110 protein-coding genes (1 of these 110 cut by a window edge) are annotated in these 114,920 nt (G+C 47.8%); 71 read left to right on the plus strand and 39 right to left on the minus strand.

From position 1 onward, the window contains the following. Window positions 1-42 precede the first annotated feature (42 nt). The gene (rpsU, locus tag OCU49_RS04425) at window positions 43-258 is read right to left on the minus strand and encodes a 30S ribosomal protein S21 (protein WP_124926012.1); all 216 of its coding nucleotides are present in this window, start codon (window positions 256-258) and stop codon (window positions 43-45) included. Window positions 259-537: 279 nt separating this feature from the next. Here rpsU and tsaD point away from each other — a divergent pair, with 279 nt between their 5' ends. Then, the gene (tsaD, locus tag OCU49_RS04430; protein WP_261843776.1) at window positions 538-1,563 is read left to right on the plus strand and encodes a tRNA (adenosine(37)-N6)-threonylcarbamoyltransferase complex transferase subunit TsaD; all 1,026 of its coding nucleotides are present in this window, start codon (window positions 538-540) and stop codon (window positions 1,561-1,563) included. A 16-nt stretch (window positions 1,564-1,579) separates the two neighbouring features. On the opposite strand, the gene plsY is transcribed toward tsaD, so the two are convergent. Beyond that, window positions 1,580-2,182 carry a glycerol-3-phosphate 1-O-acyltransferase PlsY gene (gene plsY / locus OCU49_RS04435; RefSeq protein WP_261843777.1) on the minus strand — a complete coding sequence of 201 codons (603 nt, stop codon included), beginning with the start codon at window positions 2,180-2,182 and terminating at the stop codon, window positions 1,580-1,582. A 372-nt stretch (window positions 2,183-2,554) separates the two neighbouring features. Between plsY and folB the strand changes: the two genes are divergently transcribed. Genes folB through OCU49_RS04455 form a run of 4 tightly spaced genes read left to right on the plus strand, consistent with a single transcriptional unit; the run spans window position 2,555 to window position 5,983 of the window. Beyond that, window positions 2,555-2,911 (plus strand): dihydroneopterin aldolase, encoded by a 357-nt coding sequence (gene folB / locus OCU49_RS04440; RefSeq protein ID WP_261843778.1) that lies wholly within the window; start codon window positions 2,555-2,557, stop codon window positions 2,909-2,911. After that, window positions 2,911-3,435: a 2-amino-4-hydroxy-6-hydroxymethyldihydropteridine diphosphokinase gene (folK, locus tag OCU49_RS04445; protein ID WP_261843779.1), complete on the plus strand. Its 525-nt coding sequence runs from the start codon at window positions 2,911-2,913 to the stop codon at window positions 3,433-3,435. Before folB ends, folK begins: the two co-directional genes overlap by 1 nt. Before the next feature lie 37 nt (window positions 3,436-3,472). Further along, window positions 3,473-4,069 carry a LemA family protein gene (locus OCU49_RS04450; RefSeq protein WP_261843780.1) on the plus strand — a complete coding sequence of 199 codons (597 nt, stop codon included), beginning with the start codon at window positions 3,473-3,475 and terminating at the stop codon, window positions 4,067-4,069. Between the two features lie 12 nt (window positions 4,070-4,081). Continuing rightward, window positions 4,082-5,983 (plus strand): M48 family metallopeptidase, encoded by a 1,902-nt coding sequence (locus OCU49_RS04455; protein WP_261843781.1) that lies wholly within the window; start codon window positions 4,082-4,084, stop codon window positions 5,981-5,983. A gap of 9 nt (window positions 5,984-5,992) precedes the next feature. On the opposite strand, the gene OCU49_RS23695 is transcribed toward OCU49_RS04455, so the two are convergent. The 8 genes from OCU49_RS23695 to OCU49_RS04495 are packed head-to-tail and all read right to left on the minus strand — an operon-like array spanning window position 5,993 to window position 14,411. Further along, window positions 5,993-7,084, minus strand: coding sequence for a tRNA nucleotidyltransferase/poly(A) polymerase-related protein (locus tag OCU49_RS23695; RefSeq protein ID WP_272885322.1), 1,092 nt, complete (start codon window positions 7,082-7,084; stop codon window positions 5,993-5,995). Between the two features lie 2 nt (window positions 7,085-7,086). Next, complete coding sequence (glpE, locus tag OCU49_RS04465) at window positions 7,087-7,413, minus strand: thiosulfate sulfurtransferase GlpE (RefSeq protein WP_261843782.1); 327 nt, start codon at window positions 7,411-7,413, stop codon at window positions 7,087-7,089. A 4-nt stretch (window positions 7,414-7,417) separates the two neighbouring features. Then, window positions 7,418-8,236: a symmetrical bis(5'-nucleosyl)-tetraphosphatase gene (locus OCU49_RS04470; protein ID WP_261843783.1), complete on the minus strand. Its 819-nt coding sequence runs from the start codon at window positions 8,234-8,236 to the stop codon at window positions 7,418-7,420. A gap of 11 nt (window positions 8,237-8,247) precedes the next feature. Continuing rightward, on the minus strand, window positions 8,248-8,634 hold the full coding sequence (gene apaG / locus OCU49_RS04475; protein ID WP_261843784.1) for a Co2+/Mg2+ efflux facilitator ApaG/CorD: 387 nt from the start codon (window positions 8,632-8,634) through the stop codon (window positions 8,248-8,250). A 4-nt stretch (window positions 8,635-8,638) separates the two neighbouring features. Continuing rightward, window positions 8,639-9,448 (minus strand): 16S rRNA (adenine(1518)-N(6)/adenine(1519)-N(6))-dimethyltransferase RsmA, encoded by an 810-nt coding sequence (gene rsmA / locus OCU49_RS04480; protein WP_261843785.1) that lies wholly within the window; start codon window positions 9,446-9,448, stop codon window positions 8,639-8,641. Window positions 9,449-9,494: 46 nt separating this feature from the next. After that, on the minus strand, window positions 9,495-10,496 hold the full coding sequence (pdxA, locus tag OCU49_RS04485) for a 4-hydroxythreonine-4-phosphate dehydrogenase PdxA (RefSeq protein WP_376787891.1): 1,002 nt from the start codon (window positions 10,494-10,496) through the stop codon (window positions 9,495-9,497). Continuing rightward, the gene (locus tag OCU49_RS04490; protein WP_261843786.1) at window positions 10,496-11,800 is read right to left on the minus strand and encodes a peptidylprolyl isomerase; all 1,305 of its coding nucleotides are present in this window, start codon (window positions 11,798-11,800) and stop codon (window positions 10,496-10,498) included. Before OCU49_RS04490 ends, pdxA begins: the two co-directional genes overlap by 1 nt. Then, window positions 11,790-14,411 carry an LPS-assembly protein LptD gene (locus OCU49_RS04495; protein WP_261843787.1) on the minus strand — a complete coding sequence of 874 codons (2,622 nt, stop codon included), beginning with the start codon at window positions 14,409-14,411 and terminating at the stop codon, window positions 11,790-11,792. Before OCU49_RS04495 ends, OCU49_RS04490 begins: the two co-directional genes overlap by 11 nt. 134 nt (window positions 14,412-14,545) lie before the next feature. Here OCU49_RS04495 and OCU49_RS04500 point away from each other — a divergent pair, with 134 nt between their 5' ends. From OCU49_RS04500 to djlA, 3 genes are all read left to right on the plus strand, one after another. Next, window positions 14,546-15,595, plus strand: a complete 1,050-nt coding sequence (locus tag OCU49_RS04500; protein WP_261843788.1) for an aminoglycoside phosphotransferase family protein — start codon at window positions 14,546-14,548, stop codon at window positions 15,593-15,595. Continuing rightward, on the plus strand, window positions 15,595-16,284 hold the full coding sequence (gene murU, locus OCU49_RS04505; protein ID WP_261843789.1) for an N-acetylmuramate alpha-1-phosphate uridylyltransferase MurU: 690 nt from the start codon (window positions 15,595-15,597) through the stop codon (window positions 16,282-16,284). Before OCU49_RS04500 ends, murU begins: the two co-directional genes overlap by 1 nt. An 85-nt stretch (window positions 16,285-16,369) precedes the next feature. Next, on the plus strand, window positions 16,370-17,212 hold the full coding sequence (gene djlA / locus OCU49_RS04510) for a co-chaperone DjlA (protein WP_261843790.1): 843 nt from the start codon (window positions 16,370-16,372) through the stop codon (window positions 17,210-17,212). Window position 17,213: 1 nt separating this feature from the next. Here the strand turns inward: djlA and OCU49_RS04515 are convergent, their stop codons facing one another. Then, a complete protein-coding gene (locus OCU49_RS04515; RefSeq protein WP_336605366.1) occupies window positions 17,214-18,437 on the minus strand; it encodes a DUF3530 family protein in 1,224 nt (407 codons plus the stop codon). On the opposite strand from OCU49_RS04515, the gene rpe reads away from it, so the two are divergent. The 3 genes from rpe (at window position 18,436) to OCU49_RS04530 (ending at window position 20,876) form a co-directional block, all read left to right on the plus strand. Continuing rightward, entirely contained in the window at window positions 18,436-19,104 is a 669-nt protein-coding gene (rpe, locus tag OCU49_RS04520; protein WP_261843791.1) for a ribulose-phosphate 3-epimerase, read from the plus strand. The genes OCU49_RS04515 and rpe overlap by 2 nt on opposite strands. 7 nt (window positions 19,105-19,111) lie before the next feature. Further along, window positions 19,112-19,792, plus strand: coding sequence for a phosphoglycolate phosphatase (locus OCU49_RS04525; RefSeq protein ID WP_261843792.1), 681 nt, complete (start codon window positions 19,112-19,114; stop codon window positions 19,790-19,792). 88 nt (window positions 19,793-19,880) lie between these two features. Then, a complete protein-coding gene (locus OCU49_RS04530; protein WP_261843793.1) occupies window positions 19,881-20,876 on the plus strand; it encodes a CobW family GTP-binding protein in 996 nt (331 codons plus the stop codon). A 39-nt stretch (window positions 20,877-20,915) separates the two neighbouring features. On the opposite strand, the gene OCU49_RS04535 is transcribed toward OCU49_RS04530, so the two are convergent. From OCU49_RS04535 to OCU49_RS04550, 4 genes are all read right to left on the minus strand, one after another. Beyond that, window positions 20,916-22,019 carry a saccharopine dehydrogenase family protein gene (locus OCU49_RS04535; protein WP_261843794.1) on the minus strand — a complete coding sequence of 368 codons (1,104 nt, stop codon included), beginning with the start codon at window positions 22,017-22,019 and terminating at the stop codon, window positions 20,916-20,918. A gap of 20 nt (window positions 22,020-22,039) precedes the next feature. Beyond that, the gene (locus tag OCU49_RS04540; RefSeq protein ID WP_261843795.1) at window positions 22,040-22,663 is read right to left on the minus strand and encodes a DUF4166 domain-containing protein; all 624 of its coding nucleotides are present in this window, start codon (window positions 22,661-22,663) and stop codon (window positions 22,040-22,042) included. Beyond that, window positions 22,660-23,127, minus strand: a complete 468-nt coding sequence (locus OCU49_RS04545) for a DUF2269 family protein (RefSeq protein WP_261843796.1) — start codon at window positions 23,125-23,127, stop codon at window positions 22,660-22,662. The genes OCU49_RS04540 and OCU49_RS04545 overlap by 4 nt, the downstream gene beginning before the upstream one ends. Window positions 23,128-23,390: 263 nt before the next feature. Further along, window positions 23,391-23,918, minus strand: coding sequence for a MarR family winged helix-turn-helix transcriptional regulator (locus tag OCU49_RS04550; protein ID WP_261843797.1), 528 nt, complete (start codon window positions 23,916-23,918; stop codon window positions 23,391-23,393). Between the two features lie 157 nt (window positions 23,919-24,075). On the opposite strand from OCU49_RS04550, the gene OCU49_RS04555 reads away from it, so the two are divergent. The 3 genes from OCU49_RS04555 to OCU49_RS04565 all read left to right on the plus strand — a co-directional run bounded on the left by OCU49_RS04555 (window position 24,076) and on the right by OCU49_RS04565 (window position 27,119). Then, window positions 24,076-25,065 carry a glycine betaine ABC transporter substrate-binding protein gene (locus tag OCU49_RS04555; protein WP_261843798.1) on the plus strand — a complete coding sequence of 330 codons (990 nt, stop codon included), beginning with the start codon at window positions 24,076-24,078 and terminating at the stop codon, window positions 25,063-25,065. A gap of 112 nt (window positions 25,066-25,177) precedes the next feature. Next, window positions 25,178-26,065 carry an ABC transporter permease gene (locus OCU49_RS04560; protein ID WP_261843799.1) on the plus strand — a complete coding sequence of 296 codons (888 nt, stop codon included), beginning with the start codon at window positions 25,178-25,180 and terminating at the stop codon, window positions 26,063-26,065. Continuing rightward, on the plus strand, window positions 26,058-27,119 hold the full coding sequence (locus OCU49_RS04565) for a quaternary amine ABC transporter ATP-binding protein (RefSeq protein ID WP_261843800.1): 1,062 nt from the start codon (window positions 26,058-26,060) through the stop codon (window positions 27,117-27,119). Before OCU49_RS04560 ends, OCU49_RS04565 begins: the two co-directional genes overlap by 8 nt. A gap of 63 nt (window positions 27,120-27,182) precedes the next feature. Here the strand turns inward: OCU49_RS04565 and OCU49_RS04570 are convergent, their stop codons facing one another. Beyond that, window positions 27,183-28,115: a LysR family transcriptional regulator gene (locus OCU49_RS04570; RefSeq protein ID WP_261843801.1), complete on the minus strand. Its 933-nt coding sequence runs from the start codon at window positions 28,113-28,115 to the stop codon at window positions 27,183-27,185. Window positions 28,116-28,287: 172 nt separating this feature from the next. Between OCU49_RS04570 and OCU49_RS04575 the strand changes: the two genes are divergently transcribed. Together OCU49_RS04575 and OCU49_RS04580 are read left to right on the plus strand one after the other, a co-directional pair. Continuing rightward, a complete protein-coding gene (locus OCU49_RS04575) occupies window positions 28,288-30,714 on the plus strand; it encodes an FAD-dependent oxidoreductase (RefSeq protein WP_261843802.1) in 2,427 nt (808 codons plus the stop codon). A gap of 5 nt (window positions 30,715-30,719) precedes the next feature. Then, window positions 30,720-32,273 (plus strand): trimethylamine methyltransferase family protein, encoded by a 1,554-nt coding sequence (locus OCU49_RS04580; protein WP_261843803.1) that lies wholly within the window; start codon window positions 30,720-30,722, stop codon window positions 32,271-32,273. Between the two features lie 192 nt (window positions 32,274-32,465). On the opposite strand, the gene OCU49_RS04585 is transcribed toward OCU49_RS04580, so the two are convergent. Then, the gene (locus OCU49_RS04585) at window positions 32,466-33,563 is read right to left on the minus strand and encodes a PQQ-dependent sugar dehydrogenase (protein WP_261843804.1); all 1,098 of its coding nucleotides are present in this window, start codon (window positions 33,561-33,563) and stop codon (window positions 32,466-32,468) included. Between the two features lie 218 nt (window positions 33,564-33,781). On the opposite strand from OCU49_RS04585, the gene OCU49_RS04590 reads away from it, so the two are divergent. After that, window positions 33,782-34,189, plus strand: coding sequence for a group II truncated hemoglobin (locus OCU49_RS04590; RefSeq protein ID WP_261843805.1), 408 nt, complete (start codon window positions 33,782-33,784; stop codon window positions 34,187-34,189). A 157-nt stretch (window positions 34,190-34,346) separates the two neighbouring features. Next, complete coding sequence (locus OCU49_RS04595; protein ID WP_261843806.1) at window positions 34,347-35,195, plus strand: CZB domain-containing protein; 849 nt, start codon at window positions 34,347-34,349, stop codon at window positions 35,193-35,195. A gap of 99 nt (window positions 35,196-35,294) precedes the next feature. Here the strand turns inward: OCU49_RS04595 and OCU49_RS04600 are convergent, their stop codons facing one another. Further along, window positions 35,295-35,696: an MAPEG family protein gene (locus OCU49_RS04600; protein WP_261843807.1), complete on the minus strand. Its 402-nt coding sequence runs from the start codon at window positions 35,694-35,696 to the stop codon at window positions 35,295-35,297. A 362-nt stretch (window positions 35,697-36,058) separates the two neighbouring features. Here OCU49_RS04600 and OCU49_RS04605 point away from each other — a divergent pair, with 362 nt between their 5' ends. The 4 genes from OCU49_RS04605 (at window position 36,059) to OCU49_RS04620 (ending at window position 41,339) form a co-directional block, all read left to right on the plus strand. Further along, the gene (locus tag OCU49_RS04605; protein ID WP_261843808.1) at window positions 36,059-37,381 is read left to right on the plus strand and encodes an FAD-dependent oxidoreductase; all 1,323 of its coding nucleotides are present in this window, start codon (window positions 36,059-36,061) and stop codon (window positions 37,379-37,381) included. Window positions 37,382-37,476: 95 nt separating this feature from the next. Beyond that, a complete protein-coding gene (locus tag OCU49_RS04610; RefSeq protein WP_261843809.1) occupies window positions 37,477-38,985 on the plus strand; it encodes a BCCT family transporter in 1,509 nt (502 codons plus the stop codon). Continuing rightward, on the plus strand, window positions 38,985-40,109 hold the full coding sequence (locus tag OCU49_RS04615) for a mandelate racemase/muconate lactonizing enzyme family protein (protein WP_261843810.1): 1,125 nt from the start codon (window positions 38,985-38,987) through the stop codon (window positions 40,107-40,109). Before OCU49_RS04610 ends, OCU49_RS04615 begins: the two co-directional genes overlap by 1 nt. 84 nt (window positions 40,110-40,193) lie before the next feature. Next, window positions 40,194-41,339 carry a mandelate racemase/muconate lactonizing enzyme family protein gene (locus OCU49_RS04620; RefSeq protein ID WP_261843811.1) on the plus strand — a complete coding sequence of 382 codons (1,146 nt, stop codon included), beginning with the start codon at window positions 40,194-40,196 and terminating at the stop codon, window positions 41,337-41,339. A gap of 10 nt (window positions 41,340-41,349) precedes the next feature. Here OCU49_RS04620 and OCU49_RS04625 read toward each other — a convergent pair whose 3' ends face one another. Continuing rightward, window positions 41,350-42,267, minus strand: coding sequence for a LysR family transcriptional regulator (locus OCU49_RS04625; RefSeq protein WP_261843812.1), 918 nt, complete (start codon window positions 42,265-42,267; stop codon window positions 41,350-41,352). Window positions 42,268-42,406: 139 nt separating this feature from the next. Here OCU49_RS04625 and OCU49_RS04630 point away from each other — a divergent pair, with 139 nt between their 5' ends. From OCU49_RS04630 to OCU49_RS04660, 7 genes are all read left to right on the plus strand, one after another. Further along, on the plus strand, window positions 42,407-43,420 hold the full coding sequence (locus OCU49_RS04630) for a fatty acid desaturase (protein ID WP_261843813.1): 1,014 nt from the start codon (window positions 42,407-42,409) through the stop codon (window positions 43,418-43,420). Between the two features lie 79 nt (window positions 43,421-43,499). Next, window positions 43,500-43,811: a Rieske 2Fe-2S domain-containing protein gene (locus OCU49_RS04635; RefSeq protein WP_261843814.1), complete on the plus strand. Its 312-nt coding sequence runs from the start codon at window positions 43,500-43,502 to the stop codon at window positions 43,809-43,811. An 11-nt stretch (window positions 43,812-43,822) separates the two neighbouring features. Continuing rightward, complete coding sequence (locus tag OCU49_RS04640; RefSeq protein WP_261843815.1) at window positions 43,823-45,055, plus strand: NAD(P)/FAD-dependent oxidoreductase; 1,233 nt, start codon at window positions 43,823-43,825, stop codon at window positions 45,053-45,055. 58 nt (window positions 45,056-45,113) lie between these two features. After that, window positions 45,114-46,412, plus strand: a complete 1,299-nt coding sequence (locus OCU49_RS04645) for a M24 family metallopeptidase (RefSeq protein WP_261843816.1) — start codon at window positions 45,114-45,116, stop codon at window positions 46,410-46,412. 19 nt (window positions 46,413-46,431) lie between these two features. After that, window positions 46,432-47,256, plus strand: coding sequence for a 3-methyl-2-oxobutanoate hydroxymethyltransferase (locus tag OCU49_RS04650; protein WP_261843817.1), 825 nt, complete (start codon window positions 46,432-46,434; stop codon window positions 47,254-47,256). A gap of 26 nt (window positions 47,257-47,282) precedes the next feature. Further along, window positions 47,283-47,993, plus strand: a complete 711-nt coding sequence (locus OCU49_RS04655; RefSeq protein ID WP_261843818.1) for a GntR family transcriptional regulator — start codon at window positions 47,283-47,285, stop codon at window positions 47,991-47,993. Window positions 47,994-48,202: 209 nt separating this feature from the next. Then, on the plus strand, window positions 48,203-48,763 hold the full coding sequence (locus OCU49_RS04660; RefSeq protein ID WP_261843819.1) for a lipid-binding SYLF domain-containing protein: 561 nt from the start codon (window positions 48,203-48,205) through the stop codon (window positions 48,761-48,763). 57 nt (window positions 48,764-48,820) lie between these two features. Here OCU49_RS04660 and OCU49_RS04665 read toward each other — a convergent pair whose 3' ends face one another. Continuing rightward, on the minus strand, window positions 48,821-49,360 hold the full coding sequence (locus tag OCU49_RS04665; RefSeq protein WP_261843820.1) for a hypothetical protein: 540 nt from the start codon (window positions 49,358-49,360) through the stop codon (window positions 48,821-48,823). A gap of 246 nt (window positions 49,361-49,606) precedes the next feature. Beyond that, window positions 49,607-50,140 (minus strand): hypothetical protein, encoded by a 534-nt coding sequence (locus OCU49_RS04670; protein WP_261843821.1) that lies wholly within the window; start codon window positions 50,138-50,140, stop codon window positions 49,607-49,609. Between the two features lie 198 nt (window positions 50,141-50,338). Here OCU49_RS04670 and cysQ point away from each other — a divergent pair, with 198 nt between their 5' ends. After that, the gene (gene cysQ, locus OCU49_RS04675) at window positions 50,339-51,121 is read left to right on the plus strand and encodes a 3'(2'),5'-bisphosphate nucleotidase CysQ (protein WP_261843822.1); all 783 of its coding nucleotides are present in this window, start codon (window positions 50,339-50,341) and stop codon (window positions 51,119-51,121) included. 429 nt (window positions 51,122-51,550) lie between these two features. Here cysQ and OCU49_RS04680 read toward each other — a convergent pair whose 3' ends face one another. After that, window positions 51,551-52,003 carry a hypothetical protein gene (locus OCU49_RS04680; protein ID WP_261843823.1) on the minus strand — a complete coding sequence of 151 codons (453 nt, stop codon included), beginning with the start codon at window positions 52,001-52,003 and terminating at the stop codon, window positions 51,551-51,553. A gap of 93 nt (window positions 52,004-52,096) precedes the next feature. On the opposite strand from OCU49_RS04680, the gene OCU49_RS04685 reads away from it, so the two are divergent. Together OCU49_RS04685 and OCU49_RS04690 are read left to right on the plus strand one after the other, a co-directional pair. Continuing rightward, entirely contained in the window at window positions 52,097-52,540 is a 444-nt protein-coding gene (locus OCU49_RS04685) for a MarR family winged helix-turn-helix transcriptional regulator (protein ID WP_261843824.1), read from the plus strand. Window positions 52,541-53,188: 648 nt separating this feature from the next. After that, window positions 53,189-54,040, plus strand: a complete 852-nt coding sequence (locus OCU49_RS04690; RefSeq protein WP_261843825.1) for a LysR family transcriptional regulator — start codon at window positions 53,189-53,191, stop codon at window positions 54,038-54,040. Window positions 54,041-54,192: 152 nt separating this feature from the next. Here the strand turns inward: OCU49_RS04690 and OCU49_RS04695 are convergent, their stop codons facing one another. From OCU49_RS04695 to OCU49_RS04715, 5 genes are read right to left on the minus strand one after another with little or no spacing between them, the layout of a single operon-like run. Further along, on the minus strand, window positions 54,193-54,651 hold the full coding sequence (locus OCU49_RS04695) for a RidA family protein (RefSeq protein ID WP_261843826.1): 459 nt from the start codon (window positions 54,649-54,651) through the stop codon (window positions 54,193-54,195). Continuing rightward, entirely contained in the window at window positions 54,648-55,430 is a 783-nt protein-coding gene (locus OCU49_RS04700) for a maleate cis-trans isomerase family protein (protein WP_261843827.1), read from the minus strand. The genes OCU49_RS04695 and OCU49_RS04700 overlap by 4 nt, the downstream gene beginning before the upstream one ends. After that, window positions 55,423-56,583, minus strand: a complete 1,161-nt coding sequence (locus tag OCU49_RS04705) for a trans-sulfuration enzyme family protein (protein WP_261843828.1) — start codon at window positions 56,581-56,583, stop codon at window positions 55,423-55,425. The genes OCU49_RS04700 and OCU49_RS04705 overlap by 8 nt, the downstream gene beginning before the upstream one ends. Continuing rightward, window positions 56,580-58,298 carry a hydantoinase B/oxoprolinase family protein gene (locus tag OCU49_RS04710; RefSeq protein ID WP_261843829.1) on the minus strand — a complete coding sequence of 573 codons (1,719 nt, stop codon included), beginning with the start codon at window positions 58,296-58,298 and terminating at the stop codon, window positions 56,580-56,582. Before OCU49_RS04710 ends, OCU49_RS04705 begins: the two co-directional genes overlap by 4 nt. Beyond that, entirely contained in the window at window positions 58,298-60,379 is a 2,082-nt protein-coding gene (locus tag OCU49_RS04715) for a hydantoinase/oxoprolinase family protein (protein ID WP_261843830.1), read from the minus strand. Before OCU49_RS04715 ends, OCU49_RS04710 begins: the two co-directional genes overlap by 1 nt. A gap of 802 nt (window positions 60,380-61,181) precedes the next feature. Between OCU49_RS04715 and OCU49_RS04720 the strand changes: the two genes are divergently transcribed. Further along, window positions 61,182-61,454 carry a type II toxin-antitoxin system Phd/YefM family antitoxin gene (locus tag OCU49_RS04720; protein ID WP_261843831.1) on the plus strand — a complete coding sequence of 91 codons (273 nt, stop codon included), beginning with the start codon at window positions 61,182-61,184 and terminating at the stop codon, window positions 61,452-61,454. Next, on the plus strand, window positions 61,435-61,704 hold the full coding sequence (locus OCU49_RS04725; RefSeq protein ID WP_261843832.1) for a Txe/YoeB family addiction module toxin: 270 nt from the start codon (window positions 61,435-61,437) through the stop codon (window positions 61,702-61,704). The genes OCU49_RS04720 and OCU49_RS04725 overlap by 20 nt, the downstream gene beginning before the upstream one ends. Window positions 61,705-62,108: 404 nt before the next feature. Here OCU49_RS04725 and OCU49_RS04730 read toward each other — a convergent pair whose 3' ends face one another. After that, window positions 62,109-62,720 (minus strand): helix-turn-helix domain-containing protein, encoded by a 612-nt coding sequence (locus OCU49_RS04730; protein WP_261843833.1) that lies wholly within the window; start codon window positions 62,718-62,720, stop codon window positions 62,109-62,111. A 155-nt stretch (window positions 62,721-62,875) separates the two neighbouring features. Between OCU49_RS04730 and tdh the strand changes: the two genes are divergently transcribed. From tdh to OCU49_RS04750, 4 genes are all read left to right on the plus strand, one after another. Beyond that, window positions 62,876-63,904 (plus strand): L-threonine 3-dehydrogenase, encoded by a 1,029-nt coding sequence (gene tdh / locus OCU49_RS04735; RefSeq protein WP_261843834.1) that lies wholly within the window; start codon window positions 62,876-62,878, stop codon window positions 63,902-63,904. Window positions 63,905-63,907: 3 nt separating this feature from the next. After that, a complete protein-coding gene (gene kbl, locus OCU49_RS04740) occupies window positions 63,908-65,098 on the plus strand; it encodes a glycine C-acetyltransferase (RefSeq protein ID WP_261843835.1) in 1,191 nt (396 codons plus the stop codon). Window positions 65,099-65,660: 562 nt separating this feature from the next. Continuing rightward, window positions 65,661-69,149, plus strand: a complete 3,489-nt coding sequence (locus tag OCU49_RS04745; RefSeq protein WP_261843836.1) for an alpha/beta fold hydrolase — start codon at window positions 65,661-65,663, stop codon at window positions 69,147-69,149. A 191-nt stretch (window positions 69,150-69,340) separates the two neighbouring features. Next, window positions 69,341-70,444, plus strand: a complete 1,104-nt coding sequence (locus OCU49_RS04750) for a DUF6765 family protein (RefSeq protein ID WP_261843837.1) — start codon at window positions 69,341-69,343, stop codon at window positions 70,442-70,444. A gap of 108 nt (window positions 70,445-70,552) precedes the next feature. Here the strand turns inward: OCU49_RS04750 and OCU49_RS04755 are convergent, their stop codons facing one another. Next, the gene (locus OCU49_RS04755) at window positions 70,553-71,509 is read right to left on the minus strand and encodes a GlxA family transcriptional regulator (protein ID WP_261843838.1); all 957 of its coding nucleotides are present in this window, start codon (window positions 71,507-71,509) and stop codon (window positions 70,553-70,555) included. A gap of 141 nt (window positions 71,510-71,650) precedes the next feature. Between OCU49_RS04755 and OCU49_RS04760 the strand changes: the two genes are divergently transcribed. Next, window positions 71,651-72,202: a cysteine hydrolase family protein gene (locus OCU49_RS04760; protein WP_261843839.1), complete on the plus strand. Its 552-nt coding sequence runs from the start codon at window positions 71,651-71,653 to the stop codon at window positions 72,200-72,202. Window positions 72,203-72,342: 140 nt separating this feature from the next. Continuing rightward, the gene (locus OCU49_RS04765; protein ID WP_261843840.1) at window positions 72,343-72,714 is read left to right on the plus strand and encodes a nuclear transport factor 2 family protein; all 372 of its coding nucleotides are present in this window, start codon (window positions 72,343-72,345) and stop codon (window positions 72,712-72,714) included. Window positions 72,715-72,800: 86 nt separating this feature from the next. Here OCU49_RS04765 and OCU49_RS04770 read toward each other — a convergent pair whose 3' ends face one another. Both OCU49_RS04770 and OCU49_RS04775 read right to left on the minus strand, forming a co-directional pair. Continuing rightward, entirely contained in the window at window positions 72,801-74,309 is a 1,509-nt protein-coding gene (locus OCU49_RS04770) for a hypothetical protein (protein WP_261843841.1), read from the minus strand. A 248-nt stretch (window positions 74,310-74,557) separates the two neighbouring features. Beyond that, window positions 74,558-75,097, minus strand: coding sequence for a YqiA/YcfP family alpha/beta fold hydrolase (locus OCU49_RS04775; RefSeq protein WP_261843842.1), 540 nt, complete (start codon window positions 75,095-75,097; stop codon window positions 74,558-74,560). Window positions 75,098-75,615: 518 nt separating this feature from the next. Between OCU49_RS04775 and OCU49_RS04780 the strand changes: the two genes are divergently transcribed. The 13 genes from OCU49_RS04780 to OCU49_RS04840 all read left to right on the plus strand — a co-directional run bounded on the left by OCU49_RS04780 (window position 75,616) and on the right by OCU49_RS04840 (window position 87,915). Next, window positions 75,616-77,802: an EAL domain-containing protein gene (locus OCU49_RS04780; RefSeq protein ID WP_261843843.1), complete on the plus strand. Its 2,187-nt coding sequence runs from the start codon at window positions 75,616-75,618 to the stop codon at window positions 77,800-77,802. Between the two features lie 181 nt (window positions 77,803-77,983). Further along, entirely contained in the window at window positions 77,984-78,889 is a 906-nt protein-coding gene (locus OCU49_RS04785) for a bestrophin family protein (protein ID WP_261843844.1), read from the plus strand. A 239-nt stretch (window positions 78,890-79,128) separates the two neighbouring features. Next, window positions 79,129-80,439, plus strand: coding sequence for a DUF945 family protein (locus OCU49_RS04790; protein WP_261843845.1), 1,311 nt, complete (start codon window positions 79,129-79,131; stop codon window positions 80,437-80,439). A 235-nt stretch (window positions 80,440-80,674) separates the two neighbouring features. Then, complete coding sequence (locus OCU49_RS04795) at window positions 80,675-81,283, plus strand: anthranilate synthase component II (RefSeq protein WP_261845194.1); 609 nt, start codon at window positions 80,675-80,677, stop codon at window positions 81,281-81,283. 20 nt (window positions 81,284-81,303) lie between these two features. Next, window positions 81,304-82,329, plus strand: coding sequence for an anthranilate phosphoribosyltransferase (trpD, locus tag OCU49_RS04800; protein ID WP_261843846.1), 1,026 nt, complete (start codon window positions 81,304-81,306; stop codon window positions 82,327-82,329). Next, window positions 82,329-83,144 carry an indole-3-glycerol phosphate synthase TrpC gene (gene trpC / locus OCU49_RS04805; protein WP_261843847.1) on the plus strand — a complete coding sequence of 272 codons (816 nt, stop codon included), beginning with the start codon at window positions 82,329-82,331 and terminating at the stop codon, window positions 83,142-83,144. Before trpD ends, trpC begins: the two co-directional genes overlap by 1 nt. Window positions 83,145-83,197: 53 nt before the next feature. Next, the gene (locus OCU49_RS04810) at window positions 83,198-83,605 is read left to right on the plus strand and encodes an OsmC family protein (protein WP_261843848.1); all 408 of its coding nucleotides are present in this window, start codon (window positions 83,198-83,200) and stop codon (window positions 83,603-83,605) included. A gap of 104 nt (window positions 83,606-83,709) precedes the next feature. Continuing rightward, window positions 83,710-84,213, plus strand: coding sequence for a hypothetical protein (locus OCU49_RS04815; protein ID WP_261843849.1), 504 nt, complete (start codon window positions 83,710-83,712; stop codon window positions 84,211-84,213). Between the two features lie 293 nt (window positions 84,214-84,506). Beyond that, entirely contained in the window at window positions 84,507-84,929 is a 423-nt protein-coding gene (gene rpsF, locus OCU49_RS04820; RefSeq protein WP_261843850.1) for a 30S ribosomal protein S6, read from the plus strand. Between the two features lie 36 nt (window positions 84,930-84,965). Beyond that, window positions 84,966-85,193, plus strand: coding sequence for a 30S ribosomal protein S18 (gene rpsR, locus OCU49_RS04825; RefSeq protein WP_205659073.1), 228 nt, complete (start codon window positions 84,966-84,968; stop codon window positions 85,191-85,193). Window positions 85,194-85,296: 103 nt separating this feature from the next. Continuing rightward, the gene (rplI, locus tag OCU49_RS04830; protein WP_261843851.1) at window positions 85,297-85,743 is read left to right on the plus strand and encodes a 50S ribosomal protein L9; all 447 of its coding nucleotides are present in this window, start codon (window positions 85,297-85,299) and stop codon (window positions 85,741-85,743) included. Window positions 85,744-86,038: 295 nt separating this feature from the next. Further along, the gene (gene dnaB / locus OCU49_RS04835) at window positions 86,039-87,418 is read left to right on the plus strand and encodes a replicative DNA helicase (protein ID WP_446680424.1); all 1,380 of its coding nucleotides are present in this window, start codon (window positions 86,039-86,041) and stop codon (window positions 87,416-87,418) included. A gap of 194 nt (window positions 87,419-87,612) precedes the next feature. After that, on the plus strand, window positions 87,613-87,915 hold the full coding sequence (locus OCU49_RS04840; RefSeq protein WP_261843853.1) for a putative quinol monooxygenase: 303 nt from the start codon (window positions 87,613-87,615) through the stop codon (window positions 87,913-87,915). Window positions 87,916-87,918: 3 nt separating this feature from the next. Here OCU49_RS04840 and OCU49_RS04845 read toward each other — a convergent pair whose 3' ends face one another. The 3 genes from OCU49_RS04845 to OCU49_RS04855 form a co-directional block, all read right to left on the minus strand. After that, complete coding sequence (locus OCU49_RS04845; protein WP_261843854.1) at window positions 87,919-88,872, minus strand: AEC family transporter; 954 nt, start codon at window positions 88,870-88,872, stop codon at window positions 87,919-87,921. A gap of 83 nt (window positions 88,873-88,955) precedes the next feature. Next, complete coding sequence (locus tag OCU49_RS04850; protein ID WP_261843855.1) at window positions 88,956-89,450, minus strand: SixA phosphatase family protein; 495 nt, start codon at window positions 89,448-89,450, stop codon at window positions 88,956-88,958. Window positions 89,451-89,546: 96 nt separating this feature from the next. Then, window positions 89,547-90,446, minus strand: coding sequence for an AraC family transcriptional regulator (locus tag OCU49_RS04855; protein WP_261843856.1), 900 nt, complete (start codon window positions 90,444-90,446; stop codon window positions 89,547-89,549). A 225-nt stretch (window positions 90,447-90,671) separates the two neighbouring features. Between OCU49_RS04855 and OCU49_RS04860 the strand changes: the two genes are divergently transcribed. Both OCU49_RS04860 and grxC read left to right on the plus strand, forming a co-directional pair. Beyond that, the gene (locus tag OCU49_RS04860; protein ID WP_261843857.1) at window positions 90,672-91,055 is read left to right on the plus strand and encodes a hypothetical protein; all 384 of its coding nucleotides are present in this window, start codon (window positions 90,672-90,674) and stop codon (window positions 91,053-91,055) included. Between the two features lie 89 nt (window positions 91,056-91,144). Next, window positions 91,145-91,387: a glutaredoxin 3 gene (gene grxC / locus OCU49_RS04865; protein WP_261843858.1), complete on the plus strand. Its 243-nt coding sequence runs from the start codon at window positions 91,145-91,147 to the stop codon at window positions 91,385-91,387. A 338-nt stretch (window positions 91,388-91,725) separates the two neighbouring features. Here grxC and OCU49_RS04870 read toward each other — a convergent pair whose 3' ends face one another. Beyond that, complete coding sequence (locus OCU49_RS04870) at window positions 91,726-92,502, minus strand: sulfite exporter TauE/SafE family protein (protein ID WP_261843859.1); 777 nt, start codon at window positions 92,500-92,502, stop codon at window positions 91,726-91,728. A gap of 3 nt (window positions 92,503-92,505) precedes the next feature. Continuing rightward, a complete protein-coding gene (locus tag OCU49_RS04875) occupies window positions 92,506-94,152 on the minus strand; it encodes a hypothetical protein (RefSeq protein ID WP_261843860.1) in 1,647 nt (548 codons plus the stop codon). A gap of 224 nt (window positions 94,153-94,376) precedes the next feature. On the opposite strand from OCU49_RS04875, the gene OCU49_RS04880 reads away from it, so the two are divergent. From OCU49_RS04880 to OCU49_RS04955, 16 genes are all read left to right on the plus strand, one after another. Continuing rightward, a complete protein-coding gene (locus tag OCU49_RS04880) occupies window positions 94,377-95,630 on the plus strand; it encodes a glutamate-5-semialdehyde dehydrogenase (protein WP_261843861.1) in 1,254 nt (417 codons plus the stop codon). Beyond that, complete coding sequence (gene nadD / locus OCU49_RS04885; protein ID WP_261843862.1) at window positions 95,627-96,292, plus strand: nicotinate-nucleotide adenylyltransferase; 666 nt, start codon at window positions 95,627-95,629, stop codon at window positions 96,290-96,292. The genes OCU49_RS04880 and nadD overlap by 4 nt, the downstream gene beginning before the upstream one ends. Before the next feature lie 15 nt (window positions 96,293-96,307). After that, a complete protein-coding gene (gene rsfS, locus OCU49_RS04890; protein WP_261843863.1) occupies window positions 96,308-96,649 on the plus strand; it encodes a ribosome silencing factor in 342 nt (113 codons plus the stop codon). A gap of 45 nt (window positions 96,650-96,694) precedes the next feature. Continuing rightward, window positions 96,695-97,162: a 23S rRNA (pseudouridine(1915)-N(3))-methyltransferase RlmH gene (gene rlmH / locus OCU49_RS04895; protein WP_261843864.1), complete on the plus strand. Its 468-nt coding sequence runs from the start codon at window positions 96,695-96,697 to the stop codon at window positions 97,160-97,162. 63 nt (window positions 97,163-97,225) lie between these two features. After that, window positions 97,226-99,217 (plus strand): penicillin-binding protein 2, encoded by a 1,992-nt coding sequence (gene mrdA, locus OCU49_RS04900; RefSeq protein ID WP_261843865.1) that lies wholly within the window; start codon window positions 97,226-97,228, stop codon window positions 99,215-99,217. Next, a complete protein-coding gene (rodA, locus tag OCU49_RS04905; protein ID WP_261843866.1) occupies window positions 99,217-100,353 on the plus strand; it encodes a rod shape-determining protein RodA in 1,137 nt (378 codons plus the stop codon). The genes mrdA and rodA overlap by 1 nt, the downstream gene beginning before the upstream one ends. Window positions 100,354-100,417: 64 nt before the next feature. Next, window positions 100,418-101,416 carry a lytic murein transglycosylase B gene (gene mltB / locus OCU49_RS04910; protein ID WP_261843867.1) on the plus strand — a complete coding sequence of 333 codons (999 nt, stop codon included), beginning with the start codon at window positions 100,418-100,420 and terminating at the stop codon, window positions 101,414-101,416. 29 nt (window positions 101,417-101,445) lie between these two features. Then, on the plus strand, window positions 101,446-102,291 hold the full coding sequence (locus OCU49_RS04915) for a septal ring lytic transglycosylase RlpA family protein (RefSeq protein ID WP_261843868.1): 846 nt from the start codon (window positions 101,446-101,448) through the stop codon (window positions 102,289-102,291). A gap of 54 nt (window positions 102,292-102,345) precedes the next feature. After that, the gene (locus OCU49_RS04920; RefSeq protein ID WP_261843869.1) at window positions 102,346-103,500 is read left to right on the plus strand and encodes a D-alanyl-D-alanine carboxypeptidase family protein; all 1,155 of its coding nucleotides are present in this window, start codon (window positions 102,346-102,348) and stop codon (window positions 103,498-103,500) included. A gap of 58 nt (window positions 103,501-103,558) precedes the next feature. Then, window positions 103,559-104,443 (plus strand): aminotransferase class IV, encoded by an 885-nt coding sequence (locus tag OCU49_RS04925; protein WP_261843870.1) that lies wholly within the window; start codon window positions 103,559-103,561, stop codon window positions 104,441-104,443. A 31-nt stretch (window positions 104,444-104,474) separates the two neighbouring features. After that, window positions 104,475-104,747, plus strand: a complete 273-nt coding sequence (locus OCU49_RS04930) for a YbeD family protein (RefSeq protein ID WP_261843871.1) — start codon at window positions 104,475-104,477, stop codon at window positions 104,745-104,747. A 3-nt stretch (window positions 104,748-104,750) separates the two neighbouring features. Then, on the plus strand, window positions 104,751-105,437 hold the full coding sequence (gene lipB / locus OCU49_RS04935; RefSeq protein WP_261843872.1) for a lipoyl(octanoyl) transferase LipB: 687 nt from the start codon (window positions 104,751-104,753) through the stop codon (window positions 105,435-105,437). A 15-nt stretch (window positions 105,438-105,452) separates the two neighbouring features. Further along, window positions 105,453-106,427, plus strand: coding sequence for a lipoyl synthase (gene lipA / locus OCU49_RS04940; protein ID WP_261843873.1), 975 nt, complete (start codon window positions 105,453-105,455; stop codon window positions 106,425-106,427). Window positions 106,428-106,857: 430 nt separating this feature from the next. Then, complete coding sequence (locus OCU49_RS04945) at window positions 106,858-107,523, plus strand: TetR/AcrR family transcriptional regulator (protein ID WP_261843874.1); 666 nt, start codon at window positions 106,858-106,860, stop codon at window positions 107,521-107,523. 2 nt (window positions 107,524-107,525) lie between these two features. Continuing rightward, on the plus strand, window positions 107,526-108,632 hold the full coding sequence (locus OCU49_RS04950; RefSeq protein WP_261843875.1) for an efflux RND transporter periplasmic adaptor subunit: 1,107 nt from the start codon (window positions 107,526-107,528) through the stop codon (window positions 108,630-108,632). A gap of 3 nt (window positions 108,633-108,635) precedes the next feature. After that, a complete protein-coding gene (locus OCU49_RS04955; protein ID WP_261843876.1) occupies window positions 108,636-111,776 on the plus strand; it encodes an efflux RND transporter permease subunit in 3,141 nt (1,046 codons plus the stop codon). Window positions 111,777-112,021: 245 nt separating this feature from the next. Here the strand turns inward: OCU49_RS04955 and holA are convergent, their stop codons facing one another. The 3 genes in view from holA to leuS are tightly spaced (at most 23 nt apart) and all read right to left on the minus strand, a layout consistent with a single transcriptional unit that may run on beyond the window. Beyond that, the gene (gene holA / locus OCU49_RS04960; RefSeq protein WP_261843877.1) at window positions 112,022-113,047 is read right to left on the minus strand and encodes a DNA polymerase III subunit delta; all 1,026 of its coding nucleotides are present in this window, start codon (window positions 113,045-113,047) and stop codon (window positions 112,022-112,024) included. 6 nt (window positions 113,048-113,053) lie between these two features. After that, window positions 113,054-113,578 (minus strand): LPS-assembly lipoprotein LptE, encoded by a 525-nt coding sequence (locus OCU49_RS04965; RefSeq protein ID WP_261843878.1) that lies wholly within the window; start codon window positions 113,576-113,578, stop codon window positions 113,054-113,056. Between the two features lie 23 nt (window positions 113,579-113,601). After that, window positions 113,602-114,920, minus strand: partial view of a leucine--tRNA ligase gene (gene leuS / locus OCU49_RS04970; protein WP_261843879.1) — the 3' portion only. The gene runs 1,273 nt beyond the window's last position; only the last 1,319 of its 2,592 coding nucleotides appear in the window; its start codon lies off the right edge, out of view; its stop codon occupies window positions 113,602-113,604.

Genomic DNA, 114,920 nt, shown 5'->3' on the forward strand with positions numbered 1-114,920 from the left:
TGATTTGATCAGTTAGTCGCCAGGCGACGAACCCGTCAATGATTAGTACAGACGTACGCGACGCTGGTTTTCGCGCTGAACTTTTTTCAGGTGGCGCTTTACAGCAGCAGCAGCCTTACGCTTACGAACGGAAGTTGGCTTCTCGTAAAATTCACGACGACGCACTTCAGCCAAAACACCTGCTTTTTCGCAAGAACGCTTGAAACGACGCAGAGCTACGTCAAATGGCTCGTTTTCTTTAACTTTAACTGCTGGCATATTTAATACCTTACCTTCCTTAAAAAATTTAATCTGATTAGTCTGAGTTTAGACTCAGCTGGCCAATAAGGGCGAACATTCTATTCTGATGCAATGGCACTGTAAAGGCTAAATGCGATGAAATCTTCTCTAAATTGAAGCATAATGGCGCCGCTTTTTCTGCCACTTGGGCAAAGTCCGCGGCATCTTACAGTAAAGTCCGCATAAGAGCAGGCTGAATTTGATATTTTTTAGTCTGAAAAGCATTTTTTTAGCATTTTTTAACTTGTGGAAGCCAGCATGCGTGTATTGGGTATTGAAACTTCATGTGATGAAACCGGCGTAGCGATCTACGACACCGATAAAGGTTTATTAGGTGATGCGTTATACAGTCAGGTGGCAATGCATGCTGAATATGGTGGTGTCGTACCTGAACTGGCTTCCCGTGATCACGTCAGAAAGTTATTACCACTAGTGCGTGAGACTCTGCAGCAGGCAGACACAACCCCACAGCAGTTAGATGCTGTTGCCTATACTGCCGGCCCCGGGCTTATTGGTGCGTTGATGGTAGGTGCTGCTACAGGCAGAGCTATGGCTCTGGGCTGGGGTATTCCGGCGCTTGGTGTGCATCATATGGAAGGGCATTTGTTAGCGCCAATGTTAGAAGATACGCCTCCGGCGTTTCCGTTTGTGGCGTTATTGGTGTCCGGAGGGCACACTCAGCTCGTTCGGGTTGATGCGATTGGTGAATATAGTTTACTGGGTGAGTCATTAGATGATGCAGCCGGAGAAGCTTTTGATAAAGCTGCCAAGATGCTTGGACTAGCATATCCAGGTGGCCCGGAGGTTGCGCGGATGGCTGAACTGGGTGATCGCAGCCGTTTTCGGTTTCCGCGCCCTATGACTGATCGTCCTGGTTTAGATATGAGCTTTAGTGGATTAAAAACCTTCACACTTAACACCAGTAACAAGCTGCGGGTAGAAGGTGAGTTGTCTGAGCAGGATAAATATGATGTAGCTGCAGCGTTCGAAGAGGCTGTTGTTGAGACGCTGGCGATCAAGTGTCGTAGGGCATTACAACAAACAGGCTTTAAGCAATTAGTGATTGCCGGCGGTGTCAGTGCAAATCAACGTTTGCGTCGTAAACTGGGTGATATGGTAGCGAAAGAAAAAGCTGAGCTTTTTTATGCCCGGCCACGCTTTTGTACCGATAACGGAGCAATGATTGCTTTTGCGGGTGCTCAGCGTTTATTGGCTGGCCAGAAGAGTGATCTGACAATTTTAGCGCAGCCACGTTGGCCGCTGGATACATTGCCAGGGCTTTAAAACAGGCTTCCAGTAGTTATTTATAAGCGCTTATTCTTTTGAGAAACTGGCTGATATTCTGATGATGACTGGCAAACAGGATGCAGGATATCAGTAAGCTTAGCGTTAGCCATTGAGGTACGAGTAGCCAGGTAAATAAAGGGGTTAGTAAGGCCATGCCCAGTGCTGCAAGTGCTGATATTTTTAGCAGCCAGATTAGCAGCAACCAGCATGTTACCTGGGCCAGACCCAGCTGCCAGTCCAGAGCCAGGCAGGCGCCCACGGTAGTCGCGACGCCTTTGCCGCCTTTAAACTGCAGAAACACCGACCATATATGACCGCTAAGTACAGCGAGTACAGCGAGTGCCAGCCATAAAGGGGCAATAGCATTATCTTGCAGTATGAATTGTGCAACGCAGATTGCGATGAGTCCTTTGCACATGTCACCTGCCAGAGTTATTACTGCGGCCGCTTTATTACCGACTCTTAATACATTAGTGGCGCCAGGATTACCGGAGCCTTTTTGACGGGGGTCGTTGATGTTCATATAACGGCAGACGATCACTGCCGTGGGAATGGAACCCAGCAAATAGGCGGCCAGCAAAATTGCTATGTTGATGGCTGTATCAGGGCTGTTCATGTTAGGAACCGATAGTCAGATCTAATCTTATATACCGCTAATTGTGTAAAGATACAAATGGGTAACGATTAGTTTTAGCTAAGTTTTCTGCTTTAAAGGTTTTTAAGTACAGGTTTTCCGTCGGCAATGAGGCGTTTTAAATAAAAAGCTGACGATGCCGGACCTGTAAAAAGTTACTTTGTTAATAAATAAATGCGTTTTGAATGTATAGGTTTAAGGCGGAAATAAGCAAGCTTCTGTCGGGCAGACGTAATAGACTGCCGGTATAACAGTATTGACATCCTGATGCGCTATGTTAAGTATCAGGTAATAGAATATGTGCTGCTTTGCAGTGCTTTTTAAATCGACTTATCAACAGGTTACAAAGTAGTAATGGATATTGTTTATATTAAACAGCTGGAAATTGAAACGGTTATTGGTATCTATGACTGGGAACGTGAAATTCGTCAGCGCGTAGTGCTGGATATTGAAATGGGATCTGACATCTTGGCAGCGGCTGCTAGCGAAAATATTGATAATACACTGTGTTATAAGACAATTTCAGAGCGTTTGATCGATTTTATTGCCAATAGCGAGTTTCAGCTGATTGAAACCATGGCTGAAGAAGTGACCAAAATTCTGATGAATGAGTTTGGTGTTCGCTGGGTTCGGCTGCAGTTAGGTAAGCCGGGAGCCGTTCCTGCGGCAGAAGATGTAGGCATTATCATTGAGCGTGGAGAACGTTTTTAATGGCAAAAGTATTCGTCAGTATCGGCAGTAATCAGGATCGTGAGCATAATATTTGCGGCGGGCTGGATGCATTAAACGCTACTTTCAGTGAACTGCGTTTGTCGCCGGTCTATGAAAGTGATGCTGTCGGTTTTGATGGTGCGCCGTTTTATAATCTCGTAGGTGAATTCTTAACTGAGCTTGAGCTGCCAGCGTTGAATGCTGTGCTTAAAGATATTGAAGATCAGCATGGACGTTGTCGTAAGAGTGACAGCCTGGGGCGTACACTGGATATCGATATTCTTACTTACGATAACCTGATAGGCGATTTTTCCGGTATTCAGCTGCCGCGTGCTGAAGTGTTGATTAATGCTTTTGTTTTAAGGCCTTTAGCTGAGTTGGCGACGAAAGCACGCCATCCTGAGTCCGGAGAGACTTATCAGGATTTATGGCGCGATTTTGATAAAGAAAAACAGCCGTTAGTCGCGATAGACTTTAGCTGGCAAGATCAAAAGATTTCAGTTGCAGAAATAACAGCTGACTGATTATCAGGGAATATTCCGTTTATTAAGGAGTGACGCTTTGGAACTGACAACTATCATTAGCATTGTTGTGACTGTAATTATCATAGGTTACATCATTGCTGTGTATAACAGTCTGGTGAGTCTGCGTAACCGGCATCAAAATGCTTTTTCACAAATTGATGTACAGTTAAAGCGTCGCTATGACCTGATACCTAATCTGGTTGAAACCGCTAAAGGTTATCTTAAACATGAGCGTGAGACGCTGGAAGCAGTTATCAGTGCCCGTAATCAGGCGCGAGCAGGCCTGGAGAGTGCTATGGCCAGTGCACAGAGCGCTGGAGCGCTTCAGCAGTTAGGTGTTGCTGAATCTGGTTTACAGGCGGCTATGGGCAAGTTTAATCTGGTTGTTGAGGATTACCCCGAATTGAAAGCTGATGCTCAGATGCAGCAGCTGAGTGAAGAATTAACCTCAACAGAAAATCGTGTTGCGTTTGCCCGTCAGGGATTTAACGATGCGGTTATTGAATATAATGAATATAAGCAAAGCTTTCCGCCGATTTTATTAGCCGGCGTTTTTGGACATAAAGCGGATGCCAGCCTGTTGGAAATGGCTGACAGAGAGCAAATCCAGCAAGCGCCATCGGTCAGTTTCTGATACTGATCTGAGATGAATTTTTATGAAGCGCAGGCACAAGCCAGTAAGCGAAGTTATTGGCTGATTTTCCTGTTTGCCTGCGTTACTTTCCTGTTAATCGGTTTAACTACTCTCTTTGTTATCACCTGGCTATGGTTTGATGACGGCGGTTATTACGACCCTCAAATTAACTTGTTAGATTCCTTTACTTATGAACGGCTGGGCTGGGTTGCCGGGGGGATTTGTGCAGGGTTATTGGTAACAGCTCTGTTGAAATGGCTGGAAGTTTCCAGGGGTGGCGCTGCTATTGCTGAATCTATGGGGGCTTCTCCTGTTTTAACCGAAACTGATAATTTACTGGAGCGGCGTTTGTTGAACGTTGTTGCTGAGATGTCGATAGCAGCGGGCGTGCCTGTGCCACCTGTATATATCATGCAGGAAGAGAGAGGTATTAATGCTTTTGCTGCCGGGTTAAAGATTACGGATGCTGTTATCTGTGTCAGCCAGGGGGCACTTGATCATTTGGACCGTGATGAATTACAGGGTGTGGTGGCCCATGAAATGAGCCATATATTCAATGGTGATATGCGCCTGAATATACGCTTGCTTGTTGTTCTGCATGGGCTGATGTGTATTGGTGAAATAGGCAGAGACCTGCTTTTTAGCCGTACCTCTGGCAGAAGTAAACCCATAGGCTTAGGGCTATTTTTGATAGGTTGGATAGGTACTTTGGGCGGCAGTCTGATTAAGTCTGCTGTGGGCCGTCAGCGAGAGTATTTAGCCGATGCTGCTGCTGTTAAGTTTACCCGTAATCCGGCCGGTATTGCCGGGGCATTAAAAGCGATAGGCAGTATTAAAGCCAGTAGCCGTATCAACAGTAGGGGTGGCCATGAAGCCAGTCATTTTTTCTTTGCCAGTATTGAAGGGCTTGCCGCGGTCTGGATGGCGACTCATCCACCGTTGAGGAAACGGATTCTGGCCATAGAGCCCGGTTGGGATGGGCGTTTCTCTGAAGTGCGCTGGCAACAGGCTGTGAGCGATGCGAATACGTATAAACAGGAAGAGTCATCTGGGGATGATCGTAAAGAGGCAAAGCTGGAGTTTGTTGCCAATCTTGTTTTTGGCGGGCCGCTATTTGGATTGGTAAGTATTGATGACATCGAATATGTCAGGGCAGAAGAGCTGCCTGAGGAGCTTTATGATAGCGCTCAGGATAGCGTTGCATGCCGAGCTATAATGTTGTCCTTGCTATTGTCTGCAGACAAGGCGCTTCGTAATAAGCAGTACCAGATGATTGTCAGTTGTGATTCTGTTTTAGCAGAGTTGGTGCGCGTACTTGAGAATAAGACCAAAGGGTTATCCCGCGGCGCTTATCTTCCCTGGGTGTTACTTGCAATGCCAGCATTAAAACAGCAGTCGGCTAAGCAATATCGGGTATATAAACGTTTGTTAATGCAGTTAATCCATGCGGATCAGAGAATTGATTTATTTGAATGGTGTTTATATAAATTACTGAGCCATTACTGCGATGGTCATTTTGGTATTGGCAGTCAAAGAAAGGCCGCTGTCTACTCTGTTGATGAGCGAATGCATGCTTTTCAGCGGGTTGCATCGATGCTTGTGTGGCATGGCAGAGATTCTTGCAGTACAGATGAAGAGCTGGCGCGGAACTTTAATCTGGCGACTAATACGGCAGGGTTTTATAACAGTGCTTTGCTAAGTCAGAAGCAGTGCGAAGAAGAACCGCTCAGTTTATTCAGTGAAGCAGTCGGTATATTGGCTGCGGCTGAGCCTTTGCTGAAAGCTCGCTACCTGAAAGGATTAGTTCGCTGCGCACAAAAGGATGGCCGGATATCTATTGTTGAACGAGAGCTGTTAACCGCTGTTGCTGCGGTGATGGAAAGTCCGCTGATAGGATTGGATGCTGATCTGTAACAGTCAAAACTAGGCGTCTGAATGGTGTCGGCAAACTTCCAGTTGTCTGGCTCTTATTGCTTCGCCTAAAGCTTTGCCTTTAAAACCTTCAGCCATTATTTTTTTGGGTTTAATGCTTGCCAACTGTGTTAATAATTCAGGGAGTTTTTGGTCGGCGATCAATTCCGGTGCCGCGTTAAGAATCCTGCACGCTTCAAAAATCGCTGAGAGCTTTTCAGGCCTTCTCATCAGGTCAAGATCCAGAATTAATTGCAGTTTCTGTTGTGCGGACAGTTGCGGATAACTAATGATATCTGCTGCTCCACGGAATACCTGCAAGGCTAAATCCCTGAATGTGTTCGGCAGTCTCTGACGTATACTAAAGGCTTTTATTGATTCGGCACTACCAGCACACTTAAGTAATAGTAATGCGCAGCGAACTTCAGCTGAAGCGTTAGCGTTTAACAGTGTTAACTGTGCAGGTTGAATGTTTAATTCGGGGAAAAGCTTACTGTTAGCGTGACTGTCTTCAAGTACCTGAATAAAGGTTTGTGGCGTTTGTTCACCCAGGGCCCGTTGCATTTCCTGCCAGACTCTTTCAGGGGTGAGAAAGCTGAGTTCATCGCTGTTTGCCAGCTGTTGCATCAGGGTCAGTGTTTCAGGTGCAAGTGTAAAGCCCAGGTGCGCGTAACGGGCCGCAAATCGTGCAACGCGTAAGACTCTGAGTGGGTCTTCAGCGAAAGCGGGGGATACGTGACGCAGAATGCGCTGCTGTAAATCCTGCTGGCCATGAAAAGGATCGATGATCTTGCCGTTAGAGTCTTCGGCCATGGCATTAATGGTTAAGTCTCGTCGCAGTAAATCTTCTTCTAGTGTGACATCCTTGCTGGCGTGGTATTGAAAGCCTGTATAACCTTTGCCTGACTTTCGTTCTGTACGCGCCAGGGCGTATTCTTCACCGGTGTCCTTGTGGATAAATACCGGAAAGTCCTGACCTACCTGGCTAAAGCCTTTTTGTAGCATGATGTCTGCAGATGCACCCACAACGACCCAGTCACGATCGTAAATCGGGTAACCAAGGAGTTTATCGCGGACGGCGCCACCTACCAGATAGATTTGCATGCTTATGTTTGCGGTGCGCTGCACATTTCCGGTTTGTTAGCCTGCCAGAGCTGATAGCCGCCATCCAGGCTGTATACCTGATCAAAACCCTGAGTAATGAGTAATTGTGCTGCAGACTGGCTGCTGTGGCCATGGTAACAGCAGACAATGACCGGCTGGTCCATATCCGCTTCAGCAATAAAGCTGTGTAGGTTTTCGTTGCTAAGGCGGCTGGCGTTCTGAATGTGTCCTGCTTCAAAGCTTTGCGGGTCACGAATGTCGACAATCGTTGCGCCGTCTTCAATCAGGGCAACGGCCTGTTCAATATTGATACACTGATAGGTGTCCATAGATTTACTCCTGTTGTTTCCGGCTTGGAACGCAGAATAGTTGCTGGTCTTCCAAACGCATAGCTGTAAGGGTATTACCCCAGACGCAACCTGTATCGAGTGCAAATACGTTGTGATGGTCAGCTTTGCCTTCTAGTGCTGCCCAGTGACCAAATATGATACGGTGCTTGTCTATGGTTTTACCCGGATGTTCAAACCAGGGTAGAAAACCTTCAGGCTGACAGCTAAGAGAACCTTTGGCTATGAAGTCGAGCTTGCCTTTATCACTGCAAAACCGCATTCGCGTAAAGTAGTTAGTAATCATACGAATGCGTTCCCAACCCTGGATTGATTTTTTCCAGCGGTCGGGTTTGTTGCCATACATATTACGGAAGAACTCGATAGCCAGGGTGCTCTTCAGTATCTGCTCAACTTCAAGAGCGTAGCTTCGGGCCTTTTTTAACGACCAGTTAGGTGGAATTCCCGCGTGGACCATTGTGTATTCCAGTTCAGCATCATGGATTAACAGAGGCTGTTGGCGTAGCCAGTCCATTAGTTCATTACGGTCTGGTGCATTGAGTATTTCATCAAAGGTATCGCTACGGCGCTGCGTAGTCGTGCCATAGTGGATCGCTAATAAATGCAGGTCATGATTGCCGAGTACAATCTTAGCTCTGTTACCAAGTGTTTTAAGAAAACGTAATGTTTCTAGTGACTTAGGGCCACGGTTTACTAAGTCACCGGCGATCCATAACTGATCATCATTGCCGAAGTTAATGACTTCTAACAGTTCCGTCAGTTCATCGAAACAGCCCTGGATATCACCAATTGCGTAGTTGGTCATAGCAGTACTTATCAGTGGAGAGCGTTTGGCTGTGCCAGAGTGAAGGGCGCAATTTCGGCATTAAACGTCTGACCGTCTTCTGCCTTCATTTCATAATGCCCCTGCATGCTGCCAACGTTAGTCGCTAATACTGTGCCGCTGGTATAACTGTAGCTTTCAGTTGGATCAATGACTGGCTGTTCACCGACAACACCTTCGCCTTTAACTTCCTGAACCTGTTCGTCCCCGTCAACAATTAACCAGCGGCGATTAAGCAGCTGAACCGGCTGAGTCGCATGGTTGGTGATTGTAATATGGTAGGAAAAGACAAAGCGCTTTTTATCAGGATCAGATTGCTCCGGAAGATAAGATGTCTCAACGTTGATAGCGATACTTTCTTGTTCTAATGCGGCAATCATCTGCTTAATCGCTCTGTTTTGTGCTGATGAAATCACTGATGCGGATAAAATCCTGCAAGCTGAGACGTTCAGGGCGAAGGCCCGGATCGATATCGAGAGCTTGAATATCATCGGCGCTGATCAGCGGTTTCAGATTATTTCGTAAGGTTTTGCGGCGCTGACCAAAAGCGGTTCTGACGACCACTTCCAGTTTACCAATATCCTGTACCGGGTGTGGGACTTTTTTGTATGGTACAAGTCTGACAATCGCCGAGTCTACTTTAGGTGCTGGGTCGAAAGCTTCCGGTGGCACGATGAACAGGGGTTCAACGTGGCAATAGTATTGCGCCATAATACCCAGGCGGCCATAGGCACTGTCACCTGGTTTAGCTGCTAAACGGTCTACTACCTCTTTCTGTAACATAAAATGCATGTCTTCGATTTGCTCGGCATATGTCAGCAAGTGGAAGATCAGTGGTGTAGATATGTTGTATGGCAGGTTACCAACAACACGTAGTTGTTGTGGTGCCTGGTATAACGAGGCGAAATCAAACTTCAGTGCATCGGCTTCGTGAATGTTGAACTTGTCTGCATAACTGAAGAATTTAGTACGCAAAACAGGAATCAGATCCCGGTCTAGCTCAACAACATTCAGTTGCTGACATTCTGGCAGTAATTCTTCAGTAATTGCACCAAGCCCAGGTCCAATCTCTACCAGATGCTGGTTTTCCTGCGGAGCAATGGAGCGAATGATCCGGCGTATTATGCCCTGATCCTGCAGGAAATTCTGACCAAAGCGTTTACGGGCTTTATGGCCGACAGGTTTCTTACTCATGAATTACTTTCCGTTGGATATATCTGTGAATCGCTGAACGCTTTGTTCAGCGATTCTGATTACTATGGCTGGCCATTTCTGCGGCGCAGTCGATCGCTGTAAGTAAGCTACCAGTATCAGCTTTACCGCTACCGGCAAGGTCTAAAGCAGTGCCATGGTCGACAGATGTACGAATAATCGGTAGGCCCAGTGTGATATTTACGGCGTTGCCAAAGCCTTTGTATTTTAGAACAGGTAACCCCTGATCGTGATACATAGCGAGCACTGCATCTGTGTTTTGCAGATATTTGTCCGTGAACAATGTATCTGCAGGTAGTGGACCGGTAAGGTTTATACCTTGTGCACGTAACTCGTCCAGGGCTGGTTCTATTATATCTATCTCTTCCCGGCCCATGTGGCCACCTTCACCTGCGTGGGGGTTTAATCCGGCAACAAGAATGCGGGGGTGTGATAAACCAAAGCGTTGTTGCAAATCCTGATGCAACACTTGAATAACTTCATGCAATAAAGGTGCTGTAATAGCGCCAGGGACATCAACTAATGGTAAGTGAGTAGTAGCCAGCGCGACTCTTAGCCCTTCAGTGGCAAGCATCATAACAACTTTGTCGCTGCCAGTCAGTGCTTCTAAAAACTCAGTGTGGCCGCTAAAGGGAATACCTGCATCGTTGATAATCCCTTTATGAACAGGAGCCGTGATAATCGCATCGAACTCTTTGCTCAGGCAGCCTTTGGTTGCATGAGTTAGGGTAGCTAAAACGTATTCAGCGTTTTGCTTATTTAACTGGCCAGGCTGTACCTCAGTCATACAGTTAACAGGGTCTACCCATAAGCATCCAGCTGGTGTGCTTCGAGCTTCTTCAGTGTCGTTGTATAGACGTATTTCCAGAGGTAAATTGAGTAGCTTTGCACGCTCAGCAAGTATCTGAGGATCAGCGATAGCAATTAACTGGTGCTGGTGGCCTTGCTGAGCTATCTGAATACATAAATCCGGGCCGATACCTGAAGGTTCGCCCGGAGTCAGTGCTAGCTTGAACGTTGGTAACAGCATTACTTCAGCTCAATATAAGCTCTGGCACGTATTTCCCGTAACCAGTTTTGTAATTCTTCGTTGTACTTACGTTCACGAATACTGGCGCGGGCCTGATTAACCAGCATTTCTTCGCCAATATCTTGTTCGCGACGATCGGTTACTTCAAGAATGTGCCAACCAAAGCGGGTTTCAAATGGAATGCTCACTTCACCAACTGGTGTCTTCTGCATGGCCTGTTCGAACTCAGGTACCATCTGTCCTGACTGGGTCCAGCCCAGATCTCCGCCTTCAGTCCCGCTACCCGGATCATCACTATATTCTTTAGCCAGCTCCGCGAATGGCTCGCCTAACGCCAGACGGTTATACAGAGATTTTATTTCCCGTAATGTTTGAGCTTTAGAGCGAATTTCGGTTGGTTTAAGCAGAATGTGACGCACTTGAGTCTGCTCAACCATCTGCACGTTACCTTGCTGGGTATCGTTCACTTTTAGAATGTGGAAGCCGCCAGGAGTTCGAATAGGTGTAGTTACCTGGCCTTTATTTAGTAGCTGGATAGCCTGGGCAAATGCGGGAGGCAGTTCAGCCGCTTTTTTCCAACCTAACTGGCCGCCTTTCAGGGCATTGTTGCCGGCAGAGCGAGTCAGAGCTAAATCCGCAAAGTCTGCACCGTTTTGTAATTCAGTACTGATTTCGGTGGCGGTTTTTTCAGCTTGCTGAATACTCGCAGCGTCAGCCTGCGGTGGAATAGCTACCAGAATATGGCTCAAATTATATCTTTGTGAAGCGGCCTGTTTGCCCTGATCTGAAGACAGAAAGTTATCGACTTCTTGTTGAGATACGTTAATTCGGCTGTTAACCAACTGACGTTGCGTCTCAGTGATAAGTAGTTCCTGACGAATCTGATTACGTACTTTTGCGTAGTCCTGACCTTCAGCTATGAGGGTTTCGCGAAACTGTGCCAAACTCAGACCAGATTGACCGGCAATGCGGTTTAGTGCCGCGTTAAGCTCATTATCACTGACCCGAATGCCGCGTTCGTCGGCTAACTGCATCTGTACATGGTCTATGATCAGGCGGTTAAGTACTTGCTTGCGTAATGCTTCAGCAGGAGGTTGGGCGGAATTGTTACGGGCCAGACGTCTCAGGATTATGTTTTCACGGGCTGTTAGCTCGCTTTGCATGATGATGTCGTCATTGACGATAGCAATGACTCGGTCCAGAGAGGTGGCTGCAAAGGCGGAAACTGATGCGCTAAGCGCAATAGCTGCCAGTGCTGGCTTGATGAGCTTAGCCCTCAAAGGGCCCATATACTTAATAGTCATTTTGTTTTTCACGTTCTTCAAAACCGGTAATGTTATTGAATAAGCCACTGCCACCTTGGCCGAAAGCGCCTAACCCTTTAAGAACAAACTGCAAATAGATACCGCTGTCGCGTTGAGTACTGCCGCTGGGTAAATACTCTCTGGCTGCAATGCGCACTTTCCAACAGCAGTCGGAGTATTCAGCACCTAAGAGTGCCTCAGGGGTCGTTTTGTTCCGAATGTCTTCTTGCCAGCGTCCTAAAACACTCCAGTGTTTAGCGACCGGCCAGATAAATGACAGATCTGCCTGCTCCCGTGTGTCTTCTCTTTCGCGGAAGTTCAGGCTGATAACTTTATTAATGCTTGGAGAGTAACTGAATTTAAGATTATTTTCGATTAAACGGTAGTCACTGGCGTCCAGTTCACTGTCATTGCTGATACGAAAAGCATCTGTGACATTCCAGCTGGCTTCGACAGCAAGATTGGAACGATTACTGGTTGATGGAGCAGTGGTGCTAGCCAGTTGTACTTTTCGGTCTGCAAAGTAATGTGCCTGTGCGATGCCCATTCGGGCTACTTCACTGCCGTTAGCCCGATAAAATCCTGAGCTGAGGCCCAGAGTTGCCTGTTGAGCGTCGCCAATTTTGTCATAGCCACTGAAGCGGTTTTCCCTGAACAGCGAGCTGTAAGTGAAGCTGTATTCTGAGGTATCAAAATTTGGAATAGCGTCCTGGTTCTCTTCAGGTACGTAAAGAGCGAACAGGCGTGGTTCCAGAGTCTGGATCATGCCTGCGTCATTGACTGTTCGCTCGAAGCTCAGACCACTGTCGACACTAAACACGCCGACTGTGCGGTTGACGCTGCTAGGCTGCCCGTTTACCTGGTCATCCAGGCTGTACTGGGAAGCCCAGAGAGTTGCTTTGGGCGTGACGTGCGCCCATGGCCAGCGGAACGGCAAGCTGATAGAAGGCTGCAAATGCGCGCGCTGGCCGTTTACCCGGTTAATACCAGTAAGGTTGGCATTGTCGCGCTCAAACGATGTGAAATCAGCAAGATAGCTGAGTTCTGTATCTGTATTTTCAATCAAGTCATACTGGCTACCACTTAAAGTAACTTGTGGTAGTTTCCTGTAAGGACGGGTTGCCGTAGTTATGGTCTGGTAAGAATGTGCTCTGGCTGTAAGTGTCCAATTGTTTTGAGAATAGCTCGCTTCTGCTAACTGATCGAGGTGATCCTGACGATTTACAGTCAGTCCGGTATTCAAGTCGTTGAAGTAATTGTTATCACTGACGCGTGTGTAATCAACATTGGAGCGCCAACCGTTGAAGTTACCTCGGTGCTGTGCATCAACTAACCAACGGTCCCGGTTAGCTTTGCGGTCATCTGCAAGGAAAGCTGTACTCAATACGTTATGGCTGTAGGCATTCATATATCGCAGTTCATTATCTAATGACAGGCCTCGGCTGCTGTATAGATGAGGTGTCAAAGTATCGTCAATGTTGGGAGCGATATTGAAATAGTAGGGCGTTGCCAGTTCTAAGCCGTCCCCATCGGAATACCCTATAGTTGGATACAAGAATCCGGAACGGCGTTTGTCATCGATAGGAAACGTGAAATACGGATAGTAAAAAACCGGGACGTCACCTATACGAAGCGTAGCATGCTTAGCGGTGCCGAAGCCTTCTTCCGGGTTCAGAATCACTTCGTCAGCATTGATTTTCCAGCTTTCATCACCCGGAGGGCATTTAGTATACGAGGTGTCCTGAAGATCGATACGTGTGTCAGGTAAACGGGTAATACTTACTGCGGTTCCACGAATATGTTGCTGATGCATGACATACTGAGCGGCTTCGAAGCGGGTTTCTTTCGTAGACATATTGGCTTGAGCGTTATCACTAACAATTAATAGTCCCGGTTCTCGGTAGACAACATTACCTTGTAATGTAGCCAGATTATTTGCTTCGTATAATGTGGCCCTATCACTGTGGATACTCCGGTTACCTTGCTGTACGTGGATATCACCTAATAAAGTTGAAACTTCGCCAATCTTTGTTTGTGACTGGTCTGCGTTAATGGTGATTTCTTCTTTACCAGCGATTACCTGTGGATATTCAGGTTCTATGTAGCGACCACACTGGCCACCTTCTCCTTTTTGCCAGTCCAGGTCTTGTGCTGCAATGTACTGGTTAGAGTGAGTAACACTGCTTGTTTGGACGTTATTAGCTGCATTTTGACCGGTAGAATTTGGTTGGCTTACTTGTGCTGTTTGTCCGGAGTTTTGGGAATTTGGTTCTGCACATTGCCATTCACCGTTTGCCAGGCCTGTACATTGCCATGCATTGTTCGATGTCGTTTTAACAACATTAGTGGTTATTGGGGCAGTAGAGCTAGCCGGAGAAACATTAATACTTTCTTTGCTGTCAGCGGATGCTGAGGTGTTTAATGGTCGGCTTGGAACGTTAACAGCAGGAGTGTCAGCTGCTACAGGAGTGTCTGAGCCGGTACATTGCCATTCACCGTTTGCTAAAGTCTGACATTGCCAGGAGTCGGCCGGGGCTGCATAAAGGGAAGGCGACACAACGGCAGCAACTGCCAATGTGAGTAAATATGAAGATTGTCTTTTAAAGGGCATCCAGCTTATCCATTCTACAGCGGAAGTATGTGCTTCGATTTTGTTTATCGCCAAACCGTTATTTCGAGTAATATACGCACTAAAGCGCTGAATGATAAAACATTACGGCGCATCTATGCTAGAGGATTAAAGTTATGGGACAACGATTGGCCGGGTTACGCGCCTGGGTGGTCGAGATTTGCGCTGCATCAGATATTGATCTGGCGTCTGACTGGCAATGTGAACCGGTATCGGGTGATGCCAGCTTTCGCCGTTATTTTCGACTAATCAGTGGCACAGAAAGCTGGATCCTGATGGATGCACCTCCTGAAAAAGAGGCTAGTCTGCCTTTTGTTAAAATCGCCGACAGTTGGTATAGCCAGGGCATAAAAGTCCCGCAAGTGGTTGCTGCTGACTTATCGCTTGGATATATGTTGCTCAGTGATCTGGGTGATGAGCAGTATCTGCAGCAGTTAAATGATACCTCAGCTGATGATTTATATACCCGTGCTCTGGATGAATTATTATTGATTCAGTCCGCGACTGATGTTGCCGGATTCCCTTTGCCTGAATATGACGCGGCATTATTGCAGCGCGAAATGGAATTGTTCCATGATTGGTTCCTGGAAGATTTATTAGGCATCACACTCACGCCGGGTGTTGAGCATTTGTGGAAAGATGTTTGCACACTTTTAATTAGTAGTGCCCATTCCCAGCCTCAAGTGGCAGTACATCGCGATTATCACAGCCGAAATCTGATGCTGTGCGGTGACTCACTGGGAGTTATTGACTTCCAGGATGCAGTTATTGGTCCGGTTACCTATGATTTAGTGTCGTTATTACGAGACTGTTATATCGCCTGGCCAGATCTGAATGTATACGGTTGGGTTGACCAGTATGCGGCTCAGTTAGAGACAGCGGGTGTGCTGAAGAGTTTTGATCGAACCGAGTTTTATTATTGGTTTGATCTGATGGGTGTGCAGCGTCACTTAAAAGCCAGCGGTATTTTCGCGCGTCTTAAATTACGTGATGGTAAGGATGGTTATCTGGCGGATATTCCTCGCACACTGAATTACATTATTCGTGTATGTTCGCGTTATCAGGACTTACTGACTTTTGCTGCCTGGCTGACCGATGTCGTTGTGCCTGCGATGTATGAGTCTGAGCATTTTGACGCAGCTCTGTTAGATAAATGGTTTAAATAATGCGGGCGATGATTCTGGCAGCAGGTTTGGGAACCAGGATGCGGCCACTTACCCTGACAACGCCAAAGCCGTTAATTAAGGTAGCGGGTAAAGCGCTTGTTGAATATCACATCGAACGGTTAGTGAAAGGTGGTATCACTGAGTTAGTCATTAACCATGCATGGTTGGGTGAGCAGCTTGAAGCAACGTTAGGTGATGGTGAACCTTATGGTGCTGAAATAGTCTATTCGCCGGAATCAGATGCCTTAGAAACCGGTGGGGGTATTTTTAAAGCGTTGCCACTTGTTTCACCTGCCGGAGAGGATTTTGCGGTTATTAATGGTGATGTGTTTTGCGATTATCCAACCGAAAGTCTGCAAGTTGCGCAGTCAGCGTTACTTAAATCCGGTTCATTGGCTCATCTGGTGATGGTGGATAATCCTGAACATAACCCAGGCGGGGACTTTGCTCTGACAGGTGGTCGTATTGTCGAGGCAGAAAGTGACCGGTTAACTTTTAGTGGTATCAGTGTGTTATCGCCACAGCTGTTTGCTCAATGCCAGCCCGGCAAGTTTGCACTGGCTCCGTTGCTTCGTGAGGCAATGAGTCAGAGGCTGGTTAGTGGTGAACATTATACCGGTTATTGGCGGGATATAGGCACCATTGAGCGGTTGCAGGCTGTTGAAAATGATTTGTTAAGCCACTCATGATGGTATAAGTAGCGATAGGGTGCTGTGTTGTTGATATTCCGGTACTTTGAGCTTTTTGATTTTTGTTTATTTTAGGATCTGTCTAATGGCATTTGATGCACAGCGTTCTGGTGAAAGTATCGGACAAGTAATTCGTAACAACAGTACTGCTCTTGTGATTGGCGGATTGATTGGTCTGATGTCTGGCGGGCTGTTTGGCTTACTGTTAGGTGGCGCGATAGGTATTGCAATTTCAAAAGGCCTGAAAAGTGTGCTGGGTAAGGCTCTGAATCCACAAGATGCTTTTTTTAAAGCGACTTTTTCTGTAATGGGTAAGCTTGCAAAAGCAGATGGAAGGGTTAGTCAGGAAGAAATTCAGTATGCCCGCGATGTTATGGGGCGAATGGGACTGAGTAGCGAACGCCAGAAACAGGCAATTGAGCTATTTACCCAAGGTAAAGAAGAGCATTTCGAAATTGCCGATGTATTGCGACCATTAAGCGCGCTGATTCGTTACCGGATCCCATTAAAACTTATGTTTGTAGAGATTCAGCTTCAGGCGGCAATGGCTGATGGACAAGTGAGTGAAGCTGAGCTGGCAATTATTCGTGAAGTTTGCAGTTTGCTACATATGTCGCAGGCTGAAATGGCTGCGCTGATGGCCAGAATGCAGTCACAATTCTCCTATCAGCAGCATAGTTATCAGTCTCATCAGTTTAACTCCGTTTCCGAGGCTACACTGCTAAAAGAGGCATATGGTGTTTTGGGTGTTGAGGAGAGTGTGAGTGATGCGGAGCTGAAGAAAGCTTATCGTCGACTGATGAGTCAGCACCATCCTGATAAGCTGGTGGCTAAAGGGCTACCTGAGGAAATGATGCAGCTGGCTAAGGAAAAAACTCAGGAAATTCAGTCAGCCTATGATCGTATCAGACAGTCACGTAAAAACTGAGTTAGCTGCCGGGCATGAGCTGCATTGCTTCCTTCGCTTCTGTCCGGCCTCTGGCTGTTCTGGCAAAATCAGCATCAATGACATGTGTTTTTAGTATGCCTCTGACTTTCTTAGCCAGCCACTGTTGTTCACGTTTACTGTCATCAGGGCGCTGATTAATTTTAATTTGCTGGTAGTCAGGCAGTTTATTGCGGCGACTGATACGCAAACGTTGCTTCGCCATCGTTTTACTTAGCTCGCTGTCTTCAAAGTAAAGATCCAGAACCGTTTCTGAATCGAGCAATGCAATTAATTCGTTTAACCGCGGAGCTTCCGGGTCGGCGGGTTGGCGCGGATCAATCATTAGCAGGCGAATATTCTGATCATCCTGAGCCTGGGAAATATATGCCGCAGCCCAGGCCGCTCCGGTACCTACGCCAATTATGATCTGGCGGTTCTGCTCTCTTTCACTGAGTACTGTGCTCGCAGCTGAGGTGATTCTGGAAAGTTTATCGATATAAGGCTCTTCTGCTTCTGGTTTTTCTTCAGCCATAGTCTCACTCATGGCATCGTCCTGCATAGCTTCAGTAGCCATTGATTCGCCTGATGTGGCGGTAGAGTCAGCCCCAGAATCTGTATTACTGGTTGTATCTGCCGGTGACTTCGCCTGCATATCTCTGGTGGGTATTGGAAATGGATTCGGGTCGGGTAAAGCAACAGACAGAGTAGCCCAGCCCTGATCGCTTAAATATATGCGTAATGGTCGGATGATGTCTGGCCAGTCGGGTGTAGACATACTGCCTGGAAACAGCATTATGCCGCCGTAGGATTCAGCGCTTCCGCTTGGCATGTATAGACTTAACTGAGTTTCTTTATTTGTTTCCAGCCAGATAACTTCTGTATCCGGTGACTGCGATTTAGCCAGAGCGGCGGCGCGTTGTGCTGCAGGGTTGGGAATACTGCGGGGTAGTTTTGTTGTTTCGGTCATACCATCTGCCGGCTGCATCATGCCGGAAGTCTCCTCCATATTAACCGTGTCACCCTGGTTTTTATCCTCAGCAGCTGAAGATAAAGTAAACAGGGCGCAGCCGGAAAAGAAGAGTGCGTATGTCAGAAGCTTAAGCTTCGCTGGCAGGAGCCAGTTTCTGTAACTATCAGTTGTCTGCAAGGGATGCTTTCGTATTGTGTTTAGATGTTCCGACAGTACAATAGGCGCCATTATTATTTCAAGAGTTGCTATTGCCATGGCCGATTTTAAGATTGCTCCTTCTATATTATCAGCAGATTTTGCCCGTTTGGGAGAAGAAGTTGAAAATGTACTCGCTGCGGGTGCAGATTATGTACATTTTGATGTGATGGACAATCACTATGTGCCAAACCTGACGATTGGGCCAATGGTGTGTAAGGCGTTACGTGATTACGGTATTCAGGCGCCGATTGATGTGCATCTGATGGTTCGTCCGGTAGATCGCTTAATTGGCGACTTTATTGATGCCGGCGCGAGTATCATTACTTTCCATCCGGAAGGTTCTGACCACATTGACCGTTCACTGCAGATGATCCGTGACGGTGGTTGCAAGTCTGGTCTGGTATTTAACCCGGCAACCCCACTGCACTATCTTGATCATGTGATGGATAAGGTGGATATGATCCTGCTGATGTCGGTTAACCCGGGCTTTGGCGGTCAGAAATTTATCCCTGCAACGCTGGATAAGCTGCGTCAGGTTCGTGAACGTATTGATGCCAGTGGTTATGACATCCGTCTGGAAGTGGACGGTGGTGTAGGCATCGGTAATATCCGTGAAATCGCAGCGGCTGGTGCGGATACCTTTGTTGCCGGTTCAGCTATTTTTAATACCGATGATTATCAGGCAACGATTACTAAAATGCGTGAAGAGCTAGCGCAGGCGTAAGGCGGTGATGAAATCCCTGTTTGCCGGACAGCTACCGGCGCTGGTGCTATTTGATTTTGATGGCACGCTGATGGACTGTCTGCCAGACCTGGCAGCAGGGATTGATCGGATGCTGGCAGATCTTGGGCGGCCACCCGCCGGTGAAGAAAAAGTCAGTCACTGGGTTGGTAATGGCGCGGTGATACTGGTTCGCCGAGCACTGCTAGACAGGTATGATATAAGCGGTACTGAGCCTGATATCGTATCTGAACAGGCACTGGCACTGTTTCTCAGCCATTATGGCGAGGTGAGTGGTCAGCAGAGCCGTTTGTACCCGGGTGTGGATATCTGTCTTGAAAGGCTTGCTGCACTAAATATTCCGATGGCTCTGGTGACTAATAAACCATTGCCGTTTACAGAGCATCTGTTGCAACAGTTCGACTTGAGTAAGTATTTTCAGCTGGTGCTTGGTGGTGATTGCCTGCCGGAAAAGAAACCTCATCCTTTACCTTTGTTGCACGCGATGCAGACCTTTGATGTGCAGCCGTCACAAACGCTAATGGTCGGTGACTCCTCGAACGATATACTGGCGGCGAAGGCTGCAGGCTGCCCTGTCGTGGCGGTCAGTTATGGTTTTAATCATGGTGAGTCAGTGGCAAAGCAGCAGCCGGATCTTATTCTCGACACTCTGGCTGACTTGTCAGACTAACTTTTTAAACTGGCTATTCTTTCGAAGTCTTCTCTGGCCTGTACGGCTTACCCGAATATTCTATCTGTCTCTTCTCGGAGCTTATTGTATGCAGTTTAGCGCGATACCTACCAATGTGATTACCGGTTTTCTTGGCGTGGGGAAAACCACTGCGATTCAGCATTTGTTGGCTAATAAGCCTGAAAATGAGCGCTGGGCGGTATTGGTTAACGAGTTCGGTGAAGTAGGTATTGATGCCAGCATGATGGGGGAAGACTCAGAAAGCGGTATTTATATGCGGGAAGTGCCTGGTGGCTGTATGTGCTGTACAGCAGGTTTGCCAATGCAAATGGCATTGAATCAGCTGATTCAGCGGGCGAAACCGGACCGTTTACTTATCGAACCGACGGGGCTAGGTCATCCTCAGGAAGTGCTTGCCAGCCTGCGCAGTGCTGAGTACAGCGAAGTGATTCAGTTACAGGCGACTATAACACTGGTAGATGCCCGTAAACTGTCTGATCCTGAATATGTAACCGATGATACCTATCAGCAGCAGATTCAGGTTGCAGATTGTATCGTCGCTCATAAAGCTGATCTTTATAACGCAGATGAGCTTCAGCAGTTAGAACGCTATCTGGAGCAACAACAGATTACTGACCGGCCTGTGTATTCAGTAGCTCATGGCCAGTTACAGCTGCAATGGCTTGATGAAGCCTGTCAGTGGCAGGCAGAGCCTGTGACAGAAACGCATCATTCACATGGTCATAGTGATGTTTTTGCAGCTGCGCCGGATATGCCGGAACAGGGGTATTTGCGTAAAGATAATAAAGGCGATGGATATTTCAGCAGTGGCTGGGTTTTTCAGCCGGACTTCGAATTTGATTTTGTTGCCCTTGAGTCTATTTTAATGGGCATTGACGCTGAAAGGGTGAAGGGCGTCTTCATCACCGATGAAGGTGTTTTTGCCTTTAACATCGTGGATGGTCTGATGAGCAGCACAGCACTGGATGAGGTTTACGACAGCCGGATAGAAGTCATTGGCCGTAATCCTGCTGCATGGCAAACACTGGAAACTGATTTACTGGCCGCCAGTGAGAGGCTTTAGTACTGAACAGGATTTCTGTGCATAAATCCTGAATATTGCTCAGTCTGTTACCGACCATGAAATATCCATTTCACTCAGGGCGCTCAGGTATTCCTCCAGGCTGATCAGTCCGGTGCAGGGCTGAGCACCTCGCTGCGATACCTGATTAGCAATCAGCTTACGGGTCAGTAATATTGCGGGCATACAGGGAATGTATGGGCCATCGCCAGACCGTGCAGTCAGTTCAAAGCATATTTCTTTATCATTACCATAATGATCTGTACCACTCATCAGCATATGAAAGCCACTGTTAGCCGTTCCCAGCCAATCAAACAGGAAAGACAAACGTAATAGCGTTGCAGCTGAACTGCTCAGGTCTTTGATTAGCCCGGTTCTTACACCCCAGGAAAGCAGCCACAGACTTATATGAATGAGAGGGATTTCAAGACCGGCATAAAAACGCATATTTTTCAGGCCAGGGTAACGGGTTGGAAATATTGCCAAATCAGGAATGTCGCAGTTGCCCAATAAACGCCAGCCTAACTGGGGGTATTTTCTGGCACTGAGTCCTTGCCAGCCGTAAATGGTGTCTGTTTTTCCTGCGGTAAGTGTTTCGACAGGCTTGCCGGTATAACCCAGAATTGATGCAGTAGTAGCCAGTCCTCTGGTCGTTTTCTGGGCAGTAGTTATGCCGTAGTCGAGACTCTCAAGATGGCCAAATTCTGGTAAGTATTTATCTACAATTGCGGATGTCAGTCCGGGTACAGAGCTGGCGCCGCTGACGATAAGTACATTGTTGTCCTGAGCTGTTTTATTCAGCGTTGTGATGTTGCTGACAAATTCCCGCCCATCGGCCAGATCGATGTAATGAGCTCCATACTCAATACAAGCCTGAGCGACGCCGTAGCCCTGTCTCTGGAACGGTCCGGATGTGTGAATGACAATATCAGGCTGAAGATGTCGTAAGTGCTCTGTCAAAGGTTTGCGGATGTCTAACTGATACCCTTGAGCTATCGGGCTGATCTGCAGTTCTGCAGCCAGTGTATCTGCCTTTTCCTTTGAGCGGCCGGCAATTGTCAGTTGGATATCTGTTTCTCTGGCAAGGGTCTGGCTGATGAAACGGCCGAAGTTACCGTAACCACCGATGATCAGTACATGTTTCATGGGTTGAGTATTTCCTCTGTTCAGGTTGTATCCGGTAGTTTGTTTATGGTGAATTCACCATCGTACTGATAAAGCTTTCCCCACCAGGGATGGGTGATATACATACGCATGGCAAAACGGTTGTCGTCCAACGCCCACTCTTCCGCATGACCTTTGCCTATCAGCCAGGTAATGGGTAAAGAAATTCTGATCTTGCCCAAACAAACCATGTAACCCTGATGGTTCAGTTTTATTTTCTGATTTTCCCACGTATAGCTTAACAACCAACCAATATGACGGGACATTCTCTCAATAACGAGATTATCTTTTATAGGTTCCATCGCTGACGTGAACCGGTAGCAGGCTCGGTTTTTAAATTTGAAGGTGCGCTCAAAACGGAAATGGTTGTTATATGGAGAACTGTGAAAGTCGACGGTAATGGGGACATTGGTTTCACAGTGAGGCGGAATACTTTTTAACCACCAAAATATACGTGCACAGCGTTTTAGTGGCCATGCACACCAGACATTAATGGTGCCGGTTACCTGTGTATGATCATCAGTATAGGGTCTGTTCAGGTAATGCTTGTGCATAACCGTCGGAAGCTCGTGCCAGTGCGGAGCAAAAATGCTGCTAAAAACAGGTTGCTTGTTATCAGTATTCATACGGGTTTGAGTACCATCAGAAAAAAGATTACCAGAATGCTGATAAATGCAGGGACCCCCAGTGCTATCCACCAGTGAAATAGTGTTTGGTAATGGGATGGCAGAGGACTGTGGGTGGTATTAGCAACAATCAGTAGCTGTTTCAGTTGTATCTGAATCCAGACCACTGGTAGCCAGCAAAGACCGATCAGTAAATACAGCAGATAACTTATAACTAACCATTTCGAATCCCAGCGGTAGCCAGCCAGAAAAATCAGCCAGATACCGGACAGGGGCTGGAAAACAGCTGCGGGAAGTGTAAAGAGGTAATCCGCCAGTACAGTATTGCGGGCGACAAACAGTTTTCCCTGAGAGTCTTTACAGAAATAACTGCGGAACATGAAAAAGGCAATACCTGCGCCGGTACCAAATAATACAGCGGCACTGAGGATATGCAGCGTTTTCACGGTGAGGTAAAGAGACATCGTATAACTGATCCTTCAGTTAAAGTCTTAGTGATCACTCTAGCAGATTACTGAAGCATATAAATGATATGACACAGACTCTGTAAAACGTAAGGTGATGTTGTGAAGTGTATTCCAGAGATGTTCAGGTGTTTAATCTAATTTTGAACAGTATTCGGGAAAATAGCCTGAAACGTCTGTTTAAGAGGCTTTCGGCGTGTTTTTCGTTGTCGCAAAGCGTCACCTTTTTGCCTTTTTGCGGCACGGCATTATTGCTTTGAGCTCTAATCTTCTATGAGCCTAGCAGTCTTATCCGTGTTGCTCTGAATAGGGTCCTTCGCAGGCGCTCCAATGTCTAATAGCGGCGAAGCGTCTAGGCTCTCGGCGTCCATCATACTGGCGATACGCTGCAGTGAAGACAAAATCTGAGTCTGTTCCCAGCTCTCAAGGCTCTCTAATCGGTCTATAAACGCCTCGTGTAGCAAGGGTGGCGCTGTTCCCAATACTTGGTTACCTTGTTCGGTAAGACGTGCGTTAACGATACGTCTGTCACTGGCGCTGCGGACCCGTTCCACCAGTTGTCGATCTTCAAGCCGGTTGAGGATTGTTGTAACGGTCGCCTGGCTGAGGGAAACGTCAACGGAAAGGCGTCTGACGGTGACATCGCCAAGATTTTTGATGGCCCTTAAAACCATTACCTGAGGAATTGTCAGACCACAGCTTTTTGAGACACGTTTAGACTGCAAATCAGTTGCACGGATAATCCGGCGTAATGCAATCAGAATTTCTTGCCAGCGTGTTGATTCATTCATTATTAATTTCAATTAGTTAGTAAGGATGACATAAAGTAATGGACTCATTATATGACAAAACGAATAAAGGTTTGAACTCTAAATATTAGAGTTGTAAGATGAATTTCAGGCAAATATAAAACAATAACATTAGCCCGATTTTTGGGACGGAGATATCATGAAAACACTGTTAGCAGCTGTACCATTGGTAATTGCAAGTTCACTGACACATGCGGCCGACTGCGGCACAGTTACAATCGCAGAAATGAACTGGGCTTCAGCGGAATTTGCCGCTAACCTGGATAAAATTATTCTTGAAGAAGGTTATGGATGTAGCGTTGAGTTAATCCCAGGATCAACTGTAACCTCCTTTGCTTCCATGGAATCCAAAGGCCAGCCGGACATTGCTCCTGAATTGTGGGCAAACGCATTCTTTGACCGTATCGATGCAGCTGTAGAGAAAGGTGATATTGTTCGTGGTCCTCGTCTGATTACCGATGCTGCTGAAGGCTGGTTTATTTCTAAGGCTATTGCTGATGCTCATCCAGAAATCAAGACTGTTCAGGATGTACTGGATAATCCTCAGTTATTCCCAAGTAAAGAAGATCCAAATGTAGGTCAGTTTATGACTTGTCCTGCTGGTTGGGCGTGTCAGATTGCGTCTAACAACCTGGCTAAGCCGTCTGCATATGACTTTGGCAAGCATAACTTCACTGTAGTTGACCCAGGTTCAGCTGCGGGTCTGGATGGCTCAATTGCTAAGTCTTATGACCGTGAAGAAGCTTGGTTTGGTTATTACTGGCAGCCAACAGTGCCAATTACCAAGTATGAGCTGAAGAAGCTGGACTTTGGTGTTGAGTTTGATAAAAAGCACTGGGATGAGTGTCTGGTTAACGAAACCTGCGCTGAACCACAGAAATCTGATTACACACCTTCTGATGTAATGACAGTTGTTGTCTCTAAGTTTGCTAATGCTCACCCAGAAGAAATGAAGTATCTGAATACCCGTTCTTATGATTCAAACATGGCGGGTCAGGTAATCGTTTATATGGATGATAACCAGGCAAATGGTGAAGACGGTGCATATTTCTTCCTGAAAAACTTCGAAGATGTATGGACTCAATGGGTACCTGCAGACGTAGCTGAAAAAGTTAAAGCTTCACTGTAATACCGCGCGACTGAGTTACATATAATAAGAATCGTAGGCAGGGCCACAGTGGATAACCTTTTAAATATCCACTGTACCTTCGGTACCCTGCCTTCCTGATAAGGAGCAAAAAATGAGCTGGTCTGACTTCCCGAGTATGTCGAGGGGCGATTTGCGCAGCATGCGCAAAGCTATCGACGATAGCTTCCGTGAGTTCACCCAGGCTTACGGTGAATCTCTTGAGGCCTTTTTCGATCCCCTATTAACTTTACTTGTCTGGAGCGAAAAAGTTCTTCTCAATTCTCCATGGCCTCTGGTCATTATCGCGATAGCTGGTCTGGCTTATTTAGGTAGCCGCAGCTGGAAGCTGGTAGTAGGCGTCATTGTTGCTTTCAGTGTTATCGGTTATCTAGGTATGTGGGAAGATACGATGAGTACGCTGAGTATCATCACCGTATGTACTGTCACTGCGATAGCTGTCGGTATTCCTCTGGGTATTCTTATGGCGCGCTCTAATAAAGTGCAAGCTATTGTGACCCCTATACTCGATATCATGCAGACTATGCCAAGCTTCGTATATCTGATTCCGGTCGTAATGTTGCTGGGTATCGGTAAAGTGCCAGGCCTGATTGCGGTAATCATTTATGCATTGCCACCAATCGTACGTCTGACCAACCTGGGTATTCGTCACGTAGACCCGGATGTTGTCGAGGCGGCTAACGCTTACGGTTGTACCTCTTGGCAGAAGCTGAAAAATGTTCAGATTCCACTGGCCTTGCCATCTATTTTTGCCGGTGTGAACCAAACCATCATGATGGCACTGTCTATGGTTGTAATCGCTTCCATGATCGGTGTTAAAGGTTTAGGTCAGCCTGTACTGAAGGCTATCACAAACCAGTATTTCTCTATGGGCTTATTGAATGGTCTTGCGATCGTAGCCATAGCTATTATTTTTGACCGGGTTTCGCAGCAATACGGTTTACGTATTCAGAAACATCGCGAAGGAGGTCACGGTGTCTGATAAAGAAGTTAAAATTCGTATTGAAGGGCTGTCGAAAATATTCGGCTCAAACCCTAAGTCGGTTGTACCTTTAGTACAACAAGGTATCAGCAAGCCAGACCTGTTATCACAGCATAAACATGTACTGGGTCTGGATAACATTAATATGGACCTGCATGATCATTCTATAGAAGTGATCATGGGATTGTCTGGCTCAGGTAAGTCGACGCTGATTCGTCACATTAACCGTCTTATCGATCCGACAGTTGGTAACATCATTATTGACGGCGAAAACGTCTGCGAAATGAATGAAAGCCAACTGCGTGAATTCCGTCAGACAAAAACGGCAATGGTATTCCAGAAGTTTGCTTTGTTGCCGCACCGTACAGTTATTGAAAATGTTAAATTTGGTTTGCAGATGCAGAAGAAAGACTCTGCATTTATTACTGAAAAGTCACATTACTGGCTGGAACGTGTTGGTCTGAAAGGTTTTGAAAAGCATTATCCGGCACAGTTGTCCGGCGGTATGCAGCAGCGTGTTGGTCTGGCACGAGCGCTGGCTTGTGATGCTGATATTCTGATGATGGATGAAGCATTCTCTGCACTGGATCCACTGATTCGTTCTGATATGCAGGATATTCTGCTTGAACTGCAAGTCGAGCTGAAGAAGACAATCGTCTTCATCACCCATGACTTGGACGAAGCGTTGAAGATCGGTGACCGGATTGCCATTCTGAATGATGGTCGTCTGGTTCAGCAGGGGCCTGCTCAGGACATTCTGATGAACCCTGCTGATGACTATGTGGAACGTTTCGTTGCTGACGTAAACCGTACCCGCGTATTGTTGGCTAAGTCGATCATGTCTGCTCAGGTGCCTTCTGATATTAATCACAGTGATACGGTGGTTGTTGGACAGGATGATACTGTTCAGGAAGTATTGCATCAGATGTTGACCGAAGATGCGCTGCAAGTAGTAGTTGCGGATGAAGACGGACAGCATGTTGGCAGTATCGATACTGATACGCTTGCTGAAGCTGTAAGTCATCAGGCTGATGAAGAAAAAGTTACCAGCTAACTGGCTGTAACAGATAAAAAGGCTGCCCCTGGGGCGGCCTTTTTTATGTGTGGAAATAACAGATTAATTGCTTTCGAGCATTATCGGCTTACTGCTGGTGGCAAGTTTGTCGGCTAACCATTGTTGCAATAATTCAGTGTTACGGTTAGTTATTCGGGAAGGTTCGCAGAGTAAGACATATCCGTAACCGTTCAGACCATGCTCGAAAGGGCTGACTAACAAACCGTTGTCCAGCTCGTTGCGCATTAGTTCATCGGCTAACATCCAGCCCTGACCATCAATCGCTGCCTGTACCCTTACATTCGCATCACTTAAAGTGCGGCGGGGATTAGTTAGGCTATCGTCCTCTTCACCATACCATTCACTCCAGAAGTCCTGAGTACGATCTTCGCATAACAGCGTTATATCACTCCATGGTGGTTGCAGCATTGCCTCGCGTGGCAGTTTTACCTGTGCGTTATAACCGAGCTTTTCTAATAGTGCGGGGCTGCAAACCGGGAACATCGGCATTGCTGCTTGCATGATTCTGTCAGGTGCAGAGCCTTTTTTATTGGGGCTCCAGCGTAGTGCCATATCGACATCTGGCAGTTTGAAGTCGGCTGAATTTACCGTGTGCTGGAGAACGATAGATACATCAGGATAGCGCTCATTAAAACCAGCAATATTCGCTGATAACCAGCGAACCGCAACATAAGTGGTAACGGCAACAGTAACCTGGCTGTTGTGATTACTGTTCAGAGATTCAAAGCTTTGCCGTAATTCGGTGAAAACCAGTTGAGTACTTTTTAGTAAACTCTGGCCAGCTTCTGTCAGATACACCTGACGGGTAGCTCGGCGAAACAGGGGGCAGTTCAGATGATCCTCTAATTTACGAATCTGATAGCTGACTGCTCCTTTGGTCAGACATAACTCATCAGCAGCCAAGCTGAAGCTAAGATGCCGGGCAGCGGCTTCAAATACCTTTAATGCATCCAGTGGCGGTAAGTCGTGTTTCATAAAATCGCGTCTTAACGGTTTAATTAAATTGAACCATATAACAAATTTTTCGGTTTGTCAGTGATCACTTTCTTAGCGAATATCAGGGTAAGAAAAATAAACAAACCATCTGCAGAATTGAAATGAAATCTTCGGCTCAGCAGATACTTTAAGAATAAGAAGGATTTGTTGTATGAGTGAAGAAATTAAAAGCCACGCCAAAGTTGTTGTCATTGGTGGTGGCATTGCTGGTTGTTCAACGTTGTACCATCTGACCCAGGAAGGCTGGACAGATGTAGTACTGGTGGAGCGTGATGAGCTTACCTCCGGTTCAACTTGGCATGCTGCAGCACAGGTCACCCAGTTTGGTGGTAACCAGACTATGATTGGTCTGAAGCGTCACAGTATAGATCTTTACCGGAAATTAGCTGCAGATCCTGAACATCCGATTTCTTACCATATCACTGGTGGCATGCGCACCGCTTATACCCAGGACCAGATTGATACCTATAAACATTACGTTGGTATGGCTAAAAGCATGGGCGTAGAAATGGAATTCATTGACGCTGCTGAAGCGGGTCGTCGTCATCCGTTAATTAAAACTGACGGCTTGTTAGGCGCCTGGTGGGATCCGCTGGATGGCGATATTGATCCGGCTGGTTTGACGTTTGCGCTGGCGCGTAAAGCCCGTGAAGCCGGTGCCAAGGTATACCGCTTTAACCCGGTTGAAGATATTACCCGTAAGCCGAATGGCGAATTCATTGTCCATACTGCCAAAGGTGATATTACCTGCGAGATGGTAGTGAATGCTACCGGTTACCGGGTGAATGAGGTGGGCCGTATGCTGGGGGTTGAGCATCCGGTAACGTCTATGGAGCATATGTACTTTCTGACTGACACTATTCCTGAGCTTGAAGTAATGGATAAGCGGGTGCCTATTATTCGTGACCCGGGCGATGATTTTTATTCCCGTCAGGAAAAGAACGGTTTGTTAGTCGGAGTGTATGAGCAAGGCTGTAAAACCTTTGGTATGCGTGGCATTGATCCGCACTTCACGCAGGCACTTTGCCCGTCTGATCTGGATCGCTGTCTGGATAATATGGAGCGAATCTTCGAGCGGATGCCATGCCTGACCGAAACCGGCATTCATACCGTTGTGAACGGGCCGATCACTTATACGATCGACGGTATGCCGCTGATTGGGCCAGTACCAGGCGTGCCAAATGCGTTTTGTGCGATTGGTTTGCGGGCCGGGATTGGTGAAGGTGGTGGCCACGGTAAGATTCTGGCTGAACTGATGGTACACGGTGAAAGTGAATGGGATGCCTGGTGCTTAGATCCACGGCGCTTTACCCAGTACGCTAATACCGAACATACCTGTATTAAAGCGATTGAAGACTACCAGAACGAATTCCATTATCACCTGCCGCACGAGCATCGTCCGGGAGCCCGTCTGGCACGGACCACACCGTTATATCCGGTGCTGGATACAAAGAATGCTGCCTGGGGTGTCGTCAATGGCTGGGAACGAGCACTGTTCTTCAAGCCAGATGCTGATTTTGTAGACGAGCATGGCTATCGCTTTACACCGACTCAAAAGGTTGTAGCTCAGGAAATCGCTAATGTGCGAGAGAATGTTGGCCTGATGGAAGTCTCCGGTTTTAACCGTTATGAGATCAAAGGTGAGGGTGCAACCGCATTCCTGGACCGTATGGTTTGCGGCAATTTGCCGAAAAAAGTCGGCAAAGTTGGCCTGTGTTATCTGCTGAATGAAAAAGGTCATGTACTGGCTGAAGCTACCATTGCCAAACTTGATGAAGAGCATTACTGGTACGGTTCTGCAGCAGCGGCTGAATGGCATGACCGGGACTGGCTGAATGCCTATAAACCAGACACTGTCAGCCTGACAGAAATGACTAGCAGCCATACCATATTGGTGGTGGCAGGACCTAAGTCCCGTGAGTTACTGCAATCTCTGTCGCCACGTTGTGACTGGTCAAAAGAAGCAATGCCATGGATGAGTGTTCAGGAGAAAACGCTGGGTCACGCTAAGATGATGGCCATGAGTGTGAGCTTCTCGGGTGAGCTGGCGTACGAACTACATATTCCGAATGAACAGCTGTATCTTGCCTGGAAATTGATTACTGAAGCGGGCGATCCGTTTGGTCTGGGCTTGTTTGGTTTGTATGCCACAGAGTCAATGCGTCTTGAGAAAGGCTATCGTCACTGGAAAGCCGACCTGATCTATGAACGCAATCCGCTGGAGTCCTGTCTTGACCGTTTCGTCAATCTCAATAAGCCAGATTTTGTAGGCAAAACAGCGTTACTGGAAGAGCAGGCAAGAGGCCCGAAAAAGCTGTTTGTCAGTCTTGAAGTGGATAGTGAAATTGCACCGGCACACTCTGGTGATTCTATCTACTGCGGTGATAAATTGATCGGTTCAGTGACGTCTGGTGGCTATGGACACCGTGTAGAAAAGAACCTTGCCTATGCTTTTGTTGATCCTGAATTTGTGGAGATAGGTACTGAACTGAGTATTGATCTGCTGGGTGAAATGCGCCCGGTTAAAGTCATAGAACCCGGTCAGTATGATCCGGAAAATGCTTTAGTGCGGGGGTAATAAGCATGACTGAAGAAACCACTAAGGTAAAACGCAGAGGGCGTGGAGGCCCCCGGGCCCGGGATATTATGCGGGCTAAACGTAGTGCGCCGCCGACAATAAATCCTTGTCCGCCAGGGCCTGCTGGTGGCCAGTATAAACCGCTAACCGATGAGCAGATCGAAACTATCTACCAGAGTGCGTTACGCATTCTGGAAGAAATCGGCATGGGGGAGTCCCCTCAGGCACTGATTGATCAGGCCTGTTCAAAAGGCGCATTTATGAATGATTTAGGGCGGCTTTGCTTCCCTAAAGCTATGGTTGAAGAACAGATTGCCGGTGCCTGTAAAACTTTCACTTATTATGGGCGTAATCCTAAGCATGACTTTACTGTAGGTGGTGACAGTGTGTACTTCGGTACTGGTGGTGCTGCGGTGCAGACGCTTGATATCGACAGTGGCGAATACCGGCCATCCACGCTGGATGATCTGTATGATTTCACCCGGCTGATGGACACTTTGAATAATGTCAGCTGGTTCACTCGGTGCTGTGTCGCAACAGATGTGCCGGATAACTATGATCTGGATGTAAATACTGCTTATGCCCTGTTGGTCGGTACTGAAAAACCGGTGGGTACCAGTTTCACCTTGGCGGAGCATGTTGACCCTATTATCGATATGTTCGATATGGCGATGGGCGGCGAAGGTAAGTTCCGTGAAAGGCCATTCTGTAAGGCACATATCAGTCCGGTTATTTCTCCATTGCGCTATGGTGAAGATGCTGTCGATGTGGCGATGGCCTGTATGCGCAGAGGCGTGCCGATTAACAATATAGTAGCGGCGCAATCTGGTGCGACGTCCCCGGCGACGCTGGCGGGTATGCTTAGCTCGACGTTAGCAGAAACTTTGGCAGCGCTGATCATGGTGAATGTGTTTGAGCCGGGTTATCCGATGATCTTTTCGAACTGGCCACTGGTGATTGATCTGCGGACCGGATCGTTCTGTGGCGGTGGTGGTGAAATTACCTTGTTGAATGCTGCCTCGGCACAGTTGTCTAACTATCTGGGTTTACCATCAGGTGCTGCTTCCAGCATGAGTGACGCTAAGGCGGTAGATGCGCAGATGGGCGTCGAAAAAGCGCTTTCCGCTGTGTCCGTCGGCTTGTCCGGTTGTAATATGGTGTATGAGTCAGCGGGTATGACAGCCAGTTTACTGGGAGCATCGTTTGAGTCATTCCTGATTGATGATGAGATGATTTCCCATGTATACCGGGTGCTTAGGGGTGTGGAAGTGAATGAGGAAACGCTGGGATTCGATGCAATTCGTGAAGCTGTGACTGGAGAAGGGCATTTCCTTGGGGGGGATCACACTCTGGCGGCCATGCAGCGGGATTACTTCTATCCAAGTGATTTATCTGACCGACAAGAACCGAGAACCTGGCAGGAAATGGGGGGGCAGGATATGTGGCAGCGAGCCAATCTGAAAGCTAAACAGGTACTTGCTACGCATCGGCCAAACTATTTAGATGCGGAAACCGATGCGGCCATCCGGGCTAAATACAATATTCAGTTAACTGTTTAAAAAGTGCTTGTCTGAAAGACGCTTGTCAAAAAAGAGGTTTGTCTGAACAGATGCTTCAATCCACTGTATCTCCAGCAAGTGCAGTGTGTTTAGTCATTGAGCAGCCTTAGGGCTGCTCTTTTTTATTAAAGGCAGTGATTAAGTTTGTGTGTCTAAGGCTGTATTTTCGAGCTTTGAGTTCGGTGATTATCTTTAATCAGGTGCCGTAAGCTGCAGTAATTTGCCACTGTCTGTCAGCAGATACAGGCTGCCATCTCTGGCTGTCTGGATATAACGTAGCCGCTCATTGAGTTCTCCGAGCAGTTCATGCTCTTGACCGGGTTGATCACCGTTCATTTCTACCCAGCGCAAATGACGAGCTTTCAGAGTTGTACTGAGTAAGTCACCCTGCAGTTCAGGGAACATATTGCCGTAATAGACCGTGATGGAAGACGGTGCAATAGACGGCGTCCAGTTCACTAGCGGTTGCTCCATGCCCGGGCGCTCACGGTAAGGAGTAATACTCAGGCCTGAATAATCGACGCCGTACGTAATTACTGGCCAGCCATAGTTATTACCGGACTGAATAATGTTAATTTCGTCGCCGCCTTTGGGACCATGCTCATTGGCAAATATTTTCTGGCGTACAGGATCATAAACTAATCCCTGTGTATTTCGGTGCCCGTAAGAATAAATTTCCGGGGCGGTGTCTGGCTGATTAATAAAGGGGTTATCATCGGGCACCTGACCGCTTTCATCCAACCGGATAATTTTGCCTAGTAAACTGGTTTTATCCTGTGCCTGTTCCAGATACTTATAGCCATCGCCAATACTCAGTAAGAGTGTATTGTCAGGCAAAAAGGCGATTCTGCCGGCAAAATGCAAACCACTGCTTTTTTCAGGCCGGGCACTGAAAATAACCTGCTGATCCACCAGCTTATTGCCTTCAAGCTTTGCGCGCATCAGCCGTAACTGGTTGTTGCGCTGAGTACCGTGGGAGTAGCTGAGGTACAGCCAACTGTTCTCGCTAAACTGTGGATGTAGCTTTATATCCAGTAATCCTCCCTGGCCTGCATCTAAAACATCAGGAACACCATCAATACTGTGTATTTGGTCAGCATTTATTCTCACTAACCTGCCGTTGCGTTCAGTTACTAGCAGTTGATCATCTGGCAACTCTGCCAGTGACCAGGGGCGATCCAGCTGAGCAGTAATTTCTGTGATCTGGAATGACGGTTGGCTGACAGCGAATGGGCTAACGCTCAGTAACAGACTGAAGAACAGGGCAGAGCAGAGTGTCCGAATATGCATAGTGTTGCCTTTGCGGAAAGTTATCAGTTCATACAAGGGTCATTAGGACTATAGTGATCAGACTCGTTAATCTGCAAATCATTCCCTGTATTCTGGATGAGACTTTTTATAGGTAAATTGAGCTGATAGGCGACTATTGAGGATTTTTCCATTGAATTAATTGTTGGAGCACCGTATATATTCACGCGTTTATTGTTTCTGAGTGAAGAGAGCAGGGTATGCAGCAAGATGTACCGCAGTACGGGGTAGAAGACACGTCATTTCAGGCGGCCGGAGGGCAGGAGGGGGTCTTCCAGTTGGTGGATGAGTTCTATCAACAGATGGATACTCTGGTTGAAGCTCAGATTATTCGCGCCATGCATCCGGAAGATATGAGCAGCTCTGCAGATAAACTGGCGTGTTTTTTATGTGGCTGGCTGGGTGGTCCGAAGTTATACCGGGAGAAATACGGCTCAATTCATATTCCTCAGGCTCACAAACCTTTTGATATAGGCTGTGATGAGCGTGATGCCTGGTTGCTGTGCATGCGTAAAGCGCTGGAAAAACAGCCTTACGCTGAAACCTTTAAAACTTATTTGCTCGAACAGCTATGGCGACCTGCCGAGCGGAGCCGTACACGCGATTAGCGATGAGTTACTCAAAGTGGGCGATGCTGGCTGTTGTAAACCGCTGTATTAACTATTGTTGTTGTAAGATGTAAAGACTGTGCTGGTTTAAGCTTACTATAGATAGCAGGGCTTATGCCGATCTGGCCACAAACACAACACAACCGGAAGTGATGGTATGTCATTACGAAACCTGGACAGCAATGGAAATCAGGCACTGACTTTCAGTATTGGTGATAGCCTGTATGGCATTAATGTCGGCAATATTCTCAGTTTTTCCGATACATTCAACGAAATTCAATATGCGGGTGGTCGTGAAGCCGAAGGTTTTGTGGGCTATCTGGATTTCCGCAATACCTTAGTGCCTGTGTTTGAGTGCGCAACTACGCTGGGGCACCGCCGTGAGCGGGATGACCTGATGAGCCTTGTCGATGAAATAGCCGGCTATCAGAAAGCTCATGTAGATTGGGTGTCTGCGTTAGAGCAATCGATTACGTCCGGTGAGCCGTTTAATCTTGCCCGTGATCCTAAAATATGTGATTTCGGCAAGTGGTATTACAGTTTTAAAACTAAGGATGAAAGCCTGCGTTCGTTGCTGGATAAGATTGAAGAGCCGCATGTACGGATTCATTCAATGGCGGATATCCTGTTGGATATGGCTGCAGCAGGCCAGGTTGATGAAGCCATTGCTAAGTTAAGAATTGAAAAACAAACCACATTACGGGTTTTGCTCAGAACGTTGGATTACATCAGTGAGTTTTTGAAAAATGGTATTCACCCGGTGGTGTTACATCTTACCCGTGAAGGTCAGGATACATGGTTCTCATTAGTACTGGATAATATTGGCGACGTGATTGATTATAATATTGATGCGATGGAAGCCATTGTCCGGGAAAATAGCCGGGAACCGCTGGAAGGTTTTATTCGTGATCCATCGGGTCTTAGCTTTATGCTGTTATCACTGGAAAAGTTACATCAGCATTTGAATGAAGAAGTAGAAGTAGAAGTAGAGGCCCCCGCCGCTTAAGTTTTTACTGCAACAGAAAAAGCTCTTATTTGTAAAGAGCTTTTTTGTATTTGTTAGTTATGTAAGTTACCTGTAGTCATAATTTCCGTACTACAGTGCTCATAAACAGCTGGCTGCAATTGCCAGAATCGCAAACCATGACAGTAGGTATACTGGGGTACGTAAGTATGGAATACCCAGAATATATACCACTGCATGTCCCAGCCGCGCCCAGAAGAACAAGCTTACCCACATAGCGACTTCGGAAACATCTGCCTGAAGTCCAATCGCAGCAAACACCACCGCAATGAAGGCTGGCATGGTTTCAACCATGTTCAGATGAGCCCGTTGTGCCCGCTCAGCCCAGAGTGGTTGCTGGGGAGCTTGTTGTGGATAACCTTCAGGATAATTATTCAGGAATGTTGGAATGCCCCAGACCACTGCACGGGCAAGAATGTAAGGTGTCCACAATAGCAATGTCAGGGCACCGCTGAGCAGTAAATAGGTATATATCTGTTGCATGGTTATTGCCTCATCAATGATTATTTTTGAGCCGTTATCGGCTTTGTTTCTGATGGGGTAATGATGGTCCGGCAAGAGCGGACTAACCATGATCAAATAAGCAAAATTCTTGACCGATCATTCTTTTAAGCGGTTATTCGACTATTTTTCTATCTTTTTCTTTGCAGCCTTTCAGGCGCCGTATATGTATTTCCAGTTCCGATTCTAAGTTAGCAGCGGAGTTTTCTCTGTGAATTTCTCCCCCGTGAGGATTGACAGACTGAGTGTCTTGGTGACAATATTCAAAATATATTAAAAATATATCTATATTATTCGGTTTGTGTCCGTTTGATATTTTCCAAATAGCTTGTGAAGGGTACGCCATGACATACCGCAATAATCTGCCGGCTGATTATAAAAATCAGCTGCCTTGCTTCGGCACGTTCGACATCATCGTAGTGGGCGGTGGCCCGGCGGGCATTGCGGCAGCTGTCAGTGCCAGTGAGCTGGGAAACAGGGTTTTGTTGATTGAGCAACTGGGCTTTCTTGGTGGTGCGGCTGTATCCGGTATGTCCGGCACTATCTGTGGGCTGTATATGACAGTCGCTGATCCGCTGGTAGCGAAGCCTGAGCAGATTATTTTTGGTTTTGCGGAGCGCTTTCGAGATGCGTTATATCAGGCTGGTGGCTTAACAGATCCGCAAATCTACGGCAAAACCTGGGTAGCTACCCATGACTGCGGGACTTACAAACGGGTCGCAACAGATATGACACGGCAAGCCGGTGTAACTGTGCTTTATCACACTCAGATGATTGATGTGATTACTGAAGACGATGCCTTTAAAGGCATGGTGCTGAATACCAAGTCCGGTTTTACCCGAGTGAATGCAAAAAAAGCCATTGATGCCAGCGGCGATGCCGACGTTGTATACAAGATGGGACTACAAACGAGCAAAGGTAATGATGGTGTCATCCAGAATCCGACCATGATGTTCAAGGTCGGTAATGTGAATATGCAGCAATATCTTGCTTACTGGGGGCAGGATACGATTTCGCCGCCGAAAGTTGTCAGCATGCTTGAAGCGGAGGAAGACTTACTGCGCAAAAAGGTCTGGCTGTTCCCAACAGTTAATCCGGGTGAGTTGCTGGTAAATGCCACTAAGGTTACCGGCTTTGATGGCCGGGCGCTCGACGTGACTAATCCTGTTGATCATTCCGAAGCTGAACAATTCTCGATTTATCAGGCACAGAATTTCTTTAAATTCATGCGTGAAAACATACCGGGCTGTGAAAACGCTTACTTCATTGATTACGCTACAGAAGTGGGTGTCCGCCAGACACGTTCTATTGATGGTGTTGCGCGTTTAATGAATGACGATGTCATCAGTAAACGTAAGCGCAAAGACAGTATTGCCAAAACTTCCTGGCCAATTGAATTGCACTACGGTGCAAAGCCAAAGACCGAATGGCTGGTCGATGATTACTACGATGTACCTTTCCACACTCTGGTGCCGAAAAGCGGCCAGGATGTGATCGTTGCCGGGCGTTGCCTGAGCAGTGAACATGAAGCATTAGCAAGCTGCCGGGTGACAGCGCAGTGCTTCGAATACGGACGGGCTGCAGCTTTTGCTGCAGACCTTTCTATTAAGGAAGATCTGGCTTTTCAGAAGATGGAAGCCGCTCAAATTGTTGCACTCATGCAGTAATTTTCTGGACGCCGCAATGCTTCGGCATACTTTGCTGTTCAGTTTTGAGCAGTGCAGTTGTTTGCGGCTTTTTAAATATTAACAGGACAAAAATAATGAAGACTGTTGAAACTAACCGGCAGATGCAAATTGTCAGTCTGGCGGTGATTCTTCTGGCGGCGTTGCCTTTGGTAATGTATCCAGATGCATCAAAAGAGGTGATCAAAGACACTATTTTTAAGTGGATGACCAGCACTTTTGATTTTGCTTTTCTGGCGATTGGCCTGGCAGCCCTGATTTTTCTGCTGACGCTGGCGTTTTCCCGGCATGGAAATATCAAGCTGAGCCGTGATAAAGATGCACCGGCAGAGTTCTCCAAAGGTTCCTGGGCAACCATGGTATTTCTGGCGGGTATAGCGTCCGGATTGATGCTGTGGGCAGGTACAGAATGGGGTTATCACTACGCCTGGACACCTTTTGGTCTGGAAGCTAAGACTGACCAGATGTACACCGTCGGTCAGGCTTATGGTCTGTTCCACTGGGGGCCAACGGCTTGGGCGCTTTACTGCGTACCTACGATAGCTATTGCTTACGTTTATTACGTTCGGAAAGTACATACTTACGGTATCAGTGAAGCTTGCCGGGGTGCTTTAGGCAGCCTGGTTGATGGCCCGCTGGGGACTTTGCTCAACTACCTGTTCATCTTTGGTGTACTGGGTGCCGCGGCAACGTCGCTGGGATTAGGCACACCAATGATCAGTGGTGCCTTTGCTGAAGTGTTTGGCTTTGAACGCAGCACCTATCTGGATGTCAGCATCATTCTTGCCTGTACCGCTATCTTCACTGTATCCAGTGGTTTAGGTCTGGATAAAGGCATTAAGAACCTGTCGAACTTTGCGACCACTATTTCGATTGCTGTCGTCATTTATGTCTTTGTGGTTGGTCCGACTAACTTCATTCTTGGTCTGGGCATGGACTCGATTGGTTATGCTGTTAGTAACTACATCACTATGAGTACCTGGACAGATAAAATTTCCGGCAGCGGTTTCCCACAGGCGTGGACAGTTTTCTACTGGGCGTGGTGGGTGTCTTATGCACCGTTCATGGGAATGTTCGTGGCACGTATTTCACGTGGTCGTACGATCCGTGAAGTTATTCTTGGCATGCTGACCTGGGGCACTTTAGGTTGCGCTATCTTTTACATCGTACTGGGCGGTTACAGTATAGACCTGCAGGTCAATGGCGGTGTGGATTTCCAAGCTGTTGTTAACAGCTCTGGCCCTGCAGTTGCCATTATTGAGTTATTTAAAACTTTACCGCTGGCCAGTCTGGTGCTGATCGCAGTAGGTATTTCCGGCATTGTTATGCTGGCAACTACCTTTGACTCTGCGGCTTACACTATGGCCTGTGCCAGTACCAAAGAACTGGATGAAGGCCAAGAGCCGGCGCGTAATAACCGTCTGTTCTGGTGTTTCGCCATCGCGGTAATGCCGGTGATTCTGTTGTTCCTGGGTGGTCTTAAGACGATGCAGACAGCAGCAGTCATTACTGGTCTGCCTATCATGTTTATTCTAATCTTTATGATGTACACCACGTGGAAGTACATCCGTGAGGACAATCCATAATGACCCAACCGGTTGTCGAGTCAATTGACATCTATGGTATCGGTCCCGATGGCGAGAAGGTCTCTTGGTCTTCTTTTCTTGGGCCAATGTACGAGGCGATGATTGTCGTCGAGTTGACCTTTGATAATGGTCTGGTCGGCGTTGCCGGCTCGACCGTGTATACCGAACATGAATTCGATCGTAGTGTGGTCGAAAGTGCATCTCTGATGGCACCTTTCCTACTGGGGAAAGGTCTGTTCGATATACCCAAGATCTATGCCGAGTGTATGTCCCGGTATGTGCCGCTGAAGAATGTCGCGACCTCGTTGTTCGATATTGCCATGCACGATGCCAAGGGAAAGCTGCTTAATCTGCCAATCTATAAAATGCTTGGTCAGGCACAGTCCCGGGTACGGGCATACGCTTCCAGTCCTCTGTTAGAGGATAATCAGCAATACATAGAGTACTGCCACCAGATGCTGGCGCAGGGTTTCAATGCTATTAAAATCCATCCGCGCTGTGTCTTCCAGGAAGATTATTCCCTGGTAAAAGTACTGCAGGAAGAATTTGCTGATCAGGACATAGGCTGGAGTCTGGATGTTGATGCCAACTACAACCGGCAGCAGGCGTTGAGAATGGGGCGCCTGCTGGATAAATACGAGTGGGACTTCTTTGAAGAGCCGCTCAGCGATACCGACTTTGAAGGCTATCGTTACCTCTCTGAAAATCTGGATATTGATATCGTGGCTGGCGGTAACGCGGTGCCTAATCTGCAACTGATTAATCAGGCGCTACAGCGCGGCAGTTGGGACCGGGTTCGTTTTGATTTCACTACCATCGGTGGCTTTACCAACGGTGGTCGGGTAATGGCGCTGAGTCAGGCATATGGTCTCAAGGCTGAAGTTCAGTCCTGGGGCTATACCCTGACACAGGCGGCTAACCTGCACATGATGCTATCCAATGCGAACTGTGAATACTTTGAACAGGCCGCTCCATATGAAAAATATGAAGTGGGTGCTAAACAGGTATTCAGACCCGACAGTGAAGGCTTTATTAACCCGACAGAATTACCGGGCTTAGGTGTTGAACTGGACTGGGATGTGCTTGACCCGCTGGTGTATTTCCACCGGCGATTCAGCCGTTAGTAGAGCCGCTACTTAGCGACTCAATTGTGAGATCAGAAAACCCGGTTGCCGTGCAGGTACCGGGTTTTATGCGCGTGTTGAAAAATGTCTGTCAGAATTGAAAATATTCAGGTGCTTTGTCTGCAGGATCCGCAGGCGGATTATGTGCGTTTTGAAGGTAGCTACCAGAATGTGCTGGTAATTGTGCATGGGGATAATGGCCTCTACGGCATCGGTGAGAGCGATTCGCCGCCGGCGATCATAAAGGCATTGATTGATGCGCCCGCCTATAACCATTTGTCCTGTGGTCTGGCCGGGTTGCTGAAAGGTGAGTACCTGGATGACCCGATCCGTTTGTGGCACAAGATGTTCAAACATACCAGTTGGCACGGTCGTCACGGAGTGGCGATTCATGCCATCAGTGCGCTGGATATTGCCCTGTGGGATTTGTATGCCCGCTCCGAAGACAAACCTTTGCTGGAGTATTTCGGCCCGCAGCAGCATCGGCGGTTACCGGCCTATGCCACGGTATATCCCATGAAGGAACAGCCGGATAGCTTTAAAATCCAGATCGGCGAATTCCTCAGTCAGGGATTCCGGCGGATCAAAATCTGTGTGGAACCCTGGTGGTACAACTATGATCTGGCGTGTTCAAATTTGAGGGAGCTACGGGAGTTCATTGGTCCGGATATTGAACTGATGCTGGATGTGGCGCTGGAATTCCAGCACTACGCCCAGTTAGAACCCTTTATAGATTTGCTGGAAGAGCTGGATGTGAAGTGGCTGGAAGCGCCTTTTCCACTGGATAATCTTTCAGATCATCAGCGCCTTAAACAACGTACCAGTTTACCATTAGGTATAGGGGATCTTGGGCTGACTACAGTGCGTGAGTATCAACCCTGGCTGGATGCTGGCGTTGTTGATATTGCCCAGCCGGATATCACCATGTTCGGCGGTGTTAGTGAAGCGATGAAATTGCAGAATACCCTTGCTGATACCGGTAGTCGAATCATCCCCCACGGCTATAACACGGATATTACTATTGCAGTGAACACGCACTTTTTGGCGGCACAGGAAGCCTGTGAACCGCTGGAGTTTTCCACCAGTCCTTCGGTATTACGCAGGCAGCTGGCACTGAATCCCCATCAATTGGATGACGACGGTATGATCGCTGTGCGGGCAGAGTTACCGGGGCTCGGTGTTGATCTGAATTGGGCGCTGATAAAAGCCTGCACCCTGAACAGCCAGTGACTGCGGGGTTTTAGTTGGAAGCTGGGCGTAGTAGGGCAGTATCAGCTTTTGAGGGCGGGAAAAAGGCTTTGACCCAGTCGCAGAATACCCGGCCACTGGCATTACGCTCGTTGTCCGCGGGGCTGAGCAGATAGTAGTTTTCTTCCATTGGCATATTGATATCGAAAGGCTTGACCAGTTCGCCGCTGGCCAGCAGGTCTGCACACACCAGTGGATGTCCCAGTGCGATACCCAGCCCGCGCCGGGCCATGTCCATCGACACTACAAAAGTTGAAGTAGAGTGAACTGGCTGGCTCCCCTGCGTATCGCAATCGGCATAGCTGAGCCAGTTTTCCCAGCGGTCTGCAGATCCCTGGGTTTCCCAGCGGGTGAATGCGAGGATATCTGCCGGTGTTTTTAGCTGAGCGGCTATTTCCGGTGTGCAGATCGGAAAACAGGTCTGGCGGGGAAAGGCGTACAGCTCATCGACTTGCCAATCACCTTTGCCGAAGCGAATTTCCACATGATCATCTTCACCTAACCCGTAATCCCGTTGCCAGATCATGGTGGTCAGGCTGGTCTGAATCTCAGGATGACGCTGATAAAAATCAGACAGTCTGGGGGATAGCCAGAAAGTGATAAAGGCGATGTTAGCCCGCACAGTAATGGCTAGCTGGTGACCCTTACCGGTAAATAGTTCTGTGCCCTGGCGCAACATCTCGAAAGCTTGCTGCACCCAGGGCAAGTACAGGCGTCCGGCTTCACTCAGCTCAAGACTGCGTACCCGGCGAATAAACAGTGACTCACCAAGATAATTTTCCAGCAGTTTAACCTGCTGGCTTACAGATGACTGGGTGACATGCAGCTCACTGGCTGCCTGAGTAAAGCTTAGGTGTCGGGCAGCAGATTCAAAGGAACGTAACCATTGCACCGGGGGCAGTTTATTCACAGTGTTTTCCTGGATTTAGTTATGACCAAGTTATGCATAAGTTTAAATAATGTGATAACAGCAAATTCATCGTTTGTCACTTTTCGGTGGCTGTTTTCTACTGTAGGTATAAAAACTATAACGCGATGAAGAGTTCTCTATGTCTGACTATCAAGCGACTAATGCTGCATCCTCCGGTATTAGTGTTCCAAAGAAAAATCTGAAAGCCCTGATGCGCCGCAGCGATAAACCAGGCCTTATCTGGCTGGCACAGTGGGCTGCTTTTCTGCTGATTACCGGCTATGGGGTATACCTGAGTATCGGTACTGTCTGGCACTGGCCTGCCATGTTTCTCTACGGCATCTTCCTGACGGTACCCAGCTATGCGCTATCCCATGAATGTGCCCATGGCTCTGCCTTCCGCACCCGTGGTTTGAATGAAGCTTTGCTGTGGATATCTTCAGTGTTGTATTACGAAGAGCCTAATCATCGCCGCTTTGCTCACGCCCGACACCACACCTATACCTGGATTGAAGGTAAAGATGCCCAAATGCCATTTGCCACGCCAATGAACTTCAAAGGCTGGTTGTTGGAGATTACCGGCTGGGCATTGTACGTCTACGAAACCCGTCTGTTTATTCGCAATGCACTAGGCAAGTTCGATGCTGAAGTACTGGATTACACACCGGCATCAGAGCTGGGCAAACTGAAGTGGGGAGCGCGTATCTGTCTGGCTATATATGCGGCACTGATCGGTATGGCAGCAGTGGGTATTATGTGGCCGCTGTGGTTCATCATCATTCCCCGTTTATTAGGCGCCCCGGTAATGCTGCTGTTCACCCTGATTCAGCATGTAGAAATGCAGGAGAATGATGTGAATATCTGTAAATCTACCCGCTCTTTTAGCAGCAACTGGCTGGGCCGTTTTCTCTACATGAATATGAACTTTCATATTGAACATCATCTTTATCCGATGGTGCCTTTCCATCAGTTAGAAAGCCTTAATGCTGAGATTAAAGATCAGATACCGCAACCTGATCCGGGTTTTATCCGTACCAATCTGGAAGTGCTGCAGGTGGTATGGCGTCGTTCTATGGGTGGCTCAACTCAGGCTGCAAGTATTCGTCAGGCGCCACATATGATCAATACACCAGAAGTACAGGAAATGTCCTGATACTGCGTTGGGCAAAGTTGAAAAAACAACGCCAATAATTGCAAAAAACGATAACAAAATAATGCTGCGAGGAATTCTTATGACTAACTGGGTGCTGGCCTGTGACACGGCTGAAATAGATGAAGAAGATCTGATTCGCTTTGATCATGAAGATAAAACCTATGCCATTTACAACACAGACAATGGTTTTTTCGCCACTGCCGGTTACTGCACTCATGAAGTGCAGCATCTTGAAGATGGTCTGGTAATTGGCAATGTAATTGAATGCCCGTTGCATCAGGGCCGCTTTGAAATTTCTTCCGGAAAAGCGCTGAGTGCACCGGTATGTGAAGATTTGGTTACCTTCCCGGTCAAGGTGGAAGGTGATCAGGTTTACATTCAGATCGTCTGAGGATTATCAGCATGGCAGAACTGAAAGTAGGTACACTGATTATTGGTGCTGGTCAGGCGGGGGCCCGAGCTGCCTTTGCACTGCGGGAAAAAGGCTATAGCGATTCGGTCTGTATTATCGGAGAAGAAGCGTTACCTCCTTATGAGCGGCCACCCTTATCAAAAGCGGTACTGCGTGACGAGAAAGGTTTATCCGATATTTTGGTGAGGGATTTACCTGCTTATGATAGTCACAATATTCAGTTAATGCTGGGCAGCCGGGTAGAGAAAATACTACCTGAAGCGCAGAAAGTGCAATTGGGTGATGGTCTGATGATCGGTTATGACAAACTGATTCTGGCCACTGGAGGTCGTCCTCGGCAGTTGCCCGATAAAGTAATGCCTGGTGTGCATTATCTGCGCAGCCACGGCGATGCTATACAGCTTAGTGCTGAGCTTAAGCAGTATAAAAAACTAGCCGTTATTGGCGGTGGCTTCATCGGTCTGGAAGTTGCAGCCAGTGCCCGCCAAATGGGTCTGGAAGTGTGTGTCATTGAAGCGGCACCAAGAGTCTTACAGCGCAGCTTGCCTGAAAAAATTGCGGCAGACGTAGTCGCATTGCATGAAGCGAAAGGTGTGACATTCCACTGTAGCGCCCGCATACATGGCTTTGTTGGTGATGACCGTCTTAGTGGTATTCAGCTCGAAGATCAGTTGATTGATGCCGATGTCGCAGTAGTAGGCATTGGCCTGATACCGAATACCGAGCTGGCAGAGGTTGCTGGTCTGGCGGTGGATAATGGCATTTGTACCGACGCTCAGGGCCGTACCGGCAATCCAAATATCTATGCAGTTGGCGATTGTGCCAACAGCTACCATTCATATTATCAGCGCTCGATCCGTATGGAGTCCTGGCAGAATGCCAATCTTCAGGGGGAGGCTGTTGCTGCTGCAATCTGTGGTGAATCAACTGATAACAGCGCGGTGCCCTGGCTTTGGTCTGATCAGTATGACTGGTCATTCCAGGTGGCAGGAATGTTCGATAGTCAGGCGCAACTCATAAGCCGCGGCTCTGCGGAAGAAGGCAAGCTTATCTACTTTATCCACAGTGACGGTGTACTGACTGGAGTTGTCGGCTGGGGTAAGGGTACTTCCATTGCGAAGGATGTCAGGGTAGGGCAAATGCTATTGCAACAGGGTAAAAATCCGCCTTTTGAAATGCTGGCAGATGAAAATGTATCGCTAAAGAAATTGCTGAAGCTTTGATCTTTGTAAGCTTGACGATCTGAAAAACCATAACAAAAACAATTAAGAGCTATAAAAAATGAACAAAGCATCCGATTACGATACCGGCATAGCTGCCAAGCCACAGCCAATGACGCTGGAACAGGCAGCTTGGATAACGCCGCCAACTCAACTGACCGATACCGAAGCTATGCTGGATATGCCACGGCTGCGACGTTACCGGCAAGAACGCTTACGTGAGCAGATTAAACTGCACAATTTAGGCGGTGTGTTGCTTACTGATCCACTGTCGATCCGTTATGCCACAGGCGTACGTAACTGTGCTCTGTTTCAAACTCATATCCATGCCGGATATCTGTTTGTACCGGCAGAAGGTCCAGTCGTGTATTTTGATTCATCGCCGGGTCGTTATACCGGCAATCAGCTGGAAACCATCGATATTATTCGTGATGACTTACTTCCTATCAGTCATATGTTTGCTGGTAGCCGCCATGAAGAATGGTGCCGTAAATGGGCGTTACAGATTAAAGAACTGATGGATCAGTATGGTGGTGGAAATCCTCGCATAGGTCTGGAAAAAGCCGGTACTGAAGGCACTGTTGCATTTCAAAGTGTAGGGCTGGAAGTATTAGATGCGAGTTCAGCGATGGCTATGGCCCGGAAAATTAAAAGTGCAGAAGAGATTCTATGCATGAATCAAACCATTGCCGTGGCAGAAGACGGGATGACCCGGATGCGCAATGCGTTAGTTAATGGCATCAGCGAAGTGCAGCTGTGGTCGCATATGTGGCAGGCGAATATCGAAGGTGGCGGTGAGTGGATCGAATACCGTCTGCTGGCATCCGGTGAGCGAACTAATCCGTGGCAACAGGAGGCCGGTTCGCGGATGATTCGCGCCGGTGATCTGGTGTGTTTTGACTGCGGTATGATTGGCCCGTTTGGCTACGGTGCGGATATTTCCCGCGCCTTCCATTGTGGTCCGGGTAAACCGACCGCGCATCAGAAAATGCTTTATTCCCAAGCCTGGGAAGAGATTCAGCACAACACGGAACTGATGCGGCCAGGCGCGGATTTCAACGACATCATTGCGAACCGTTATATCCAGCCTGAGGCAATTGGCCAGCAAACCTATCCGGCACTGTGTCACGGGCTTGGTATGGGAGATGAATGGCCGGTGGTCTATTACCCGGCAGATGATCAATTCCATTTTGACGGTCAGCTTGAAGCCGGCATGGTGATTTGCGTGGAAAGCTATGTGGGAGAAGTTGGCGGTAATGAAGGTATCAAACTTGAGAACCAGGTGCTGGTGACTGAGTCAGGTCCGATCACATTGTCCCGTTATCCCTTTGAAGACAATCTTCTGAATCGCGAATTTTAAGCCTGCTGAGGAACCAGTAATGAAAAAAATATATACCTATGGCGGCGAATTCGGCCTGCGAAACTGGACGGCTGGGGATCTTGCTGCTCACAAAGGCGGTGCCAAACTTACGCAGGTAACTGCAGTTAATGCTGAAGAGGCTGCTGCGGCTGAAGCAGCGGGCATCGATATGATTAGCATCGTTGCTGATGATCTTGCCGTGACCCGTACGGCAGCCCCACATACCTTCATTACCGCTGCGCTACAGCTGACTGATTATTATCAGGAAGAAGCGGTTATCAACGGTGCGTTTAAGGCAATGGAAGGTGGTGCCGATGCAGTCTATACCATCCGTAATCTGGAGATGGTCAGCAAGCTGGCCAGCTTTGATATGCCGGTAATGGGGCATGCCGGGCTAATTCCCCGTAAATCTACCTGGATTGGCGGCTTGCGTGCCTTTGGCCGTACCGCGGAAGAAGCCATGGAATTGTACCGACAGTTTAAGCGCCTCGAGGACGCGGGTGCCTGGGCAGTTGAAGTTGAAGTCGTACCCACAGAAGTGCTGGCGGCGATCAACATGAAAACCAAACTTGTAACCACTTCTATAGGCGCAGGCTCCGGTGGCGATGTAATGTTCCTGTTTACTGATGACATTGTGGGTGAAACGGAAAATCCGCCGCGGCATGTACGTACATACCGTAACTTCTTCGAGATCCGCGAACAGATGCGTCGTGAACGAATTGCAGCGCTCAAAGAGTTCCGGGCGGATGTAGAGGAAGGCACATTTCCGGGGATTGCTGAGTCAGTTGAGATGAATGCCGTTGAGTTAGATAAATTCCTTGAAGAAATGGATAAACAGCCTTAACTGGTTGTTTTTCCAAATATCCTAAAATGGCTACCGACTGGGATGAAACCGCTGGGTATTATGTCGATTTTCGATATAATCCCAGCATGCAAACATCTCTGGAAAAAAAGACCAAGGCTGAGCTTGCGGCTGAGCTGTTGGAAGCTGCCATCATCAGCTGTGACCTGGAACCCGGTTCAGTCATGACTGAAACCGAGGTCAGCGAATACCTGAATCTGGGTCGCACGCCGGTCCGGGAAGCACTGACCCGACTGGCAAATGAAAACCTGGTGCGGTTGTCCCGGGCGGGTGTGGTGATTCCTGAGCTGAATCCCATGACGATGCTTAAGCTGCTTGAACCCCGCGGCATGATGGAACGGCTGTGTATTGAAAAAGCCATTGAGCGGATGGTCGATGCTGACCGTGCCCGTATCACACCGGTGATCGAAGCCCTGCACGCACTGGATAACAGTGACCGTAAAGGATTCATGGCACAACTTCGGGAAATTCATAATATTCTGGCGGACTCCTCCAAGAACGAATTTATCCTAGACTCGATTAAATCGACCCAGGGCCTGTCCCGTCGCTTTTGGTATTACTACGCCAGTAATGAAGACCAGGCCTACTGCACTGATCTGTATGTCCGTCAGATGCAGGCATTACTGACTGGCGATGAAACCATTTCAATGGCGTGCTCTGCCGAGCTGATGCAGTATCTGCAGAATTTTGCCCGGCAGCAGCTGGAACAATTCCGGTAAACAGCCGACAGTGAGTATTCGGAAGGGCCGTTCTGTATCAGGAACGGCCCTTTTTTATGGAGGGCTGATGTTGGCAGCTAGCAGCTATAAAGAGTCATGCTGTTACTGTTAGTGGTTATTCCTGTTCTGTCTTGGTCCTGATCTGCAAGGCTGGTTAGCTGAGACTATGCTTTAAGTATCAAATCATTGGTGCTGAACGGGTACATGTCATGTCTGTAAGAAATCTTATCTGTATTCTGTTGGGATGTTTTTTGCTGGCAGTGGCCGGCTGTACTGCGACGGGAACTACTTCAGCAGATAAACGCGCCACCATTGAACAAATGCACAATCAGGTATTAAGGGATATTTATGCCGTTAGCCCCGGAGCCCGCTCACATGTGGCGGAGTCACCGGGCTATGCGGTATTCAGTAATACCCAGCTGAAACTGTTTCTGGTGGCTGCCGGTGGTGGTTTTGGCGTTGCTAAATCCGCTGGGCGGCCCACCTATATGAAGATGGGAGAGGCTGGTGTCGGACTTGGATTAGGCGTTAAAGACTTCCGTGCTCTGTTTGTATTCCACACGCCAAAAGCTTATCGGGACTTTGTTGAAAAAGGTTTTGTGTTCAGTGCGGAGGCTGATGCCGCTGCAAAAGCGTCTTATACCGGTGGTCAGGCTGGTGGCGGTATTCCGTTAGGGGACATGACGTTGTATCAGGTAACAGATACCGGTCTGGCATTACAGGCCACATTAAAAGGCACCAAGTTCTGGCGTGATAACGAATTGAACTGATTACTGCATTGAATGTAATTTCGTACCTGCCGCTGAGACAGGTACGGAACATAGTGGTTAGTTCTGGCGGTTAAGGAACAGGTCGGTCAGGCTAAGAATATCAATGATAGTTCCTTCACCACGGGCAACACGGACAATCTGATCTTTAATTCTGATCAGCTCATAATGTGCACGGTCATAATCGGGTAAGCGGCGGCGTAAGCTTTCGGGAACAGGTTCGCTCAGGGCTCGCAGCTCATGATCCAGTACATCACCTTGTTGCAATTTCCGCTGCCAGCCCGGTGGCAGGTTGCCACCTCTGGCGAGTTTCTTTTGCAGGCCTTTTGGTAAGCTTTTATAAGTACGGGCATCATAACCGTAATGATCACCGTAATAGTCACGGATAATGTCTGCTTCATTTCGGGTGAAGCCGTATATTTTGGCTTCGTCATAACTTTCCGTATTACCACTATTAGCAGACTTATTGTGTTTGGCTGCTTTGTGCTGGTGTTTAGTTTTGTCTTTGCCAACACCCTCAGGCTTGGCCGCCTGGCTGGCGGGTGCCATTAAAAGTGCGGCGATACAGAGGCTGCAGACCATGGTTAATTTTTTTAGCATAATATTGACCATTAATTCGTGGCAATACGCATATATAGCTGATAGCAGGTGACTGTTAGCTGAAGCACGTTTTTAACGTATTGCGTGAGCGGTGATTTGATTATAGAAGTACTTAGGGGATAGCAATATTGATAGACACTGATAAAGCCAAAGGGTTTAGTGTGTTTGAGCGCAGCACACAAATGATTCTGCCAGTTGTATTAGCTGATCAATATATGATGTTAAGTGCGATTTAAGAACTGTCTCTCAGCGCGTTAATAAATCAGACAGGATAATAATATCGAGAATAGTTCCGTCGCCTTTAGATACCCTAACGATCTGGTTTCTGATTTTGATGAGTTCATAGCGAGCACGATCGTAATCAGGTAACCGCTGTCTTAATCTGTATGGGATTGGCTCTCTCAGGTTTCTGTAGCTGTAATGAAGAACATCTCCCCGGCGAAGTTTTCTTTGCCATCCTGGGGGAAGTTTCCCACCGCGCTTAAGCTTCTTCTTCAAGCCTCTTGGTAAACTCTTATAAGTACCGTAGTAACCATATTGCTTGCGAGAAAAATGGTTATCAAAGCGTTTAGCACTGTAAGTCTGGAGTTTGTAACTCGGGTACTTATAAGTCCGGTGCTTGAAAGCTTGGTGCCTATAAGCCCTGTGTTTGTAGGCTTTATTTGAATATGATTCGTTAGAGTAGAACCCTGTCCATGCAGGTCTTTCTGCATAACTGGCAGGAGATGTCAGAAGTGTTGTGATAGCCACACAGCAGGCAACTATGTACTTATTCATCATAGTATTCACCTTTTATAGTGTAGGTTAGTTATAACGTATTTATTGTGACTGTTAGCTGAAGCACGTTGAAGTATTGTTATATAGACAAGGTTGGCAGAGCTTAGGTTCAAACGCTGATTTTTAAATGAACAGGATTAAACACTTTTGTTGTACCAGTGGATTTCGCAAATAAATATTAGCGATAAAAAGAGAAACAATATGCAAACAGATTACTTGCTGGCGCCCTTGATTGATGTCGCCCGCCAGGCGGGAGATGCCATTATGGGCGTCTATCAGGAAATGCTCATTGATGACGGTATTCAGGCGGATATTAAGCAGGATGGTTCTCCTGTTACGCGTGCGGATCAGGCAGCGGAAGACCTGATTTTGCCTGTGTTAAAACTAGTTGCACCGGAAGTAACCGTTATCTCTGAAGAAAATGCGAGTAGCCATGTTATTCGGGCGCCTGAGCGATTTTTTCTGGTTGATCCGTTAGATGGCACCAAAGAGTTTTTGAAAAAAGATGGCAAAGGCTCATTCACTGTAAATATAGCCCTGATAGATAACGGCGTACCTGTATTAGGGGTAGTGTATGCCCCGGCGCTGGGACGGATTTTTTATGGCAACGAGAACGGAGCATTTGAAGAAAATGCACAAGGTTGTGTGCGTCTGAATCCCAGGGATGTACCTGCTACTGGGCCGGTGGCCGTTGCGAGTGTCTCTCATCGTGATGAGCTGACCAATGAATGGCTGAAACAGCAGCAAATTGATCACACGGTTGCGATAGGTTCGTCGCTTAAGTTTTGTTTACTGGCAGCGGGGGAGGCAGATGTATATCCGCGTTTTGGTCCAACGATGGAGTGGGATACCGGTGCGGGAGATGCTGTACTGCGGGCTGCTGGTGGACAGGTGAATTTGCCGGAAGGTGGAGCATTTCCATATGGGAAGGCGGAGTATAGGAATGGAGCGTTTATAGCCGTTGGGCGGTACAGCGTTAAGTAGTGGTTGGCTTTGTAGTTTGTATTGGCTGATAGTCCAGTGTATTTCTTGGCTAGGGTGCTGAGTTCTCTATTGGGATGGTCTTTTCACTTATGCGACTCAATATTTTTAAACGACACTTTCTTTTATGAGCTTATTCTTAATAATTTTAAGACCGCCCCACTGCTTGTCAGGTGATTCGCTGCGAGTGGGGTTGTCTGCGCGTTTCGTTCTTAAATGACGCTGTTCTCTTTATTAGAACTTAGTAGGCACGCTAAGTGCTCTCAACCAGTACATCAGGCTTACCTATCACTCACTGTGGTACTCTATTTCACAGAAGAGGAAGCGGGGTGCCTGCGCCAGGAAGGTGCTTTGTTATGGCAAAAGACTAGACCTGCTCCTAGTAATAGTTTGTATGATCTCTACACTCGTGCTGTTTAGCGTTTTTTTGGTTTACTGAGCTTTACTTGGGCGAAGTTTGCCGGTCATTCTCAGCCCGTCACGAATATTCAGGCCCATTAATGATAAGTTTATGGCGCCGGCAAGAAGTTCGAATGCCTGAACGATGTAAAACTGTGGATTAAATGTTCCTGTTGCAGCCCACTGATTCAGAAAAATTGCACAAGGTAGCAGAATCAGTAATCCGTTAGCGGCAATGAATGGCATGCGTTTTTGCTTATTACTGATCAGCCGGCCTTGTCTGTTTTTTGCACTGTTAAAGCCTGAAATACCCGTTATCGCCAATGCCGGGATCAGGAAGAACAAGCCGGGTGTAACGATTAAGTTTTTTACTGTAGCAATAGATTCTTTTGAACCGAAAAGCTCAACCAGTATAGTTGCAGTAAAAAACGTAGAGATACAAAGCGTTGCGACAACAGCGGCTACAAGATGGATTTTAATCTTCACTGTATTAGTCTCCTGAAATTTTGACAATGTGTTGTCAATATATAGGTTTTGGTAATTTATGACAACATGTTGTCATTGATAAAGAGTTAGATAATGAAGCACACCGCGGAAGGACATTTGTTAACTAGCATTATTTTGCAAACATTTAAGTTGAATGGTTTGTTGGTGTTGGAAGGAGATCAACTGGTTAAAGACGTAGGGCTGACAAGCGCACGCTGGAAGGTTCTGGGTGCCTTATCCAGTGGACCAGGATCAATGACGGTACCAGATATTGCCCGGATCATGGGGCAGTCGAGACAAGCGGTACAGCGGCTTTCGAATGAGATGGTTAAAGATGGTCTACTGGTTACTCAACCTAATCCGGATCACCAGCGGGCGAAATTATTAACACTTACAGAAGCCGGGGTGGATGCATATGCTCAGGCTATGGAAAAGCAGATTCCCTGGGTTAATTCACTTGCCAGTGATCTGACTGAGGCTGATTTGGAGCAGGTTTCAGTTGTGCTACAAAAGTTGATGGGGCGGTTGGAGAAGTAGTTTTTCTGATGTGTTCTTCTTCAACTGAGGCCGATATTTTATAAGTTTTGATAGTTCAGCGTTTTTCTTGATTAGGGTGCTGAATTTTTATTTGTGATGCTTTTTTCTAACACGACTCAACACCTTTAAACGACTTAAGCTTGTCAAAGAGAGCTCTTAAGAATCTAAACGCCGCCTCACTGCTTGCCTTGCTCTTAGTTACGAAAGGGCCGCGTTCCCTTCGCGTTTCTCCCTTGAATGGCTCCGCAAAACCTCAGTCGCCGCTGATCATTCAACGTCTGCAATGCTCGCTTGGGAAGAAGGGGAAGCTGGAAAGCCTGAGTTAAGTGGTGGTTTTTAGAAATAGGCTGAAGCATATTCCGTTTTCAGTAATCGGGTATTTTCTGCTGTGGCTGCCTCATAAGAGTATTAATGTATAGAAGAAACCGTAGATATCAGCAAGAGGTGAGAAGGATAAAGAAAAGGCAGGGAGAGGATGCTGGATGCGGCGACTATTACCCTGATTAGCTGTTGGGAGTACTCAAAAGTCTGCTTTTAAAATCAATCGCCAGAAAGACCAGTTTTGTATCATAACCAGGTACTTCATAGGCCCGGTTTTTTGCTCTCATAGTTAATGGTTTTAGCAAATAGAACGGATATAGTAGGGCAATGGATATTAATACGATACAGACTTTCCTCGAGCTTGCCTCAACTGGTAATTTTAGCCGTGTAGCTGAGCGTTTACACATTACGCAGTCTACTGTCAGTGCCCGGATTAAGGTGCTTGAAGAGAGAGTTAACCGCAAGCTGTTCGAACGGACATCTATAGGTGTTCATCTCACGCCTGCTGGTCAGAGATTTCATAATTATGCGGTGTCGATACAGCAGTTGTGGCAACAAGGACAGCAAGACCTGGCATTGCCTGACGGTTTTGACGGCATGATTGGATTTGGTGTCCATATGAACTTATGGAAGCGTGCTTTTCCTGGCTGGATTAACTGGATGCGTATGCATTGTCCATCGTTGGGGATAACTGTTGAAATGGATTACTCTGAGCGTCTTACTGAAAAGGTTTCTCAGGGATTACTGGATGTTGCGCTCACACTTATGCCGAGAGTACTTCCCGGATTGCACATCGAACAGTTTATGGATGACAAGCTGATTATGGTGTCTCATGAACCCAAAACGTTTGATGAGTGCAACAATCTGGACTACCTGTATATCGACTGGAGTTATGGGTACCGTGAAGAGCATCGGCAAAAATTACCGCACCTTCATAGCGCTACAATTAATTTAGGACTTCCTGAGGCTGCTCTTGAGTACCTGCTGGAAAATTCAGGCTACGCGTACTTATCGTTAGCTGATGTGCAGGAATACCTTGATGATAAACGCTTATTTGCCGTGGCAGGAGCACCTTCGCTGAACCGTCCGGTCTATCTGATTTATCCAGAGAAACCCGTCGATAAGGAACAGCTGGACATTGCTGTAAATGGATTGCGAGCAATACTGATTAAAGCGTAGCTATTTTGATTTGAAATAGCTGACTGTCAGATTTTAAGTGTCATGTCTTTTACAGTCAGTATAGGGCGTTTCACCGGTGTTTCTTATCGAGTAAAGCCTGTTTTAGTGATCCGCACCCGGGCAATCTAAACTGTCCGGGCGCGTTACTGTTATTAAACCTGAGCGATCAGCTCCACTTCTACTGCTGCGCCGCTGGGCAGGCTGCTTACCCCAACGGCCGCACGCGCATGTTGACCTTTATCGCCGAATAAACTTTCCAGCAGATCTGAGGCACCGTTTACGACGTGAGGATGCGCTTCAAAATCCTCACCGGCATTCACAAAGGCTGTCAGTTTTACAATCTTTTTCACGTTTGCCAGATCGCCTGTTATGGACTGTAAAACACTCAGAAGTCGCAAGGTGCAAAGCTGGGCTGCTGCATATCCGTCTTCAACGGACAGGTCGACGCCTAACTTTCCTTTGTAGCGAATCTGGCTTCCGTCTTTAGGTGTCTGGCCTGACAGAAAGATAAGGTCGCCAACCTGAACCCCCGGAACATAGTTAGCAGCGGGCTCTGGTGGTTTGGGTAATTCCAGCGCCAGTTCCTGTAAACGCTCATTGATACTGCTCATACAAAGGCTCCTCTGTTAAATAACCGTCCGCCTTCTGGGGTATGAGCAGGCTCAATTCCCAGTTGCTTCAGGCATGCATACATCAGCGCCTGATTACTGGTTACTACAGGCTTTTGAATGGCTGCCTCTATGGCTGGAATCGCTTCCAGTGCCCGATAATCAGTACAGGAAATAACAACGCCCTGTGCATCCGGATGGTCCGCCCTGAGGGCCATCTCATAAGCATCATCAGGCGTTAGAGCCCCCTGTTCAAGGCTGTTCAGATTTTTGCTAAAACCGACCTGGCTGACCACCTCAATGTCACTCTGGCGAATGAAGTCAACAGACTCATCGGCGAGTTCTCTTACGTAGGGGGAGGTGAATGCAACACGCTCAAGTCCGAGCGATTTTATTGCAGCTATAAGCGCTCCGGCGGTGGTGACAGAAGGGCATCCAGACATCGTTTGGATATCATCACCAAAAGTTTTATCAAATGCGGGCCCGTCGGACAGTGTTGCTGATGTACAGCCGTAAGCAATAACATCGACCTGTGCATCGACGAGTAACTGCACTTGCTGCTCCAGTGACTGACGGGCAAAGCGGCGCATTTCGTTTGAGTCAGGAATGACGCTGACATCATATCCACCACTGCGCGTTACATGTAATGTCACCCCGGGAGGCGTGAGCATCCAGCAGTCCGGTTCAGCATTGGTGTTAGATGAAGGCACGATCAGGCCAATACGCTTGCAACGCGCGTTAGCACCAATACCTGGTATGGCTGCTGAGAGTATCTTAGTCATTATTCTCCACCTCGCCATCAAGTGCTTGTCTCAGGTCAGCGATCAGATCATCAATGTGCTCAAGGCCAACGGATACACGCAGTAAGTCACGCGGGGTTGGTGAATCAGCACCTTCCATAGACGCTCTATGCTCTATCACCGTGTCGGGGCTGCCAAAGGAAATGGCCTGGCGGATTAACTGTGTACGGGCAGCAACTATTTTTGCTGCAGCTTCACCACCCTTTACCTGGAAAGAGAGCATACCGCCAAAACCGTTCTGCATTTGCCGGCGGGCGATATCATGACCAGCATGTGACTCCAGGCCGGGATAGCGCACCAGAGTAACCTTCTCATGTGTGCTCAAAAACCGTGCGAGCTTAAGTGCACTGGCTGATGCTGCTTTGACCCGTAGCGATAAAGTGCGCATACCGCGTAGCAGTAACCACGTCTCAAACGTTCCTAATACGCCGCCGTAATCATTACGAATGCCCTGAATCGCTTTCAGCAATTCTTCCTGACCCGGAGCAACAACCAGTGCACCGGCTATCAGATCACCGTGACCGTTGAGGTATTTGCTACCCGAATGCAATACCACATCAGCACCGTGAGCAATTGGCTGGGTCAGTATCGGTGTGGCTACCGTATTATCAATTGCAACCAGAGCGCCAGCCGCATGAGCCGCCGCTGAAATAGCTGCTATATCAGAGACCTCCCAGGTTGGATTACTGGGTGTTTCCATCCAGACAAGCTTTGTTCTTCCCGGGAGGAGGGCATTAGACACGCTTTCACTGTCGTAGCTTGATAAAAATGAGGCTTCTAAGCCCCAGCGTTTGCCATGCTGGTTCAGCCATTGACGCAAGCCTGAATAGACGTTTTTTGGCAATATCACATGATCGCCTGGATTGAGGGTGTGAAACACTGCTGTCATTGCCGACATGCCGGAGGCAAATAACAGACAACCAGCGCCGCCTTCAAGCTGATTAATGAGCGCCTCTGGCTGGAGGTAGGTAGGATTATCATCCCGTGAAAAAATTCGCCCGGTGCGATCCAGCTGTTCTGGATCTCGCAGGAAGGATGTTGACGGACGGATAGGCGCCGCCATTGCGTCAGTTTCCCGGTCAACCCAGCTCAGGGCAGTTGCTGTAAGGGTTTCAGGGTTCGTTATTTTGTTCATTGTCCTGCTCCCGTTTGCCGCTTTCGGGCTTCCGTAGGGCTAAAGTCACCTTTGCTGTCGACAACAAGTCCATACTGTTTTTCAGCGTTCTCACGATCAACCAGGCCTGAAAGTACATCATTAACAATGGCAGCCGGGTCCCGTTCCAACGGATTACCGTAGCCACCGCCGCCTGGGGTAAAGACAATCAGTTTTTCTCCCGCAGGGATCATTTGTTCACCTTTTGGTTTCAGATTTTCACCTGAAGTAAGTGCTAATGAACCTGCAATGCCTTCCTTTCCCTGTTCACGGCCGCGGGCTGGGTGATGAATGCGATCGACTGCAGCAAACAGCGATATTGGCGCATTTTCACTGCTGGATAGTTCTAAGACCTGACCCAGTCCACCACGTTGCTTACCTGCACCGCCGGAGTTCTCGCGATATTCACGGCGCCAGATAATCAGTGGTGAAACACTTTCAGTAATCTCTACTAAGGAGCCCATCACCCCGCTGGGGAAAGATGTAGCAGATAAGCCGTCTTTTGTCGGGCGTGCGCCCGTGCCGCCATTGTGGACCAGCTCAGTGGCAAATTTAGTACTGCCCAAACCGCTTTCAACAGAATAGCCACCGCGTAAAGGCAGGTCCCATAAGCAACAGGTGCCTTCCGCAGGAACCGTACCGGGAATCACCTGATGTAAACAGCCAAACATCACGTCAGGCAGCAACTGGCCAACGACGTGCCGCATGGCGACGGGCACAGGGAATTGAGCATTCAAAATGCTGTCCTCAGGCGCCATAATTTTCATTGGTTCAATAGAACCATGATTATTAGGTACTTCAGGGGCTATCGCGCATTTCAGGGCAAAACAGGTATAGGCACTGGCATAATTTAACGGGCAGTTAATGCCATATCGGGATAGCCCGGATGTACCTGTGAAATCAACTTCAAGGTCACCACCGGCAATGGTGAGTTTAGCGACCAGGTCCAGCGGTTTATCGTAGCCATCTACGCGCATCTCAAAGTTGTAGATACCATCGGTTAGCTGACGGATACGTTCCTGCGTACTGCTGCGGGATGTATCGACGATATAGTCAGATATCTCTGCAATGGTCGCGATACCAAAATCGCCCATACATTCAGACAGACGCCGACTACCACACTCGACACATGCGATCAGCGCATAGATATCACCTTCCACTTCTATCGGTACCCGGGAGTTGGCTTTAAGGATCGTCATGAATGTCTGATCTAATTTACCGGCATCAATCAGCTTGAAGATCGGCACGTACAAACCTTCATCCAGCACATCAGTACCATCAGGGCCAAAACCTAAACCGCCAATATCTGCAAGGTGGCTGGTACATGACGTAAAGCCAATCAGATTGCCCTCATGAAAGCAGGGGCGTACCAACATGAAGTCGTTCAGGTGTCCGGCAGCTTTCCAGGGGTCATTCGTCAGGTAGACGTCTTCCGGATGCATCTCGTCCAGTGAAAAATGTGCCAGGAAATGCCCAACTGATTCAGCCATCGTATTGATATGTCCGGGAGTACCCGTTACTGCCTGAGCAATCATGCGCCCCTGTATATCAAAGATACCCGCGGATAAATCACCTGACTCCCGTACGATTGGGTTAAAGGCGGTACGCATAAGCGTTTGTGCCTGCTCTTCAACAATTGCGATTAAACGATTCCAGAGAATCTGCTTATCAATATCTGACAGAGATGAGGTAGTCATTATTTCGCCTCCAGAATCAGGTTGGATTGTGAGTCGATATACGCTCGGTAGGCGCTGGTAACAAATGTAGTGGTCTGCGGTTCAGCAACCATGGCAGGGCCTTCAAAATACGCACCGGGTGATAAATCAGGTCGCCAATACACGGGCACATCTTCGTATTGCTTCGTACTAGGTAAGAAGCCTTTACGGCTGGCGTTAGGCGTCGCCGGATACACTTCTGAGTTAGGAACGATATCTTCAGCCAGTTTTTTGGCGCTAGATACAACCGTTGACCAGGACAGTATTTCAATGTCCCGTTCTGGAATCGTACGGCCATATAGATTGCTGTAATACGCTTCATAAGTCGTTTTAATCAGCGTGTTATCTTCATTTGTTAAATCGCGGTTGGGTAACGGAATTTCGATTTCATGTCCCTGCCCGATATAGCGCATATACGCGGTACGTGTTTCAGTAAGCGGCTCTTCAGGTGCACCATTACGCACGATTTCAAAGGCTTCTTCACCGATCTGACTGAGCACGTGATTGGCTTCTGATGCATTAAAGTTATCCAGGGTCATGTAACGACTCTGAACCACTTCATAGGCCATCGGCGCCCACAAAAAACCCACCGCAGACCCCACACCTGAATTCGCAGGCACAATCACACGTTGTATATTTAACTTTTCAGCCAGACGAACCGCATGAAGTGGTCCTGCGCCACCAAAAGCAATCATCGTGCATTGAGTCAGATCGGCGCCGTGCTCAACACTGTGAATACGTGCAGCATTGGCCATGTTTTCTTCAACCATTTCACCAATACCGAATGCGGCTTCATGCATGGGTACATTCAGCTTATGCGCAATACCGTAGGTCACGCTTGCCTCAGCAGCGGCGATGTCCAATTGCATCTTACCTTCGGCAAAATCCTGAGGATCAATTTTACCCAGCAATACATTAGCATCGGTCACCGTTGCTCGCTCCCCGCCGTGACCATAACAGGCGGGCCCCGGTGTAGAACCCGCACTTTCAGGGCCAATAGCAAGGCGACCCATGCTATCTACATGGGCAATAGACCCTCCACCTGCACCTATTTCGATCATTTCAACCACCGGAATACGCACTGGCATACCGCTGCCTTTTTGGAAACGGGCAGCGCGGGCTATTTCAAAATTCCGTGCAGTCTGAGGCTCGTAATCATCGATCAGACAAATCTTTGCTGTAGTTCCGCCCATATCAAACGAAACAACATTTCTTTCCTGTACGTTAGCGGCGATCCTGCTGGCTAATACTGCGCCGCCACTTGGACCTGACTCAACCAGCCGAATAGGAAAACGAATCGCTGACTCCAGGGTTGTCATACCACCGCCGGAGGTCATTAAAAATAGCGGTGAGCGAAAACCACTCTCGTGTAATGCCATCTTCAGTGCTTTTAAGTAGCGCGCCATAATGGGTTGAACGTAGGCATTACAGGCGGTTGTCATTAACCGTTCGTACTCACGAACTTCAGGACAGACTTCACTAGATAAAGAAATTTCAGCCTTGCAGCCAGCTTCAATTAAAATATCCCGAACAGCCTCTTCATGAGCGGGGTTGGCATAGCTATGCAGCAAGCCAATGGCGATAGATTCAATATTGTTTTTTTCAATGTCATTAACCAGAGACAGCACTGCTTCGCGGTTCAGCTCAAGTAACACCCGGCCCCGTACATCCATTCGTTCTGGTACGGTGAAACGAAGCTCCCGGGGAATTAGCTGTACCGGTTTATCGATCATCAAATCATATTGATCAAAGCGGTTTTCATAGGCTATTTCTAATGAATCACGGAAGCCTTGGGTCGTGATCAGCGCTGTTTTAGCGCCTTTGCGCTCAATCAGCGCGTTCGTCGCCAGCGTAGTTCCATGAATAAAGACATCAACCTGCTCAGGTGTTACAGATGCCTTTTCGAGAACAACATTCACACCGTTCAGGATACCTTTTTCCGGGTTCAATACGTCCGTTGGTACTTTTGCTGTCACAAGGCCAGCGGGTGTTTCAAGTACGATATCGGTGAATGTGCCACCGATATCTGCTGCCAGACGTATTTGGTTTTTATTTTGTGTCATAGACTGCTCTCCAGTAAGAGACGCTAGTCTGTTTAAAAATTTGAAAAAGAAAAAACAAAACGTTTTTCTGACGCTATCGAAAATTTTAATAGCGGGTTTTGGTCGTTTGAATTTGGGTTGGAATGAGGTTTGGGATGGGTCTGAAAGAGCTTTTATTTTTAGGTTTTACTGAGGGAATTATTGTATTGGTTGGCTTGTAAGGGGGGACTTTAGTTTGGCTAGTTGCTAGTCCGCTTTCTTTCTTAATTGCTGTGTTTAATTTGTATTTTTGATGATTTTTTTCGACTTCGTCGATTTAAGACTTTTGTAACCACACAAAAGTCTTAAAAATCTAAAAGTGGCCCCACTGCTTGCCTTGCTCTTAGTTACGAAAGGGCCGGGTTCCCTGCGCGTTTCCCATTGAATGGCACCGCAAAAACTCGACCGCTACGCGCTCTCAAACAGTTCATCCGGCTTATCTGTTACTCCCTGCAATACTCGGCTGCGCAGAAGGGGGGAGGTTGGGTGCCAGCGTCAGAAATGTGCTTTATCAAGGGTAAAATACAAGACTTGAGTCTATGGTCAATATAAACGGCTAAAGGCAATGTTTGATCTCGATGCTAGTAGTGCAGCGGCGTTGAGTTTGTTAAGAATTAGTTAGTAACAGATAGTTGCCGTTACAAAAGTTTTGACTCGACGAAGTCGAAAAAGCTCATCACAAATATCAGAACCGATAAAGTAATCGCTATCACTAATACACATCTTTGCTAAATAATTACTAAATTGCTAAATTGTACGGATATACCGTACAACTGGTGAATATATGGATTCTGTAAGTGTTAACCGTTTCAGGGACAATCTTAAAAGTCTTGTGGAACAAGTGGTGGATAACCACGAGCCGATAAAGGTGACTCGTCGTGCTGGAGAAGACTTCGTGGTCATAAGTGCTGATGACTGGGAGCGAGAGCAGGAAACATTATATGTGCTGCAAAACTCCTCTTTAATGCAGCAAATTTCGGAATCTGTAAAGACACATCAGGCCGGTGCTGGGTATAAGCCAACGGAAGGGCAATTAGATGAGATCACTGGTCTTTGAAGGAAATACCTGGACTGCGTACGAACGGATTCGGGAGCAGGACAAAAAACTGCATAAAGCGATTTGTAAGCATCTGAAAGAAATGTTGCGCGGTGATCCTGCTATCGGTTCAGGTAAACCAGAGCAGTTGAAACATAATCTAAGTGGTTTCTGGTCTCGCCGTATTTCACAGAAAGATCGCCTTATCTATAAATTCGATGATGAATACATTTATATATTCGCACTAGGCGGCCACTACGATCAGAAATAAAATACAAAAGTGGCCGATCCTCCCTCTAGCATTTATCGACACAAAGCTTGCCGTATGGCACGGCTTCATGATTCCCCTTCTGCGCAGCCGAGCATTGCAGGCATTGAATGAACAGCAGCGCAAACTGTTTGAAGGAGCGGAGCGACTGAGTTTTTGCGATGCCATTCAAAGGCGAAACGCGCAGGGAATCCGGCGTAGCCGGACAAGCGGGGGGGCGGCGTTTAGATTGTTAAGACTTTTGCGCCGTTATAAAAGTCTTGACTCGACGAAGTCGAAAAAGATCATCCCAAGTAAAGAATCAGCACATAAACAAAGAAAAACTCACAATAAATAGATTGTCCGTAGAAACAAACAGACACAAAAAAAGCAGCCAATGAGGACTGCTTTCTAGTCTAAATAAACACTTACTGATTATTATCCGGATGATCCGTCAGATCCCACTCATAGCCAATTGCATTTGGCTCTTCCAGACAAATCACCATATATAACAAAGCTTCTTCGTTACTGCGGTTAATGATGCAGTGGTTTTGATCTGCCTGATAATAAGCGGTATCGCCTTCTTCCATATCCCGGTTATCGCTACCGGAAATAACAGTCACCTTACCTTTATGGGCGGTGAGAATCTCCCGGGTGCCACGGAAATGGGGCTTGGAATTCAGGGTTGCTGCTGGCGCCAGACGTAAACGGTAGAACTCAGTTGTCGAGTTCGGTGGCGTGAGCATTTGTACGAAGCCGTTTTCATCATCGCGCATGACGTTGTCGTCGGCGTCGTGGGCAACCACTTCAATACTTGGCTGGGTCCAGGGTTCTTCAACCAGTTCGGCAATAGAAATATTCAGTGCCTGAGCGACACGACAGGTAACCGCCAGGGTTGGGTTGGCTTTGCCGCGTTCAATCTGACTTAGCATTGAACGGCTGACACCTGACTGTTCGGCCAGCTGTTCCAGCGTCCACTGATTATCTTTGCGGTATTGTTTGAGCCTGTCTGCAAGGCTTTTCAGGTTTATTTCCGACATCTTTTCTATGCGCTGATTTACGAAGGAGCCCAATGCTACGCGTATTTGCGGATTTTTTCCATATGTCGCTTTTAGGATAATGGAAAAAAATCTTGCATAGTGTATTTTTGCAGGTAAAGTATTCAGGAAATTTTTCCAATATAAGAGAAGTGGCAATGAAAGCACTGGTTAAATCGAAGGCTGAAGTAGGTCTTTGGATGGAGCAGGTACCGATGCCTAAAATCGGTATTAACGATGTTCTGGTCAAAGTACACCGTACTGCGATTTGTGGTACTGACCTGCATATCTACAATTGGGATGAATGGGCGCAAAAGACCATTCCTGTTCCGATGACAATTGGCCATGAGTTTGTTGGCGAGATTGTTGATGTAGGCTCCAACGTAGTGGATTTTTATCCTGGCCAGCTGGTTTCCGGTGAAGGGCATGTTGTGTGCGGCCGTTGCCGTAACTGTATGTCTGGCAAACGCCACTTCTGTAACCATACTTCAGGTATCGGTGTGAACCGCACCGGTGCTTTCGCTGAATATATTGCCGTACCAATGGCTAACGTTTGGGTTCACCGCCCGGATATTGATAAAGACATCGCGGCTATCTTCGATCCGTTTGGTAACGCAACTCACACTGCACTGCAGTGGCCATTATTGGGTGAGGATGTACTGATCACCGGTGCGGGTCCGATTGGTTGTATGGCGGCGGCGGTTTGTAAGCATGCCGGCGCACGTAACATTGTCGTGACTGACCACAATCCGTTCCGTCTGGATCTTGCCCGTAAGCTGGGTGCGACCCGCCTGGTGAATATCATGGATGAGAAGCTTGATGATATTCAGAAAGAGCTGGGCATGGTTGAAGGTTTTGATGTTGGTCTGGAAATGTCCGGTAGCCCGGCGGCGCTGAATGACATGATCGCCAACATGAACCACGGCGGTAAGATTTCTGTACTGGGTATTCCGAATCAGGATACGCACATTGACTGGAACCGGGTGATCTTCAGCATGCTGACGATTAAAGGTATTTACGGTCGTGAGATGTATGACACCTGGTACAAAATGTCGATGATGGTGGAAACCGGTCTGGACCTGAGCTCGGTCATTACTCACCGTATGCACTTTACAGAATTTCAACAAGGCTTTGACGCAATGCTCAGCGGTCAGGCGGGTAAAGTTATCCTGAACTGGGAGGATTAATCAATGCAGGCTAATACAAGACAACATTACGCGGATCAGTTAACGGCGATTCGTGAAGCAGGTTTATATAAGAACGAACGGGTTATTGCCGGTGCGCAGAACGCTAACGTACCCCTGCAGGATGGCTCTCAGGTACTTAACCTGTGTGCCAATAACTACCTGGGGCTGGCACAGCATCCTGAGGTTAACCGGGCAGCTCGCGAAGGTCTGGAAGAGTTTGGTTACGGCATGGCGTCAGTGCGCTTTATTTGCGGTACCCAAACTATTCATAAACAGCTGGAAGATAAGCTGACTGAGTTTCTGGGTACGGAAGATACGATTCTGTATCCGTCCTGTTTCGATGCTAATGGCGGTCTGTTCGAGACCATTCTGACCGATGCCGATGCGGTTATTTCTGACTCACTGAACCACGCCAGCATTATTGACGGTGTGCGTCTGTGTAAGGCTAAGCGTTACCGTTATGCCAACAACAATATGCAGCAGTTGGAAGAAGCGCTACAGCAGGCGGATGCCGACGGCGCGCGTATTAAGCTGATCACCACTGACGGTGTGTTCTCTATGGACGGCTATGTCGCTCAGCTGGATAAAATTTGTGACTTAGCGGACAAGTACGGTGCCATGGTGCATGTGGATGATTGTCATGCCACAGGTTTTGTAGGTGAAAACGGTCGCGGCAGCCATGAACACTGCGGTGTAATTGGTCGTATCGACATTCTTACCGGCACGCTGGGTAAAGCCCTTGGCGGCGCCAGTGGTGGTTATACCAGCGCCCGTAAAGAGATTGTTGAGTTGTTACGTCAGCGTTCTCGCCCTTATCTGTTCTCTAACACTGTTGCGCCGCCGGTTGTGGCCGGTGCGATTAAGGCGCTGGATCTGGTCAGTGAATCTGCGGAAATCCGTGAACAGCTGAAAGAAAACACGCTGTATTACCGTAAGAAGCTGAAAGAAGCTGGTTTTGAAATTCTGCCGGGTGACCATCCGATCGTGCCTATTATGTTGTACGACGCGAAGGTTGCTGCTGAGTTTGCTGAGCGGGCCTTAAAGCACGGTATTTATGTGATTGCGTTCTCTTATCCTGTTGTTCCGCAGGGCAAGGCACGTATTCGTACTCAGGTATCAGCTGGGCATAGCCGTGCGGATATCGATCGTGTAATGGATGCTTTCCGCAAAGTAATGCAGGAAATGAATTTATAGTGCTTATTAGTAGTACTTAGTTAGCAGTGCTTATAAGTAGCACTTAGTTAGCACTGCTTATTCGTAGAACATGTTTGTTTCAAAGACTTTGGTCCCCTTTAGATCAGACTTTTGTCCGATTTCCAAAGCAGCGCTGCCCAGCCCTAAAAAGCCTTGCCCGGGCAGCGTGCACAAGTTATCTGGATTACCTGCCGGATAACAAAACTTTGTGCCCTCGCGTTCTCCACAGTGATGTAGCCTGATCTGTGGAGGGCGCAATTTTTTCGCTTTCTTTCCCCCTTATTTGCCATTCCCATTACCTTAAGTATTAGCTCAGTTGGCTTTGTACTCTGATATATGAAGGTTATTAGCTGGTAGGTTTTATTCTGCAGTGCAGAGGATAAAACAACCGTTTGATGCTAAGTTTATTTGGTTGACGCGATTCAGTCAGCATCAGGGATGTGTTGCTGTTCTGGCCTTCTGGCTTGTGTTTTAAGGCTAAGAGACGCGTCTTTGCTGATTATAAAAATAATGCCGGTTGTTGGCATGACCGGCAAAAATACTTATGAAAGGGATGTCTGGCATGAAAAGAATTTCTATGGATGTGGTGGATATCAAGCCACATTACGATGTGATTGTTATCGGCTCAGGTTATGGAGGGAGTATCTGTGCTTCGCGCTTATCCCGAGCCGGTAAAAGCGTATGTTTACTTGAGCGGGGTAAGGAGATTCTGCCGGGTGATTTTCCTGATACAGAGATCGAGGCGCTTAAGGAACTTCAGTTTGATACTCCGCATGGCAAGATAGGTTCGCCAACCGGGCTGTACAATATTCATGTTAATGCAGAACAGAACGTTGTCGTTGGATGCGGCTTAGGCGGCACTTCGCTGATTAATGCCAATGTTTCCCTGCTACCGGATGATAATGTTTTTAGTGACCCTGCCTGGCCCCAGCAGATAAGAGTGCCGCAGAATGACTTACTGAATGAGGGCGTACAGCGTGCCCGTGAAATGCTCAAACCTGCAGTCTATCCCGATAACAATTCCGAGAACTATCCTGATTTAGCCAAGACCCGTGCGCATCAGAAAAGTGCCGCCGCAATGGCGCAGACATTTTATAAAACGCCGATTAATGTCAATTTTACTGACACCGGTGACAGCGGTAATCATGTTGGCGTTGAGCAACCTGCCTGCAATAACTGCGGGGACTGTGTCTCCGGTTGTAATACCGGCGCAAAAAACACCACTCAGATGAATTACTTACCAGATGCCTGGAATCACGGCACTGAAATATTTTGTGAAGTGCTGGTCAGCCATGTGACTAAGAGCGGCGCTAACTGGCAGGTTCATTATCGTTTGCCGGAAACGGGCAGAGCTGCTTTTGATGCAGCCCTGTTAACTGTTAGTGCTGATATTGTGGTGGTGGCAGCAGGCACGCTCGGCAGTAATGAAATTATGCTGCGCTCTAAAGCTAATGGTTTAAGTGTTTCGGATCATCTGGGTAAAGGCTTTACCGGTAATGGTGATGTACTTGGATTTGGATATAACTGCGATGAAAAAATTCAGGGGATTGGGTTTGGTGATCTTAATCCCGCGGATATGCAGCCTGTTGGCCCCTGTATTACCAGTGTTATTGATATGCGCCAGAGTGATGATCGCTCTCAGCGGATGGTAATAGAAGAAGGCAGTATTCCCGGGGCAATGGGGCGGTTAATGATTCCTGCGATGGCCGCCGCGGATGATTTGATTGGCGAAGATGCTGACCACGATGAAAACCTGTCTGAAATTATGCGTAAATCCGCAAGAAAATGGCAAAGCCGTTTACAGGGGCCTTATCGTGGTGCAGCCAACCGGATGCAAACTTACCTGATAATGAGCCATGACAGCGGTACAGGGCAAGCCAGCCTTGCTGAAGACCGGCTGCGAATCAGCTGGCCAGGACTAGGCCAGGAGGCGGTTTTTGCACACGCCAATGAAAATTTACGTAAAGCTAGTGCGGCGCTGAACGGTAACTATATTGAAAACCCGGTCTGGACACCCTTATTTAATAAGAGCCTGGTGACTGTACATCCTCTGGGGGGCTGTAATATGGCGGATGATGCTGCCTCCGGCGTTGTTGATCATAAAGGGAGGGTGTTCTCCGGACAGGCCGGTGATGCTGTGCATAAAGGTTTGTATATTTCTGATGGAGCCGTTTTGCCAACCTCACTGGCAGTCAATCCGTTGCTGACGATTTCTGCAATAACCGAGCGTTGCTGTGCATTAATGGCGGAAGATTACGGCTTCAGTATTAATTATCAGCTTCCTTCCCAGTCTGACCGTCAGGCCAGAACGCTGAAGCTGGGTATTGAGTTTACTGAGAAAATGCGTGGTTTTATGGCGCGGGTTGATACGGATTCCGCTGATCATAACGCTGACTCCGGGGCTATGTATCAACAGGCTTATCAGAAAGCTTATGAGAAAGGAGAGGCCGCCGGTCATACTCTGGAGTTCACCCTGACAATTCGTGTCAGCGACTTATCCGCTTTGCTGGATAGCTCTTCACTAGATAATGACGGGCATACTGCCGGCATTATTGGCAGCGTTGAAGCACCTTTGTTGTCAGCACACACCCTGAATGTCAGCGGTGGTAAGTTTCAGTTGTTTGTCGACTATCCTGAAACACCTGATACCCGGCGAATGGTGTATCAGATGCAGATGTATAATTCTGAGAGCAGTTATTACTTTTCGGCGTATAAAGTTATAAAAAATAATCCGGATCCAAGAGATATCTGGCCGGATACATCAACTCTTTATGTCACTGTTTATGAGGGGAATGATGCGCAGGGAACTGTTGTTGCCAGAGGTATTATGCATATTAATCCCGCAGACTTTGCCGTACAAATGACCACTATGAAGGTGCTCAATGCGGATAATGTGCAGCAAAAACTGTCAGCCCTTGCTGGTTTTGGTAAGCACTTTTCCGGGGTTCTCTGGGACAGCTACGGCGGTGTTTTCAGTAAAGAACAGCGCTTTAATCCTGCAGCACCTCCACGACAAAAGCGTCAGTTAAATGCACCCGCCCCACAGTTGGAATATCTGCAGACCGATGATGGCGTTAATTTGCGCCTGAGCCGTTATCAGGCCGGGTCAAAAGGGCCTGTGATGCTGGTGCATGGCTTAGGTGTCAGCTCCGGTATTTTTTCTACAGACCTTATTAAAACGAACCTGGTTGAATATCTCTGCAGTCATGATTATGACGTCTGGTTGCTGGATTTCCGGGTCAGTATTGATCTGCCAGCCGCTGAGCAACAGTCAACCGGGGATCAGGTAGCTAAGTATGATTTTCCTGCTGCTGTTGAGCGCATTCGTTTACGTACAGGGGCCGAAACTGTTCAGGCGGTTGTGCATTGTTGGGGGGCTTCGACATTCTTTATGTCGATGCTGGCGGGGCTTGAGGGGGTTCGTTCTATAGTTTGCTCCCAGATCGCAAACGATGTTGTGGTGCCGCTGACAACTCAGATTAAAACAGGTCTGTATTTACCCGGCGTACTAAACACATTTGGTGTCGATTCACTGACTGCGTATGTAGACAGTCATGCTGACTGGCGTGAGCGGATTTGGGATAAGGCTTTGTCGGTTAATGCGTTACAACAGGCGCAGGGCAGTTGTAACAGTGCGGTGTGTCACCGGGTCACTTTTAACTATGCCTCGTTATATAAACATCAACAGCTGAATGACCTGTTACACGATAATCTTCATGAGTTGTTTGGTGAAGCGAATATTAGTGCCTTTGAACATCTGGCGGCAGTTTGCCGGACCGGTTATATCACCGATGCAGACGGGGAGGATGTGTACCGTCCGCATATCGAACGGCTTAATCTGCCTATCTGTTTTATTCATGGTGAGGATAACGAATGTTATCTGCCTGAAAGCACTAAGCAAACATATCAGAATCTTTGCCAGCAATTTGGTGAGCAACAGTACAGCCGGCATGTGATTGCCGGATACGGCCACATTGACTGTATTTTTGGGCGGAATGCTGTGGATGATGTTTATCCACTGATGGTTAAGCATTTAGATAAAACTGCCTGAAATATACATCCGTGAGATGGGGCGGATGTTTATCAGAGGCATCAACCCAGATTCAACGTGAAGAACAAAAGTGAGCAGCTTAATGGTTCAGGTTAACTGCACAGATGAATAGCGAGGCTTTTAAGATACAGGCAGGTAAGTGAACAGGTCACGCAGAACAAGAAATATCAATTGCTTATCAGGAGGATGACATGCAAGAAGATATGCACTATTACGGTACTTATGCTCTGGCCAGAGCAGCGGGATTACCCGTTAAGCAGGCGCAAGTGATTGCGTATGCAGCGCAGTATGTAGATGACTCGACAGACAATGACAGCGAAGTACATAAAGACGGCGGCATGTTTGAGACAGTTGCTACTGCGCACACTAATGCTGAAGCAATCGGTAATGCGGTGGCTGATCAGACCGAACAGCGTAAAGTGTGGATGCCGTTCCACTTTTTCCCGGGAGGGGAAGGAGAGACGATATCAGAGAAGCTTCTTTGCACAAAAGATGGCCCGCTGGCTCAGGAAATGGTCGCTAACCATCTGCAGCATGCGTTAAAGAATCAGACTGAATATGCATTAACATTGCTGGGAATTACCGCCCATGTATATGCAGATACGTTTTCCCATTATGGTTTTTCCGGGGTTAGCTCTGGGAAGAATAAAGTCGACAGTCAGTCATTCGAACTGGATGTGAAGGACCCTCAGGTTAAAGCCTATATTATGGGTAAAATGTCTGGTTTTTTTAGTAAGTACGCACCCAACTTTTTAATCCAGAATTACCGCCGCTTTGCCAGTGATGGCGCCAGTGTTGCAACCGGAGCGCTGGGCCACGGTGCTGTGGGTACATACCCCGACAGGCCTTTTCTACGCTGGCGTTTCAATTATAAATTGGAGAACGCGGATTCCGGATGGCGCAATAATAAAGCCACTTTTCTGGAAGGTTGTGAAAAGTTACATGCTTTATTTAGCAATTATGCAAAGCAGTCCGGAAGTGATGATGCGGGCCGGGAATTCAGTGAGATTCGTGACACAGTTGCCGGAATTCTCGCGCTAGAAGCCGCTAAAGATGGCCGGATTGATGCCTGGAAGGGTGCTGTTCTGAATGGGGATTTATTTCAGCCTGATGCGAATGAAGCGCTGCACTACGATCCCTATCACTGGCGTGAGCAGCGGCAAGATTTTGAACACCTGTCGAAATCAGCTGAAGTAATAAAGACAGATGTTTATCGCTTTCATCAGGCGGCTGCTTATCACCGTAACTATACGTTAAAGCAGCTATTGCCCAGGCATGGCATTCTGGTGTTGTGATCAGACTGTAAATTCCGGCAGGTAGCCATTTACCTGCCGCTTGTCTATTTGGATAGAAAGATAGGTCAATAGCTAGATGTCTAGCTAGCTAGACAGCTTGGCAGCAGTTCAGCTAAACCGACCTCGGAATTCCTTTGGTGTTAACCCTGTGGTTTTTATAAAGATCTTACGGAAGGCGCTGGTGTCTTCGTAGCCGACCTGATCGGCGATTGCTTCTATCGTATCTGAGCCGGCTTCCAGTAAGTCGCAGGCTTTCTGAATTCTGAGCCGCTGCAGGTATTGCATTGGCTTTAGCCCGGCGGCTTTAACGAAGCGGCGCAAAAACGTGCGTTCACTGAGGTGCACCATGTCTGGTAGTTCACTGATACTGATGTGCTGCTGAAAATTCGCCTGCAAATGGTGTTGGGTTTTCAGAATCAGCCGGTCACCATGATCCAGTTTAGGGTTAAAGCTCTGATAATAGCGCTGTTCCCGGGCACCGGTATCAATTATCAGATACTTGCCCAACTGGCGCATGATCTTTGGCTGGGTGAACTGTGCCACCAGTTCCAGCCCTAAATCCATCCAGGCCATCAGGCCGCCGGCGGTAATGATATCGCCGTCATTAATCAGAATTTTATTAATATCCAGTTTTACCTGCGGGTAATCTGCAGTGAAGCGATCTTCCAAATCCCAGTGTGTTGTTGCCGGACGTCCATCGAGGATACCGCTGGCAGCCAACAGAAATGCCCCTGCGCATACAGAACATATTACCGCGCCCTGAGCATGATGTTGCTGCATCCAGCGGTTGAGGTGGGCGTCTGGTTCCAGATGATATTTACCTTCCAGGCAGGGGGTCATGATGAGCACTTGTAAATGGTGGTCTTCATAGCAGCCATTGGCAATATCCGCAGGCGTTAGCAGGATCACTTCAAACTCTCTGTGAAATCCATTCTGATCACAAATTCGGTTGGCTAGCAGGAATATCTCTTTTAATCCCTGAACTGCAGAAAGCATGGCTCCGGGGTAGTTAATGATGCCGATTTTGATCAGCGGTTTATCCACATACTGAGAAGAATATGACATTTGTCAGTTTTAGCCTGTTTTGTGCCAGTTTTGACTTTAGTTTAGTCCCTTGAGTCGGGCAATAATAGTCACATATTCAAGGCGGCCCCTGAATTAGCGAAAAGAGTTAACGCAGAACACTTTAATCAGAGGTACTGGCAAATGGCCAAAACAGCATTATTACTGATCGATTTTCAGAACGATTATTTTCAGGGCGGCAAATGGCAACTGGTTGGCACTGAAGCTGCTGCAGATCAGGGGGCTAGATTATTGTCAGCCTTCCGTGAAAAGTCTCTTCCGGTGGTGCATGTAAGACATGAGTTTCCAACCAATGAAGCACCGTTTTTTTTGCCGGGCTCTGAAGGCGCACAGATTCATCCGAGTGTTGCGCCCCTGACCGGTGAACCCGTCGTGCTGAAGCAGCAGATAAACAGCTTCCGCGATACTGAGCTAAAGCAGTTATTGGATGAGCAGGGTATTGAACATCTGATAATTGTCGGTGCGATGAGCCATATGTGCATTGATGCCGGTGCCCGTGCCGCTGCTGATTTTGGCTATCAGGTTGCGGTTGCACATGATGCCTGCGCTACGCTTGATCTGACTTTTGAAGATAGAACTGTTCCAGCGGCAGATGTACATAACGCTTATATGTCAGCCTTAAGTTTTGGTTATGGCCGTGTTGCCAGTACCGATGAATTACTTGCCGATCTGTAAGTTAGAAATACATAACAACGCTGCCCGCGAAAATGGGTGGCGCTTTCTGCGTTCACTGCTTTTTACATCACCGGAATCTCCGGATTGCGGACATCTTATACCTACTAAATACCTATCTGATATCAACTAAGGAGATTGTTATGAAAACGAATCACGTTTTGTTATCTGCCGTGCAGGAAGCCAGCGAAACCTGGAAAAATGCTTTCAACAGCGGTAATGCTGCAGGCTGTGCTGCGCAGTATGAAGCAAATGCAGTTATGCATGCCCGGCCATTCGGTACCTTCACGGGGACTGAAGAAATTCAGGGATTCTGGAGCAAGTTGATTGCTGATGGTTTCAGCGATGTGGAATACGTTGAGCCTAAGCTGGAAATGGTTGATGAAACCAGCATGCTGCTGACCTCTGGCTGGAAAATGAATAACGCTCATGGTGTTATCCACAGAGAGTTGTGGGTGTTGCAGGACGACGGCACTGCCAAACTCCGCGAAGATGATTTCGAAGCTCAGGGCTAAGCTTTTTAAGGCTGTGTGTTAATTGTGAAAAGCCGGAGGTGAAACTCCGGCTTTTTTGGTGACAGGGGCGACGTTTTAAAGCTTCATTATGCTTTGCCGTATTCGCAACCTTCCGGGAACTGCCACTGGTCATTGACGCAGAAAGTGCATTTACCGCTGACCCGCTTCAGATGTTTTGTATGATTATCGTAGTGCAGATTGCCAGCTTCTACTTCCGCATACAGTGCATCGGCGACCAACTGCTGAGGTTCGTAGTGATGGCCCATCAGTACCTGCCAGGCAGCGGGGTTCACACTGTCTCTGATACTGTCATTATCGCCTTTCAGATCAATTGGTACGTAGCCGTTGTACGTTTCCCGTTCAATCTTATTTGCTTTCTTCAACGTCAGGTAATCACCGGGGTATTCATTCTTAAAGGCTTCCCAGGCCTGTACAGAGAAACGTGACTGGTTGTCAAAATTACTGCCGTAGGAAAAGTGTGGTGTGACTATGATGCGGGTTTTTACCATTTTGCCGTTCACCGGATAACTGACGTAACGCTTTCGCAGGCAGGTTTCTTTCATCATATCGAAAACATCACGTTGTTCGTCCGAATCAGGGCGCTTTGTGGTCAGGTCCATGCTGGCCTCAAAACTGTCCAGACCGTCGCAAAACATTTTCAGTGAACTGCTACTGACGATAATTAGTATTTCCGGCTGACTCTGAATTAACTGATCGAACATGAAGCGTTTTTCTTTTACACAGGTGTTGGCGATGCGATTCTGGGGAATATCATAAGTATCGCTCCAACCGGGAGAAGCGCAGCCGATCATGTCGTGCATGCTGATATCTTCCCCCACTTCCAGTGAACCTTCGGGAATATCCATCTGCTTTTCTAACAGGTTGAGGATCGGAAGTATTCGCTGATAGTAACCAACGGCCTGCGCGTAGAGCTGCATTTCTGTATTTTTTGCAGGGTCTGTTTTAGCGACGACAATGTCGCCTTTTTTGAATGTATCTCCGGCAAAGACGACTGCGCGTTCCTCCGGCACCCAACCAAGTTCGTAGATGGTTTCTTCGTCACGGTCTGCATATTGCACTGGGATTTCCATCCAGCGATGATCCATACCGCGGACCATACGTTTAGTTCGGCCATCGGCTTCGGCAATAATTTCAGTGCCTTTGATAATACCTTTGCGCATGTATTCAAGATTAGTACGTTCCTGAAAAACGCTGGCATGGCGGTAGTAATATGCATAGCTGCCATTCCTGTCAAACCATGGGTAGGTGAAATCGGCACCTTTGTCATAGGGTTTGAATGCACTTAGGTTGGGATTTATACCTACCGTCATAATGGGGGCTTTGCGGCAACCACGCAAAACTGCAGGTTGAATGTACTCCGCGCCTATTGCCCGGGCAGTATGGGTTTTTTCATGGAACGAGGGATCATTCGTTTGAGGAGGCTGATTACGGATTGCCTCGGGAAATTCTTCTTCCCAGTTAAATGAAGGGAAGGGACCATATGGCTTGATGCCCTGCCAGAACCAGGCGCAGCTGGTGCAGGACTTTACTGCATCGACCAGTTCAATATCGGTCAGGGGAATTCTGTTGCTCATAAGTGACATCCTTTGTTCTTATTTCTGACAGGCATTCGGCCTATATTTTTTAGCAGAAAATAAGCGGAAAAGATGTGCTACATGGCTATTTTGGGTAGAAAACTTCCGATCTGGGTTGTGATATCTGAACTGATAAAACCTAGCATCATTCATCTGTATGCCGTTGACGAAGAGATAGGTGCTGACAGTTCCAGGTTTTTTAAAATCCACTATTAAGTGGTCCAGACAGCGATGTTTTGTAAGTTACTTTAGAGTAGCCGTTTGATTTCTTCTGCCAGCCACTGGCTGTCTTCTACCCGGTGTCCCCAGTCTTTGAGTTGCCAGTTCCAGCCCATTTGCTGACAAAATGCCTGTTGATATTCCGCTGGAATGCTTTCATCTCGTTTGCCGATAATAATCCCTTTTGGTTTTACCGCCGGACTCAACGGTGTAAAGGCGTGCAGCATTGGAGGAGTGAAGTAGATTAAGCCGCCATTAGCGTAATCTTCTGCCGGCTGTTGCAGGTACTTGCTCAGGCTGAGTGCCGGTTCATAACAGGCGTTAATCGCCAGGCAGGGGAGGCCGGTGAGTTCAGTCAGTTTAAGTGCGTAATACCCACCCATAGATGTGCCAACCAGTAAGGCTGGCTGTTGCTGGCTGATCAGTTGCAGTAACTGACGGATGCTGTCCTGATACTGCTGTGGCGCATAGTCCGGCGCAACAATATTCAGGCCTGCTTTCCTGAGGGAAACGGCAGTTGAGGCCTGGCCGCTGGAGCCAAGACCGTGTAGGTATATAACTTTGCTCATGATTAAATTTCTGACCGGAGAAAAGCTGTATTGTAAATGAAGCAGCTGTATTTTAATGAATAAACCGGGGCTAAGGTGTTGTTTACTCTGGTCGGTTTGTTATGGTTAAACGCATATGACTGTAAGTATCAGCGCTCGGGCACTGCAATATTACGAGAATTTTGACTTTCAACCGGCAGTTTTGGAATCTTTTGGTTGAGGGATAGCAGCTATTAAAAATCTGTTTTTAAAGAACAGTTTATAACAGATAGGTAGTGCAGGATGCCTGGTCGTGTTGGCTATCCGATGCATATTTAACAGTCACATATTTAGACAAATTTACAGAGAAGCAAAAGCGGCGTGGTGTAAGAAATCTTTGGAAGTAGTTGCCCTTAATCTGGGGGAGGTGTCCAGAGTTACTTATAGGAGTACACGCTTTTGGTTTTGGCAGAACCGGCAGCACAGTGCCGGTTTCTTTATGCCCGGTGAAATGGATGATATTTCATCAGGCATGGTAAAACGTATTAAGGCTTCGATGCATGTCACGTTCGTTATATTGGAAGATTACATCGCCGGTGTTGTTGATAGCACTGGTAGGTACGTTGTCGGTTTCTCTGGCAGCACCGTATTTGCTGGAATGGTTTGTTACCCAAACAGCTGTTGATAATGCTCAGCAGCAGGCCGCTACGTTTCGGAATATCCGTAACTATTACTCTGAGCAGGTGGTTGCTAAAGTCACGGGATCTGGTGGCTTCAATGTAATGGCTGATCATCAGTTATCTGCCGAAGGTGTGCCGGTTCCGGCCACTTTTCTGATCGAAATGGTTGATTACGATAAACCGCAGGAACTGGTTATGACTGACCTGATCAGCCCATATCCGTTCAAAAACCGTATCGAACGCAAGATGGATGAATATCAGAAGCGCGCCTGGAAAGCCGTGCAGGCGAATCCTGATGAGTTTTATGTCGAGCTGCTGGAGCAAGACGGTAAAATGATGGTGCGAGCGGCTCAGGCTGACAGGTTAAATGCACCGGCTTGTGTGGCTTGCCATAACAATCATCCGACTTCTCTGAAGCGGGACTGGAAGCTGGGAGATGTACGCGGATTACTGGAAGTCAGCACGGTAGTGGATGGCTGGCTGGAACGGGGCGTCTGGATCAGCAGGACGTTATCCGGGGTGACTTTACTGGCGTTTGCGTTGGTGATGCTGGTGAACTTCCGGGTTGCGCGGCAAGTGTCAGAGCCTCTGAACCGGATCTCAGGCTCTTTACGTAGCCTTTCCCGGGGTGAAGATCGTGGTTTATCACCTGAAGATTATCAGTATCAGGAAGTTGAGTCGCTGGCGGATGCATTCAACGGCTTCAGTGAGAAGGAGCGAGAGCGAAAGCAGTTGGCCCACAAGGTTGAAATGCTTGCCTATACAGATCCTTTAACTCAGTTAGCCAACCGCACCGGTTTTCAGCAAGAGCTGGATAAGCGCATGAGTGAAAGTGCCGAACGGCAGGCTTTGGTGAGAATTTGGCTGGTGGATGTTGATCACTTTCGGGATATCAACGATACCCTGGGCTATGAGGTGGGCGATAAGGTTTTAGGATTGCTTGCTGAAGCGCTGCAAAGAACATTGCCGGCAGATACATTGCTGGCACGGCTGGGCGAAGATGAATTCGGTGTCTTACTGGATGTCGCGGCAGACACCGCCGAATGGTCTGGTCTGGAATATATGGCTGAGCAGGTACAGCAGGCTGTATCGGAACATCTGCAGGTTGCCGGACGGACGCTGAAGCTAACCGCCAGTGTTGGTGCCGCCTGTTCTTCCCATGATGCTGAGAACGGCCAGGAACTGATACTGCAGGCAAACATCGCTTTGCATCAGGCTAAAGCTTTGGGTCGTAATCGTGCGGTTATTCATTCACCGGAACTCAGTGCAGCGGTTACCCAGCGGGTAGAGTTAGTGCACGACATGCATAATGGTCTGGAGCTGGGTGAGTTTGTGCCTTTTTATCAGCCACAGTTTGATCTGCAAACCGGTGCCTTGATCGGTGCTGAAGCACTGATGCGCTGGCAGCGAAAAGACGGTTCTCTGATGCCGCCGGGTATGTTTATACCTGTTGCAGAACAGTCCAGTCTGATTGTGCCTATGGGCGCACAGATTATGGAAAATGCCTGTCGTGACTGTCAGGCGTGGCAAGCTGAAGGGTTGGAAGGTATTCGTGTCGCGGTCAACGTTTCCAGTGTGCAGTTTGCTGATGATGACTTAGTCGCACTGACCCGTGCAGTGTTGGAAAAAACCGGTTTGCAGCCGGCCTTACTGGAGCTGGAAGTAACGGAAAGTGGTTTGCTGGCCGAAGTGGATGAGGTAATTGCATCATTACAGAAGCTCCATGAACTGGGCATTGAACTGGCACTGGATGATTTTGGCACCGGCTATTCGTCACTGAGTTATTTAAAAACCCTGCCGGTAGACCGACTGAAGATCGACCGGGAGTTTGTCCGGGATTTACTTAACAGCTCTGACGATCAGGCTATTCTGCGAATGATTGTTGAATTGGGTAAACAGCTTAATCTGAAGATTCTTGCTGAAGGTGTTGAAGAAGCTGAGCAACTGGCATTGCTTAAAGCCAGCGGTTGTCAGGAAGTGCAGGGCTTCTATTACGCTAAACCATTGCCGCTGAATGAGTTTATTGAATATGCCAAAAACTATAGCGTTGCCGAGACAACTGTATAATCTGAGGCTGATGTCTTTTTAGTTGGCCAGCGTGACTGAAAACTATGCGCCTTCTGTATAAACCGTCTGTTGGCGGTTTTTTTGTCTCTGTATTTTTAAACTTTGCTTTGTCAGCTGGTACCGAACCGCGCTTTGGCTGACAATGTAGTCAGGTGTTTTTTATCATTTTAAGGATTTGATCATGATTATTCGCCCGCAGCCTAAGTCCTGGGAACTGTTGTTTATTCATAAGGGATCCATCATTGGCAATGTAATCGGCAAAATTATTTTCTTCAGTGGTTTTGCGATTTGTCTTCAGTTATTCCATCATTTTGTTCAGCCCTTACCGGACGTGTCGATAACCGCGATGGGTGTGTTTGGTATCGCATTGTCTCTGTTTTTGGGTTTTCGTAATAACGCGGCATATGATCGCTGGTGGGAAGCCCGCAAGTTATGGGGGCAGATCATTGCTGATAGCCGGGCTGCCGGTATCGAAGTAAATAGCTATTTACAACAGAATACAGCGCGGCGCAGTTTGCTGGGCTATCTGCAAATGTTTCTCTATTTTCATCGTCAGCAGTTACGCAGCCAGACCTGTACGACACCTCCTGAAGGCTGGTGTAGTCAAGAAGAATGCGAACGCATGACCGGTGCGGTTAATCCTGCAGCTGCTGCTTTACAACAGGCAGGCGAAGAGCTGAATCGGCTGCATGCATCAGAAATGGTGGATGATTTTGGGCGACTGACATTATCTCGGCGCCTGACAAAATTTGCCTATGCTCAGGCCGGTAATGAGCGTATAGCCTCAACGCCTTTACCTTTTGTGTATTCATTACTGATTCGCCGTACTACCTATTTATATTGTTTGTTATTACCTTTTGCGCTGACCAGTGAAGCAGGCTGGTTTTCACCTGTGATAGCAGCGGTGGTCGCGTATGTGTTTTTTGGTTTGCAGGCGGTTACGAATGAGCTGGAGCACCCATTTGCGGATGTTAAAAATGCACTGCCGCTCAGTGCGATTACCCGAACGGCTGAAAATGCCATTTTAGAAGCACTGGCTGAGCCGGTTAAGCCGGCGGTTGATGCTAAGGATTTTGTATTGGATTAGTCCTGTGACTTATTAAACGGGATCTGTTTTGGTTAAAAATCCCTGACGGAGATAGTGCTGACACATTAACCACTTTACAATGTACCGGCCTGTGGATGATCGCGGGCAGTTACAGGATAGTAATTTTAATCATATGGCTGGCAAACAGAGTCACAGTTATTTGTAAAAAGTCCGGATGAAAACCCCGGAGTTCAATACAGTCGCTGCCAGTACATATAAAGGATGATTAGGGAAGTTAAATGAACAAGGTACTTGTTGCAGGTTTAGTAGTTGCAGTTGGCGCTGCGGGTTATGCAGGTGGTGTGGCATGGACTGCCGGTAAAGTAGATGAAGCTTTTGTTGCGCAAATGGAGCAGCTTAGTGAAGCCTATGCCGGACAGGCGGAAATTGGTTACAAAGGTACCGCCGGTGCATTTTCTTCTGAATATCAGGTAAGTGTGAAAATTCTGGAAATGCCGGAAGATCTTGTCGCTGATATAGGTACTTCTGAGCTGTTGCTGGATGTGAATTTCAAGCACGGTTTCCTTAACAGTACCAGTACTTCTATGCTGGCTGATACACAGCTGCGTACTGATCTGAAAGAAATTCAGGCAGATGCTAATGAAGAGTTTTTAACCTCTGAAACCCGCTATAGCTATGACCTTAGCAGTCAGCAGGTTGCGGTAGATGGTGATTTTCAGCTGGCTGCGCTGGGTTACAGTGAAGCCGGTGAAAGCTTTAAACTGGCCGCATCTGATGGTGCCTTCAGCCTGATGGGCAACGACTTTGATGTCAGCCTGAATGTTGGTGAACTTAAGATAAATACCAACGACGGTAATATAAACCTAACAGGTGTGACACTGGCTGAATCTGGTACGTTGTATGCCGAAGATCCTGTCATGACTACTGCTTTTGATTTGCTGGTAGCTGTAGATAGCTTCAGCTTTGAAGATGCTGAGCGGACCATGAATATCACTGATTTCAAGGTTGTTGCTGATCAGAAAACTGAAGGTGACCGCACGCTGATTGGTGTGGGTTACGGTGCGAAAGAAATTCTGATGCAAGGGCTTGAACTTGAAGAAGCTGTTAGTTTTGCACCGAACATGCATTTTGTCCTTGATGTTGATTTTACAGCGATCTACGAACTGACTAAGCAGATTGCTGATCTGCAGCGGCAGAACCCTGCTCAGCTGGAAGATCCGTTTGTCATGATGGGCATGATGGGTGGACTGACAGGTAAAGGCCTGGGACTGGAAATTGATGACCTGTCTATCGGCCTTAAAGGCAGCAAAGTATCAGCAACAGCTGATCTGGATATGCAGCCGTTTACGATGCAGGAAGCAATGATGCAGCAGCAGGCGTTGTTACAGAAAGTTGATCTGGATGCGCAGCTGGTTATTCCTACCGAGTTGCTGGATGCCATTGCGACACTGGATCCTGAGTTTGATCCTTCTGTACTGGATGTGGCTGTTATGCAAGGCATGCTGGTTCAGGATGATCAGGGCTACCGTGGTGAACTGACGGTTAAAGATGGACAGGTTGTACTGAACGGCGTTCCACTTCCGTTATAAAATTGCCGTTATAAGCAATTTATTCTGTTGCAGGTGTGGCGTGTTGCCCTTAGGGGGATAGATGTCGCACCTGCAGTTATACAGCCTTCTTCTGTTGCGGTATTATGTCTGCCGCTTTTCCGATACCTCCTGATGAATATCAGGATATCGATGCAAAGCCTGTATCAGAGGCCCTTAAACGGTCTTTGTTTTTATATGAACTTTGTTTTATGTGAATAAGTGGCTTACCAAACCTATGTTACTGCTGATCGACAACTACGATTCCTTTACGCATAACGTTGCACAGTATTTTGGTGAACTTGGGGCTGATGTCCAGGTACACCGGAATGACGAGATCAGCATTGCTGAAATTGAAGCCTTGCAGCCTGAGCAATTGGTTATCTCCCCTGGTCCCTGTACACCGAATGAAGCCGGTGTATCTGTTGCTGCGATGGACTATTTTGCAGGTAAGTTACCCGTCTTTGGTATTTGTCTGGGTATGCAAAGTATGGGGCAGGCATTTGGTGGTAACGTTGTGCGTGCCCGTCAGGTGATGCACGGTAAAGTGTCTAAGGTTTATCATAATGATTGCGGTGTTTTCGAAGGCCTGGCGAACCCTGTCAGAGTAACCCGTTATCATTCATTAGTAGTGGAAAAAGATTCACTGCCGGACTGTCTGGAAATGACCGCCTGGACGCAGCTGGATGACGGCAGCGTTGATGAAGTCATGGGGTTACGGCACCGTACTCTGGATATCGAAGGGGTGCAATTTCACCCTGAGTCTATTCTGACCGAGCAAGGTCATGATTTAATGGCAAACTTTCTTAAGCGCCGTGGCCCGTCCACGGCGGCTGCAGAACAATAATTTTTACGAAGGAAGCCGACATGGATATTAAACAAGCTCTGGCGGTGGTTGCTGAACAGCAGGACCTGTCGACCGAGCAGATGCAGGCGGTTATGAATCAGATCATGACCGGTAATGCCAGTGACGCTCAGATCGGCGCGTTGCTGATGGGTCTGCGCATGAAAGGTGAATGTGTCGGTGAGATTACTGGCGCCGCAGACGCTATGCGCAAGCTGGCTACACCTGTACATATTCAGGCAGCTAAAGCTGTGGATATTGTTGGTACCGGTGGTGATGGTTCTAATCTGTTTAACGTGTCCAGTGCATCTTCTATTGTTGTGGCTGCTGCTGGTGGTAATGTTGCTAAACATGGTAACCGCTCGGTATCTTCCAGTTCCGGTGCGGCGGACTTGCTGGAAACAGCTGGTCTGAATCTGGAGATTAATCCGGAGCAGGTTGCCCGCTGTATCGATGAGATTGGTGTGGGCTTTATGTTTGCGCCACAGCATCACAGCGCAATGAAATATGCGATCGGCCCACGTAAAGAAATGGGCCTACGTACTTTATTTAATATTCTTGGCCCGCTGACTAACCCGGCGTCTGCCCGGCATTATTTGTTGGGTGTATTTGATAAGTCTTTATGTCTGCCAATGGCTCAGGCGCTTCAGGCACTGGGTGCCTCGCATGCGCTGGTTGTGCATGCGGCTGACGGACTTGATGAAATCAGCCTGGCAGAGCAAACCTTTGTTGCAGAGCTGAAAGACAACCAGATCAGTGAATATACAATCAGTGCTGCTGATGGAGGTCTGGAGGTTCAGTCTTTAGACGGTCTGCAGGTGAATGGTTCTGATGAGAGCCTGGCACTGATTAATGCAGCCTTTGCCGGCGAAAATATGAAGGCAGTGGATATGATTGCACTGAATTCAGGTGCTGCACTTTATGCCGCTGATCAGGCTGATAGCCTGGCTGCGGGTGTTGCGCTGGCGAAGCAAACAATTCTTGAAGGTAAGGCTGCGGCGAAGCTGCAGCAACTGGCCGAATTCACGCAAAGTTTTAAGGGCGAGTAATGAGTCATCCTGATACCCCGACTATTTTAAAGAAAATCATCGCACGTAAGCACGAAGAAGTTGCTGAGCGTCAGGCGAAGGTTTCGGTTGAACAGCTGAAAGCAACAATTGCTGAACAGCAGGGCAGTGATTTTGATCCGCGAGGCTTCGTGGCGAATATGCAAAAGGCGCTTAGCGAAGGTCGTTCTGCGGTGATTGCTGAAGCTAAGAAGGCTAGTCCTTCTAAAGGTGTGATGCGGGATCCCTTCGTACCGGCTGATATTGCTGCTTCATACGAGGCCGGTGGCGCGAGCTGCCTGTCGGTGCTGACAGATGCGGATTTCTTCCAGGGCAGTGAAGAGTATCTGATGCAGGCCCGCGCGGCTTGTGCTTTGCCGATTATCCGTAAAGATTTCATCGTTGATACTTATCAGGTGTATGAAGCGCGGGCGATAGGTGCAGACTGCATTTTACTTATTGCAGCTTCCCTGAACGATGCGCAGATGCGCGAACTGAATGATCTTGCGATTGAGCTTGGCATGGATGTACTGATTGAAGTACATAACCGTGAAGAGCTACATCGTTCATTGCCACTGAATAACACTCTGGTAGGTATTAATAACCGCAACCTGCATACCTTTGAGGTAACGCTGGAGCACACTTACGAGCTGCTGGAAGAGATTCCGCAGGACCGTATCGTTGTGACTGAAAGCGGTATTCTTAACCAGCAGGATGTTCAGGACATGCGCGCTAAGCAAGTGAACAGCTTTCTGGTGGGTGAAGCCTTCATGCGGGCTGAAGATCCGGGTACTAAACTGAGCGAGCTGTTTGCTTGATCTACGGAAAACAGCGACGCTGAAAATTAATTTTCATAAGAAGTATAAAAATCATGCAAGCAAAAGTTAAATGGGACGGTGACGTCCGTTTTAAGGGTACTACCGGTTCTGGCTATGATCTGACTCTGGATGGCGAACTGAAAGCTGGCCCGCGTCCAATGGAATTGATTCTGATTGGTTTGGGTGGCTGTACCTCTTATGATGTGGTCGGGATTTTGAAGAAAACCCGTCAGGACGTTGTTGATTGCGTTGCTGAAATTGAAGCTGAACGTGCCGATGAAGTACCTGCTGTATTCACTAAAATCCACGTTAAGTTTGTTGTCTCTGGCCGCGGTTTGAATGAAAAGAAGGTTGAACGTGCAGTTAAGCTGTCAGCTGAACAGTACTGCTCGGCATCTTTGATGCTGGAAAAAGGTGGCGTAGAAATTACTCACAGCTACGAAATTATCGAAGTTGAATAATTAAGCGTTGAAAAGTATTCAGCGATAGAAAAAAAGATAGAAACTGTGCGGCTAAGTTAACTGCCGTGCAGTTTGTTGTTATCGGTTAGTCGGAGACTGGCTGCATGCGATACGGACAGATTCATACACCCTCCCTGTTTAAAGCCTTAGTGCTGCTGATTCTGCTGGCACAGGTGGCACTTGTACGTGCCGAAGGTTCTAAAGTTTATCTGCTTGGTAATATCACGATTCGTGGCACGCCTGTGACACTTTCAGTGTTGTTACATGAACGAAAAATTACTGACCTTGCTGACTGCGAAGCGTTTTTACAAAAGAATGCCCGTGGCTCTGTGGCTGATCAGCAGCTTTACCGGCACCATATCCGGCAGCAGAAAGCGGGTATTACTCTAAAGCCTTACTACCGCTGTATTGAGTCAGAACAAGATATAAGCCGCTGGGATTCGCGGGGGTTTTATAAGTACATCTATCTGGTGGATATGCGTAACGGTCTTAGTTTTACCCGTTTTGAAGATACTAACAGTTGCTGGGCGGCGATGCGTAATGAGTCGGATAAACACTCTGAAAGTTTGTTTTGTACCAAGATGAACCAGACGATCAGTGGTGCTTGATCTGCACGCTGATGTGCTGATGAATCTGGTTGCTAATGTATCTGTTCATTTTTCTGTCGTACAGGCAGGTTTTACGACCTGTTTTCCGGGCAGAATATTCTGCTCAAGTATGTTGTTCTTGCTGTTTCTAAATCCTGTGTATGAAAACTGCACAATGGATTGTTTTTATTCCTGATTGGCGTATAATTTCGCCTCCCTTCGACCGTGAGTCGGAGTGGAATCAACTTTAACTCCTTGCTTCCAGCCGTTTACGATACGGGTTTGGGGGCTGTTTAAACCGTAAGGAGCAATTAATGCGTCATTACGAAATCGTTTTTCTGGTTCACCCTAACCAGAGTGAACAGGTTCCAGCTATGGTTGAGCGTTACACCAAGCTGATCGAAGAATCTGAAGGTCAAATCCACCGTCTGGAAGATTGGGGCCGTCGCCACCTGGCTTACCCAATTAACAAGATCCATAAGGCACACTACGTTCTGATGAACGTTGAATGCGAACAGGAAACTCTGGACGAGCTGACCAACATCTTCCGTTACAACGATGCGGTTATCCGTAACATGGTTGTACGCCGTAAGGAAGCTGTATCTGAAGTATCTCCTATTAAAGCTGCTGAAGGCCGTGAAGAGCGTCGTCCACGTCGCGAAGACAAGCCTGCTGATGCGCCTGCACCTGCTGCTGAAGAAGCACCAGCTGCTGCAGAAGAAGCTGCTGCCGAGTAATCGGTCTAATAACATTTATTATTGAGGAGATATATCATGGCTCGTTTTTTCCGTCGTAGAAAATTCTGCCGTTTTACCGCTGAAGGTGTTACTGAGATCGATTACAAAGATCTGGACGTCCTGAAAGGTTACATCACTGAAACCGGTAAAATCGTTCCTAGCCGTATCACTGGTACTAAGGCTCGCTACCAGCGTCAGCTGGCGACTGCTATCAAACGCGCTCGCTACGTTGCACTGTTGCCTTACACTGATGCTCATCAGTAAGCATAACTGCTACTGATTGATTGGTTTAGAGCGACAATCCGTAAGGATTGTCTAGCTAGAATTCAGAGCTGTTAGCAGCTCGTAAGATATAGAGGTTTGCGAGATGGAAGTAATCCTACTCGAGAAAGTTGGCAAACTGGGCGGCCTGGGTGACAAGGTAAACGTTAAGGCTGGTTTCGGTCGTAACTACCTGATGCCTTTCGGTAAAGCTGTTCCTGCAACTGCTGTCAACCTGGAAACATTTGAAACACGTCGTGCTGAATTAGAGAAAGCTGCAAGCGATAAGCTGGTTGCTGCTCAGGCACGCGCTGAAGAACTGAACGAAGTTGAACTGTCTGTTGTTGCTAAAGCTGGCGACGAAGGCAAGCTGTTCGGTTCTATCGGTACTAACGACATCGCAGATGCAATTTCTTCTGCTGGTATCGAAGTAGCGAAGAGCGAAGTACGTCTGCCAGAAGGTGCTATCCGCGCTACTGGTGAGTACAGCGTTGCTATTCAGCTGCACCCAGAAGTAACTGCTACTGTTGGTATCGTCGTTGTAGGCGAATAATACCTGTTGCAGTCATCTGATATTTCGATATCGGATGAGATAAAAAACACCGCGTAGTATTATATTGCGCGGTGTTTTTTTATGCCTGCAGGAACTGCTGCGGATTGTTACCGCAGTATTTGTTGCAGTGCATGGCTCACACGGGAATACTTGCCGTGTTAGAGTGATGAGCGATTCGAATTTATAGCAGTACTCATTTTTAACAGTACTCATTTATAGCAGTACTTATTTGTAACAGTACTATTTTTTAGAAGTGCTTTTTTAGAAGTACTAAAGAGGGCTGAGTGTGGAACATCTGGAATCAGGTTCGACCGAAGAACTAGCCGGGGTTAAAGTCCCGCCACATTCCCAGGAAGCTGAGCAGTCAGTGCTGGGCGGCATGATGCTGGATAATAATGCCTGGGATACAGTGTCTGAGATTGTTTTGGAAACTCAGTTCTACCGTCATAACCACCGCCTGATCTTCCGTACTATGGAAAAACTGGTTGCAGTGATGCAGCCAATCGATGTTGTTACCCTGTCTGAAGAGCTTGACCGTACTGCGAATCTTGAAGAAGCCGGTGGTCTTGATTACCTGATCGAGCTGGCCCGTAATACACCGAGTGCCTCGAACATTCGTGCATATGCTGAAATTGTTCGTGACCGGGCAATGCTGCGTCAGATGATTGAAGTTGCGAACGAAATTGCTGATAGCGCTTTCTTTCCGGATGGTCGCGCCAGTGACGATGTGCTCAGTGAAGCCGAGCAGAAAATTTTCCAAATCGCCGAAGAGCGGCCTAATGAAGGTGGTCCTGTTGGGGTGAATCCATTGCTTAAGAAAGCAGTGGATAAGATTGATGAATTATTTAACTCTGAAGGCAGTATGACCGGGGTAACAACCGGTTTTGAAGATCTGGATGGCGCCACTGGCGGTATGCAGCCTTCGGATCTGATCATTGTTGCGGCCCGTCCTTCTATGGGTAAGACAACCTTTGCCATGAACCTGGTGGAAAACGCACTGATGGCACAGGATAAGCCTGTACTGGTATTCAGTCTGGAGATGCCCGCAGATCAGTTGGTAACACGTATGTTGTCTTCTCTTGGCAGAATTAACCAGACTAAGGTGCGTTCCGGTCAGTTAGAAGAAGATGACTGGCCCAGGCTGACAACCGCCGTAAACCTGTTACGGGATAAGCCGCTGTTTATTGACGACACCGCCGGTATCAGCCCGACTGAAATGCGTAACCGTGCCCGCCGGATTGTGCGGGAACACGGTGATATCTCCATGATTATGATCGATTATCTTCAGTTGATGCAGATAAAAGGTGGTACCAGCGAAGGCCGAACAGCAGAAATCTCTGAGATTTCCCGTTCCCTTAAAGCACTGGCGAAAGAATTGGAATGTCCGGTAATTGCGCTTTCTCAGTTGAACCGTGCTCTGGAGCAACGGCCTAATAAGCGTCCGGTAAACTCGGATTTGCGTGAATCAGGTGCGATCGAGCAGGATGCCGATGTCATCATGTTTATCTACCGGGATGAAGTATATAACGAAGATTCGCCGGATAAGGGTATTGCTGAAATCATCATTGGTAAGCAGCGTAACGGCCCAATCGGTACAACCCGGCTGGCATTTATTGGTCAGTTTACTAAGTTTGAAAACCTGGCGCCGATGGCATATCAGGGATACGACGAGTAAGGTTTGAGCTTTATTGTAGACATTGAAACCCTGCACTTGCGGGGTTTTTTATGTTTGTAGTCTTTATGGAGAAGAGCTGCTTGTGAAGATAAGGCTGTGAAAAAACAGGCCGTGCTAAAGAGGGATTGATTGTCTCTGAGTATCTGTGAATACTGAGGCGCATAAATATCAGCTCACCAGGGAGTGAATATCAGATGGCAATTACACGGATTAATCAGTTTCAGGCATCTTCAGGTAATGAAGAAAATATGCAGTTGTTTTTGCTGTCGCTGGTGCCTTATATATCCGGCTCGCCTGGCTGTATTTCCTGCGAAGTACTGCGTAATGATGATAACCCTTCCCAGTGTATCGTGCTGGAGCGCTGGGAAAGCAAAGATGCTCATCGGGCTTCTGTTGCGAATTTTCCACAAAAGGATATGCATGCGGCAATGGTGTTGTTCACAACGTCCCCGCAAGGTTGGTATTACTCTCCAGTGGCTGAGCAGGCGGCTATTTAAAGCTTAAATCACTTGCCAGAGCCGTAGCAGGTATATACCGCCGCTGAGCGTCAGTACACAGCCCAGTGTAGTGGTCAGGATAATGTTGGCTGCCAGTTGGGCGTCGCCTTGCATTGCTTTGGCCATTACGAAGCTTGCCGCCGCAGTGGGGCAGGCATATAAGACCATCAGAATACCAATGTCCTGACCTCTGAAGCCGTAAATCCAGGCGATTAAAGTACCAATTACCGGAATGATAATCAGCTTAAGTGCTGTGGCCCAGCCTGCAGTGACTGAGCTGTTACGTAAGCTTTTCAGGTCCAGTGAGCCGCCAATTGCGAGTAATGCCAGTGGTAGCGTTAGGCTGGCAAAATAGTTACCTATAGCATCACCGACAACGGGCAAATGCCAGCCGTTATATGAAAATGGCATGGCAAAGACAACGGAAAGAATTAACGGGTTCGTGACGATATCCCGGAGGATATGCCAGGGGCTGACTTTTGCTCCCTGCTGAGGAAAGCTCAGTACCAGTACCGACAAAATGTTGTACAGCGGTATTACGCAGGCCAGGATGATAGATGCCTGTGCCAGACCAGGTTCAGCAAACATATTGAAGCATACCGCCAGACCAACAATGCCGAAGTTACCGCGAAAAGATCCCTGAACGAATACCCCTCGGGCACTGCCAGAAAGCTTCATCTTTGCGCTGAGCCACCACAGCAGATACACAGTGGCCAGCGTAAAGCCTATAAATAACAGTAACAGCTCAGGGTTAAATACGGCTTTGAAGTCTGTTCGGGAAATGCTCATGAAGACTAACGCTGGCAGCGTAATGGTGAATACCAGCTTGGAGGATGTGTTGACGAAACCTTCGTCAATAACCCGGTGCCGGCGCAGTAAGTGGCCGAGAAATACGATGAAGAATATAGGTACGACTATGTCGCTGGTAAACAGCAGCGTTTCAATATAGAGATTCAATGGGCTGCAACCTTCTTGTCAGAGCCTTTACAGAAAGGAAGCCGGGGCATTTCCCGGCCTGGATGATGATAACAGCTGGTTAGCTACACATGTAGTTTTGGATAGTCGAATATTTCCAGTGTGCCGCAGGATTCCGCCAGTTCAGTCCAGCAGGTAATACTCAGTGGAATATGCAGCAGACCGCAGGTTGGAAATTTCCTGAGGCGTTCGCCGGTCAGGTAAGTAGCGAGCAGTTCCAACGCTGGGTTATGTCCGACAACCGCAATATGCTTGTGAATATCACTCTGGCTTTGAAGCAGGTTCATTAGTGTTTCACTGCGCGCATGATAAAGCTCAGCAATGTTTTCAATCTCTTCCGGTGGGTAGCCTATGCCCCGGGCCAGTTGCACCGCTGTGTTAATTGCCCGGTTAGCACCGCTACTGATAATCAGGTCCGGACGTAGCCCCATTTTGCCGGCGCGGGATGCCAGGCCGGGTAAATCCCGCAGGCCTCTTTTGTTAAGGGGGCGGTCAAAATCTGCCAGCTGTGGATCTTTCCAGCTGGATTTCGCGTGTCGAACCAGAGTTAATTGCTTCATATTTGCTGCTCTCAATCGCTCACCGAAGTACTTTCCATACTAGTTAAGTCAGGCTGAAAAGCTATTAACTCAGTAGTTTTTTCGTGATTAATTGATTTAGCTTTGCTTTCTGACAGCACCTGGCGTAGCGCCGGTAATACTTTTGAATGCCTTGCGAAAAGCGACTTCAGAGTGGTATCCGCATTGCTCGGCTATGTCGGTAATACTCAGCTCAGAGGTGCGTAATAACTCACTGGCTTGCAACATTCGCCATTCAGCCAGGTAGCGCATTGGTGTTTTTGTTGTCAGATCACGGAACTGTTCAGCAAAGCCTGAGCGGCTCATACCGATTGTGTGGGCGAGGTTTTCGACTGACCAGTCTTTAGCCGGTTCTGCATGGATCAGTCCCAGTGCTTTACCGACTTTAGGGTGAAACAGTGCACTGAGGAGGCCTTTCTCCAGTCCGTTGCCAATCTGGCTACGCAAAATATGCACAAACAGGGTGTGAGTCAGATAATTAACTGATACCCGGGTGCCTGGTTCATTTGCTTCCAGTTCGCTGATGAGCAATTCCAGTAAGGCGCGGGTACTTTGCAGTTTATCTGGCTGACTGAGTTCCAGCACGATAACTTCCGGCAGGCTGTCGAGTAACGGCCAGGCGGCTTTATTCTCAAATTCAAAAAATCCACATGTCAGGCCTGTCAGCGGACCTTCATCAGGAAACTTACCGATCTTCTCCAATGTTTCTTCGACCAGATAGCGACTTGGACAGTTTTTCTCGCTGGAGAGCATGTGCTTACAGTCGCGGGGGAAAATCACCAGATCGCCGCGCTGTAACTCACGGGGTTCGGTGTCTGGCAAATGTAACCAGCTATTACCGTTATTCACAAAATGGAAAGGTACATGGCGACTGCCGGACGTATCGACGGCCCAGCAGCCCTGGAAATCTGTATGCAGATAGACCTCTGCCTTCAATCTGAGCCAGTGAAGAATGTCGCTTAAACCGTCTTGTTGCATATAGGTACTGCCGTAAATTTGGACGAATTGCTAATTATATTGGATTTTCTGGCATACATCGTCTTACTAAAGCTCGCTAAAGTAAAGCCATTCCTGCACGAGATGCTGGTAATCAGTAAGCGTGCTGAAAGGCATTCTTATAACTCAACTTTAGAGTAATTTTTTATAACAACCTCTTATAAAAACTCTTAAAAAAACCTTTTATAAAAAGGGTAAGGAAGACAAATGATGAGCATTTTTAAACGTATTACTTCAGCAATGGTGCTATTAGCTGCACTGATAGCTACACCATTCGCAGTGGCGGCAACACCTGAAGTTCGTGACGACGGTGTAACTGTTATCCACTTAGATCAGTATGGCGGTTATTTCTCCGCACATGAAACGGTAGCTGGCCTGAAGAAGGGTACCTACGAGTTTGTTGTAACTAACAAAGCTGACAAGCTGGTTGGTTTTCAGATTCAGAATAACAAGACCCACGAAGGTCTGGATATGTTCCCACTGGAGCCAGGCGAGCAGCGTATTTCCCGCGTAACAGTGACCGAAGACGGTATTCGTTTCCGCTGCCCAATTAATCCAACGCCTTGGTATGAGCTGGATAACATTAAGTAAGCCGGTTCACTAAAGCTTTAAGCATCGCAGCGCTATTCAGAATGGCGCTGCGTTTCTGTCTGGTATAGAGAGTGTTAGGGAGATTCATAATGGCCATTATCGAAGTTTACAGTAAAGATTATTGCCCATACTGCAAAGCTGCTAAGAGTTTGCTTGATCAGTTGGGCTGGCGTTACAAAGAGTATGAAGTGACCCAGGACTGGAAAAAGCGCCAGGAAATGATTCGTCGTTCTGGTCGTAAAACCGTCCCTCAGGTATTTATCGATGATAATCATATTGGCGGTTACGATGATTTTTCTGCGTATGTTCGCCGTCTGGCAAATGTCAGCTGAGAAAGCATCTGTTCAGCGTTTTTGATTTGCTTAAGCTGGCAGGTGTCGGCGAGTTTCTTCCTGTGTAATAGCAGTCACTGTCTGACATGAGTGGTTCCCCCATTGGATGACAGTATTTCAGATGCCGTGGTTTTGCTGCGGCATTTTTTTGTCTTTTATATGTAAGTATTAATTGTCATTGATGACCTGATTAAAGCTATCTGGTTAAGACACCTTGATTAAGGTGGTTTATTAATCAGTGGTTATGACTTTGGGGGCGATGGCAGAGAGGGGGGAGGGGAGAACCTCGATAATTCTGAATTAGTGTTGTCAGTATATGTGCTGCTAACAGCAGTTGTTCAGAGCTGATAGAGATCGATAAAGAAGTATGCAGTGATGGATAAGCTGGTAAAAATAATCAGTTGGCGGATCCGTTGTTGGGGGATTCGCCGTGACACCTGAGCTGCAACATAACCGCCCAATAATGATCCCACCAGTAAAATACTGCCTTCATACCAGACGATGGCACCGTCGTAGATAAACACTGCAATGGCAATGAGTGATACGCAGGAGGATATCAGCAATTTTATGCCGTTCATTGCGTTGATGTTGGTATGACCGATCAGCACCAGGTAGCTCAGGGCGATAATGCCCAGGCCTGCGTTAAAGAATCCGCCGTAAATACATACGCCCAGTAACAGTGCGCCGGAGCCAATAATCGCATGCCATTGTCGCTTATTATCGGCCGGGGATAACTTTCTGAGTAACTTGTTCAGCTGATTGCCGCTGATAAACAAAATGCTGGCAAATAGTAATAGCCAGGGGATGGCAGTTGAAAAACTGTCTTCAGGGGTTTGCAGCAGTAACCAGGCGCCAATGACACCGCCGATGAGACTCAGGCTAATGTATACCGGGAGCTGTTTCTTATGGGCGGTTAAATCATGTCGGAAGGCCCAGGTACCGCTCAGATACCCTGAGCAGGCAGCAAATGTATTGGTCGCGTTGGCACTGATTGGTGGTACGCCTACTAACAGTAAAGCCGGGAATGATATAAAACTTCCGCCGCCGGCTACGGCATTGAGCATGCCGCTGATAACGCCAGCGGCAAATAAGAGCAGTAGTTCAGTCAGGGGCATTGTTTAGAAGGGTAGCTTTTTGAGTAAATGCTGAGCCTGTTTATCCAGCAGTTTTTGGTAGCTTTCATTGACTGCTTTCAGCAGTACTTTATCTTCTTCTGAACGTTCAATATCAGCACCTGCCAGTAGGCTGATTTTCAGATCAGGTGCTTCACTGAGCGCAGTATGGCTGATCAGCTCGTTGCTGTCGGTGGAACGGGTCAGGTAGCGGGCTTCTTCCTGCAGGCGGGGAAGCTTCTTGTAATGTCCACGTACAATCGCCATATGCAGATTAAGGATAGGTTGCATACGTCGGATACGTTGCTGGTTAAACGCTTTATATAAACGATTAAACAGCTGGCTGGCACATATTGCATTAATGCCATGGGCATCTTCAGGATTTGGGCGCAGGAAAGCGAGTTGCAGATCACCATTACTCAGGCGGGTAATTTCACCCTGATATATGGCAATAACCATTTCCAGCATACGGGTGTAGTAATCCTGAGTTTGCACCAACTCTGCAGCTGATAAGTTTTCTGCATGGCCGGATGTCAAATCAAGATACAGCAGATAGCCGGCCTCATCAGAATTAACGATCATTTCCAGTTCTTGTTCGAAGGCATACAGGTCTAGCTGGACTTCACCTGTTTCCTGATCAAACAGCGGGTTCTTTAGAATGCTGGATCGGGAGCTCTCGGTTTCTTTGTGTACGGCGTCTTGCACGGTAGGGATATTCGCTTCCAGTGGTATTTCAAGTTCTTCAATAATTGGGGTCGGTGACTGTGCCTGCTGTCCAGTGTTGTGTTGAAAATCTGGTGGCTGTTCCGATGGTGCAAAGCTTGGAATGTTAGGTGTACTGGTATCAGGTTTGAGCAAGTCTACCAGTGAGTCCGGGGTTCTTTGGTGTGACGCGGGCTGATTTACCGGCGTATCAGTAATCTGATTTTGAGTGCCTGGATTTTGAACAAAAGCGCTTTCAGCCATAGCGGTGCCAGATAAATTCTCTGCTGTATGGTTTGCTGGTGTTGGCTGGGTGGTGTTTTGTTTGGCTGACTGACTGGCCAGTTGTGCTTTAAAGGCCTGTTGCTGGTCTGTGTTATCGGCAGGGGAAAGGGCTTCACTGTCCTGGATGACAGGTTGTTTTGAGGCCAGCTGCCAAACCAGCAGAATACAGATAATTGCGATAATCATCGCCAGGATCAGCGCTTGCAGGAGTAACCCTCTGAATTGCAGATACTGTTCAGTAGGATTTAGCACCAGGGTCAGGTTTGCCAGGCTTTCGCCTTGCTGGGTAATGGTAATATTGCGTGTCAAAGTGCCTAAACGATGAGCATTACCTGCACGGGCCAGTAATTTGTCGGCTGGTGTGCTGACGCTGATCGCATCAATATAATCCTGACGAACCAGTTGATTAAGCTGATAATTAAGACTGACAGGATCATTTGCGAGAATGGCAGGTTTGATCAGCGCGCCGGTCTGTTCGGCCAGTAACTGGCCTCTTTGATGAGTTTGTTGCTCAGCAATACGTTCAGCGACCAGGTTTAAATAAAAGCCGGCCAGTAGAATACCCAGAAACAGGCAGGCCGCGATTATAACGGTCAGTTGCAGTTGGGGTTTTTGCCGGGAGGTGTTCAGCATAAGTTGGGTGGCTTTGTTTGATAGAGGCTTCATATACATCTGTTTAATTAACACTTCCGCAGCAAGCCTGCCCCTGTTTATTACAGGAAATAAGGCCGCCATTATCTAACCGTGAGATCATAGCAGTTAGCCGGGGCAGATGTCTGTGCCTGATGCCGCTTTTATTCCCGGATTGATATTCCTGATTCACAGGATTGATCAGGTCTTTTTACTGTCAGAGCCGCAGGGTATAATGCGCCATCTCCAAGGGGTACTCCATGAATGTAACTGAATATATGGCCCAGCTGGGTCAGCAGGCGCGGGTCGCTTCCCGTGCTATTGCAAAAGCCGATACCGGGCTGAAAAACCGGGCATTGCTGGCGATGGCCGATGCAATTGATGCTTCCCGGGAAGCATTGGTTGCTGCTAATGCTAAAGATCTTGCGCAGGGTGAGGCAAATGGCCTGGATGCTGCGATGCTGGATCGTCTGCAACTTAAGTCCAGCCAGATCGATACTATGATCGAAGGTTTGCGTCAGGTAGCAGGTTTACCCGACCCAACCGGTGCTATTACAGATATGAATTATCTGCCCAGCGGTATTCAGGTTGGTAAAATGCGGGTGCCGCTTGGTGTTATCGGTATTATCTATGAGTCACGTCCGAATGTGACTGTAGAAGCTGCAAGCCTGTGCCTTAAATCCGGTAACGCAACTATATTGCGTGGCGGTTCAGAGGCAATTAACAGTAATGCGGCTGTTGCTGAATGTATTAAAGCAGGCCTTAAGGCGGTTGGTTTACCGGAGCATGCTGTACAGGTCGTTGAAACGACTGACCGTGCGGCGGTTGGTGAACTGATTACTATGCCGGAATATGTGGATGTAATTGTGCCACGTGGCGGCAAAGGTCTGATTGAGCGTGTTAGCCGTGATGCCAAAGTAACTGTTATTAAGCATCTTGACGGAATCTGTCATGTTTATATTGATGATGATGCGGATCATGCTAAAGCAGTTAATGTTGCGCTGAATGCAAAAACACACCGTTACGGTACCTGTAATACGATGGAAACTCTGCTGGTGCATGAGTCCCGTACAGAAGTGTTGCAGGAGCTGGCAGAACGTTACCGTGCTGTCGGGGTTGAATTGCGTGGCTGTGAAAGAACGCTTGAAATACTGCCTTTTGCGACGGCTGCAACGGAAGAAGACTGGGCGACTGAATATCTGGCACCGGTACTGGCAGTGAAGCTGGTCGCGGACATGGATGAAGCAATCGCGCATATTAACCGTTATGGCTCACACCATACGGATGCGATTATTACCGAGAATTACACTAAGTCCCGCAGCTTCCTGCGCGAAGTGGATTCCAGCTCAGTAATGGTTAACGCTTCAACCCGTTTCGCTGACGGCTTTGAATACGGTTTGGGGGCCGAAATTGGTATTTCGACCGATAAAATCCATGCCCGTGGTCCTGTAGGACTGGATGGACTGACGTCGCAGAAGTATGTCGTACTGGGTGACGGTCATATTCGTCAGTGAGTAATACGATTAATACGTCTGTTTATGCCTTTATGGGTGGGACTTTTGATCCCATCCATAATGGTCACTTGCGTACCGCACTGGAAATTCGCGACTGGTTAAACGTCGGACAGGTGGCATTGATGCCGTCTAAAGTTCCTGTGCATCGCCAGCAGCCTGGTGCCGAATCAGGACAGCGTCTGGCGATGGTCGAAGCGGCGGTTGCTGCTGAACCTGGTTTGTGTGCCGAAGCCCGGGAAATCCTGTCAGAAAAGCCTTCTTACACTGTGCTCACGCTTGAATCATTGCGGGCTGAGCTTGGTGATAAAGCGCCAATCTGCATGATTCTTGGTATGGATGCTTATTTGTCATTGCCAGGCTGGGATCGCTGGCAAGAGTTATTAAAACTGGCGCATATCGTTGTCGTGACACGTCCGGGCTGGGTATATCAGCCCGATAAAGCAATGCAGGCTTTTACCCGGGCACATGAAGTGACGGATAAACAGCGCTTATTAACTGCGCCGGCGGGGCAGGTGATTTTTCACGAACTGACGCCGCTGGCCATATCTGCCACACAAATACGTACATTGGTGAGCCAGGGGAATTCGCCCCGTTATCTGCTCCCTGACAGCGTTTGGCAGTATATCCAACAACAGCAGCTGTATGGCTGTAAATTAATTTAAGGTAAAGATTAACCAATGGAATTAGATCAGATGATCAATGTTATACAAGATGCCCTGGATGATATGAAAGCTAAGGATATCGTCGAACTGGACGTCAGTGAGAAGTCAACGGTTACCGACCGTATGATCATTGCAAGTGGTACTTCTAAACGTCATGTTATGTCGATCGGTCAGCATGTACAAGAAAAGATGAAGGCCAGTGGTGTTCAGCCTATGGGGATCGAAGGCCTGGATACCGGTGAGTGGGTTCTGGTCGATTTAGGTGATGCAATCGTGCATGTCATGATGCCGGATGCGAGAAGTTTTTACGATCTTGAGAAACTCTGGGGCTTTGACGAAGTCGATACTAAGAACTGATTTGATTTTAGTAAGCATAATCCGGATGGAGCACAGACCGCTGTTATGAAAATTCGTCTGATTGCGGTCGGCACTAAGATGCCGAAATGGGTGACTGAAGGTTGCCAGGAATATCTGAAGCGATTACCGGCTGAATTCTCGATGGAGATCGTTGAGATTCAGTTGGGGCACAGGGGTAAAGGTGCAGATATTGCCCGCGCCAAGCGTCAGGAAGGTGAAGCTATGCTGGCAGCGATTGGTAAGGGGGACCGGGTGGTTGCTCTGGAGGTCGGTGGCAAAAACTGGAGTACCGAGCAGTTGGCTGAACAGGCTGAGAACTGGCAGATGTCTGGTCAGAATGTCAGCTTGCTGGTGGGTGGTCCTGACGGGCTAGCGCCTGAGTGCGTCGCGCTGGCCGATCAGAAATGGTCTCTGTCAGGGTTGACGTTACCGCATCCGTTAGTGCGGATCTTATTGGCAGAACAGATTTACCGGGCCTGGAGCATTATCCAGGGGCATCCTTATCATAAATAGTGAGCAAACCGGCCCGCCACTGGATGGCAGCCAGTTTGACGCTAAATACATTACTGTAAACACATGGCCGTACTTGAAAGCCTGAAGGATCACACAAAAGAAGGTAATACCTTTCTGTCCCGGGCGCTGATCGCCTTTGTGATCGTCTGCATCCTGCTTGGGGTGCTGATCGGCCGTCTTTATTACCTGCAGGTGGTTGAATATGATCACCAGGCAGCCCTTTCTGATGATAACCGCATACAGTTGCAGCCGGTGGGGCCTACCCGCGGGCTGATCTATGACCGTAATGGTATTTTATTGGCGGATAACCGTCCGAGCTATAGCGTTACCATCATGAAGGAAGAGGTAGAGGATCTTGAAGAGGTTCTCACCGAACTGCAAAAACTGATTCCCGTTACTGAACGGCAGTTAAAAACCTTTCGTAAACGTTTTAAAAACCGTCGCCGGCCATATGAAACAGTGCCGTTACGCTTCCGTCTGACACCTGAGGAAATTGCTAAAATAGGTGTTAATTATTACCGGTTACCCGGTGTGCAGGTAGAAGCGGATCTGATTCGTCATTATCCATACGGGGCCAGTCTGGTTCATGCTTTGGGTTACGTCGGCCGGATCAATGAGAAAGAACTGAAGCGGGTTGATCCGACCAACTACAGTGCTACCCATTACATCGGTAAGCTGGGTATCGAGAAGTTTTATGAGCCTCTGCTACACGGCACCGTTGGCCATCATAAAGTAGAAACCAACGCTCGTGGTCGGGTCATGCGGGTGCTGGAGCGAACGGATCCTGTTCCAGGTAAAGATATTATTCTGAGTCTGGATATCCGTTTACAGCAGGCCACTGAAAAACTACTCGGTGAACGGCGTGCGTCAGTGGTGGCGATTGATCCGAAAACCGGTGGAATTCTGGCGTTGGTTAGCACCCCCGGGTATGACCCGAATATGTTTGTGACCGGTATCAGTCAGAAGAATTACACCGCATTACGTGAGTCTGAAGATTTGCCTTTGTTTAACCGGGCGTTGCGGGGCCAGTATCCTCCTGGTTCAACCATTAAGCCTGTTGTTGCAATGAGCGTTATTGATAGCGGCGTAGTTGCCCCTTCCCATACTGTTTATGACCCGGGTTTTATGACCTTAAGTAAAGGCGGTCGGCGTTACCGTGACTGGAAACGGGGTGGCCATGGCCGGGTAGGCCTGGATATGGCCCTGTATCAGTCCTGTGATGTCTGGTTTTACGATGTTGCCAACCGGGCTGGTGTGGATGTGATTTCCGGTTATCTGGATAAATTCGGTTTTGGTCAGGTAACCAGTCTGGATTTACCGGAAGCCCTGCCGGGCATATTGCCGTCCCGTGCCTGGAAAAAACGTACAGGCCGTGGTTCCTGGTATCCGGGAGATTCACTTAACCTGAGTATCGGACAGGGCTGGATGCTGGCTACACCACTACAGCTGGCTACTTCCGCTATGGTGCTGGCTAACAGAGGTGAGTGGAAGCAGCCAACCATGCTGAAAAGCATCCTGACGAAAGATAAAAATATGCAGATAAAACAAGATGCTGACGGGCGTCTGGTATCTGTTAGCAGTCAGCCGGTTCAGCCTGGACAACCATTGACTGAAAGTATTATCAGTATCCCGAGTAAAGGCAAAAAGATGCCTGATGTGAAGCTTAATACACCTGCTTACTGGGATAATATTATTGATGGCATGATTGCCGTAGTGCACGGTGAACGGGGTACTGCCCGTAAAATAGGTAAAGGTATCGATTTTCAGATTGCCGGTAAAACAGGTACCGCTCAGGTTGTGGGAATAAAGCAGGATGAAACCTATGATGCGGAAAAACTGGATGAGCGTCATCGTGACCATGCCCTGTTTGTTGCGTTTGCACCGGTTGATGATCCGAGAATTGCAGTGGCAGTGATTGTTGAAAACGGTGGTGGTGGTTCCAGTACCGCTGCGCCGGTCGCCCGGGAAGTCATTGATGCTTTCCTTGAGTTGGAACAGACAGATCTTATTGCTGCTCAGGCCGCTGAAGCTTCAATTGTTGCGGAGGCTCAGTAATGCGGGATTTTGAACGTACTATGCAGGAAGCGCAGCCACATCTCGCGCGTCGCAGAGGGCTGTGGTCGTATACGCATCTTGATGCCTGGTTATTAATTCTGTTATTGCTGCTTGCGAGCTATGGACTGCTGATTTTGTACAGTGCTTCCGGCGGTGATATGGGATATGTCACCCGGCAGGGGGTTCGTCTCGGAGCGGGTTTTGCGGTGATGGTGCTGTTGGCACAATTCCGGCCGCGTTTTTTTGCACACTGGGCGCCGATTCTTTATGTGCTGGGGATTGCACTTTTGGTCGCGGTGTTACTTTTCGGTGTAGGTGCAAAAGGCGCCCAGCGCTGGATTGCATTGCCGGGCTTTCGTTTTCAGCCATCAGAGATTATGAAGCTGGTATTGCCGCTGATGGTGGCCGGATATCTTGCTAAGCGTGCTTTGCCTCCCAGTTTTAAGCACATATTCATCTCGCTGGGCCTAGTGTTCGTGCCGGTAGTTATGATTATGAAACAACCGGATTTAGGCACATCACTATTGATTGCTGCATCCGGAATCTTCGTGCTGCTATTATCGGGTATTTACTGGCGTTATATTTTCGGGGCGCTGGCTGTTGCCGCGGCCGGATTGCCCGGGTTGTGGATGGTGATGAAGGACTACCAAAAACAGCGCGTACTGACGTTTCTTGATCCGGAAAGCGACCCTTTGGGATCAGGCTGGAATATTATTCAGTCCAAGGCTGCAATTGGCTCGGGTGGTATTTCCGGTAAAGGCTGGTTTCAGGGAACTCAGTCTCAATTAGATTTTTTGCCGGAAAGTCATACCGATTTTATTATTGCGGTACTGGCTGAAGAGCAGGGGATGATCGGTGTGCTGATACTGTTGTCACTGTACTTAATGATTATTGCCCGCGGGTTGATTATTGCGGTACAGGCGCAGGACAGTTTTGGACGTTTGGTTGCCGGCAGTGTAACCCTGACATTTTTTGTATATGTGTTTGTAAATATTGGGATGGTTAGCGGTTTACTCCCGGTTGTGGGGGTACCGTTACCGCTGGTGAGTTATGGCGGAACATCCGTCGTAACGCTGATGGCTGGCTTTGGTTTACTGATGTCAGTACAGACTCACCGGCAAATGATTAAACGCTAATAATTATACTGGCCAGGAAGCGACATTATCCTGGCCAAGCAACAGACTATTTAAGGGTATTAGGGTGAAACGGAATATATTACATGCCTGCGCTACGTTAGGTGTTAGTTTGTTACTGGTTGCGCCGGGTGTATCGGCTGCGAAAACTCAAGATAATTATACTCAGCGGCCTGAAGCTCAGGCGCTGATTGCTGAGCTGGTTGAGCAGGGATTCTCTGCCGCGGAACTGGAAGGTGTCCTCGATCAGGCTAAACAGCAAAAGAGCATCCTCAAAGCGATGTCCAGACCTGCGGAAAAACGCCTTACCTGGGGTGAGTACCGTAAGCTATTTCTGACCAAGAAACGTATTAGTCAGGGGCTTAAATTCTGGAAAGAAAATCAGCAGGTACTGAATAAAGCTGAGCAGGAATTTGGTGTGCCGGCTGAAATCATCGTTGCAATTATTGGCATTGAAACCAGCTATGGCCGGATCACCGGAAACTATCGGGTAGTTGATGCGTTGGCAACGCTGGGCTTTGATTATCCCCGCCGTGCAAAGTTTTTCCGTGAACAATTGAAAGAATATTTCTTGCTAACCAGAGCCGAAGGAGTTGATCCTTTAACGCTGAAGGGCTCTTATGCCGGTGCAATGGGATTAGGTCAGTTTATCCCAAGTAGCTTTAATAGCTACGCTATCGATTTTGATGGCGACAATAAAAAAGACATTTGGAATAATCCCCACGATGCGATTGGCAGTGTTGCTAATTATTTCGCTAAACATGGCTGGAAAACCGGCGAGACTGTCCGGGTTAAAGCTATTGCACCTGCAACAGCTGAACAAAACTGGTTTAATGATGGTCTTGAGCTGAAGCTGAGTATGGCAGAATGGCGTGCCAGAGATTTCAGCAGTGCAGCGGAACTTGATGACGCTGAGACGGTCAGTTTAATGCGGCTCGAAAAGGATGGTGAATTCCAGGACTGGTTCGGCCTGCATAATTTTTATGTGATTACCCGCTATAACCATAGCCGTCTGTATGCATCTGCGGTGTATGAGTTAAGTGCAGCGCTTAACGCTAAGCGTTAAGTTTACTTGCAATGAAAGAAGGCAAATACATGTTCAGAGCATTATTCGGTAGCGTGCTACTTGTGCTGTTAGCAGGCTGTTCTTTCCTGCCCGGCGGTGGTGGAGGCAGTGATGGCGGTGGTCGTTATTCGATTAAACAGGACCGTCCACCGGATGAAACTGATGTCGATGTATCTAAAATTCCTAATGCTGTTCCCCGTGTAGAAGCCAAGAGTCGTGGCGGTAATAAAAGCCGCTACGAAGTATTTGGTAAAACGTATTACGTATTACCTTCGTCCGCGGGCTATAAAGAAAGGGGTGAGGCTTCCTGGTACGGTAAAAAATTCCATGGTCATAAAACCTCTAATGGTGAAATTTATGACATGTTTGCAATGACGGCTGCGCATAAGTCATTACCGTTACCAACCTATGTTCAGGTTACTAACTTAAAGAATAACCGTAAGATTATTGTTCGGGTTAATGACCGTGGTCCGTTCCATCAGGGCCGTATTATTGATCTTTCCTTTGTGGCAGCGAAAAAACTCGATATGCTGGGTGGCGGTGTTACCCAGGTCGAAGTTGAAGCTATTGACCCGAGGACCTGGCAGAGTGCCCGTGGAGTAGTTGCTGCAGGTACGCAGGCGACTTCACAGCAGAGCGGCAAGAAACGCTATTTGCAGGTTGGCGCCTTCAGTTTACTGAGCAGTGCTGAGCAGGCAAGCAGAGAGCTGAATGACCTGTTTGGTAACCTGCCGGTTCGTATTGTGCCATTAGCGAAAAGTGACCGGACCTTATACAGAGTTCAGTTAGGACCGGTTGATTTCGGTGCTAATCTGGCAGAGATTGTTTCCAAGGTAGAAGCTGCTGGTTTTGCACAGCCGCATCTGGTGGATTGAGTAGTAACAGAGCTGCATTTTGGCAGTGAATAAACGACAACGATAAAGATAATTATGATTTCCAGACTATTTAAACCGTTTTTACTGCTGTTTATTGCCATCGTGGCTTTGCCGCTACAGGCCGCAACTCTGGTGCCGGCACCGCCGCAGATTGCTGCCCGTGCGTATATCGTGATGGATGCGGATACCGGTCGGGTGATTTTGTCATCCCGGGAAAATGAGCGTTTTCCGCCGGCTAGCCTGACCAAGATGATGACCAGCTATATCGTCGAAGACGAGCTGAATAAGGGCAATATCAGTAAAACTGATCTGGTACCTGTTTCAGTTAAAGCCTGGCGTTCACAAGGTTCACGGATGTTCATTCAGGAAGGTACACAGGTACTGCTGAGTGACCTTTTGAAAGGCATTATTATTCAGTCTGGTAATGATGCAAGTGTTGCTGTTGCTGAATATATTGCCGGTAGTGAAGCTGCATTTGCTGATCTGATGAATCAGCATGCTAATTTACTGGGAATGGATAACAGCCAGTTTATGAATGCAACAGGTCTGCCAGCGGATGATCATTATTCTTCTGCCTACGATATGGCGACACTGGCGCGGGCAATTATCAAAGATTTCCCAGAGCATTATGGTATTTATTCTGAGAAGTACTTTACCTATAACAAGATTCGTCAGCCAAACCGTAATAAATTGTTGTGGCGTGATAACAGCGTTGATGGTTTAAAGACAGGTCACACTGAAGCGGCCGGTTATTGTCTGGTTGCTTCCGCCAAGCGTGAAGGCATGCGCCTGATTTCTGTTGTGATGGGAACTAAGAGTGAAGAAGCCCGGGCACAGGAAAGTCAGAAGCTGCTGGCATATGCATTCCGTTATTTCCGTACCCATCAGCTGTATAAAGAAGGTGAGCGGTTACAAACTACCCAGGTATGGGGCGGCAAAGTCGATCAGGTTGATTTAGGGCCTGCGGCTGATCTGGCAGTTACAGTTGCCCGTGGTAAGAGTGATCAGTTACAGGCGACACTGGATCTGGATAATGTTATTGAAGCACCGATCAGCAAAGGTGACGTATTCGGTAAGGTTCAGGTCAAACTTGGTGATGAGCTGATTGCAGAAGTGCCAGTAGTTGCTTTGCAGGATGTGGCTGAAGCCGGATTGTTGAAACGTATTTGGGATAAAGTTGCGCTGTTCTTCTACAGCCTGATCAATTAATCCCTGACAAATGTCATCCTGATGTTAAACGCCCGTGCTGATTTCAGTGCGGGCGTTTATGTTTGGGGCTAAGGGCATTAAAATACCTGCCATGGATATAGTACATCTGAACGGGCAGTTGCTTGCTGCTGATAAGGCAAAGATTTCGGTATTTGATCGCGGATTTTTGTTTGGTGACAGTATTTACGAGGTCATTCCTTTCTATCAGGGCAAAGGTTTCAGGCTGATTGAACATATTCAGCGGCTGGAACATAGTTTGCGGGCAATTCAGATTCGCACTGATATTGACTGGCAGCTGTTATTAGACAACCTTGTCACCGCGAATGGTGGCGGTAACCTGTCGGTATACCTGCAGGTTAGCCGGGGTGCCTCTGAAGAGCGTAGTCATCAGTATGATGCTGACCTGACTCCGACAGTGTTTGCCTGTTGTAAACCTATCAAAGATATTTACGCTGACGGCGCTGATTCTGTAGAGGGAATAGCGGCGATAGTAACCGCTGATTTGCGCTGGCGTCGTTGCGATATTAAAGCCACTGGTTTATTGCCGAACATTCTTGTTCTGCAGCAGGCCCGGCAGGCCGGCGCCGCAGAAGCTATTCTTATACGGGATGGCATCCTCACCGAAGGGGCATCCAGTAATCTCTTCATGGTGGAAAACGGTGTGATTTATACGCCTAAGTCCAGTTCAGAAATTCTGGGTGGTGTAACCCGCGAACTGCTATTACAACTTGCTGATGAACAGGGAATTCCCTGCCTGCAGGTTGATATTGAATATTCCCGTTTACTGACTGCCGATGAGGTTTGGATCAGCAGTTCTACCCGTGCCATTGTGCCGGTGCTGAGTATCGACGGACAAAAAATAGCAGATGGTAATAAAGGCCGGCTCTGGCAACAGATGTTTGAGCGTTTTATTCAGCTACAGCATCGGATGATGCATGGCTGAAAGTAACAGATTTAAAACTAGAGAAATGAATATGACTGAACAAGAAGCGCCTAAGATTGAATTTCCATGTGCAGATTATCCAATCAAAGTGCTGGGGCGCAGTGCGCCAGATTACAAGGAGTTTGTCCTCGATGTTGTGCGTCGATATGACCCCACTCTGGATGTCTCAACCGTTGTAGAACAGCCGAGCAAGAACGGCAACTTTACCGCTATTCGTATTAAAATGATTGCTGAGAGTGCTGAAGCACTGGAAGCGATGCATAAAGAGTTTATGGCCAGTGGCCGTGTTCAGATGGTGATGTAAAGCATGGCTGATGTAACAGTCGAAAGTGCTGAGCAAACAGAAGCGTCGCCACAGGCTCTGATGATTCGGGAGCTTGGCCAGCAGGCGTATATGACAACCTGGCAGGCCATGCAGGATTTTACTGCCGGTCGCACGCCGGCAACTGTTGATGAAATCTGGTTACTTGAACATAGCCCTGTCTATACCCAGGGTCATGCAGGTAAAGCAGAGCATGTGCTTAACCCAGGTGATATTCCGGTGATTCCGGTAGACCGGGGTGGTCAGGTGACTTATCACGGGCCCGGGCAGCTTGTTGTGTATATGTTGCTGAACATTCGCCGCAAGAAATTCGGTGTGCGGGAACTGGTTGCCCGCATGGAGCAGAGTGTTATCGAGTTACTGGCTGAACGCGGTCTTGAAGCATATGCCCGTAAAGATGCCCCGGGTGTATATGTTGGTGACGCAAAGATTGCTGCGCTGGGACTGAGGGTTCGCCGTGGTTGTTCATTTCATGGTTTGGCACTCAACATCGATATGGATTTATCACCGTTCAACCAGATTAACCCCTGTGGTTATGCAGGCATGGCCGTTACCAGCCTTGCTCAACTGCAAACGGTTGAAAGTCCGGCGGCAATACACCGTCAATTTCTTGATATTTTGCTGGCTAAGCTGGATTACCAACAGCTCAGCTACGCAACGACAATTAACTGAAGTGGATTATTTAGCATGACTGAACAGAGCAGCAAGGCGCAGCGCGCGGAAGCCGGAGTTAAGTTACGGGGTGCTGAGAAAGTTGCCCGCATACCAGTTAAAATCGTTCCAACTGAGCGGGAAAAAATGCTACGTAAGCCAGAATGGCTACGCATTAAATTAGGTTCGACGCCCAAAGTTCAGGGCATTAAAGATAAACTGCGTAAGCACAAGTTAGCGTCGGTTTGTGAGGAAGCCAGCTGTCCGAATCTGGGAGAGTGTTTCAGCCACGGTACCGCAACCTTCATGATTATGGGTGATATCTGTACCCGTCGTTGTCCATTCTGTGATGTTGCGCATGGCCGCCCTAAAGCATTGCCAGAAAATGAACCACAGGAGCTGGCTGAAGCGATTGCCGATATGGGACTGCGTTATGTGGTTATTACTTCGGTTGACCGTGATGACCTGCGTGACGGCGGTGCTGAGCACTTTGTTAAGTGTATTCAGGAAACCCGGAAAAGCAGCCCTAATATTCAGGTAGAGACTCTGGTGCCGGATTTTCGCGGCCGTATGGATGTTGCCCTGGAGATTTTACAGCAGTGTCCGCCGGATGTTTTCAACCATAACCTGGAAACTGTACCCCGTTTGTACCGCCAGGTTCGTCCCGGTGCTGATTATGCATGGTCATTACAGTTGCTACAGCGTTTTAAGAAGGCACGTCCTGAAGTACGTACTAAGTCAGGTTTGATGGTTGGCCTGGGTGAAACTAAGGAAGAGATTCTGGAAGTACTGAAAGATCTGCGGGCTCATGATGTGGATATGCTGACAATTGGTCAATACCTGCAGCCAAGCAGGAATCATTTACCGGTTGACCGCTATGTGACACCGGAAGAATTCGATGACTACGCAGCAGAGGCCAGAGCGCTGGGCTTTAGCCACGTTGCAAGTGGACCCTTAGTGCGCTCGTCTTATCATGCGGATTTGCAGGCCAAAGGTGAAAATGTTTCCTGACATTAGTTAGCGCCTTCCTGAAGTTGCTAAATGCCGGTTTATTAACCGGCATTTTTGTTTGTCAGAGATCTGATGATCGTTGCAGTCAAATGATCTTTTAATCGGTAACGATAGCGCAGGTTTAGTACAGAAAATAACAGTTATACACAGAATCGTTAGACAACCTTGTGTATAACCTTGTGGTAACTCTTCAAAGGGCTATGGCTGTAGCCTTTCGCTGAAATGTCTAATTTTCAGCCATATTTTGTATCCTGGATTTATTTCTATTCTGCATGTTATTCAAACGGTTATCTGTTAATTAATACACACTTTAAAGCGTCCTGAAACTGTGTGAAAAATAATCAGTAATCTGTGTATTGTTTTTTGTGACCGCTGGTCATAAAATGACGGCCGGTTTTAAGCTGTGTTTTTAAGAGACATATTTATACGTATGAATGAACGTAAAGCGAGAGAGTTTGTTCGCCGTGAGCGTGAAATACTCGACTGTACGCTGGAGTTATTAGCCGGCGAACACTGGGAAGCACTCAGTGTAGATAAAATTGCCCGTCATACAGGAATAGGTAAAGGTACTGTTTATAAGCATTTCAGCTGTAAAGATGACATTTATGCCTGCCTGTTACATGCCGATTGCGAGCAGATGCATAACGCATTTATTGGTTTTGCAGAAGACAGCTCATTGAGTGGTCTCGAACAGATGCGGGAAATGCTGCTCTACGCGTTTGAGTTTCACCGGGACAATGTGGCACACCAGCATATGCATGTGCATTGTAAGCAGAAATCGTTTCGTGAGCGTATCAGTCCTGAATATTTACAAAAGCTGGATCTGATCGACAGTCAGTTAACGGATGCATTTGGTCTGGCTGTATGTAATGGCATTAAAGAAGGTGACGTCAATCCTGGTATGTCTCAGGAAATGTTGGTGTCAGGTATGAGCGCTACCTTTGAAGGCGCAATGCTTACCTTGCAGGAAGGTGGAAGCTGCAAGCATCAGTTGCTGGAAACTTACGCACAGAAAACCGAATACATAAATCAGGTGGTGGAGTATATGCTCGCCGCAATTACCGGCCGCCCAACGCGGCAAGTGGAACAGGGATAACCATGAATAAATCAGTATTACTGGCATTAGCTGTCGTCATCGGATTTGGAATCTGGATGGCTTCGGGTATGCAGACTGAAGAGCCGGCAGAGCCGGTGGTTCAGAGTGCTGCAGAAGAAAAGCCGCTGATGAAGGTAAAGGTGCAGGATTCGGATGCTGAGACTGTCCTGCAGCTGGTGCGTGTTCAGGGACAGGTTGAAGCAAACCGTACCCTTGAGGTGAAGGTTGAGATAGATGGCCGGGTTGCAAAGCTGCCAGCCGATGAAGGTCAGAGACTGGCCGCAGGTGATGGCCTGGTCGAAATTTCAGCGGATTACCGTTCAGCACAATTGGCTGAAGCTAAGGCACTACTAAAACAACGCCGCAGTGATTTGGCAGCGAGTATCAAGCTGAAAAAACGTGGTTTGCAGTCTCAGAACCGGGTAATTGCTGATGAAGCGGCTGTCCAGGCGGCACAGGCTCAGCTTGCACGGATTCAGCATGAAATAAAAGAAACCCGTGTTACAGCCCCGTTTGCGGGTGTACTGAATAAGCGAGTAGTTGAGCTGGGGGATTATCTTCAGGCGGGTGATGTTATCGGCGAGCTGGTTGATGATGGCACAGTGAAAATTACCGGTCAGGTACCGCAGCACAGTGTTGGCCGTCTTCAGGAAAATCAGAATGTCGATGTCGTTCTGAATAATGGCGAACAGATGACCGGTAAGCTGAGCTACATTTCACCGGTTGCTGATGGCGTAACCCGTAGTTACCGGGTGGAGGTTCAGATTCCAAATCCTGATCATTTACGCATTATTGGCCTTTCTGCAACGCTGTTATTGCCAGCTGGTGAACAGATGGGGCATCTGTTACCGGGCTCGGTACTGGGTCTGGATGAAGCAGGCAATTTACGGGTTAAACTGGTGGATAACGATAACCGTGTAAGCAATGCGCCGGTTGAAATTATCCGTACTGACCAGAATGGCTTCTGGCTGAGCGGCCTGGATGCGAAAGTCCGGGTAATCATGGTAGGTCAGGATTTTGTTGCCAACGGTGAAGAGATTGATCCGGTCAGTGATGTTGATCTGGCGGCGGAGCAGCAGTTATCAGTTAAAGCTGAGCAGGAGGGCTAAAGGATGATTGCAGCTCTCGTTGCGGCGGCGATAGATCGTAGCCGTACCAGCATTCTTATTCTGCTGTTTTTTCTGGTGGGTGGTTTTGCCGCCTTTCAGAGTATTCCGAAGGAAGCTGACCCGGATGTCGCTATTCCTATTATGTATGTGTCCATCGCGTTTGACGGTATATCGCCGGATGATGCTGTGCGTCTACTGGTGCGCCCGATGGAGAAAGAACTGAAGTCCATCGAAGGGATAAAGGAAATGCGTTCGGTAGGCTCTGAAGGGCATGCCTCCGTTACTCTTGAGTTCGATGCTGGTTTCGATAATGAAAAAGCATTGCAGGATGTTCGGGAAAAAGTTGATATTGCTAAGAGCAAACTGCCCGAAGATGCTGAGGAACCGCAAATTCATGAAGTAAATGTCGCGCTGTTCCCAGTTCTGAATATCGCGATTTCCGGTGCTGTTTCCGAGCGGGTAAAGCTGAAAGTTGCCAAAGACCTGAAAGATGAAATTGAAGGTGTGGCCGGTGTGCTTGAGGTAGACATTGGTGGTGAACGTGAAGAGCTGATGGAGATTGTCATTGAGCCACAGTTGCTGGAAAGTTATCAGTTAGATTTCCAGACAGTTCTCGACAGTGTTTCCCGTAATAACCAGCTGGTAGCAGCAGGTGCTGTGGATACCGGAAGTGGTCGTCAGGTGTTGAAAGTACCGGGAGTTGTGTCTGAGTTGGAAGACATGCTCAACATGCCGGTTAAATCTTCTGAGGGTACAGTTGTTACTGTTGGGGATATTGCGACCATTCGTAAGACTTATAAAGATGCGGAAGGCTATGCCCGTGTTGGTGGCGGTGATGCCATGGTGCTTGAGGTTAAAAAGAAAGTCGGCGCCAACATCATTGATACCATTCAGGCAGTGCAGGAGATTGTTTCTGAGCGCAGCCAGTTATGGCCACAGGGGCTTGAGTACGCGTACATACTTGATCAGTCGACACAGATTAAGTCGATGTTACGTGACCTGATGAATAACGTACTTAGCGGCATCATTCTGGTCATGGTTGTGGTGTTAGCCGCTATGGGGCTGCGTACCTCACTGTTAGTAGGTCTGGCGATTCCGGGCTCATTCCTTGCCAGTATGATGGTTCTGAACCTGATGGGATTTACGCTTAATATCGTCGTCCTGTTTAGTCTGATTTTAGTCGTCGGTATGCTGGTGGATGGTGCCATTGTGGTCACTGAATTAGCCGAAAGGCGCATGAGTCAGGGGCTGAGTGCCCGTGAATCATTCCGCTATGCCGCATCGAGAATGGCCTGGCCGGTAATTGCCGGTACAGCAACAACGCTGGTGGTATTCATGCCACTGATGTTCTGGCCCGGAGTGATCGGTGAGTTTATGAAGTACTTACCGGCAACTGTAGTGGTATGTCTGACTGCATCGTTGTTTATGGCGCTCATATTCTTACCTGTATTGGGAGCGGTGAGTGCCCGGCGGAAAAAAAATTCTGAGGTATCTGCTGATGAATATGAGCTGCCTAAAACAGCGGTGAATAAAGCCTATGTTGGCGTCATGTCCAAATTACTGCACTATCCGCTGATTACACTGATTGTTGCTCTGATTGCTGTTAGCAGCAGTTATGTTGCTTATGGTGTGTTCGGTAAGGGCGTTGAGTTTTTTCCGGACGTTGAACCTGAGCTAGTCTTGCTGAACCTGCATGCCCGTGGTGATCTGTCAGTTAAAGAAAAAGATACTCTGCTGCAGGAGGTCGAAGCCAGGGTTATTGATGTGCCCGGTTATAAATCTATTTATGCCCGCAGCTTCAATCAGCCTTCTAACGATGTCGCGGAAGATGTTATCGGTATCATTCAGTTCCAGTTGGAAGACTGGGATAAACGTCCTAAAGCGGCAGATATTCTGGCTGATATGGAAGCCCGTACAGCAGACTTACCTGGTGTAATCATTGAAACCCGTAAAGGCGAAAGCGGGCCAAATTCCGGTAAGCCGGTTAAATTGCTGGTCAGCGGTTACGACAGCGATGTGATTTATCAGGCAGTGGCTGATATTCGTCAGATGATGGAAGACATAGGTGGCTTTACGGCGGTTGAAGATGACCGGCCAATGCCGGGCATTGAATGGCGTATTGAAGTAAACCGTGAAGAGGCAGGTCGCTACGGTGCCAGTATTGCCTTAGTAGGACAGGCGGTCCGTCTGATTACCAACGGTATTAAAGTAACCGATTACCGGCCAGAAACCTCTGATGACGAAGTGGACATTATGATTCGCTTCCCGGAAGAGAAACGTAATCTGGATCAGCTGATGCAAATGCAGCTGAGTACCGATTTTGGCATGGTGCCTTTGTCCAACTTCGTGACGCTTAAGCCTGCGCCGAAGACCGGTTCTCTGAAGCGGGTAGATAGTCGCAGAGTAGTTACTGTTCAGGCTGACGCTGCTGAAGGTAAGTTAGTAAATGATCTGGTTGTGGCTATGCAGGAGCGTTTAGCGAAGCATGATTTCGATCCACAGATCCGCCTGACCTTCAAAGGCGAGGATGAGCAACAGAAGGAAACCGGTGAGTTCCTGGTAAGTGCCTTCAGTACAGCATTATTCCTGATGGCTCTGATTCTGGTAACCCAGTTTAACAGCCTGTATCAGGCTGGACTGGTGTTGTCGGCCATTGTTTTTTCCACAGCAGGTGTTTTGATAGGACTGATGGTTACGGGGCAGCCATTTGGCATTGTGATGGTCGGCGTGGGAATAATTGCGCTTGCCGGTATCGTTGTGAATAACAATATCGTCTTAATTGACTGTTATAACGATCTGCGTCGGCATGGCTATTCGCCTTATGATGCAGCGTTGCATACCGGCAGCTTGCGTTTGCGCCCGGTTATTCTGACTGCGGTAACCACTGTGCTGGGGCTAATGCCAATGGTGCTGGCAATGAATATAGACCTGATCAACCGGGAGATCAGTTTCGGTGCTCCCTCTACTCAGTGGTGGACGCAGCTTTCCAGTGCTATTGCTGGGGGCTTGTCGTTTGCAACTGTGCTGACACTGTTTTTGACACCTTGTTTGTTGGTGTTGGGAGACAGAAAGCTGTTTCGCCGTAAGGCTAAAGCAGAAACAAATGATCAGACACCTGACGTTGTGGAATCACCTGCAGCCTGATGCATTTAAGGTTATACACAGAAACATAGCTATAACTCTGTGTATAACCTTTTTATAACTCTTCTCACCGGCCATTCTGCGCCTGTTTAATACTTAAGGTTAATTTTCAAACAGTCTTTTAACTGATTGTTTTCATGCTTTAAATATTGCTGGAAAATGAACAGGAGAAGTGTGTACTAAGTGTGTTTTTAATCGAGTTAATTGTAATTAGGGAAGCTTTGTTTGCCTGTGGGGCTGAAGAGAATTTACTGGATCTCTGCGAGGCCCAGTTCGATACCGCTGAGGCGTAATACAATGCTGTTCAGCGTCAGCCAGGCATCGCCGGGGGCACCTTTGATCTGCTGATCAACGATCATGCACTGACTTAGCATTTGTTGAAGAATGCGTGGTGCTATACGTCGCGCTGCAGCCTGGATCAGCCCTTTGCGCTTACCCCAGATACGTTCTTTCTGACAGATTGCTTCGTATTGCTGTCCCTGTGACAGGCCTTGCTGGACGGTCAGAAGAGTACGAACTTCCCGGCTGATGGCCCAGAGGGCTACCGGTGCTTCTGTACCTTCCTGGCGTAACACCTGAATAATCTTATTGCAGCGGGCAGTTTGTTGCTGCAAAGCTGCATCAACCAGACCGTAGATGTCATAGCGGGAGCTGTCGGAGACACTGTCGATAACCTGTTCGGCATCGAGGGTTTGTCCGGGGTAGAGCAGGTTGAGTTTATCCAGTTCCTGCTTAGCCGCGAGCAAGTTACCTTCAACCCGTTCGCAGAGTAGCTGTACGGCGTCCCGCTCCAGATTCAGGCCAATCTGTTTGGCGCGGTTATTTAACCAGCCGGGCAGTTGTTGGGCTTCAACTGGCCAGATCTGAACAATCATGCCGGTTTTATCAATGGCTTTAAACCAGGCGCTTTTTTGTGCCGCACCGTCCAGTTTATCGGCAATAATCAGCAACACGTTGTCCGGTGCCGGGTTGCCAAGATATTCACGGAGAATTTCACTGGCCTGTTTGTTTGGCTTGCTGCCACCTAAGCGCAGTTCGATGATTTTACGTTCAGCGAAAAGGGATAGTGCATTTGCACATTCCAGAAGATAGGTCCATTTGAAGCTGGCATCAGCGTGCAGGGTTTCTCGCTCGGTGAAACCCTGATCAACCAGATACTTACGAAGCAGATCGCAACTTTCCTCAATCAGCAGGGGCTCGTCACCGGTTACCAGATATACAGGTAATGGCGTGCCTTTGAGTTGATTGGCAAGTTGTTCCGGCTTAGCCTTCATGAAATGTTACTGAGCCGGTTTAATAGCGCTGTATATCCGCACGATCTGGCTGGCCAGACGTTCAGACATTTCGGTGCGTAACTGTGATTCTTCAGTATCGCTGGCCGTTAGCTGGTTCGGATTGTAATCGTACGTCCGTTCCAGTTTCAGAGTCTGAGGCGCCAGGACAATCTCGTTATCACGATCAAGAATTTCGAAAGTAATGGTGGTACGCAGTTCATATTCATCAATACCATTGCTGGAACTGATAGTTGATGTACGGCGTTCCTGACGTTCTTCTAACAGGTTAATCTGGTAATTAGCATTAATATTGCCAACCAGCTTTACGCCGTTTGCCTGCAGGTTACGCTCCAGAGGCCGGAACACCGAGAAACTGCTTTGCCCGGTCTTGTTGATAACCGCCAGTTTAAGGGAGTCATCCAGACTGATGATCCCTTTAAGCTGGAAACCACAGGCACTCATAAAGAGTGCCAGAACGGTAATCGCAAAAAACTTATATAGCGAAAAAGTCCGCGCGGTCTGGTTGGTCATGCTTAATTCCTTTTTGGGTCGGTTTAACCAACAACAATGTTTACCAGTTTGTTTGGTACGACAATCTGTTTACGGATAGTTTTGTCTGCCATATGCTTCTGTACAGACTCATCCGCAAGTGCGGTATGCAGGACAATACTTTCGTCAGCGTCAGCCGGAACCTGGATCTTGGCGCGTACCTTACCGTTTACCTGAACAACCATCTGAATGCTGCTGCGAACCATTGCTGCTTCATCGAACTCAGGCCAGGGGGAATCCAGCAGGCTTTCTGCATAGCCAAGCTTGTTCCACAACTCATGAGTGATGTGTGGTGTAATTGGTGATAACAGTTTGACTGCTGCTGAAAGAGCTTCACGGCTTACTGCCCGGCCCTGGTCGCTGGCATCAACAAATTTGCTGATAGCGTTACACAGTTCCATTACACCGGCGATTGCAGTATTGAAGGTCTGACGACGTTCGATATCATCGCTGACTTTCTTAATGGTCTCATGGGTTTTCAGGCGCAGCGCTTTCTGTTCTTCGTTCAGTGCTGAAGTATCTAAAGCAACGGCTTCACCTGGCGTTTGCAAGTGATCAAAGACCAGCTTCCACAGACGGCGCATGAAACGATGCGCTCCCTCAACGCCAGAGTCAGACCATTCCAGAGACTGTTCCGGTGGCGCAGCAAACATCATGAACAGACGTACAGTGTCGGCACCGTACTTATCGATCATCATTTGCGGATCGATACCGTTGTTCTTGGATTTAGACATTTTGCCCATACCTGCAGATTCAACCGGTAAACCGTCAGTTGTATGCAGTGCCTGAGTAATACGGCCTTTGTCATCACGCTCAACGCTAACGTCTTGCGGAGAAATCCAGTCTTTTGCACCTTTTTCGTCTTCACGGAAGTAGGTTTCTGCCAGAACCATACCCTGACACAGCAGGCGTTCGAATGGCTCGTCGGTGTTTACCAGGCCTTCATCACGCATCAGTTTATGGAAGAAGCGTGAGTACAGCAGGTGCAAAATTGCGTGCTCGATACCACCGATATACTGATTAACCGGCAGCCAGTAGTTGGCTTGCTCCGGATTCAGCATGGTTTCGGCGTTACGACAGGCGTAGCGCGCGTAATACCAGGAAGATTCCATGAAGGTATCAAAAGTATCGGTTTCACGCTCAGCAGTTCCGCCACATTTAGGGCAGGTAGTCTGAATGAAACTGTCCATCTTTTTGATCGGAGAGCCAACGCCATCGAATTCAACGTCAGTTGGTAATACAACCGGTAGCTGGTCTTCTGGTACTGGCACCGCGCCACAGCTTTTACAGTTAACAACCGGAATAGGTGTGCCCCAGTAACGCT

The sequence above is a fragment of the Aliamphritea ceti genome (genome assembly GCF_024347215.1).
Taxonomy (GTDB): domain Bacteria; phylum Pseudomonadota; class Gammaproteobacteria; order Pseudomonadales; family Balneatricaceae; genus Amphritea; species Amphritea ceti.

Bases quoted from the DNA above. Each gene is read 5' to 3' on its own strand.
- rpsU (WP_124926012.1), bottom strand. From the start codon at position 258: ATGCCAGCAGTTAAAGTTAAAGAAAACGAGCCATTTGACGTAGCTCTG.
- tsaD (WP_261843776.1), top strand. From the start codon at position 538: ATGCGTGTATTGGGTATTGAAACTTCATGTGATGAAACCGGCGTAGCG.
- plsY (WP_261843777.1), bottom strand. From the start codon at position 2,182: ATGAACAGCCCTGATACAGCCATCAACATAGCAATTTTGCTGGCCGCC.
- folB (WP_261843778.1), top strand. From the start codon at position 2,555: ATGGATATTGTTTATATTAAACAGCTGGAAATTGAAACGGTTATTGGT.
- folK (WP_261843779.1), top strand. From the start codon at position 2,911: ATGGCAAAAGTATTCGTCAGTATCGGCAGTAATCAGGATCGTGAGCAT.
- OCU49_RS04455 (WP_261843781.1), top strand. From the start codon at position 4,082: ATGAATTTTTATGAAGCGCAGGCACAAGCCAGTAAGCGAAGTTATTGG.
- OCU49_RS23695 (WP_272885322.1), bottom strand. From the start codon at position 7,084: ATGCAAATCTATCTGGTAGGTGGCGCCGTCCGCGATAAACTCCTTGGT.
- glpE (WP_261843782.1), bottom strand. From the start codon at position 7,413: ATGGACACCTATCAGTGTATCAATATTGAACAGGCCGTTGCCCTGATT.
- OCU49_RS04470 (WP_261843783.1), bottom strand. From the start codon at position 8,236: ATGACCAACTACGCAATTGGTGATATCCAGGGCTGTTTCGATGAACTG.
- apaG (WP_261843784.1), bottom strand. From the start codon at position 8,634: ATGATTGCCGCATTAGAACAAGAAAGTATCGCTATCAACGTTGAGACA.
- rsmA (WP_261843785.1), bottom strand. From the start codon at position 9,448: ATGAGTAAGAAACCTGTCGGCCATAAAGCCCGTAAACGCTTTGGTCAG.
- pdxA (WP_376787891.1), bottom strand. From the start codon at position 10,496: ATGCTGTTACCAACGTTCAAGCTAGCACTGACTCCGGGCGAACCTTCA.
- OCU49_RS04490 (WP_261843786.1), bottom strand. From the start codon at position 11,800: ATGACTATTAAGTATATGGGCCCTTTGAGGGCTAAGCTCATCAAGCCA.
- OCU49_RS04495 (WP_261843787.1), bottom strand. From the start codon at position 14,411: ATGCCCTTTAAAAGACAATCTTCATATTTACTCACATTGGCAGTTGCT.
- OCU49_RS04500 (WP_261843788.1), top strand. From the start codon at position 14,546: ATGGGACAACGATTGGCCGGGTTACGCGCCTGGGTGGTCGAGATTTGC.
- murU (WP_261843789.1), top strand. From the start codon at position 15,595: ATGCGGGCGATGATTCTGGCAGCAGGTTTGGGAACCAGGATGCGGCCA.
- djlA (WP_261843790.1), top strand. From the start codon at position 16,370: ATGGCATTTGATGCACAGCGTTCTGGTGAAAGTATCGGACAAGTAATT.
- rpe (WP_261843791.1), top strand. From the start codon at position 18,436: ATGGCCGATTTTAAGATTGCTCCTTCTATATTATCAGCAGATTTTGCC.
- OCU49_RS04515 (WP_336605366.1), bottom strand. From the start codon at position 18,437: ATGGCAATAGCAACTCTTGAAATAATAATGGCGCCTATTGTACTGTCG.
- OCU49_RS04525 (WP_261843792.1), top strand. From the start codon at position 19,112: ATGAAATCCCTGTTTGCCGGACAGCTACCGGCGCTGGTGCTATTTGAT.
- OCU49_RS04530 (WP_261843793.1), top strand. From the start codon at position 19,881: ATGCAGTTTAGCGCGATACCTACCAATGTGATTACCGGTTTTCTTGGC.
- OCU49_RS04535 (WP_261843794.1), bottom strand. From the start codon at position 22,019: ATGAAACATGTACTGATCATCGGTGGTTACGGTAACTTCGGCCGTTTC.
- OCU49_RS04540 (WP_261843795.1), bottom strand. From the start codon at position 22,663: ATGAATACTGATAACAAGCAACCTGTTTTTAGCAGCATTTTTGCTCCG.
- OCU49_RS04545 (WP_261843796.1), bottom strand. From the start codon at position 23,127: ATGTCTCTTTACCTCACCGTGAAAACGCTGCATATCCTCAGTGCCGCT.
- OCU49_RS04550 (WP_261843797.1), bottom strand. From the start codon at position 23,918: ATGAATGAATCAACACGCTGGCAAGAAATTCTGATTGCATTACGCCGG.
- OCU49_RS04555 (WP_261843798.1), top strand. From the start codon at position 24,076: ATGAAAACACTGTTAGCAGCTGTACCATTGGTAATTGCAAGTTCACTG.
- OCU49_RS04560 (WP_261843799.1), top strand. From the start codon at position 25,178: ATGAGCTGGTCTGACTTCCCGAGTATGTCGAGGGGCGATTTGCGCAGC.
- OCU49_RS04570 (WP_261843801.1), bottom strand. From the start codon at position 28,115: ATGAAACACGACTTACCGCCACTGGATGCATTAAAGGTATTTGAAGCC.
- OCU49_RS04575 (WP_261843802.1), top strand. From the start codon at position 28,288: ATGAGTGAAGAAATTAAAAGCCACGCCAAAGTTGTTGTCATTGGTGGT.
- OCU49_RS04580 (WP_261843803.1), top strand. From the start codon at position 30,720: ATGACTGAAGAAACCACTAAGGTAAAACGCAGAGGGCGTGGAGGCCCC.
- OCU49_RS04585 (WP_261843804.1), bottom strand. From the start codon at position 33,563: ATGCATATTCGGACACTCTGCTCTGCCCTGTTCTTCAGTCTGTTACTG.
- OCU49_RS04590 (WP_261843805.1), top strand. From the start codon at position 33,782: ATGCAGCAAGATGTACCGCAGTACGGGGTAGAAGACACGTCATTTCAG.
- OCU49_RS04595 (WP_261843806.1), top strand. From the start codon at position 34,347: ATGTCATTACGAAACCTGGACAGCAATGGAAATCAGGCACTGACTTTC.
- OCU49_RS04600 (WP_261843807.1), bottom strand. From the start codon at position 35,696: ATGCAACAGATATATACCTATTTACTGCTCAGCGGTGCCCTGACATTG.
- OCU49_RS04605 (WP_261843808.1), top strand. From the start codon at position 36,059: ATGACATACCGCAATAATCTGCCGGCTGATTATAAAAATCAGCTGCCT.
- OCU49_RS04610 (WP_261843809.1), top strand. From the start codon at position 37,477: ATGAAGACTGTTGAAACTAACCGGCAGATGCAAATTGTCAGTCTGGCG.
- OCU49_RS04615 (WP_261843810.1), top strand. From the start codon at position 38,985: ATGACCCAACCGGTTGTCGAGTCAATTGACATCTATGGTATCGGTCCC.
- OCU49_RS04620 (WP_261843811.1), top strand. From the start codon at position 40,194: ATGTCTGTCAGAATTGAAAATATTCAGGTGCTTTGTCTGCAGGATCCG.
- OCU49_RS04630 (WP_261843813.1), top strand. From the start codon at position 42,407: ATGTCTGACTATCAAGCGACTAATGCTGCATCCTCCGGTATTAGTGTT.
- OCU49_RS04635 (WP_261843814.1), top strand. From the start codon at position 43,500: ATGACTAACTGGGTGCTGGCCTGTGACACGGCTGAAATAGATGAAGAA.
- OCU49_RS04640 (WP_261843815.1), top strand. From the start codon at position 43,823: ATGGCAGAACTGAAAGTAGGTACACTGATTATTGGTGCTGGTCAGGCG.
- OCU49_RS04645 (WP_261843816.1), top strand. From the start codon at position 45,114: ATGAACAAAGCATCCGATTACGATACCGGCATAGCTGCCAAGCCACAG.
- OCU49_RS04650 (WP_261843817.1), top strand. From the start codon at position 46,432: ATGAAAAAAATATATACCTATGGCGGCGAATTCGGCCTGCGAAACTGG.
- OCU49_RS04655 (WP_261843818.1), top strand. From the start codon at position 47,283: ATGGCTACCGACTGGGATGAAACCGCTGGGTATTATGTCGATTTTCGA.
- OCU49_RS04660 (WP_261843819.1), top strand. From the start codon at position 48,203: ATGTCTGTAAGAAATCTTATCTGTATTCTGTTGGGATGTTTTTTGCTG.
- OCU49_RS04665 (WP_261843820.1), bottom strand. From the start codon at position 49,360: ATGCTAAAAAAATTAACCATGGTCTGCAGCCTCTGTATCGCCGCACTT.
- OCU49_RS04670 (WP_261843821.1), bottom strand. From the start codon at position 50,140: ATGATGAATAAGTACATAGTTGCCTGCTGTGTGGCTATCACAACACTT.
- cysQ (WP_261843822.1), top strand. From the start codon at position 50,339: ATGCAAACAGATTACTTGCTGGCGCCCTTGATTGATGTCGCCCGCCAG.
- OCU49_RS04685 (WP_261843824.1), top strand. From the start codon at position 52,097: ATGAAGCACACCGCGGAAGGACATTTGTTAACTAGCATTATTTTGCAA.
- OCU49_RS04690 (WP_261843825.1), top strand. From the start codon at position 53,189: ATGGATATTAATACGATACAGACTTTCCTCGAGCTTGCCTCAACTGGT.
- OCU49_RS04695 (WP_261843826.1), bottom strand. From the start codon at position 54,651: ATGAGCAGTATCAATGAGCGTTTACAGGAACTGGCGCTGGAATTACCC.
- OCU49_RS04700 (WP_261843827.1), bottom strand. From the start codon at position 55,430: ATGACTAAGATACTCTCAGCAGCCATACCAGGTATTGGTGCTAACGCG.
- OCU49_RS04705 (WP_261843828.1), bottom strand. From the start codon at position 56,583: ATGAACAAAATAACGAACCCTGAAACCCTTACAGCAACTGCCCTGAGC.
- OCU49_RS04710 (WP_261843829.1), bottom strand. From the start codon at position 58,298: ATGACTACCTCATCTCTGTCAGATATTGATAAGCAGATTCTCTGGAAT.
- OCU49_RS04715 (WP_261843830.1), bottom strand. From the start codon at position 60,379: ATGACACAAAATAAAAACCAAATACGTCTGGCAGCAGATATCGGTGGC.
- OCU49_RS04720 (WP_261843831.1), top strand. From the start codon at position 61,182: ATGGATTCTGTAAGTGTTAACCGTTTCAGGGACAATCTTAAAAGTCTT.
- OCU49_RS04725 (WP_261843832.1), top strand. From the start codon at position 61,435: ATGAGATCACTGGTCTTTGAAGGAAATACCTGGACTGCGTACGAACGG.
- OCU49_RS04730 (WP_261843833.1), bottom strand. From the start codon at position 62,720: ATGTCGGAAATAAACCTGAAAAGCCTTGCAGACAGGCTCAAACAATAC.
- tdh (WP_261843834.1), top strand. From the start codon at position 62,876: ATGAAAGCACTGGTTAAATCGAAGGCTGAAGTAGGTCTTTGGATGGAG.
- kbl (WP_261843835.1), top strand. From the start codon at position 63,908: ATGCAGGCTAATACAAGACAACATTACGCGGATCAGTTAACGGCGATT.
- OCU49_RS04745 (WP_261843836.1), top strand. From the start codon at position 65,661: ATGAAAAGAATTTCTATGGATGTGGTGGATATCAAGCCACATTACGAT.
- OCU49_RS04750 (WP_261843837.1), top strand. From the start codon at position 69,341: ATGCAAGAAGATATGCACTATTACGGTACTTATGCTCTGGCCAGAGCA.
- OCU49_RS04755 (WP_261843838.1), bottom strand. From the start codon at position 71,509: ATGTCATATTCTTCTCAGTATGTGGATAAACCGCTGATCAAAATCGGC.
- OCU49_RS04760 (WP_261843839.1), top strand. From the start codon at position 71,651: ATGGCCAAAACAGCATTATTACTGATCGATTTTCAGAACGATTATTTT.
- OCU49_RS04765 (WP_261843840.1), top strand. From the start codon at position 72,343: ATGAAAACGAATCACGTTTTGTTATCTGCCGTGCAGGAAGCCAGCGAA.
- OCU49_RS04770 (WP_261843841.1), bottom strand. From the start codon at position 74,309: ATGAGCAACAGAATTCCCCTGACCGATATTGAACTGGTCGATGCAGTA.
- OCU49_RS04775 (WP_261843842.1), bottom strand. From the start codon at position 75,097: ATGAGCAAAGTTATATACCTACACGGTCTTGGCTCCAGCGGCCAGGCC.
- OCU49_RS04780 (WP_261843843.1), top strand. From the start codon at position 75,616: ATGTCACGTTCGTTATATTGGAAGATTACATCGCCGGTGTTGTTGATA.
- OCU49_RS04785 (WP_261843844.1), top strand. From the start codon at position 77,984: ATGATTATTCGCCCGCAGCCTAAGTCCTGGGAACTGTTGTTTATTCAT.
- OCU49_RS04790 (WP_261843845.1), top strand. From the start codon at position 79,129: ATGAACAAGGTACTTGTTGCAGGTTTAGTAGTTGCAGTTGGCGCTGCG.
- OCU49_RS04795 (WP_261845194.1), top strand. From the start codon at position 80,675: ATGTTACTGCTGATCGACAACTACGATTCCTTTACGCATAACGTTGCA.
- trpD (WP_261843846.1), top strand. From the start codon at position 81,304: ATGGATATTAAACAAGCTCTGGCGGTGGTTGCTGAACAGCAGGACCTG.
- trpC (WP_261843847.1), top strand. From the start codon at position 82,329: ATGAGTCATCCTGATACCCCGACTATTTTAAAGAAAATCATCGCACGT.
- OCU49_RS04810 (WP_261843848.1), top strand. From the start codon at position 83,198: ATGCAAGCAAAAGTTAAATGGGACGGTGACGTCCGTTTTAAGGGTACT.
- OCU49_RS04815 (WP_261843849.1), top strand. From the start codon at position 83,710: ATGCGATACGGACAGATTCATACACCCTCCCTGTTTAAAGCCTTAGTG.
- rpsF (WP_261843850.1), top strand. From the start codon at position 84,507: ATGCGTCATTACGAAATCGTTTTTCTGGTTCACCCTAACCAGAGTGAA.
- rpsR (WP_205659073.1), top strand. From the start codon at position 84,966: ATGGCTCGTTTTTTCCGTCGTAGAAAATTCTGCCGTTTTACCGCTGAA.
- rplI (WP_261843851.1), top strand. From the start codon at position 85,297: ATGGAAGTAATCCTACTCGAGAAAGTTGGCAAACTGGGCGGCCTGGGT.
- OCU49_RS04840 (WP_261843853.1), top strand. From the start codon at position 87,613: ATGGCAATTACACGGATTAATCAGTTTCAGGCATCTTCAGGTAATGAA.
- OCU49_RS04850 (WP_261843855.1), bottom strand. From the start codon at position 89,450: ATGAAGCAATTAACTCTGGTTCGACACGCGAAATCCAGCTGGAAAGAT.
- OCU49_RS04855 (WP_261843856.1), bottom strand. From the start codon at position 90,446: ATGCAACAAGACGGTTTAAGCGACATTCTTCACTGGCTCAGATTGAAG.
- OCU49_RS04860 (WP_261843857.1), top strand. From the start codon at position 90,672: ATGATGAGCATTTTTAAACGTATTACTTCAGCAATGGTGCTATTAGCT.
- grxC (WP_261843858.1), top strand. From the start codon at position 91,145: ATGGCCATTATCGAAGTTTACAGTAAAGATTATTGCCCATACTGCAAA.
- OCU49_RS04870 (WP_261843859.1), bottom strand. From the start codon at position 92,502: ATGCCCCTGACTGAACTACTGCTCTTATTTGCCGCTGGCGTTATCAGC.
- OCU49_RS04875 (WP_261843860.1), bottom strand. From the start codon at position 94,152: ATGAAGCCTCTATCAAACAAAGCCACCCAACTTATGCTGAACACCTCC.
- OCU49_RS04880 (WP_261843861.1), top strand. From the start codon at position 94,377: ATGAATGTAACTGAATATATGGCCCAGCTGGGTCAGCAGGCGCGGGTC.
- rsfS (WP_261843863.1), top strand. From the start codon at position 96,308: ATGGAATTAGATCAGATGATCAATGTTATACAAGATGCCCTGGATGAT.
- rlmH (WP_261843864.1), top strand. From the start codon at position 96,695: ATGAAAATTCGTCTGATTGCGGTCGGCACTAAGATGCCGAAATGGGTG.
- mrdA (WP_261843865.1), top strand. From the start codon at position 97,226: ATGGCCGTACTTGAAAGCCTGAAGGATCACACAAAAGAAGGTAATACC.
- rodA (WP_261843866.1), top strand. From the start codon at position 99,217: ATGCGGGATTTTGAACGTACTATGCAGGAAGCGCAGCCACATCTCGCG.
- OCU49_RS04915 (WP_261843868.1), top strand. From the start codon at position 101,446: ATGTTCAGAGCATTATTCGGTAGCGTGCTACTTGTGCTGTTAGCAGGC.
- OCU49_RS04920 (WP_261843869.1), top strand. From the start codon at position 102,346: ATGATTTCCAGACTATTTAAACCGTTTTTACTGCTGTTTATTGCCATC.
- OCU49_RS04925 (WP_261843870.1), top strand. From the start codon at position 103,559: ATGTTTGGGGCTAAGGGCATTAAAATACCTGCCATGGATATAGTACAT.
- OCU49_RS04930 (WP_261843871.1), top strand. From the start codon at position 104,475: ATGACTGAACAAGAAGCGCCTAAGATTGAATTTCCATGTGCAGATTAT.
- lipB (WP_261843872.1), top strand. From the start codon at position 104,751: ATGGCTGATGTAACAGTCGAAAGTGCTGAGCAAACAGAAGCGTCGCCA.
- lipA (WP_261843873.1), top strand. From the start codon at position 105,453: ATGACTGAACAGAGCAGCAAGGCGCAGCGCGCGGAAGCCGGAGTTAAG.
- OCU49_RS04945 (WP_261843874.1), top strand. From the start codon at position 106,858: ATGAATGAACGTAAAGCGAGAGAGTTTGTTCGCCGTGAGCGTGAAATA.
- OCU49_RS04950 (WP_261843875.1), top strand. From the start codon at position 107,526: ATGAATAAATCAGTATTACTGGCATTAGCTGTCGTCATCGGATTTGGA.
- OCU49_RS04955 (WP_261843876.1), top strand. From the start codon at position 108,636: ATGATTGCAGCTCTCGTTGCGGCGGCGATAGATCGTAGCCGTACCAGC.
- holA (WP_261843877.1), bottom strand. From the start codon at position 113,047: ATGAAGGCTAAGCCGGAACAACTTGCCAATCAACTCAAAGGCACGCCA.
- OCU49_RS04965 (WP_261843878.1), bottom strand. From the start codon at position 113,578: ATGACCAACCAGACCGCGCGGACTTTTTCGCTATATAAGTTTTTTGCG.